The organism is Atopobiaceae bacterium (assembly GCA_022483015.1).
Lineage (GTDB): Bacteria > Actinomycetota > Coriobacteriia > Coriobacteriales > Atopobiaceae > JALCUE01.
On sequence record JAKVOB010000001.1, the window covers coordinates 1 to 115343 of the forward strand.

At 66.2% G+C, this 115343-nt stretch carries 94 protein-coding genes, 1 pseudogene and 1 riboswitch (1 of these 96 running past the window's edge); of the genes and pseudogenes, 32 read left to right on the forward strand and 63 right to left on the reverse strand.

The window, feature by feature from the left end; all coding sequences use genetic code 11:
• Positions 1 to 70 precede the first annotated feature (70 nt).
• The 10 genes from LKE50_00005 to sufC all read right to left on the reverse strand — a co-directional run bounded on the left by LKE50_00005 (position 71) and on the right by sufC (position 7685).
• Positions 71 to 301, reverse strand: coding sequence for a hypothetical protein (locus LKE50_00005; GenBank protein MCH3967026.1), 231 nt, complete (start codon positions 299 to 301; stop codon positions 71 to 73).
• A 269-nt stretch (positions 302 to 570) separates the two neighbouring features.
• Entirely contained in the window at positions 571 to 1293 is a 723-nt protein-coding gene (locus tag LKE50_00010) for a thioesterase (protein MCH3967027.1), read from the reverse strand.
• Between the two features lie 75 nt (positions 1294 to 1368).
• Positions 1369 to 1953 (reverse strand): nitroreductase family protein, encoded by a 585-nt coding sequence (locus LKE50_00015; protein MCH3967028.1) that lies wholly within the window; start codon positions 1951 to 1953, stop codon positions 1369 to 1371.
• 110 nt (positions 1954 to 2063) lie between these two features.
• Positions 2064 to 2213 carry a hypothetical protein gene (locus tag LKE50_00020; protein ID MCH3967029.1) on the reverse strand — a complete coding sequence of 50 codons (150 nt, stop codon included), beginning with the start codon at positions 2211 to 2213 and terminating at the stop codon, positions 2064 to 2066.
• Positions 2210 to 2623, reverse strand: coding sequence for an Rrf2 family transcriptional regulator (locus LKE50_00025; protein ID MCH3967030.1), 414 nt, complete (start codon positions 2621 to 2623; stop codon positions 2210 to 2212). Before LKE50_00025 ends, LKE50_00020 begins: the two co-directional genes overlap by 4 nt.
• Positions 2624 to 2650: 27 nt before the next feature.
• Positions 2651 to 3142: an SUF system NifU family Fe-S cluster assembly protein gene (locus tag LKE50_00030; protein MCH3967031.1), complete on the reverse strand. Its 492-nt coding sequence runs from the start codon at positions 3140 to 3142 to the stop codon at positions 2651 to 2653.
• Positions 3129 to 4397: a SufS family cysteine desulfurase gene (locus LKE50_00035; GenBank protein ID MCH3967032.1), complete on the reverse strand. Its 1269-nt coding sequence runs from the start codon at positions 4395 to 4397 to the stop codon at positions 3129 to 3131. The genes LKE50_00030 and LKE50_00035 overlap by 14 nt, the downstream gene beginning before the upstream one ends.
• Positions 4394 to 5464 carry a SufD family Fe-S cluster assembly protein gene (locus tag LKE50_00040; protein ID MCH3967033.1) on the reverse strand — a complete coding sequence of 357 codons (1071 nt, stop codon included), beginning with the start codon at positions 5462 to 5464 and terminating at the stop codon, positions 4394 to 4396. Before LKE50_00040 ends, LKE50_00035 begins: the two co-directional genes overlap by 4 nt.
• Complete coding sequence (sufB, locus tag LKE50_00045) at positions 5461 to 6870, reverse strand: Fe-S cluster assembly protein SufB (GenBank protein ID MCH3967034.1); 1410 nt, start codon at positions 6868 to 6870, stop codon at positions 5461 to 5463. Before sufB ends, LKE50_00040 begins: the two co-directional genes overlap by 4 nt.
• On the reverse strand, positions 6867 to 7685 hold the full coding sequence (sufC, locus tag LKE50_00050) for a Fe-S cluster assembly ATPase SufC (GenBank protein ID MCH3967035.1): 819 nt from the start codon (positions 7683 to 7685) through the stop codon (positions 6867 to 6869). Before sufC ends, sufB begins: the two co-directional genes overlap by 4 nt.
• 246 nt (positions 7686 to 7931) lie before the next feature.
• On the opposite strand from sufC, the gene LKE50_00055 reads away from it, so the two are divergent.
• From LKE50_00055 to LKE50_00115, 13 genes are all read left to right on the forward strand, one after another.
• Positions 7932 to 8306 (forward strand): hypothetical protein, encoded by a 375-nt coding sequence (locus LKE50_00055; protein ID MCH3967036.1) that lies wholly within the window; start codon positions 7932 to 7934, stop codon positions 8304 to 8306.
• Positions 8307 to 8436: 130 nt separating this feature from the next.
• Positions 8437 to 8982, forward strand: a complete 546-nt coding sequence (locus LKE50_00060; GenBank protein MCH3967037.1) for a hypothetical protein — start codon at positions 8437 to 8439, stop codon at positions 8980 to 8982.
• 123 nt (positions 8983 to 9105) lie between these two features.
• Positions 9106 to 11679 (forward strand): LuxR C-terminal-related transcriptional regulator, encoded by a 2574-nt coding sequence (locus LKE50_00065; GenBank protein ID MCH3967038.1) that lies wholly within the window; start codon positions 9106 to 9108, stop codon positions 11677 to 11679.
• 258 nt (positions 11680 to 11937) lie between these two features.
• Entirely contained in the window at positions 11938 to 12846 is a 909-nt protein-coding gene (gene cysK, locus LKE50_00070) for a cysteine synthase A (GenBank protein ID MCH3967039.1), read from the forward strand.
• A 203-nt stretch (positions 12847 to 13049) separates the two neighbouring features.
• Positions 13050 to 16775 (forward strand): phosphoribosylformylglycinamidine synthase, encoded by a 3726-nt coding sequence (locus LKE50_00075; protein MCH3967040.1) that lies wholly within the window; start codon positions 13050 to 13052, stop codon positions 16773 to 16775.
• Positions 16776 to 17047: 272 nt separating this feature from the next.
• Positions 17048 to 17911 (forward strand): polyphosphate polymerase domain-containing protein, encoded by an 864-nt coding sequence (locus LKE50_00080; GenBank protein MCH3967041.1) that lies wholly within the window; start codon positions 17048 to 17050, stop codon positions 17909 to 17911.
• A complete protein-coding gene (locus LKE50_00085) occupies positions 17904 to 18599 on the forward strand; it encodes a DUF4956 domain-containing protein (protein MCH3967042.1) in 696 nt (231 codons plus the stop codon). Before LKE50_00080 ends, LKE50_00085 begins: the two co-directional genes overlap by 8 nt.
• The gene (locus LKE50_00090; GenBank protein ID MCH3967043.1) at positions 18589 to 20292 is read left to right on the forward strand and encodes a carbohydrate-binding domain-containing protein; all 1704 of its coding nucleotides are present in this window, start codon (positions 18589 to 18591) and stop codon (positions 20290 to 20292) included. The genes LKE50_00085 and LKE50_00090 overlap by 11 nt, the downstream gene beginning before the upstream one ends.
• Before the next feature lie 98 nt (positions 20293 to 20390).
• The gene (locus LKE50_00095) at positions 20391 to 21011 is read left to right on the forward strand and encodes a TlpA family protein disulfide reductase (GenBank protein MCH3967044.1); all 621 of its coding nucleotides are present in this window, start codon (positions 20391 to 20393) and stop codon (positions 21009 to 21011) included.
• The gene (locus LKE50_00100) at positions 21008 to 21166 is read left to right on the forward strand and encodes a hypothetical protein (protein ID MCH3967045.1); all 159 of its coding nucleotides are present in this window, start codon (positions 21008 to 21010) and stop codon (positions 21164 to 21166) included. The genes LKE50_00095 and LKE50_00100 overlap by 4 nt, the downstream gene beginning before the upstream one ends.
• On the forward strand, positions 21159 to 22076 hold the full coding sequence (locus LKE50_00105; GenBank protein ID MCH3967046.1) for a 4Fe-4S binding protein: 918 nt from the start codon (positions 21159 to 21161) through the stop codon (positions 22074 to 22076). Before LKE50_00100 ends, LKE50_00105 begins: the two co-directional genes overlap by 8 nt.
• A gap of 59 nt (positions 22077 to 22135) precedes the next feature.
• The gene (locus LKE50_00110) at positions 22136 to 22558 is read left to right on the forward strand and encodes a 6-carboxytetrahydropterin synthase (GenBank protein MCH3967047.1); all 423 of its coding nucleotides are present in this window, start codon (positions 22136 to 22138) and stop codon (positions 22556 to 22558) included.
• Positions 22559 to 22585: 27 nt separating this feature from the next.
• The gene (locus LKE50_00115) at positions 22586 to 23704 is read left to right on the forward strand and encodes a GNAT family N-acetyltransferase (GenBank protein ID MCH3967048.1); all 1119 of its coding nucleotides are present in this window, start codon (positions 22586 to 22588) and stop codon (positions 23702 to 23704) included.
• Here LKE50_00115 and LKE50_00120 read toward each other — a convergent pair.
• Positions 23701 to 24888 (reverse strand): hypothetical protein, encoded by a 1188-nt coding sequence (locus LKE50_00120; GenBank protein MCH3967049.1) that lies wholly within the window; start codon positions 24886 to 24888, stop codon positions 23701 to 23703. The two genes, LKE50_00115 and LKE50_00120, sit on opposite strands and share 4 nt — an antisense overlap.
• A 48-nt stretch (positions 24889 to 24936) precedes the next feature.
• On the reverse strand, positions 24937 to 26052 hold the full coding sequence (locus LKE50_00125; GenBank protein ID MCH3967050.1) for an alpha/beta hydrolase-fold protein: 1116 nt from the start codon (positions 26050 to 26052) through the stop codon (positions 24937 to 24939).
• Positions 26053 to 26210: 158 nt separating this feature from the next.
• On the opposite strand from LKE50_00125, the gene LKE50_00130 reads away from it, so the two are divergent.
• The gene (locus tag LKE50_00130) at positions 26211 to 26657 is read left to right on the forward strand and encodes a hypothetical protein (GenBank protein ID MCH3967051.1); all 447 of its coding nucleotides are present in this window, start codon (positions 26211 to 26213) and stop codon (positions 26655 to 26657) included.
• Positions 26658 to 26754: 97 nt separating this feature from the next.
• Here LKE50_00130 and LKE50_00135 read toward each other — a convergent pair whose 3' ends face one another.
• From LKE50_00135 to LKE50_00145, 3 genes are all read right to left on the reverse strand, one after another.
• Positions 26755 to 27714: an Ltp family lipoprotein gene (locus LKE50_00135; GenBank protein ID MCH3967052.1), complete on the reverse strand. Its 960-nt coding sequence runs from the start codon at positions 27712 to 27714 to the stop codon at positions 26755 to 26757.
• Positions 27715 to 27852: 138 nt separating this feature from the next.
• Entirely contained in the window at positions 27853 to 28458 is a 606-nt protein-coding gene (locus tag LKE50_00140; GenBank protein MCH3967053.1) for a hypothetical protein, read from the reverse strand.
• Between the two features lie 103 nt (positions 28459 to 28561).
• The gene (locus tag LKE50_00145) at positions 28562 to 29056 is read right to left on the reverse strand and encodes a hypothetical protein (protein MCH3967054.1); all 495 of its coding nucleotides are present in this window, start codon (positions 29054 to 29056) and stop codon (positions 28562 to 28564) included.
• Positions 29057 to 29063: 7 nt separating this feature from the next.
• Between LKE50_00145 and LKE50_00150 the strand changes: the two genes are divergently transcribed.
• The 3 genes from LKE50_00150 to LKE50_00160 all read left to right on the forward strand — a co-directional run bounded on the left by LKE50_00150 (position 29064) and on the right by LKE50_00160 (position 32043).
• A complete protein-coding gene (locus tag LKE50_00150; protein ID MCH3967055.1) occupies positions 29064 to 29921 on the forward strand; it encodes a GGDEF domain-containing protein in 858 nt (285 codons plus the stop codon).
• Positions 29922 to 30068: 147 nt separating this feature from the next.
• Complete coding sequence (locus tag LKE50_00155; GenBank protein ID MCH3967056.1) at positions 30069 to 30575, forward strand: Rrf2 family transcriptional regulator; 507 nt, start codon at positions 30069 to 30071, stop codon at positions 30573 to 30575.
• A gap of 28 nt (positions 30576 to 30603) precedes the next feature.
• On the forward strand, positions 30604 to 32043 hold the full coding sequence (locus LKE50_00160; GenBank protein ID MCH3967057.1) for an FAD-dependent oxidoreductase: 1440 nt from the start codon (positions 30604 to 30606) through the stop codon (positions 32041 to 32043).
• 87 nt (positions 32044 to 32130) lie between these two features.
• Here LKE50_00160 and LKE50_00165 read toward each other — a convergent pair whose 3' ends face one another.
• The gene (locus LKE50_00165) at positions 32131 to 33609 is read right to left on the reverse strand and encodes a glutamate synthase subunit beta (protein ID MCH3967058.1); all 1479 of its coding nucleotides are present in this window, start codon (positions 33607 to 33609) and stop codon (positions 32131 to 32133) included.
• Between the two features lie 2 nt (positions 33610 to 33611).
• Complete coding sequence (gene gltB / locus LKE50_00170; protein ID MCH3967059.1) at positions 33612 to 38201, reverse strand: glutamate synthase large subunit; 4590 nt, start codon at positions 38199 to 38201, stop codon at positions 33612 to 33614.
• A 149-nt stretch (positions 38202 to 38350) separates the two neighbouring features.
• Between gltB and LKE50_00175 the strand changes: the two genes are divergently transcribed.
• The gene (locus LKE50_00175) at positions 38351 to 39661 is read left to right on the forward strand and encodes an amidohydrolase family protein (GenBank protein MCH3967060.1); all 1311 of its coding nucleotides are present in this window, start codon (positions 38351 to 38353) and stop codon (positions 39659 to 39661) included.
• 80 nt (positions 39662 to 39741) lie between these two features.
• Here LKE50_00175 and LKE50_00180 read toward each other — a convergent pair whose 3' ends face one another.
• Both LKE50_00180 and LKE50_00185 read right to left on the reverse strand, forming a co-directional pair.
• Complete coding sequence (locus tag LKE50_00180) at positions 39742 to 41196, reverse strand: 6-phospho-beta-glucosidase (GenBank protein ID MCH3967061.1); 1455 nt, start codon at positions 41194 to 41196, stop codon at positions 39742 to 39744.
• A 211-nt stretch (positions 41197 to 41407) separates the two neighbouring features.
• A complete protein-coding gene (locus LKE50_00185) occupies positions 41408 to 42295 on the reverse strand; it encodes a MurR/RpiR family transcriptional regulator (protein ID MCH3967062.1) in 888 nt (295 codons plus the stop codon).
• A gap of 251 nt (positions 42296 to 42546) precedes the next feature.
• Here LKE50_00185 and LKE50_00190 point away from each other — a divergent pair, with 251 nt between their 5' ends.
• Both LKE50_00190 and LKE50_00195 read left to right on the forward strand, forming a co-directional pair.
• Positions 42547 to 42879, forward strand: a complete 333-nt coding sequence (locus tag LKE50_00190; protein ID MCH3967063.1) for a SemiSWEET family transporter — start codon at positions 42547 to 42549, stop codon at positions 42877 to 42879.
• Positions 42880 to 42997: 118 nt separating this feature from the next.
• Positions 42998 to 44113, forward strand: a complete 1116-nt coding sequence (locus LKE50_00195; protein MCH3967064.1) for an acyltransferase family protein — start codon at positions 42998 to 43000, stop codon at positions 44111 to 44113.
• 47 nt (positions 44114 to 44160) lie between these two features.
• On the opposite strand, the gene LKE50_00200 is transcribed toward LKE50_00195, so the two are convergent.
• Positions 44161 to 48438, reverse strand: coding sequence for an InlB B-repeat-containing protein (locus LKE50_00200; GenBank protein ID MCH3967065.1), 4278 nt, complete (start codon positions 48436 to 48438; stop codon positions 44161 to 44163).
• A 243-nt stretch (positions 48439 to 48681) separates the two neighbouring features.
• On the opposite strand from LKE50_00200, the gene LKE50_00205 reads away from it, so the two are divergent.
• Positions 48682 to 49848, forward strand: coding sequence for a flippase-like domain-containing protein (locus LKE50_00205; GenBank protein MCH3967066.1), 1167 nt, complete (start codon positions 48682 to 48684; stop codon positions 49846 to 49848).
• 202 nt (positions 49849 to 50050) lie between these two features.
• Entirely contained in the window at positions 50051 to 51349 is a 1299-nt protein-coding gene (locus LKE50_00210) for a DUF4143 domain-containing protein (protein MCH3967067.1), read from the forward strand.
• 100 nt (positions 51350 to 51449) lie between these two features.
• Here LKE50_00210 and trpA read toward each other — a convergent pair whose 3' ends face one another.
• The 19 genes and pseudogenes from trpA to LKE50_00305 all read right to left on the reverse strand — a co-directional run bounded on the left by trpA (position 51450) and on the right by LKE50_00305 (position 74900).
• A complete protein-coding gene (gene trpA, locus LKE50_00215; protein ID MCH3967068.1) occupies positions 51450 to 52253 on the reverse strand; it encodes a tryptophan synthase subunit alpha in 804 nt (267 codons plus the stop codon).
• The gene (trpB, locus tag LKE50_00220) at positions 52250 to 54148 is read right to left on the reverse strand and encodes a tryptophan synthase subunit beta (GenBank protein ID MCH3967069.1); all 1899 of its coding nucleotides are present in this window, start codon (positions 54146 to 54148) and stop codon (positions 52250 to 52252) included. The genes trpA and trpB overlap by 4 nt, the downstream gene beginning before the upstream one ends.
• Entirely contained in the window at positions 54145 to 54930 is a 786-nt protein-coding gene (trpC, locus tag LKE50_00225) for an indole-3-glycerol phosphate synthase TrpC (protein MCH3967070.1), read from the reverse strand. The genes trpB and trpC overlap by 4 nt, the downstream gene beginning before the upstream one ends.
• Entirely contained in the window at positions 54927 to 55967 is a 1041-nt protein-coding gene (gene trpD / locus LKE50_00230) for an anthranilate phosphoribosyltransferase (protein ID MCH3967071.1), read from the reverse strand. The genes trpC and trpD overlap by 4 nt, the downstream gene beginning before the upstream one ends.
• 72 nt (positions 55968 to 56039) lie before the next feature.
• The gene (locus LKE50_00235) at positions 56040 to 56621 is read right to left on the reverse strand and encodes an aminodeoxychorismate/anthranilate synthase component II (protein MCH3967072.1); all 582 of its coding nucleotides are present in this window, start codon (positions 56619 to 56621) and stop codon (positions 56040 to 56042) included.
• Positions 56618 to 58144, reverse strand: coding sequence for a chorismate-binding protein (locus LKE50_00240; protein MCH3967073.1), 1527 nt, complete (start codon positions 58142 to 58144; stop codon positions 56618 to 56620). The genes LKE50_00235 and LKE50_00240 overlap by 4 nt, the downstream gene beginning before the upstream one ends.
• Before the next feature lie 378 nt (positions 58145 to 58522).
• The gene (locus tag LKE50_00245) at positions 58523 to 58882 is read right to left on the reverse strand and encodes a YccF domain-containing protein (GenBank protein MCH3967074.1); all 360 of its coding nucleotides are present in this window, start codon (positions 58880 to 58882) and stop codon (positions 58523 to 58525) included.
• Positions 58883 to 58922: 40 nt separating this feature from the next.
• Positions 58923 to 59546: a pentapeptide repeat-containing protein gene (locus LKE50_00250; protein MCH3967075.1), complete on the reverse strand. Its 624-nt coding sequence runs from the start codon at positions 59544 to 59546 to the stop codon at positions 58923 to 58925.
• A 24-nt stretch (positions 59547 to 59570) separates the two neighbouring features.
• On the reverse strand, positions 59571 to 60407 hold the full coding sequence (locus tag LKE50_00255) for a tyrosine-protein phosphatase (GenBank protein ID MCH3967076.1): 837 nt from the start codon (positions 60405 to 60407) through the stop codon (positions 59571 to 59573).
• An 83-nt stretch (positions 60408 to 60490) separates the two neighbouring features.
• A pseudogene (ligA, locus tag LKE50_00260) lies at positions 60491 to 62615 on the reverse strand (NAD-dependent DNA ligase LigA).
• A 99-nt stretch (positions 62616 to 62714) separates the two neighbouring features.
• Positions 62715 to 65519, reverse strand: coding sequence for an SMC family ATPase (locus LKE50_00265; GenBank protein MCH3967077.1), 2805 nt, complete (start codon positions 65517 to 65519; stop codon positions 62715 to 62717).
• A complete protein-coding gene (locus LKE50_00270) occupies positions 65516 to 66688 on the reverse strand; it encodes an exonuclease SbcCD subunit D (protein ID MCH3967078.1) in 1173 nt (390 codons plus the stop codon). Before LKE50_00270 ends, LKE50_00265 begins: the two co-directional genes overlap by 4 nt.
• 152 nt (positions 66689 to 66840) lie before the next feature.
• Entirely contained in the window at positions 66841 to 68376 is a 1536-nt protein-coding gene (locus LKE50_00275) for a trypsin-like peptidase domain-containing protein (GenBank protein MCH3967079.1), read from the reverse strand.
• 200 nt (positions 68377 to 68576) lie between these two features.
• A complete protein-coding gene (locus LKE50_00280) occupies positions 68577 to 69251 on the reverse strand; it encodes a response regulator transcription factor (GenBank protein ID MCH3967080.1) in 675 nt (224 codons plus the stop codon).
• A gap of 379 nt (positions 69252 to 69630) precedes the next feature.
• Positions 69631 to 70365, reverse strand: coding sequence for an amino acid ABC transporter ATP-binding protein (locus LKE50_00285; GenBank protein MCH3967081.1), 735 nt, complete (start codon positions 70363 to 70365; stop codon positions 69631 to 69633).
• A 115-nt stretch (positions 70366 to 70480) separates the two neighbouring features.
• Positions 70481 to 71977 carry an amino acid ABC transporter permease gene (locus LKE50_00290; protein ID MCH3967082.1) on the reverse strand — a complete coding sequence of 499 codons (1497 nt, stop codon included), beginning with the start codon at positions 71975 to 71977 and terminating at the stop codon, positions 70481 to 70483.
• 58 nt (positions 71978 to 72035) lie between these two features.
• Positions 72036 to 72911, reverse strand: a complete 876-nt coding sequence (locus tag LKE50_00295; protein MCH3967083.1) for an ABC transporter substrate-binding protein — start codon at positions 72909 to 72911, stop codon at positions 72036 to 72038.
• A 254-nt stretch (positions 72912 to 73165) separates the two neighbouring features.
• Positions 73166 to 74485 (reverse strand): glutamine synthetase family protein, encoded by a 1320-nt coding sequence (locus LKE50_00300; GenBank protein MCH3967084.1) that lies wholly within the window; start codon positions 74483 to 74485, stop codon positions 73166 to 73168.
• Positions 74486 to 74666: 181 nt separating this feature from the next.
• A complete protein-coding gene (locus LKE50_00305) occupies positions 74667 to 74900 on the reverse strand; it encodes a FeoB-associated Cys-rich membrane protein (GenBank protein MCH3967085.1) in 234 nt (77 codons plus the stop codon).
• A 237-nt stretch (positions 74901 to 75137) separates the two neighbouring features.
• Between LKE50_00305 and LKE50_00310 the strand changes: the two genes are divergently transcribed.
• Positions 75138 to 75935 (forward strand): GntR family transcriptional regulator, encoded by a 798-nt coding sequence (locus LKE50_00310; GenBank protein ID MCH3967086.1) that lies wholly within the window; start codon positions 75138 to 75140, stop codon positions 75933 to 75935.
• Positions 75936 to 76020: 85 nt separating this feature from the next.
• Here the strand turns inward: LKE50_00310 and LKE50_00315 are convergent, their stop codons facing one another.
• Both LKE50_00315 and LKE50_00320 read right to left on the reverse strand, forming a co-directional pair.
• Positions 76021 to 76896 (reverse strand): sugar phosphate isomerase/epimerase, encoded by an 876-nt coding sequence (locus LKE50_00315; protein MCH3967087.1) that lies wholly within the window; start codon positions 76894 to 76896, stop codon positions 76021 to 76023.
• Positions 76897 to 76909: 13 nt separating this feature from the next.
• Entirely contained in the window at positions 76910 to 78097 is a 1188-nt protein-coding gene (locus LKE50_00320; GenBank protein MCH3967088.1) for a glycoside hydrolase family 88 protein, read from the reverse strand.
• A 289-nt stretch (positions 78098 to 78386) separates the two neighbouring features.
• Here LKE50_00320 and LKE50_00325 point away from each other — a divergent pair, with 289 nt between their 5' ends.
• From LKE50_00325 to LKE50_00335, 3 genes are all read left to right on the forward strand, one after another.
• Complete coding sequence (locus tag LKE50_00325) at positions 78387 to 79196, forward strand: gluconate 5-dehydrogenase (GenBank protein ID MCH3967089.1); 810 nt, start codon at positions 78387 to 78389, stop codon at positions 79194 to 79196.
• A 74-nt stretch (positions 79197 to 79270) separates the two neighbouring features.
• Positions 79271 to 79909 carry an RpiB/LacA/LacB family sugar-phosphate isomerase gene (locus LKE50_00330; protein ID MCH3967090.1) on the forward strand — a complete coding sequence of 213 codons (639 nt, stop codon included), beginning with the start codon at positions 79271 to 79273 and terminating at the stop codon, positions 79907 to 79909.
• Positions 79910 to 80068: 159 nt separating this feature from the next.
• Positions 80069 to 81094 (forward strand): LacI family DNA-binding transcriptional regulator, encoded by a 1026-nt coding sequence (locus LKE50_00335; protein MCH3967091.1) that lies wholly within the window; start codon positions 80069 to 80071, stop codon positions 81092 to 81094.
• Positions 81095 to 81183: 89 nt separating this feature from the next.
• On the opposite strand, the gene LKE50_00340 is transcribed toward LKE50_00335, so the two are convergent.
• The 11 genes from LKE50_00340 to uxaC all read right to left on the reverse strand — a co-directional run bounded on the left by LKE50_00340 (position 81184) and on the right by uxaC (position 95652).
• Positions 81184 to 82584: a hypothetical protein gene (locus LKE50_00340; GenBank protein ID MCH3967092.1), complete on the reverse strand. Its 1401-nt coding sequence runs from the start codon at positions 82582 to 82584 to the stop codon at positions 81184 to 81186.
• Between the two features lie 13 nt (positions 82585 to 82597).
• Positions 82598 to 83533 carry a nucleoside hydrolase gene (locus tag LKE50_00345; protein MCH3967093.1) on the reverse strand — a complete coding sequence of 312 codons (936 nt, stop codon included), beginning with the start codon at positions 83531 to 83533 and terminating at the stop codon, positions 82598 to 82600.
• 73 nt (positions 83534 to 83606) lie between these two features.
• A complete protein-coding gene (locus LKE50_00350) occupies positions 83607 to 84560 on the reverse strand; it encodes a nucleoside hydrolase (protein ID MCH3967094.1) in 954 nt (317 codons plus the stop codon).
• 26 nt (positions 84561 to 84586) lie between these two features.
• Complete coding sequence (locus tag LKE50_00355) at positions 84587 to 85534, reverse strand: ribokinase (protein ID MCH3967095.1); 948 nt, start codon at positions 85532 to 85534, stop codon at positions 84587 to 84589.
• A gap of 251 nt (positions 85535 to 85785) precedes the next feature.
• Positions 85786 to 87432 (reverse strand): MFS transporter, encoded by a 1647-nt coding sequence (locus tag LKE50_00360; GenBank protein MCH3967096.1) that lies wholly within the window; start codon positions 87430 to 87432, stop codon positions 85786 to 85788.
• Positions 87433 to 87525: 93 nt separating this feature from the next.
• Complete coding sequence (locus LKE50_00365) at positions 87526 to 89094, reverse strand: glycoside hydrolase family 28 protein (protein MCH3967097.1); 1569 nt, start codon at positions 89092 to 89094, stop codon at positions 87526 to 87528.
• 356 nt (positions 89095 to 89450) lie between these two features.
• Positions 89451 to 90938, reverse strand: a complete 1488-nt coding sequence (locus LKE50_00370; GenBank protein MCH3967098.1) for an altronate dehydratase family protein — start codon at positions 90936 to 90938, stop codon at positions 89451 to 89453.
• A 9-nt stretch (positions 90939 to 90947) separates the two neighbouring features.
• Positions 90948 to 91592 carry a bifunctional 4-hydroxy-2-oxoglutarate aldolase/2-dehydro-3-deoxy-phosphogluconate aldolase gene (gene eda, locus LKE50_00375; protein ID MCH3967099.1) on the reverse strand — a complete coding sequence of 215 codons (645 nt, stop codon included), beginning with the start codon at positions 91590 to 91592 and terminating at the stop codon, positions 90948 to 90950.
• A 55-nt stretch (positions 91593 to 91647) separates the two neighbouring features.
• Positions 91648 to 92679 (reverse strand): sugar kinase, encoded by a 1032-nt coding sequence (locus tag LKE50_00380; GenBank protein MCH3967100.1) that lies wholly within the window; start codon positions 92677 to 92679, stop codon positions 91648 to 91650.
• A gap of 27 nt (positions 92680 to 92706) precedes the next feature.
• Positions 92707 to 94224, reverse strand: coding sequence for a tagaturonate reductase (locus LKE50_00385; protein MCH3967101.1), 1518 nt, complete (start codon positions 94222 to 94224; stop codon positions 92707 to 92709).
• 9 nt (positions 94225 to 94233) lie between these two features.
• Positions 94234 to 95652 carry a glucuronate isomerase gene (gene uxaC / locus LKE50_00390; GenBank protein MCH3967102.1) on the reverse strand — a complete coding sequence of 473 codons (1419 nt, stop codon included), beginning with the start codon at positions 95650 to 95652 and terminating at the stop codon, positions 94234 to 94236.
• 367 nt (positions 95653 to 96019) lie between these two features.
• On the opposite strand from uxaC, the gene LKE50_00395 reads away from it, so the two are divergent.
• Positions 96020 to 97075 (forward strand): LacI family DNA-binding transcriptional regulator, encoded by a 1056-nt coding sequence (locus LKE50_00395; GenBank protein MCH3967103.1) that lies wholly within the window; start codon positions 96020 to 96022, stop codon positions 97073 to 97075.
• 117 nt (positions 97076 to 97192) lie between these two features.
• On the opposite strand, the gene LKE50_00400 is transcribed toward LKE50_00395, so the two are convergent.
• Both LKE50_00400 and crcB read right to left on the reverse strand, forming a co-directional pair.
• Positions 97193 to 99913: a phosphoenolpyruvate carboxylase gene (locus LKE50_00400; GenBank protein MCH3967104.1), complete on the reverse strand. Its 2721-nt coding sequence runs from the start codon at positions 99911 to 99913 to the stop codon at positions 97193 to 97195.
• A 210-nt stretch (positions 99914 to 100123) separates the two neighbouring features.
• Positions 100124 to 100531, reverse strand: coding sequence for a fluoride efflux transporter CrcB (gene crcB, locus LKE50_00405; protein MCH3967105.1), 408 nt, complete (start codon positions 100529 to 100531; stop codon positions 100124 to 100126).
• Positions 100532 to 100592: 61 nt separating this feature from the next.
• Positions 100593 to 100666, reverse strand: a riboswitch (Fluoride riboswitch).
• Between the two features lie 106 nt (positions 100667 to 100772).
• Between crcB and LKE50_00410 the strand changes: the two genes are divergently transcribed.
• Positions 100773 to 101492 (forward strand): GntR family transcriptional regulator, encoded by a 720-nt coding sequence (locus tag LKE50_00410; protein ID MCH3967106.1) that lies wholly within the window; start codon positions 100773 to 100775, stop codon positions 101490 to 101492.
• A gap of 66 nt (positions 101493 to 101558) precedes the next feature.
• Here the strand turns inward: LKE50_00410 and LKE50_00415 are convergent, their stop codons facing one another.
• The 5 genes from LKE50_00415 to aspS all read right to left on the reverse strand — a co-directional run bounded on the left by LKE50_00415 (position 101559) and on the right by aspS (position 107643).
• Complete coding sequence (locus tag LKE50_00415) at positions 101559 to 102434, reverse strand: PTS system mannose/fructose/sorbose family transporter subunit IID (protein ID MCH3967107.1); 876 nt, start codon at positions 102432 to 102434, stop codon at positions 101559 to 101561.
• A complete protein-coding gene (locus LKE50_00420; GenBank protein ID MCH3967108.1) occupies positions 102421 to 103353 on the reverse strand; it encodes a PTS sugar transporter subunit IIC in 933 nt (310 codons plus the stop codon). Before LKE50_00420 ends, LKE50_00415 begins: the two co-directional genes overlap by 14 nt.
• A gap of 58 nt (positions 103354 to 103411) precedes the next feature.
• Positions 103412 to 103891, reverse strand: coding sequence for a PTS sugar transporter subunit IIB (locus tag LKE50_00425; protein MCH3967109.1), 480 nt, complete (start codon positions 103889 to 103891; stop codon positions 103412 to 103414).
• Complete coding sequence (locus LKE50_00430; protein MCH3967110.1) at positions 103888 to 105684, reverse strand: beta-galactosidase; 1797 nt, start codon at positions 105682 to 105684, stop codon at positions 103888 to 103890. The genes LKE50_00425 and LKE50_00430 overlap by 4 nt, the downstream gene beginning before the upstream one ends.
• A 189-nt stretch (positions 105685 to 105873) precedes the next feature.
• Entirely contained in the window at positions 105874 to 107643 is a 1770-nt protein-coding gene (gene aspS, locus LKE50_00435; GenBank protein ID MCH3967111.1) for an aspartate--tRNA ligase, read from the reverse strand.
• A gap of 185 nt (positions 107644 to 107828) precedes the next feature.
• Between aspS and LKE50_00440 the strand changes: the two genes are divergently transcribed.
• Positions 107829 to 108479 (forward strand): HAD-IA family hydrolase, encoded by a 651-nt coding sequence (locus LKE50_00440; protein ID MCH3967112.1) that lies wholly within the window; start codon positions 107829 to 107831, stop codon positions 108477 to 108479.
• A 54-nt stretch (positions 108480 to 108533) separates the two neighbouring features.
• On the opposite strand, the gene LKE50_00445 is transcribed toward LKE50_00440, so the two are convergent.
• Together LKE50_00445 and LKE50_00450 are read right to left on the reverse strand one after the other, a co-directional pair.
• A complete protein-coding gene (locus LKE50_00445; GenBank protein ID MCH3967113.1) occupies positions 108534 to 109778 on the reverse strand; it encodes a CapA family protein in 1245 nt (414 codons plus the stop codon).
• Between the two features lie 12 nt (positions 109779 to 109790).
• On the reverse strand, positions 109791 to 111419 hold the full coding sequence (locus tag LKE50_00450) for a 4Fe-4S dicluster domain-containing protein (GenBank protein ID MCH3967114.1): 1629 nt from the start codon (positions 111417 to 111419) through the stop codon (positions 109791 to 109793).
• Between the two features lie 175 nt (positions 111420 to 111594).
• Here LKE50_00450 and LKE50_00455 point away from each other — a divergent pair, with 175 nt between their 5' ends.
• A complete protein-coding gene (locus LKE50_00455; protein MCH3967115.1) occupies positions 111595 to 112998 on the forward strand; it encodes a glutamate synthase-related protein in 1404 nt (467 codons plus the stop codon).
• A gap of 12 nt (positions 112999 to 113010) precedes the next feature.
• Here the strand turns inward: LKE50_00455 and LKE50_00460 are convergent, their stop codons facing one another.
• Complete coding sequence (locus LKE50_00460) at positions 113011 to 113727, reverse strand: RluA family pseudouridine synthase (GenBank protein MCH3967116.1); 717 nt, start codon at positions 113725 to 113727, stop codon at positions 113011 to 113013.
• 76 nt (positions 113728 to 113803) lie between these two features.
• Between LKE50_00460 and LKE50_00465 the strand changes: the two genes are divergently transcribed.
• Positions 113804 to 114322 (forward strand): DUF421 domain-containing protein, encoded by a 519-nt coding sequence (locus LKE50_00465; GenBank protein MCH3967117.1) that lies wholly within the window; start codon positions 113804 to 113806, stop codon positions 114320 to 114322.
• Positions 114323 to 114324: 2 nt separating this feature from the next.
• Here LKE50_00465 and LKE50_00470 read toward each other — a convergent pair whose 3' ends face one another.
• Positions 114325 to 115038, reverse strand: a complete 714-nt coding sequence (locus LKE50_00470; GenBank protein ID MCH3967118.1) for an alpha/beta hydrolase — start codon at positions 115036 to 115038, stop codon at positions 114325 to 114327.
• Positions 115039 to 115334: 296 nt separating this feature from the next.
• On the opposite strand from LKE50_00470, the gene LKE50_00475 reads away from it, so the two are divergent.
• A protein-coding gene (locus LKE50_00475; protein ID MCH3967119.1) for a hypothetical protein crosses the window boundary here: on the forward strand, positions 115335 to 115343 show its start. 3078 nt of this gene lie beyond the right edge of the window; only the first 9 of its 3087 coding nucleotides appear in the window; the start codon lies at positions 115335 to 115337; its stop codon lies off the right edge, out of view.

A 115343-nucleotide genomic window follows, 5' to 3' on the forward strand; every position in this document is an offset into this window, starting at 1 on the left:
GTGGCAAGGGCAGCACGGCACGGGCGGCGCAGCCCACCATGGTCGCCGGGGCCCGCCGCGGGGTCGTGACCTAGCGGATGCCGCCGCCGAGCTCGTAGTGACGAGCGGCCTGCTCTGCGTTGATCTCGCTGATCTCCTTGAGGCCATCGACATAGGGCTGGAAGCGGTCGAACTGGTCGCCCGCACCCAGGCTGCAGCCGCTGCAGGTCTCGCAGCCCTCGCCGCAGAAATCGAGCGACGCACGGATGATCTCGACCCGCTGCTCGCGTGTGGTGTCCTTGATCAGGATGCTCTCTGCCATGATGCTTCCCCTCTGGCCGGACGCGGCCTCGTCTGTTGGCACCGACGGTAGCAGACGCATGTGATGGCCACGTCGCAACGTATGGGGATGCGGGGTGGGCGGCCGCCGGTCACTCTGGGCAGGCAACGCGAGTCGGTGGGCACGTTGCCTGGCGATGGTGACCCTGGGCGGGGCCATGTGGGGCACCATCGGTCACTCTGGGCAGGCAACGCGGGCCGACATGCACGTTGCCTGGCGATGGTGACCCTAGGTGGAGACGAACCCGGCCCCTACACGCGCAGGCGTACCACCGCATATGACTTGCCCGCCTCGTCGGTCAGGTTGACCACGCAGCCGTCCTCGGTCATGTGGACCGACGGCACGATGACGTCACCCAGCACCGCCGCCGTGCAGTACTGGACGTCAATCTCCCTGGGGGCCTTGCCATGGGCCTTCTGGTCGTCAAGCGCCGCAAGGGCCATCTCGACGTACTGGGCGTTGTTGACGTGATGGTTGGTATCGAGGTATGCCCTGCTCACCAGGATGGCGTCGCGAGGCGAGCCCTCGCCCTCCACCGGGATGCGCCGCTTGATGGGCCTCATGCCGAGGTCCGGCGCCGCGGGGTCGAGATAGGCCTGGAACTCCTCCTCGCGCATCGGCAGGGGACGGTTCCTCTCGGTATCGAGGAGGAACCACAGCGACTCGGCCCGCACGAGGACGTCACCCGAGTCACCCGTCACCGTGAAGCATCGGGTGCCGAACATGCGGTCATGGGACTTGGCCCAGGTCGAGATGCGGATATGGTCGGCGAAGGCAGGAAGATCCACGATCTCGATATCCCATGCGGCCAGGAGCCAGGCGAAGCCGTTCTCGCGCATGTAGTCGAAGCCCCGGCCGATCGAGCAGGCCTGGAACGTCGAGCAGTCCTGCAGGTAGTTGATGAGCCCAAGCACGGAGAGATGGGCCGACTCGTCCGTCTCGCTGTAGCGCACCGTGCTGTCAAACGAGTACATGCCCACCCCCGACGTCCTGTCGCAGGGAGCCCGTTGCCCCTGCCTGCATATCTGCCATACCCCCGCACGCCACGCCTATACCAACAGGTCGTCAAGCTCCAGCTTGGGGACGTGGTTCACGCCGGCCTCGTCAAGCCAGTAGGCCTGGCCGTGGTCGGCGTCCACCGGCTCGAGCACGGGGGTCTCGGCAGGGCGCCCCAAGGCGAGCAGGAGCACCGGAGCGAAGCCCTTCTCGAGAAGGCCGAGATCAGCCCCGAGAGAGGCGCTGTAACTCTTGATCATGCAGCCGCCGATGCCTGCCGCCGTCGCGGCCAGCATGATGGTCTGCGCCGCGATGCCGGCGTCGAGGTTGTGGAGGGGTTTGTCCTCCATGCCCGCCGGCATGCAGATCACGATGTAACCCGTGGGACGCTCGCCAGCGGCAGGGCCGTCCCAGTCGGCGATGAGACCTGCCCAGTGGTGCGATGCCTCGATGCGCGCTACCTCTTCTGCCTCGGCTGTCACATAGAAGCGCAGGAGCTGCAGGTTGTTGGCGCTAGGAGCGAAGCGTGCGACGTCCACCAGCGCGAGGAGGTCCTCGGACGTGACGGGGTTCTCCTCGTCGAAGCGTCGGCATGAGCGAGAGGAACGGACGAGCTGCGCGAAGTCGTCCTGTGTCATGGGGCCTCCTTGGTCGCGTGCCGTTCCTCACAGGATAGTCCGAAACGGCCGTCGGTCCCCCGCGGATGGCAGGAGACCGACGGATGAGGGGCAATGGACGGTGGAGCGGTCTATCGTACGGCCCCGTCCGCGGGCCACACGCGCACGAGTTCCTCGCACACCACCGGCATGTCGGGCGAGAAGGCCCATGCCCCATGGCCGGCCACCGCGGCATCGGGGTTCGCAGCCACGTGATCGTCCCACATCCGCCGCTCGGTCAAGACGTCTCCACGATGTCCGCGAGCGTCTTGCCGTCGAGATATCCTGCCGTGACCTCGCCGAGCTCACGCCACATGGGACGCGTGGGACAGGTCTCGGCACGGGGGCAGAGCTCTGAGGAGGTGCAGTCCAGGCAGGCGACCGGCGCCAGGCTCCCGCCCTCGGCAGCACGGAGGATCTCGCCCAGCGTGTAGTCCTTGGGCGCACGGGACAACTTGTAGCCGCCGCCCTTGCCACGCTGGGAGCTGACCAGGTCGGCCAGGGAGAGCAGGTGCATGACCTGCTCGAGGTACTTCCGTGAGATGTCCTGCCTCTGCGACACGTCGCCGAGCGAGACCCACCCGTCATGGACGGCAAGGTCCGCCATGACGCGCAACGCGTAGCGACCCTTCGTCGAGAACATGCCAGCCATCGTGCCCCCTTCCGTCGTATGTCCAGCTTAGCGCAGCCGGGGCGCCGCGACGTTCGCAGGCTCCCCATCCGCGAGCATTTCCTCGAGCGTGCGCCACGCCAGCTCGGCACACTTCACGCGCGCGGGCATATGGGCCACCGAGACGAGCGAGGCCGCCTCGTCGAGGGGCTCGAGCGCCGCAGGGTCACTCACCTCGCCGCGGACCATCTCCCCGAAGAGATGGCATACCTCGGCTGCCTCGGCGGGGGTACGCCCCAGCATGGCATCGCAGGCCATGTCGGCAGATCCCTGGCAGACGGCACATCCCGTGCCCTGCCAGGCGGCGTCCGCGATGGTGCCGTCCGAGGCCAGCTCGAGCGAGAGCGTGAGGTCGTCGCCACAGCTGGGGTTCACGCCCTCATGGCTGCAGCACGACCGCGCGAGCTCCTCATGATGGTCGGGGTTGGTGACGTGCTCCATGAGGGCACCGGAATAGAGCGAGGCCGACCCCTGCGAGACGTTCCTCTCAGTCGTTGCCATGGAAGACCTCCCATACGTAGGCGAGCCCGTCGACAAGGGCGTCGACGTCACGCCGGTCGTTGTAGATGCCCACGGAGGCGCGGCAGCAGGTGCCCAGCCCGAGCCAGGCAAGCAGCGGTTGCGCGCAGTGGTGCCCCGCGCGTATCGCCACGTCGCGCGCGTCGCCGAGGATGCCCGCCACGTCGTGGGGATGGATGCCGCGGAGGTTGAACGAGACGACCCCATGGTGCGCCGTCGGGTCGGGCGAGCCCACGAGCTCGACGATTCGATTGCCGGCGGCGTCCGTGAGGCTGGCAAGCCCCTCCATGAGCGCGGCCACGAGCGTGGCCTCCCGCGCCTCGATGGTCTGCCAGCCGATGCCCTCGAGGTAGTCGAGCGCGACGCCGGTGGCATAGATCCCCGCCGCATCCTGCGTGCCCGCCTCGAACTTCTGCGGTACGGGGGCCCACACCGCGCCACCCTCCGTCACGGAGTCGATCATCTCGCCGCCCGTGAGGAAGGGCGGCATGGCCTCGAGCAGCTCGCGCCTGCCCCAGAGCACGCCCACCCCCATGGGACCCCCCAGCTTATGGGCCGAGAGGGCCACGAGGTCGGCCCCGAGCGCGACGACGTCGAGCGGCATGTGGGCCGCGGACTGTGCCGCGTCCAGCACCACGGTGGCTCCCATGGCATGGGCACGGCGGGCGATGGCCGGGACGGGCAGCTCGCAGCCGAGCACGTTCGAGACGTGCGCGACCGAGACGACCCGTGCGTGCGGGCCGATCTTCTCGGCAATCTCGCCCTCGGTGATGCGGCCCTGGGCGTCGGGGCGCAGGAAGACCAGATGGGCCCCCGTAGCTGCACAGACCTGCTGCCAGGGCACGAGGTTGGAGTGGTGCTCCATGATCGAGACCACGACCTCGTCGCCCGACTGGAGCACGGAGCCGCCCAGCGACGAGGCCACGAGGTTGAGTGACTCGGAGGTGTTGCGGGTGAAGACGACCTCGCTCGGGTCCGCGGCGCCCAGGAAGCGGGCCACATGGCCACGGACGTCATCGATGGCCTCGGTCGCCGCCACCGAGAGCGGGTAGAGGCCCCGCAGCGGGTTGGCGTTCATCGTCTCATAGAAGCGGCGCTGGGCGTCGAGCACCACAGCCGGGCGCTGCGCCGTGGCCGCCGTGTCGAGGTAGGTGAGGCCGGGATGACCCGCCAGCAGCGGGAAGTCCGCCCGGTAGGGGTTGGTCGATATGTCGGAGGCATCCGTGGGACGGCTCATGACCTGGTCGCCTCCCCTGCGGCCGACGTGGCTGGTACGAGGTCGGCCGCAAGGTCGGCATCCAGCGTGCCGGCGAAGCGGACCACCGCCTCGCGCGCCGGGCCATGTGTCTTGTCGGCCGCACGACGGACCAGCGACTCGCGCACCAACGCGGCGGCATCGGCCCGCGTGAGGCCACGGGCCACCAGGTAGGAGAGCTGCTCGCCCGCGACGGTGCCGATGGTGGCGCCGTGGTCGGCCGCGACGTCCTCCTCGTCGCAGAGGATGGTGGGAAGCGAGCGGTTGGAGACGTCCTCGCCAGCCAGCACCACCACCTCAGACTCCTGCCCCCGCGACCCCTTGCAACCATGACGCAGGTCGATGGTCTGGCGACTCGACTTGGCCGCATGCTCCCCCACCACGCCCGAGGCCTCGATGTGGGCACGCGTGTCATGCCCCCGCTGCCAGACCTGCTGGCCGAAGTCGACCGAGTGGGCCTCGTCTGCGAGGTAGCGCATGGTGAGGCGCGCGCTCGAGGCGTCACCGGCGAGGTCCGCGAGGCTCCCGAGCGCCGACGTGCCCGCGCCGAGCAGGTACTGCGTGACGTCCAGATGGGCACCCGTGCCGAGCGTCGCGCCGAGGCTGTCGAGGTACTGGTCCCTCTCGCCCAGGGCGACGACCGACGTGACGTCCACGTGGGCACGTGCGGAGAGCACGAGGCGGAGCTGCGAGCCGAAGGTCTTGGAGGCCTGGGCGTCGGCTGCCACCACGGTGACGTGGACGGTCGCCCCCTCGCCCACGATGATGCCGCACGAGCGGACCGGCGTCGTGGCGTCCATGCGGAGCTCCAGGTGAGCCGTCGTGCGCGCGGGCACCTCGATGAGGCGGGCCCGGGGCGCCATGGCGTCGAGCCAGGCCGTGGCCTCCGGGCCGGCGCCGCAGCTGACCCGCGCGACCCGCCCGTCGAGCACGACCTCCCTCTTCGAGGAGGCCGGCGCCGGCACCTCGAGGGTCGTGTCGTTCACGCGGAGTCGGTTCCAGGTCTGGGTCGGCGTGGCATCCACGCCGGAGAGTGTGACGGTGCTCATCCTATGGCCCCTTCCATCTCGAGCTTGATGAGGTTGTTCATCTCGACGGCGTACTCGAGCGGCAGCTCCTTCGAGATGGGGTTGGCGAACCCGTTGACCACCAGGGTGCGGGCCTCCTGCTCGGTCATGCCGCGAGCCATGAGGTAGCCCACCGTGTCGTCCGAGATGCGGCCAATCGTGGCCTCATGGCCCACCTGGGCGTCACCGCGTCGCACGTCCATGGCCGGGATGGTGTCCGAGCGGCTACGGTCGTCGAGCATGAGCGACTGGCAGCTCACCGTGGCCGTGGCATGGGCGGCCTCGGGCGTGACCACCACGGCGCTCCTGAAGGTGGAGACGCCGCCGTCCTTCGAGAGCGACTTCGTCGAGACGGACGCCGTGCAGTCGGGAGCCGCGAGCACGACCTTGCAGCCGGTGTCGAGGTCCTGCCCGCCACCGGCGAAGGTGATGGACGTGAACTCGCACGTGGCCTTCTCGCCAGCCAGGATCGAGGTGGGATACAGGTAGCTCACGTGGCTGCCGAACGACCCCGAGACCCACTCGATGTCGCCGCCGGCCTCGACGCGCGCCCGCTTGGTGTTGAGGTTGTACATGTTCTTTGACCAGTTCTCGATGGTCGAGTAGCGCAGATGGGCGTCGCGCCCCACATAGAGCTCGACGCAGCCGGCATGGAGGTTGGCCACGTTGTACTTGGGAGCCGAGCAACCCTCTATGAAGTGCAGGCTCGCCCCCGGCTCCACCACGATGAGCGTGTGCTCGAACTGGCCGGCACCCGCAGCATTGAGGCGGAAGTAGCTCTGGAGCGGGAAGTCCAGGCTCACGCCCGCAGGCACGTAGACGAAGGAGCCGCCACTCCACACGGCACCATGGAGGGCCGCGAACTTGTGGTCGCTGGCCGGCACCAGGTGCATGAAGCGCTCGCGGATGAGGTCCTCGTAGGGACCATGGAGCGCCTCCTCGATGCCCGAGTAGACCACGCCCTGCTCTGCGACCTCGTCGCGCATGTTGTGGTACACGAGCTCCGAGTCATACTGGGCGCCCACGCCGGCCAGGCTCGTGCGCTCGGCCTCGGGGATCCCCAGGCGCTCGAAGGTGTCCTTGATGTCGGCCGGGACGTCGTCCCAGTCGGCCGACTCGCCCGCGTTGGCCGTGACGTAGGTCGAGATGTGGTCCATGTCGAGGCCGGCGATGGAGGGGCCCCAGTTCCTGGGCATGTCGAGCTTGCGGTAGGTCTCGAGCGAGGCGAGCCGCAGGTCGAGCATCCAGGAGGGCTCGTCCTTGCGCCTCGAGATGCGCTCCACGACCTCGGGTGTGAGGCCGTCGGCGAAGCGCTCGTAGCCCGCGCTGGCAGGCTCGGGCTTCACGAAGTCGTAGAGGCTCGCGTCGACCTCGGCGACCGCGCTCATAGCGAGGCCGCCATCTGTGGGACGGATGCCTCGAGGCGCTCGAAGCCCTCCGCGTCGATCCGGCCGATGAGGCTCGCGTCACCCTCGGCCACGAGGCGGCCGTCCACCATGACGTGGGTACGGTCGACGTCGAGGCGCTCGAGGATGCGCGTGTTGTGCGTGATCACGAGGAGCGTGCCCGCACAGTCGGCGCGATAGGCCTCGATGCCGGCCGAGACCACGCCCAGGGCGTCGACGTCCAGGCCGGAGTCGGTCTCGTCCAGGATGGCGAGCTTGGGACGCAGGAGCAGCAGCTGGAGCATCTCGACCTTCTTGCGCTCCCCTCCCGAGAAGCCCACGTTGAGGTCGCGCGTGAGCCATGACTCGTCCATGTCGAGGCGCGCACAGAGCTCCGAGAGGTGGGCTCGGAAGGCCCGCCCGCCCATCTTGAGCTCGGGGCGCTTCTGGCAGATCGTGCGCAGGAAGCTGTAGAGCTGGACGCCTGGCACCTCCACGGGAGCCTGCCACGAGAGGAAGATGCCCGCGAGCGAGCGGACGTCGGGCGTGGCATGCGTGAGGTCCTGGCCGTCGAGCACGACGCTGCCGGAGCCCACCACGTAGGCGGGGTCGCCCATGATGACATGGCCGAGCGTGGACTTCCCGGCCCCGTTGGGGCCCATGAGGACGTGGCACTCGCCATGGCCGAGCGTGAGATCGATGCCATGGAGCAGCTCCTTCTTGCCCGCCGAGGCCGTGAGGCCCGAGACGACGAGAAGGTCCTCCCCGCCCTGGCATCGGGTCCCTGACATGGCGCCGTCGATGACTTCCTGGGGCATATGTGCCTCCCTGTCCGAATGTGCCTCTCGGCACGCGTATTAATCCTACTTGTCGTATGGGATTCTAATCCAGCATGTGACAGATAACAACACCTATTTGGTAGGATTATGGAGGGGTACCGTTCCACAGCAACGGATGCGTACCTTCTGGCACAACCCCCCTCTCAAATACTTTGGTATGAGGCTCCCTGCGAGCCCCTCGGCTAGTCTCCCGCCAAGGAGGCTTCGACCAGGAAAGGGGACAGGATGGCATTCGGATTCAAGCTCAAGACCGTAAGGACCAAGAACTCCTATGCGAGCAACGAGGAGCTCTTCGAGCGCATCAAGGACGAGGAGTTCGAGGCGGGGGCACCGAAGCTCGCGAAGAACGGCCTCACCGAGATCATCGTGTTCCCGCCGCTCGACCGACAGAACCAGGTCTGGGTCATGATGGCCGGAAAGAACAAGATCCAGGTTCAGAAGTCGGAGCTTGTGGGCGCCGGGAACATGGCGGCCAACGAGGTGCTCGAGCAGGTCACCGGGGGCATCTTCGGCATGAAGTCGATCATGGGCAAGAATGCGAAGCACATCGAGCAGCTCGTCGTGGCCACTGCCGACGAGCTTGAGGCCCTTGGCCTCTGACCAAGTCGGAACCCAGCAATTACAGGCTGACAAGATGCCTGTACAAGAATGAGAGGAACCAGCGTGAACAAGCACATCATCCATGAGGCATCCGTCCTTGGCGTCGCCCTGACCCTGATGGGCCTCCCGCTTGCCGGCTGCGGCTCAACCACGCAGAGCAACGCATCGGGAGCGGGCACCAGCAGCACCACCGCCTCGACGAGCGCGGCGGACCTCGACGAGCGCGGCGACGACCTCGAAGTCGTCCTCGGCTACGACGACGAGCGAGACCAGCGAGTCCACCGAGAGCGACACGACCGAGTTCTCGATCAGCGAGAGCGAGATCGCCGAGGCCTATGTGGGCACCGACGAGGCCGGCGAGGCCGTCTACTGGATCTGCAACGCGGACGGCAGCAAGGCCGGGCTCTTCATCATCACGAGCTCGGGCGACTATGTGAGCTTCCTCGGGCCGACCGAGGTCGACGGGAACATCATCACCGTCACCGACGCCGTGACCGGCAACGCCTGCGCCATCGGCGTGAGCACGAATGACGACGGCAGCATCGCGGTCACGGGCTCCGTCGCGACGACCGACGGTGCGACGGCAGACTTCAACACCACCTTCGTCCCATGCGACATCTCGCAGGCGTTCTCGATCCTCCAAGGCGTCAGCGAGTATGCAAACATGATTGCATAATACAAACAACATGCTTTTATGAAAGATGTACCATGGTTCTTCGCTCATGGCCTTGTCGTCCATCGTACGCCGAAGCACCGACACGCCGCTGGCTGTGTCGGTGCTTCTTTGCGAGGAACCAGCATGTCTCCCCTTCCCACCAGCACATACCTCACTGACGACCTCTGCGAGTTGTTCGGTGACGCAGTCGAGGGGTGCCGCATCATCATGTTCAGCGCGCCCACTGGCTGCGGCAAGTCCGTCCAGTCACGGGGGCTCCTTCGTCTATACGGCATCCCGTTTGTGGAATGCCATGGTTCCGAGGCCGACCTGGCCGAACATATAGAGAGCGGCATCGGAAGAGACGGCCACGCCGTGAGCGACCGGGGCGAGACGACTCTTCCCCCTGGGGACAGGGGCGTCCGCAGGGGCACCTGTCGTCGCGATGCCGTCCTGGTTGACGACCTCCAGCTCCTTGCATCACCATCCGACCAGCGCGTCCTTGCCGAGCTGATCGCCACTCATCCAGAGACGCTGTTCGTCCTTTGCGGCCGCTGCCCTCTGCCGGCATGGCTGTCCTCCTTCGAGGCCGCCCGCCAGACGCTGACCATCGAGCCAGAGGATCTCGTCCTCGACGAGGCGTCGCTCAGGCGCCTGTTCGATGGCCGTCATGCCAAGCATACGGACGATCTGCTCCATGAGATTATTGGATACACAAAGGGATATCCCCTGCTGACAAGCATCCTCATGGAGGGTCTTCGCAAGCAGCACGCAAGGGGAAACGACCTCGTCCTCTCGGACGAGCTCAAGGAACGGAGCATGCTCCGGCTCTACTCCTTTTACGACGAGATGGTCTATCGGGCCTTCACCGCGGACGAGAGGCACCTGCTCCTGTGCCTTGCGCCATTCGACCACCTCGACGATGGGTTCGCAGTCGCGCTGACAGGCGACTCCCGGGCCCCACAGATGATAGCCAGGCTACGGGTCGAGACGCGCATGTTCCGTACCAACTCATTGTCGACCCTCTCATTCTGGTCCGTCTTCCAGTCGTACCTCCTCTGGAGGATGCGTAAGGACTGGTCGTCGGACGAGCGCGAGGAGGTCTACTCGAACGCCGCGGGGTACTTCGAGGCATCGGGAGACATCGTCGATGCCGTCAAGTGCTACGACCTCTACGAGAACCGTGAGAAGGTCATCGAGCTCCTTTCACGACACTCCAGAAAGAACCCTCGCATGGGAAGCTATCGCGAGCTTGCGCCCTACTATTTCTCGCTCACGGACCAAGAGGCCCGTGTGTCTCCGGACCTCATGTCCGGACTCAGCATGGCCGAGATGCTGTTCGGGAACTATGAAAGGTCAGACCATTGGTATGACGTCCTAAGCGAATGCGTGAGCTCGGCTGATACCACTCCCCAAGATCGCAAGCAGGCCCAGTCCGACCTCTACTACCTTGACATGGCCCTCCTACAAAGGACCTCCGGCCAGGAGACCGGGCTCATCATCTCGATGGTCAAGGCGATCGCCTCGGGGCTGCTCGACCGCGAGTCCTTCTCGTTCTCGGTCACGAGCGGCCTGCCTTCGATTCTCAACGGGGGAAGGGACTTCAGCGCCTGGGTCGGTCGGGACCGACTGCTCTACAAGACGATGGCCAAGCCCATCGTGAGCCTCCTCGGCAAGGACGGGGCGGGACTCCCGCTCTGCGCCATCACGGAGAGCCTCTTCGAGAAGGGCGAGGAGGTCAGTCCGTACATCGTGAGCCTCGCATCAAGCGTCCCGGACGTAAGGCTCAGGGGGACGCCCGACATCGAGTATGCCATCGTCGGACTTCTCGCTCGCATCCACATCGCTCGGAATCGCCCACAGGAGGCACGTTCCCTCGTAGCCGACCTTCAAAGGCAGTTCCTCGCCGATGGCGACAGCGCCTTCCTCCCCAACATCGAGGCGAGCATCGTCCGTATCGCCCTTTACCAAGGAGATGGCGCCACGTGGAAGAGATGGCTGGCGACACGGGCACCGAAGGTGACGCTCAGCCCCTATGGCATGGATCGGTACCTCTATCAGACCCTTGCATTGGCCTACCTTGCCGAAGGCAAGAACGAGGCAGTACTCCTGGCGATGGCCCCTTGGCGCACCGTCTTCGAGAGATGCAATCGCACCATCGACCTCATCGGCCTCCATGCGCTCACCGCAATCGCCCTCTACAGGGCGGCATGCCCAAGCGAGGCACGGGGCGCGTCCGATGCCCACATGCACGCCCCCTCTCCGGACCAGGTCCCCCACCAAGGGTCCCCATATGCTCCAGGCCCCGTCCCGTCGAGCTGGTCGATGGAACTGGCGAAGGCGTTGGAGGGGGCGCACGAGTTCGGATACGTTCGGCCCATCTCGCAGTATGGCATCGCGATCCTCCCGCTCCTCGAGCGCTGCGGCTACGGAGGGGACCCCGAATGGTTCGATGACGTCATGTCAGACACCCGGCTCAGGGCAACCTATTACCCGCGCTATCTGCAACCTCGCCATAAGCTCTTGGAACCGCTCACCTCTACCGAGCAGAAGGTCCTGAGGCTGCTCGCCGGCGACATGTCGAACGCACGGATCGGAGAGGTCCTGGACATCAAGCTCCCGACCGTCAAGACCCACGTAAGCCATATCATGCAGAAGCTCGACGTCTCGTCGCGAGCACAGGCCAAGACGGCCGCACGGGAGATGGACCTCCTCTAGGCCACGGTCACACGAGATGGCACAGGTGGGCCGAGGGGCCTGGCCGTCCCCACCCATGCCCTGCCTTCCACCTTCCACCTTCCGAGCGTCGGCATCAGCCGGTCTTGGCCCGTCCGAAAGAGAAACTCTTTAATTCCTACTTGTTTACTAGGTCTTGAAGTGGCACACTGTCTCACCAACGGACGGCGACGGCCCACGACACGACTCGGCCATGGTCTGGCGTACACTCGTCCGGAAGCAACGACCAGGGAGGTCATCATGCACGTAGCAAACCACGTAGAGGCCCTCATCGGGCAAACCCCACTCATCGACCTGTCCGACCTCTGCGACGGCGCCGCCCACGTGCTCGGCAAGTACGAGGCCACCAACCCCGGCGGCTCGGTCAAGGACCGCGTGGCCAAGGCCATGCTCGACGCCGCCGAGAATGACGGCACGCTGAAGCCCGGCGGCACCGTGATCGAGCCCACCAGCGGCAACACCGGCGTGGGCCTTGCCATGCTCACGGCAGCCCGCGGCTACAAGATGGTCCTCACCATGCCCGAGACCATGAGCATCGAGCGCCGTAAGCTCGCTGCCGCCTATGGTGCCCAGATCGTGCTCACCCCCGGCAAGGACGGGATGGCCGGCGCCGTGGCCAAGGCCAAGGAGCTCCAGGCCGCCACTCCCGGCTCCATCATCGCCGGGCAGTTCGACAACCCCGCAAACCCCCAGGCCCACTACGAGACCACCGGCCCCGAGATCTGGCGCGACACCGAGGGTGCCGTGGACGCCATCGTGGCCGGCGTGGGCACGGGTGGCACCGTCTCTGGTACCGGCCGCTTCCTGAAGGAGCACAAGGCCAGCGTGCACGTGGTGGCCGTGGAGCCCTCAGAGAGCCAGGTGCTCGCCGGAGGCGCTGCCGGACCTCATAAGATCCAGGGCATCGGCGCGAACTTCGTGCCAGGCAACTTCGACCGCGACGTGGTCGACGAGATCCTGCCCGTGCCGTCCGACGAGGCCGTCTCCACCAAGGCCACGCTCGCCGACAACGAGGGCCTGCTCGTGGGCATCTCGTCAGGTGCCGCCGTGTGGGCTGCCGTGCAGCTGGCCAAGCGCCCCGAGTTCGCCGGCAAGACCATCGTGGCGATCCTGCCCGACACCGGCGAGAGGTACCTCTCGATGCAGTAGCGCCGAGACGAGACGAGGCATCGGGGGCCCGTCGGCAGAACGCCGGCGGGCCCTTCTCGGCGGTGATGAGATCGTGCCATGCCTCATGGCGCCGTCACGTAACGGGCCGGTCACATCAGGCCGATTTGCCCTCCCCGCAGGCGCGCCCCCGTCGTACCATAAGAGGGTCGCATCGGAGCACGCCCACCTGGAAGGGTCTTGCCATGGTCTCCCGTATCTACGTTGAGAAGAAGTCCGGATTCGACGTCGAGGCATCCCAGCTCACACACGAGCTCAAGGGCATCCTCGGCATCTCGGGCCTCACGCAGGTCCGCATCGTCAACCGCTACGACGTGGAGGGCATCGACGAGGGGCTCTTCTCGACCTGCGTCCCCACCGTCTTCTCGGAGCCCCAGGTCGACGTCGCGACCACCGACCAGCCCGACGCTGCCGGCGCCACCGTCTTCGCGGTGGAGTACCTGCCTGGGCAGTTCGACCAGCGTGCCGACTCCGCCAGCCAATGCATCCAGCTCATCAGCCAGGGAGCCCGTCCCGACGTGCGCTCGGCCAAGCTCTACTACCTCGCCGGCACCCTCACGCCCGAAGACGTCGAGGCCGTGAAGTCCTACGTGATCAACCCCGTCGAGGCCCGCGAGGCCTCGCTCGAGACGCGCGCGACCCTCAAGATGAACGTGGCCGTGCCCACCACCGTCGAGACCCTGACCGGCTTCCGCACCATGGACGAGGCGGCGCTCGCGGCCTTCATCGACGAGCGCGGCCTTGCCATGGACCTCGCCGACCTCGCCTTCTGCCAGGAGTACTTCACCGGCGAGCAGCGCGACCCCACCATCACCGAGATCAAGATGATCGACACCTACTGGTCGGACCACTGCCGCCACACCACCTTCGGCACGATCCTCGACGACGTCGCCATCGACGACGACATCGTGCAGAAGGCCTTCGACGCCTACCTGGCCATGCGCCACGAGCTCGGGCGTGACGAGAAGCCCGTCTGCCTCATGGACATGGGCACCATCGGCGCCAAGTGGCTCAAGCACCAGGGTGTCCTCAAGAACCTCGACGAGTCCGAGGAGATCAACGCCTGCACCGTCAAGGTCAAGGTCGACGTGGACGGCGAGGACCAGGACTGGCTCTTCCTCTTCAAGAACGAGACCCACAACCACCCCACCGAGATCGAGCCCTTCGGTGGCGCCGCCACGTGCATCGGCGGGGCCATCCGCGACCCGCTCTCGGGCCGCAGCTACGTCTACCAGGCCATGCGCGTGACCGGCGCGGCCGACCCCACGGTCCCCGTGGCCGACACCCTTCCCGGCAAGCTCCCCCAGCGCAAGCTCGTGACCACGGCCGCGGCCGGCTACTCCAGCTACGGCAACCAGATCGGCCTCGCCACCGGCAAGGTCGACGAGCTCTACCACCCGGGCTATGCCGCAAAGCGCATGGAGATCGGCGCCGTGGTGGGAGCCACGCCGGCCGACCACGTGCGCCGCGAGGAGCCGGCGCCCGGCGACGTGATCGTGCTTCTCGGCGGGCGTACCGGCCGTGACGGCATCGGTGGTGCCACGGGAAGCTCCAAGGCCCACAACCTCGACAGCCTCGAGGAGTGCGGTGCCGAGGTCCAGAAGGGCAACCCCACGGTCGAGCGCAAGCTCCAGCGCCTGTTCCGCCGCGAGGATGCCTGCCGCCTCATCAAGCGCTGCAACGACTTCGGCGCAGGCGGCGTGTCCGTGGCCATCGGCGAGCTGGCCGACGGCCTGGCCATCGACCTCGACCGCGTCCCCAAGAAGTACGAGGGCCTCGACGGCACCGAGCTCGCCATCTCCGAGAGCCAGGAGCGCATGGCCGTGGCGCTCGCCCCGGAGGACGTCGACACCTTCATCGGCTATGCCCATGACGAGAACCTCGAGGCCACCGTCGTCGCCTCGGTCACGCAGCAGAAGCGTCTCACGATGACATGGGACGGCGCCACCATCGTGGACGTGAGCCGTGAGTTCCTCTCGTCCAACGGCGCCCCCAAGCACCAGCGCGTCCACGTGGAGGCGGCCAAGCCCTACTCCCGCACGTGGGAGGGCGACACCCTCGAGAGTCGCATGACCTCCCTCGTGAGCGACCTCAACGTCTGCTCCAACAAGGGCCTCTCCGAGCGCTTCGACTCCACCATCGGTGCCGCCACGGTCCTCATGCCCTTCGGCGGCGCACGTCAGCTCACCCCGGCGCTCGGCATGGCCGCCAAGCTCCCCGTCGACGGCGAGACGACCACCTGCTCCGGCATGGCCTGGGGCTTCAACCCCTACCTCATGGAGGCCGACCAGTTCGCAGGCGCCTACCTCTCGGTGGTCGAGAGCATGGCCAAGCTCGTGGCCACGGGCTTCGAGCACGAGAACGCCTACCTCAGCTTCCAGGAGTACTTCGAGCGCCTGCGCGACGAGGCCGAGCGCTGGGGCAAGCCCTGCGCGGCCGTGCTCGGAGCCCTCATGGCCCAGGTCGACCTGGGCGTGGGCGCCATCGGCGGCAAGGACTCCATGAGCGGAAGCTTCGAGCAGCTCGACGTGCCACCGACCCTCGTGAGCTTCGCCACCGCCGTGGGCACCGTCGACCACGTGACCTCCCCCGAGTGGAAGCAGGCCGGCTCGCGCCTGGTGGCGCTCGTCCCCCGCTACGCCCATGGCGGCCTCATGCCCGAGGCGGCCGGCGTGCTCGAGGCCTTCTCGATGGTCGAGGGACTCATCGCCGACGGCTCCGCACGTGCCGTGACCACGCCAGGCTACGGCGGCATGGCCGAGGCGCTCTTCAAGAGCTGCCTTGGCAACCGCATCGGCATCGAGCTGGCCGCTGACTTCCCGGCGGACGCCCTGTTCGACCCGGCCTATGCCACCATGGTCGTCGAGCTTGCCGACGGTGCCACGCTGCCCGAGGCGACCGAGAGGGTCGCCGTGGTCCAGATCGGCCACACCACCGAGTCCTACCAGCTCGTGGCTGCCGGCGAGACGATCGACCTCGCCAAGCTCGAGGGGGCCTGGGCACGACCGCTCGAGGAGGTCTTCCCGTACCGCGCCGCCGGCGAGACGGTCACCACCCTCAACCACCAGCAGTCGGGCAGCCATGAGCGCCACAGCGCCACCCATGTGGCCAGGCCGCACGTCATCATCCCCGTGTTCCCCGGCACCAACTGCGAGTACGACTCCGCGCGCGCCTTCGAGCGTGCCGGCGCCGACGTCTCGACGCTCGTCATCAAGAACCTCACGCCCCAGAGCGTGGCCGAGAGCTGCGAGGCCCTCGTCTCCGAGATCCGTCGCAGCCAGATCGTCATGCTGCCCGGCGGCTTCTCGGGCGGCGACGAGCCCGACGGGTCCGCCAAGTTCATCACGGCCTTCTTCCGCGCGCCGGCCGTCACCGAGGCGGTACGTGACCTGCTGCAGGCACGCGATGGCCTCATGCTCGGCATCTGCAACGGCTTCCAGGCGCTCGTGAAGCTCGGGCTGGTCCCCTACGGCGACATCCGCCCCATGGACGACGCCTGCCCCACGCTCACGTTCAACACCATCGGACGTCACCAGAGCCGACTCGTGCGCACCCGCGTGGCGAGCGACCTGTCACCGTGGCTCAGCAAGTGCGAGGTCGGCGACATCCACACCGTGGCCATCAGCCATGGAGAGGGACGCTTCGTCGCAAGCCCCGACCTGCTCGCGCGTCTGGAGGGGGCAGGCCAGGTGGCGACCCAGTATGTGGACGCCGACGGCGTGCCGTCGCTCGACCTCGACGTGTGCCCCAACGGCTCGGTCGACGCCATCGAGGGCATCACGAGCCCCGACGGTCGTGTGCTGGGCAAGATGGGTCACACCGAGCGTAGCGGCCACGGCCTCTACGAGAACGTCCCCGGTGACTGCTTCCAGCCGCTCATCGAGGGTGGCGTCGCGTACTTCACCGACTAGCACCCTGGTCACAGTCCTCCAAAGGGACCCGCAGCAGCCCATCCGGGGCCGCTGCGGGTCCCTTCTTCAGACCGGTGGACGACCTTGCCCCTTCAGCTTCCTGGCACCTTGAATTCAGCTCCCCAAAAACGTTGCGCAAGCGGCGAGCATTCGGGGGAACTGTCCTCTCACCTGCCCTTCCACCCCCTACTCTGATGATGGGAAGGCAGCATCCCCCATCTCGACGTGCCTCCCCGTGCCACGCACACCCCACCGGACGAGGAGCGACGGACATGGCAGACACCCTTCCCCCGAACCAGCTCGTCTTCAAGCGCAACGAGGTGAAGTACCTCCTCGGCCCCAAGGAGCGCGGCGCGCTCGAGGGCGCGATGGAGGACCGCATGGCCTTGGACGAGCATGGCCAATCCATGGTCACGAGCATCTACTTCGACACGCCCACGGGCCTGCTCTGCCGGCGCTCCCTCGAGGGTGGCCCCTACAAGGAGAAGCTCCGCGTGCGCGCCTACGGACCGGTCATGCCCGACTCGTCGGCCTTCGTCGAGATCAAGAAGAAGTGCCGCGGCATCGTCTACAAGCGCCGCGTGGCGGTGAGGGCCGCAGGTACCCTGTCGGCGCTCACCGACCATCGCTGTGACAGGCTCCTGCCCCCCGACGGCCATGACGCAGGTCCCACCGACCGCCAGATCCTCTCCGAGATCGACTACCTCCTCGGACGCTACCGCGGGATGTCCCCTGCCTTCTGCATCACCTACCTGCGCAAGGCCTTCCTCGCCAGCGACGGCTCCGACCTCAGGATGACCCTCGACACCGACATCCGCTGGTATGCCTGCACCCCGGACGGCGGAAGCTCATGGACCGAGGGCCTCGCCTCCCCCCAGGGCTCACCGTTGCTCGGGACCGGCGAGGGCCTCCTCGAGCTGAAGACCGCCTTCGCGGCCCCCCTCTGGCTCACCCACCTGTTCGACCGGCTCCGGGTCCGCCCCACGTCCTTCTCGAAGGTAGGCCGTGCCTTCATGGCCGACGAGGCGGCACATCTTGCCCCGGCGGCCCTCCACCTTGCCACGCTCCCGAACATGGGGGCCGAGTCTGACCATGACACCCATCCTGACCACCTAGGGAGCCTTCGCTATGCCTGACCTCTTCTCGAGCGTCTTCGCCACCACGTCCACCACCACCGAGACGCTCTCGGTAGGTGGGTTCCTCGCCTGCGTCGGCGTCGCGCTGCTCATCGGACTCTTCCTCGCCTACGTGCATGCGCGGTCGAGCAGGGCCTCCAAGAGCTTCACGACCACCATCGCCCTGCTCCCTGCCATCGTCTGCGTCGTCATCATGATGGTGAACGGCAACATCGGTGCCGGCGTGGCCGTGGCCGGCGCCTTCAGCCTCGTCCGCTTCCGCTCGGCCCCCGGCACCGCCCGCGAGATCTGCTCGATCTTCCTCGCTATGGGCACCGGCCTCATCTGTGGCATGGGATACCTGGGCTATGCGGTCCTGTTCGCCGTCGTCCTGGGCTTCGTGATGCTCTTCTACAACCGCATCGGCCTGGGAGGAGAGGGGTCCGGCAAGCTCACCCTTGCCATCACCATCCCCGAGGGCCTCGACTACGTGGGCGAGTTCGATGACCTCTTCGAGACGTTCACCTCGGCCCATGAGCTCATGGGCGTCAAGACCACCAACATGGGCAGCATGTACAAGCTCACCTACGCCATCGTCATGCACAACGACGATGCCCAGCAGGCCTTCATCGACCAGCTGCGCTGCCGCAACGGCAACCTCGAGATCTCGATCACCCATCCCCAGGAGGAGGTCGGCTATGAGCTCTAGGACCAGGACCGCGCCTGCGCTCGCCCTCACCTGCGTGCTCGCACTCGGCCTCAGCGCCTGCTCGGGCAGCGGCACGACCACGGCTGCCACGACGACCGCATCCTCGACCGAGGCCTCCACGTCGTCCGATGCCACCACCGACACCGGCACGACCACGACCGTCGCCGCGACCGACCTCGACACCACGAGCATGTTCACCGACCGCGACCTCTCGGGCAAGACCGACAGCACCTCGGCCACCATCACCCTCTCGGGCTCAGGCGCCACGAGCACCTCGAGCTCGGGCGTCTCGATCGACGGGAGCACCATCACCATCACCGACGAGGGCACCTATGTCATCACCGGCTCCGGCACCGACGTGCAGGTCGTGGTCGCAGCCGAGGACACCGACAAGGTCCAGCTCGTCCTCGACGGCGCCACGATCCAGAACTCGACCCTGCCCGCCATCCGCGTGGCCACGGCCGACAAGGTCTTCCTCACCATGGCCGACGGGACCACCAACGCGCTCTCCGTGAGCGGGACCGTGGCCGACCCGTCCGACGAGAAGGCCGACGCCGTGGTCTTCTCGCACGACGACCTGACCGTGAACGGGACCGGCGCCCTGAAGGTCAGCGCCCAGGGGGGCCATGGCATAGTCTCGAAGGACGACCTGGTCTGCGCCGGCGTGACACTCGAGGCCGACGCCTCGGGAGCCTGCCTGAAGGCCAACAACAGCGTGCGCATCGCAAGCGGGACCTACACCCTCACCTCTGACGACGACACCATCCATGCCGACTCCAACGACACCGTCGGCGGCTTCGTCTACATCCAGGACGGCACCTTCACCCTGGACGCGGGCGATGACGCGATCCATGCCGACGGGGCCACCCTCGTGGCCGGCGGCACCGTGGACGTCGAGAGGAGCTACGAGGGCATAGAGGGGACGACCGTGGCGCTGACGGGAGGCGACGTGACCGTCGTCTCGAGCGATGACGGCATCAACGCCGCATCCTCCGACGCCTCGGGCGACACGAGCACCGACCAGGTCGCGGCCGGCAACACCACCACCTCCACGGGTTCGGGCCAGGGTGGCCAGCAGGGTGGTGCCATGCAGGACTTCCACTCCAACGACTCCGCCAACGCCAGCAGCGGCGGCATGATGATGGACACGGACGACAGCTGCGTGGTCACCATCTCGGGTGGCACCCTCACCATCACGGCCTCGGGTGATGGCATCGACTCCAACGGCACCGTCGACGTCACCGGAGGCACGACCTACGTCTATGGCCCCGAGAGCGGTGGCAACAGCTCGCTGGACTATGGCACGGGGGCCACGATCTCGGGCGGCACCTTCCTCGCCGCGGGTTCGACCGGCATGGCCGAGAACTTCACCGACGGCACGCAGTGCACGGGCCTCGTGACCCTCTCCGGCTCGGCGGGTGACACCATCACCGTGAGTGACTCGTCCGGCACCACCATCGCACGCACGACGGTCGCCGCGTCGTACGGCTGCGTCATCGTGAGCTCGCCCGACCTGACCCAGGGTTCCACCTATACCGTGAGCAACGGCAGCACGAGCACGCAGGTCACCTTCGACAGCACGATCGAGAGCAGCATCTCGGGCGGCGGCACCAACATGGGCGGCGGACAGACCTCTGGTGGCATGGGCAGCGGGCAGGCCCCTGGCCAGAAGTCGTCCTCGAGCGCAGCCTAAGGCCGCCCACCGCGCATGTTTGCGTTCCTCCCCCGTGGGGCATACTATATGTTACCTTGTAGGTAATCATATGGTATGCCCCATGATAGGAGACGACCATGTCCCACGGACGCCCCCGCACGTCACTGCCCGGCATCACGCTCGTCGCGGCCCTCGCCCTCGCCACCCTCGGCATCACGGCCTGCGGCTCGGCAGGTGCCGCCTCGACCGCGACCACCTCGTCAGAAGCCACCTCGACCTCGGCCGTGACCAAGGCGGACTCGGCCATCCTGGGTACCTTCTCGGCAGATGACCTCGACGGCATCACGCATGACCAGTCGGCCCTCCAAGGCCACAGGCTCACCATGGTCAACGTCTGGGCCACCTACTGCAGCCCCTGCATCAGGGAGATGGGCTCCTTGGGCGAGCTCTCGGACGACTATGCCGACAAGGGTCTCCAGGTGATCGGCGTGGTGTCCGACACACTGAACTCCGATGGCTCGATCAGCTCGGACCAGGTGAGCACCGCCAAGAGCATCGTCGCGGCCACCGGGGCCGACTACCTGCACCTGGTCCCCTCGTCCGACCTCTATCCCCTCATCAGGACGGCGACGGCCGTACCCACGACCATCTTCGTCGACGAGACGGGCACGCAGGTCGGCAGGACCTATACGGGTGCCAAGAGCAAGGACGCCTGGGCGGCCATCATCGACGAGACCTTGGCGGCGGTGACCTCATGAGGAGGATCATCTCGCTCGTCCGCCATAGCCCGCTGGCACTCGTGGTCGCCGCCGCTGGTGTCGTGCTCATCGTGATCGGCGTGCAAGGTGGGGAGGCCCAGGTCGTCTTCCGCAAGGCCTCCCAGGTCTGCATGGAGTGCATCGGCCTTGGCTAGGACATCCCACACAGACGGGCGCCGACCGCTCCTGCACGGGCACGCACGCCTGGTGGTCCAGGCTGCGGCCACGTTCCTCTCGAATGCCGACCTCGCCGGATTCGCCGAGGGCACCATCCACACGGGCCCGAGCAAGGCCGTCTGCGTACCGGGCCTCAACTGTTACTCATGTCCCGGGGCCGTGGGCGCCTGTCCCATAGGGTCGCTGCAGGCCGTCCTCGCGAGCCGCGGCCGGTGGGCCTCGTTCTATGTGACGGGGTTCCTCGTCCTCGTAGGGTCGCTGCTGGGCCGCCTCGTCTGCGGCTGGCTCTGCCCGTTCGGGCTCGTGCAGGACCTCCTCCACAAGATCCCCTTCCCCCACAAGCTCAAGGTCCTTCCCGGCGAGCGCTGGGCGAGACGCCTGCGCTACGTGGTCCTGGGCCTGCTCGTCATCGTGCTGCCGCTCACCGTGCTCGACCTGGCGGGCCAAGGCCAGCCCTGGTTCTGCGAGTACCTGTGCCCGTCCGGCACCCTCTTCGCGGGCATCCCCCTCGTCGCCGCCAACCCTGGCCTCCAGGCAGCCTTGGGCTGGCTCTTCGACTGGAAGGTCGCCATCCTCGTGGCGTGCCTGCTCGCCTCCGTGGTGCTCTGGCGCCCCTTCTGCCGCTACCTCTGCCCGCTCGGTGCCGTCTACGGCCTGTTCAACCCGATCGCGCTCTATCGCTACCAGGTCGACGAGCATGCCTGCACCGACTGCGGGGCCTGCCATGCGGCCTGCCCCATGGACATCGACGCCCACGCCACCCCCAACAGCCGCGACTGCGTGCGGTGCGGGGCCTGCAAGTCGGCCTGCCCCACGGGCGCTCTCATGAGCACCTGGGAGGCGGCCGTGAGCGACCGCCTGTCCGAGGACGCGAGGCCGAGGGGCTAGCCCATCACCACCCCATCGCTTGCGCTACCCTGAGAGGCACCCTGACCCAAGGAGGCCCCATGTACGGACTCAAGACCGAGAGCTACTTCGACAGCGCGCACTTCCTCGCCGACTATCACGGCAAGTGCGAGAACCTCCACGGTCATCGCTGGCGCGTCGTCGCCTACATAAGCCAGGACGACCTGGGAGATGCCGGCACCGAGCGCGACATGGTGCTCGACTTCGGCCGCTTCAAGGCAACGCTGCGAGAGCTCACGGCGGAGTATGACCACACCTTCCTGGTGGAGGAGGGCACCCTCAAGCCCCAGACCATGGCGTGCCTCGAGGAGGAGGGCTTCTCGCTCACCATCCTGCCCTTCCGGACCACCGCCGAGAACCTCGCACGCCACTTCTTCGACCGCCTGGCCGAGAAGGGCCTGCCCGTCTCGCAGGTCGACGTCTACGAGACGCCGCTCAACTGCGCGACCTATCGTCGCGACTAGACCCATCCCATCGCAAACGGAGTGACCATGACCCAGCTCGAGACCGCACGTCTCATCCTCAGACCCTGGCACGAGTCAGATGCCCCCGCGCTCTTCTCGCATGCGAAGGACCCAGCCGTCGGCCCCGTCGCCGGCTGGCCCGCCCACAAGGACGTCGCCGAGAGCCGCCAGGTCATCCGCGACGTCCTGGCCGCCCCCGAGAGCTATGCCATCGTCATCAAGCGCCACGCCCTTCTCGACCGCCCCGTAGGCAGCATCGGCCTCATGATGGGCGACACGTCGGACATCGGGCTGCCTCCCGACGAGGCCGAGATCGGCTACTGGATCGGACGCAGCCACTGGGGTCACGGATACATGCCCGAGGCCGTGGTCGAGCTCATGCGCCATGCCTTCGTCGACCTCGGGATCAAGGCCGTGTGGTGCGGCTATGACGAGGGCAACGACAGGAGTCGACGCGTCCAGGAGAAGGTCGGCCTCAAGCCCCACCACATCCTCCACGACCGCGTGCGGCCCATCATGGGCGACGTCAGGACCGAGTACCTCACGAGGCTCACCCGCGAGGAGTGGTCGGCGGCACGTGCCGCTGACCCCGTGGACGATGCGACCATCGCAGCCCAGCAGGCCGAGAAGGACGACATCGAGGCGAACGTCGAGCTCGTGTCATTCGTCCGCAGCGGCGGGCAGACCGGGGCGGACCGGGCGGGACTCGATGCCGCGCGCGAGGCGGGGGTTCCCATCTGCGGATGGTGCCCGAAGGGGGGCCTTGCCGAGGACCTCCCCGACGAGCCTGGGGTCATGTCGGGCTACCCCGAGCTCAGGGAGACCCCGTCGGCCGGCTATGTGCAGCGGACGGCCTGGAACGTGCGCGACAGCCATGCCACGCTCATCGTGGCCCCCGACGGGCTCGAGCCCAAGAGCGGCACGGCCATGACGGTCGAGTACGCGCACGACTACGGCAGGCCCGTGTTCGTCGCGACCAAGCCCGAGGACCTCGCCGGCGCACGGAAGTGGCTCGAGGGCGTCGGACGCGGCATCACGCTCAACGTTGCCGGTCCCCGCGCCTCCAAGGTCCCCGAGGCCTACCCCATGACGAAGGACCTCGTCCTGTCCCTCCTGGAACACGACGACGGGCCAGCTCGGCCCTAGGCCAGGGCGTATCCCTTGAATGCCTCCATCGCAGCCTCGTCGGGCTCGCGGGCCATGAAGAACTCGTTGCCCATGTCATCGGAGATGGCATCAGGCATACGCCCGGACATCCGGACGTCTCCCCCGAAGCGGGCAAGGACGTCGTCGAAGGAATGCCGGTAGGTATGGATGTCACGGCGGCCCACATAGACGCAGTACTGGTCGTCGCCGCTCCTCGGTAGCGTCCGCGACCCGTGGCAGACCATGTCGGCCCAGATCTGGTAGACGTCGGTCGAATGCGCGATGTCCATCATGTCAGGTGTGTAGCCTCCGGCCGGCCGCATGTTCACCTCGAGCCCCACGAAGTCCCCCGGCCCACCGAGGCCCGGATGCTCCTGCTCGAGGCGGAAGAACTCCATATGGACGAAGCGGGCACGGACGCCGAACGAGGCGACCGTGGCGCGCCCGCGCTCACGAAGCTGCTGGGGGACCTCGGGCAGCGTGCAGTACGTGAAGTCGAGCCTCTGCTCGACGATCCTCGCCATGGAAGGTGGGAAGCAGCAGCTGCTCTCGAAGAGGGGCGTGCCGTCCTGGTCGATGATGGCATCGTAGCTGTAGATGTCCCCCGTGACGTACTCCTCCATCACGTATGGGACCATCGTCTTGGCCGCGAAGAAGCTCGCGAGGCCGGCGTCGTCCTCGATCTTGAACGTCCCCTCGGCGCCCACGCCCACGTCAGGCTTGGCAAAGACCGGATAGCCCCCGACCTCGCGGACGAAGTCCGCGGCCGCCGCCTGCGTGGAGACCTTGCAGGACCGGGCCGACGGCACACCCGCACGCTCGTAGAAGGCCTTCATGCCCCGCTTGCTCTTGAAACGGGCGACCCCAGCCGTATCGACCCCGGTGGTGATGGCGAAGTCGGTGCGGAGACGTGCGTCCTGCTCGAGCCAGTACTCGTTGTTCGACTCGAGCCAGTCGATGGCGCCATGGCGCGAGATGAGGTATGCGACGGCACGCTGCATCTCGTCATAGTCCGAGAGGGAGTCGACCCGGTAGTACTCGGCAAGCGATGCCTGGAGGTCAGCACCGAGGCTGTCGTAGGAGGCGTCCCCGATGCCGAGCACGGTGGCGCCGTCGCGGCTGAGACGGTCACAGAACCGACGGTAGTTCAACGGAAAGTTCGGAGACACGAAGACGAAGTTCATGGCACCACCCCCACAGCTGCAACCACGTGCTACCGCTCAGCCGACCCCCTACTTGGTCGGCTTCCGCGTTGCAGGCTTGGGTGCAGGCTTCTTGGCGGCAGGCTTCACGGCTGGCTTGGGCGTGGCCTTCTTCGCAGCAGGCTTGGCGGCAGGCTTCACGGCTGGCTTGGGCGTGGCCTTCTTCGCAGCAGGCTTGGCGGCAGGCTTCACGGCTGGCTTGGTCGCAGGCTTCGCGGCGGGCTTGGTCGCGGGCTTCGCGGCCGTCCTTGCCGCTGGCTTGGATGCCGGCTTTGCTACCGGCTTCTTGGCTGCCGGCTTCTTTGCAGCGGACCTCTTGGGTGCGGCCTTCTTTGCGGCAGGCTTCTTGGCAGTGGCCTTCTTGGCCGCGGCCTTCTCCTCCGCGTACGACGTCTTGGCAGAGGGGTCGCCCAGGATCTCCTCCATGAAGTAGGGGAGCTGCTTCTGCCACCATGGCCAGTCGTGTGCCACGTCGGTTCCCCAATAGTCGAACCAGGCGGGGATGCCCTTCTCGGCAAGCACCGTGTCAAGACGACGCGTCGAGGCGAGGAGGTCATCCTCCCAGGCACCCTGACCGACGCAGAAGATGATGTCGGAGTCACGATACAGGCTCATCCAGTCATGGTCCTCGGGCATGTTGGGCAGGAAGTCCAACGGCGAGTTGTCATAGACCAGGGGCTCCTGGTAGTTCGGGAAGAAGTAGTCCGCGTTGTAGATGCCCGAGAGGCCGATGACCGTGTCGAACAGGTCCGGGCGACGGAAGAAGAAGTTGGCCGCGTGGAGCGCTCCCATCGAGCAGCCGGTGACCATGGCCTTGTCGAACTGATGGTTGCGCCTCTCGAGCGTGGGGAGGAGCTCGTCGGTCACGTAGGAGAACCATGCCTCCTGGCGGTTGATGCGGTCGAGCTCGTCTGCATCGTCGTCACACCAGGACTCGTTGTCGATGGCATCCACGAGCACGAGCTGGAGCTTGCCGGACTCGATCCAGGGCATGACGGTCGCGACCATGCCGAAGTTCTCGAAGTCCGTGTAACGCCCGCCCATCGGCGGGAACGCAAGGCAGATCTTGCCCTTCGTCCCATAGACCTCATAGTCCATGTCACGGTCAAGCTTCTTGCTGTGCTCGCTGAAATGCTTCGCGTCCAAGGCATGCCTCCCGGTCGAAGTTTTCAGTCATTATAGCCATATCAGGTCATGGTGGTGTTTCTCGGCAGTACGAACGCGCAGGCCTCTGCGCATTCCACCTGCCGGCATGGGGTACTACTATCTAGACAGATGATGCACGTACGACGCAAAGGAGCGACATGGCATTCGACGCGAGCGACCTCTTCAGGAAGGCCGGCAGCCTCGCCGGTCAGGCCAAGCGGGCGGCCGAGGAGGCCGGCACCAAGGCCAAGCCCTTCCTCGACGACGCCGCCGAGAAGGCCAAGCCCCTCATGGAGCAGGCGGGAACCAAGGCCCAGGAGATGGCGGAGCAGGCCAAGCCCAAGGTCGAGGAGGCAGCCAAGCAGGCCGGCGACCTCCTCTCGACCGCACGGGACCAGTTCTCGCAAGGGTTCGAGAACTCCCAGGACGACGAGAAGGACGGGCTCGGCGATGTCGAGGGCAAGGCGCTCGAGGAGGGCTCTGCCGACGGGGGCGAATCCCCGGTGACGGCCTCGGAGCCGCCCGCTGACACGCCCGACCCGACCACGTCCGAGGATGTCGTGACCCCCTCGGAGGACGCTCCTGACGCCGACACCCAAGCCTAGCAGGCACCCATGTCCGCACCTGCCTGCGACGGACCCTCCGAGGAGGCATCCGCCGCAGGCAGGTCATCCGACCTCATCCACACGCGAGGGGCCCTCGTCAGAGGTTGTCGACCGCGTACTGGGCCTCGTCGGCCGTGAACTTCTCGCCATAGCTCGATGTGAGCTGGTCGTAGATCGCATCAGGTGACATGTTCATCTGCTCCTGGTAGCTACGGGCCTTGGCAAGCGCGTTGGCGTCATAGTCGACCTGGAGGTTGTCGACCGCATACTGCGCCTCGTCGGCCGTGAACTTCTCGCCGTTGTCCGATGTGAGCTGGTCGTAGATTCCCTGCCTCGACATGTGCATCTGGTCGGAGTAGCTCTTGCCCTTGGCAAGGGCATTCGCGTTGTAGTCGGCCTGCAGGTTGTCCACCGCATATTGGGCCGCATCGGTCGAGAACTGGTCACCGTACTCGGACGTGAGCTGGTCGTAGATTCCCTGCCTCGACATGTGCATACGCGAGGAATAGGACGCAGCCCTCGAGAGCGCCGAACGATACTCGGTGGGGACGTCAGCCGCGGCACTGCTTGACGCCGCAGGTGCCGAGACGGCCACCTCGCTCGATGCCGCGGATGCCGATGAGGGTGCCTCGCTCGATGCCGCAGACGTCTGGGCAGCCACGGGTGCCGCCTGGGTAGTCGCCGAGGTCGAGGTGCTGCCAGAGCGGCCGCCCGAGCATGCCAGCGCGACCGAGGAGAGCCAGCTGATGGTCCAGAACGCCATGAGGACGGTGACGATGACGCGGCCCACCGTTCCAGCGGGGACCTTGTTACGCCAGATGAGCCAGATTCCCACCGGTGGGAGGAAGATGCACATGAGGACCAGGAACCAGGTCCTGTCGAGGACGGACGCCTTCCTCCTCGGAGGCACCGCCGGAGCAGGCGTGGACGGAGGGCTCGGCTGCTGGCCTTGTGGCGACTCGGATGCCTGGGACTGGCCAGGCACCTCCCGCCTGGCAGAGGGTTGGCCGTCGGTCGCGCCGTCAGGGGGAATGGGTTGGTGGTCGTTGCTGTCCATGGGAATCTCCTTTGGTCGTATGGCGGCTCACGCCGTCAGGGACCATGCTAGGAACGCCCAGGACATTAATTCAGGTTCCCAACAGCCTGTGGGGACAGGCCACCCCCACGGTCGGGAGAACGAGCGGGGGCATTCCCGTCAGACCGAGAGCACGATGGCCATGGCCAGCGAGAACACGCCCACGGCCACGAGCGGCGCACATCCATCGAGGAAGGCAGGCACGGGAGGGAGCCGGTAATACAGCACGTAGCAGACCATGCTCCCCGCGAAGAGCGCGATCACCAGCACGAGCAGCACGGCACTTGCGCCGGGCGTCAGGGCACCGACCCCCGCCAGGCAGTCGAGGATGTCGAGCTCGAGCGCGAACCAGGCCACGATGAGGAGCAGCTCCGTGGTGACCTGCCTGGAGAAGACCCGATTGGTCACGACCAGGGCCACCACATAGACCAGCGCGCCACCCACGAAGAAGACCCAGCCCGGGAGCGCCCATGAGGTCACCCCGCTGGACGTGATGGCCGCGTCGACCGCACCCAGGCCGTCGGTGATGCGATAGACCCCCCAGGCGCCGCATGCCACAGCCCCCAGGATGCACGCCACGCCCACCCCGTACAGGACGCCTGTCGGCCTCTCTCGCCGCGGGTCGAAGAAGAGCCACCACCAGACGAGGTACAGGGCGGCACAGGCCACGAGTGCCCCATGCCCATGGGCGATCCCCCATACCGGCCATGCCTCGTTCGCAGCCATCCCGGCTCCTCTCCCCTGCCCCATGAAGGTCCCAGACAGGTAACCGTATCCAGCCTAGCACGCATGCCGACAGGCAGGGGCCCGTCCTGCCGAGGCGCACCCATCAGCTCAGGCCCAGCAGAGAGGGCCCCATCCTGCCAGGCCCGAGGCACGTCCAGGAGGGTGCGTCGGCCCCTCCACCACGTTTGTCGCCATCCCATGTCACCCCGCCGAATCCCATGAACACGTACCTTCCAATCGGGGATAAACCACTCATGGGGAGGCGCCTGCTCCGATCGCGACGTCCATCACGGGGAGAGGACCCAAGATGTATGGCACCGTCACAGACGTGCTCGACATCGAGATCGGCGCCTTCTGCCTCTTCATCCTCATCATGGTCCTGACCAAGGTAACCGAGGGGTTCGGCTCCGAGGGCGAGCGCCTGGACTTCAAGGTCGTCGTCGCCTCCGCCTGCCTCATCGTCGTATGCGACGTGGCCACCCGCGTGCTCGAGTCCCAGACCATCCCGGAATCCCTCGTCGCGGCCGACCTGCTCATCAATGCCCTCTACTTCCTCTCCCCTGGGATCATGTGCTTCACCTGGTTGCTCTTCGCCCACAAGCGCCTTGGCTGGCACCGCCTGTGGTCGCGTCCCCACCAAGGTCCTGTTGGGCCTGCCCTGTGGCATCCTGGCCGTCGCTGCCGTGCTGTCGCCTTGGACGGGATGGCTCTTCTACGTCAGCGAGGGGGCCTACCATCGAGGCCCCATCTACCCGCTCCAGTTCCTGGTGCTTGGCTTCTACTTCCTGTCCAACCTCGTCATGTGCCTTCGCGCCGCCCGGTCGGCTGCGAACCGCTGGGACCGCCAGGCCGCGCTCACGTTGTCCAGCTTCATGCTGCCGCCGATACTGGGCCTGCTGCTCCAGGTGGTCTTGCCGGGTTATCCCTTCGACATCGCCTTCATCACCGCGGCGATCCTCCTCGTGTTCATGAACCTCCAGAGCGCCGAGATCCTCCACGACCACCTCACCGGCATCAACAACCGCCGACGGATCGAGTCGAAGCTCCAGGAGCAGCTGGGGTCGTTGGGCATGGGCGAGCGCCTCGTCCTGCTCATGATCGATGTCAACGACTTCAAGGTCATCAACGACACGTTCGGCCACCCCGAGGGGGACCGAGCCTTGAAGCTCGTGGCCAAGGCACTCACCAGCACCTGCGGGAACCTCAGGACCGTGGTCGGCCGCTTCGGCGGGGACGAGTTCGAGGTCATCTGGAGACCGAAGCGCAAGGACGCCGCAGACCTGCCCGGCCTCATCGACGCCGCGATGCTGGACCTGAGCGAGTCCCATGAGCTGCCCTATGAACTCACCTTGAGCATCGGTATGGCAGAGGAGACGGGACCCACCGACGCGACTCCCGACGAGCTGCTCAAGAGGGCGGATGCCGACCTCTACCGGAAGAAGAACCGCTTTCATCAGAGGTGATGGTGCGGCCAGCGCACCCAGAGGGCCTTGATGGGCATGCACCACGAGGACCATCCACCACCGTCGGACGAGGATCCTCCATGGTCCCCTTCCCATCTATAACTGTGTCTGCTATGATTACAGTTAATCGGGAGGGGAGGTCATGCCATGAACGCAGAGTTCGCGACCGCGACCCACGCCTTGGTCTATCTCTTGCATGTAGGACGCTGCGTCACAAGTGACGAGCTCGCAGACAACATCTGCACCAACCCGGCACGCGTGCGCAAGATCATGGCAAAGCTCTGCAAGGCCGGCCTCGTGAGCTCCGGCGCTGGCCGGGCAAGCGGCTATTCCGACGCCGAGGACCACGACCTGGCCCGCATCACCCTCCGCGACGTGATCGAGGCCTTGGGCGAGAGTCCCGTCTCACCCTCCTGGCATCCCGGTGACGTGGACCGTCCCTGCCTCGTCTCCTCGGGCATGGGTGAGGTCATAGACGACGTCTACGACAGGCTCAACGAGCGGTGCCTCGAGGAGCTGGCCAGCATCTCGATCGGACAGGTCCTGCACACCCTCGAGGAGCGGGAGGCAGGCCTCACGACAGGCCCCACCGAGGCCGACCGGCACGATGTCGGCCTCGCGCACGCATGGCAGGCAGACACGTCTGGGGCATGACCCGGACGCGACCCCGGAAGGGAGCACCATGACCAGCTACGACGCGATCGTCATCGGGTTCGGCAAGGCAGGCAAGACCTTGGCAGGATCTCTCGCCAAGCGGGGGCGCACGGTCGCCCTCATCGAGCGCGACGCCGACATGTATGGCGGCACCTGCATCAACGTGGGATGCATCCCCTCGAAGTCCCTCGTAGGCAGCGCCGCCGAGGCGGCACGGCACGCGGACGAGTCCGTTGAGGCCAAGGCGGAGCGCTACGCCGCCGCCATCGCCGAGAAGCGCCGCGTCACCTCCCTGCTCCGCGGCAAGAACTATCACAAGCTCGCCGACCTCGACACCGTGGACGTGATCGACGGGACCGCAAGCTTCGTCGCCCCAGGCACGGTCCTGGTCACACGGCCCGACGGCACGAGCGAGCGGGTCTGCTCACGGCAGGTCTTCGTCAACACGGGCGCCCGCCCGTCAGACCCTGGCATCCCTGGCATCGAGGGCAACCCCCATGCCTACACCAGCGAGACCCTCATGGACGAGGACGTCCTTCCCTCCCGACTCACCCTCGTGGGGGCCGGCTACATCGGCATGGAGTTCGCCTCGATGTACGCGAGCTTCGGCTCGACCGTCACCGTGCTCCAGCAAGGGGAGACGTTCCTCCCCCGTGAGGATGCCGACGTGGCCGAGGCCATACGTGGGCTCCTCGAGGGCCAGGGGGTACGGTTCGTGCTTGGGGCTGACATCACCGCCATCGAGGGCGGCAACGTGCGCTACCGCGGTGGCCATCCCGCCGGCGAGGAGGCGGACGAGGCAGGACGGGAGCACGTCCTCGCCGGTGACGCCGTCCTCGTCGCGACGGGAAGGAGGCCCAACGTGGCCGACCTCGACCTCGCCGCCGCCGGGATCCAGCTCACCGAGCGCGGCGCCATCAAGGTCGACGGGCTCCTCCGCACCACGGCCCCTGACGTCTGGGCGATGGGCGACGTGGCCGGGAGCCCCCAGTTCACCTATGCCTCGCTCGACGACTTCCGCATCGTCGCCCAGCAGCTCCAGACGGGCGACCCCCTGGCCGCAGGCACCACGGACGGCTCATGGGGCACGCCAGACACGAGCTGGCGCACCACGTCCCAGCGCACGAACGTCCCCTACTCGGTCTTCATGGCGACGCCCCTGGGGCGAGCCGGCATCACCGAGGCACAGGCATCCCGCGCCGGCCTCGACTTCCACGTGCTCAAGATGCCCACGGCCGCCGTCCCCAAGGCACAGGTGCTCCGCCAGACCGGTGGGCTCCTCAAGGCGGTCGTGGAGGATGGGACCGACCGCATACTAGGCGTGGCGCTGCTCATGCCCGAGGCGCACGAGGTCGTGAACCTGGTCTCGCTCGCCATCGACCAGGGCCTCACCGCAGGCGACCTCGCCAGTCGGATCTACACGCACCCCGTCATGTGCGAGGCGCTGAACGACCTGTTCGCACTGTAGGATACCGACCCATCCGACCGACCGAGAGACGACGCCCCCATGACCGTCGGGTCATGGGGGCGTCGTCGTGGGCCATCAGGTCATCCGTCAGAGCTTGAGGTCAGCAGCCACCTCAGCGGCCGCGGCGAGACCGTCGGCAAACGCGGTGACCACGAGCGTCGAACCATCTCGTGCGTCCCCTGCCGCATAGACGGGCGTGCCCTTGGGACCGGCAGACGTCCTCACGCGGTGCGAGCCGTCCTTCTCGGCGACCGGGCGTATGCCGCCGCGGACGCTCGTCACATCAGCACCGAGCGCATCGTAGACACCCTGCTCGGGACCGCTGAACCCGCAGGCGATAAGCACGAGCTGGGCTGGGAGCTCATGCTCGCTGCCCTCGATGCGCTCCGGCTTGCCGCTGGCCCAGTCGAGGTCGACCACCCGGAGTGCGGAGGCGTGGCCCGCCTCGTCCTTCTCGACCTCGAGGGTGTCGACACCCCAGGAGCGCGGGTCCTCGCCCTGGATCTGCGTCGCCTCGACCTGACCGTAGTCGGTCTTCTTGACGTTGGGCCACTCGGGCCAGGCGTTGTCGGGACGGGGCTCGTCGGGAGGCGCGGGCATGAACTCGAGCTGGTGGACGCTCGCAGCACCCTGACGCAGGGCCGTGGCCACGCAGTCGGTGCCGGTGTCGCCACCGCCGATGACCACCACATCCTTGCCCTTGGCACTCACGGCAGGGTCGCCACCGTCGAGCACGGACTTGGTCGAGGACGTGAGGTAGTCGACGGCGAAGCAGACGCCGTCGGCATCCATGCCGTCGGCCTTGAGCGAGCGGGGGCTTGCGGCACCCACCGCGACCACGACGGCATCGAACTCGGAGACGAGGCGCTTGGCGACGGCCTCGTCGCTCGCATCGACCCCGCACTCGACCGAGATGCCGCTCTTGCCCATGAGCTCGACACGACGTGTGACCACGTCCTTGGGGAGCTTCATGTTGGGGATGCCGTACATGAGCAGGCCGCCGGCGCGGTCGTGACGCTCGAGCAGGGTCACACGGGCGCCCCTGCGGGCGAGCTCCCAGGCACAGGCCATCCCGGCTGGGCCAGAGCCCACCACGGCGACCTTGGGTGCGGCATCGTCCGCCTGGGGCAGCACGGCAGGTCCGCCGTTCGACCACTGGTGGTCGGAGATGGCGCGCTCGTCGTCCTTGATGGTCGTGGCCTCCTCGTCACGACCGAGGTTGCAGGCCGCCTCACAGAGTGCCGGGCACACGCGGCCGGTGAACTCCGGGAACGGGTTGGTGAGCGAGAGGCGTGCGGCAGCCTCGTCCCAGAGGCCCCGATAGACGAGGTCGTTCCACTCGGGGATGAGGTTGTGCAGGGGGCATCCGCTCGTCCGCGCATGGCCGAAGCCATAGCCCGTCTGGCAGAAGGCCACGCCGCACATCATGCAGCGGCTCGCCTGCTCACGCTGCTCGCACTCGGGCAGCATGACGGCGAACTCATCGAAGTCGTGCACGGTCTGCGCGCTGCTGCGCTCGTTGTGGGCGCGGCGGTCATGCTCGAGAAACGCACCTGGCTTTCCCATGGCTACATCCCCCTCCTCATGGACTCGAATGCGATGCTCTCGGCCTCGTCGTGGGTGTGTCCCGAACGCTCCGCCTTGGCGACGAGCGAGAGGACCTTGCGGTAGTCGCGCGGGATGACCTTGACGAAGAGGCCCTTGAGGACGTCGAAGCGGTAGAGCAGCTTGATGCCGCGGGGGCTCTGGGTGCGCGCCACATGCTCGGCGATGAGGTCGTGGATGAGGTCGAGGTCCTCGTCCGTGGGATCCATCAGGTCGACCATGTCATGGTTGCAGCGGCTCTCGAGCGTGCCGAACCGGTCGTAGACATAGGCGACACCACCGCTCATGCCTGCCGCGAAGTTGAGGCCGACCTCGCCCAGCACCACGGCGACACCGCCCGTCATATATTCGCAGCCATGGTTGCCGCAGCCCTCGACCACGAGCGTGGCCCCGGAGTTGCGTACGGCGAAGCGTTGGCCGGCGAGCCCGTTGGCAAAGCCCCGTCCGCTCGTGGCCCCATAGAAGGCGACGTTGCCGATGATGACGTTCTCGTCGTACTTGAAGGTGGTACCCTCGGCCGGACGCACCGACAGGATGCCGCCGGAGAGCCCCTTGCCGAAGTAGTCGTTGGCATCGCCCGAGACGTTGAGCGTGATGCCTGCTGGCAGGAAGGCGCCGAAGCTCTGGCCACCGGAGCCGTCGCAGTCGATGGTGACCGACCCCTCGGGGAGCCCCTCGGGATGCGCCTTGGTGACGACGGAACCCAGCATCGTACCCACGCAGCGGTTCACGTTGGCGACGTCGGCATGGAAGCGGATGGGCTTCATGTGGTCGCGCGCATCGGCGGTATAGGGGATGAAGAGCGTCGAGTCGAGGGTACGGTCGAGCTCTGGGTCGAAGGCCATGCTCGGCAGGAAATGACGGCCCTCGGCACCCGGGATCTCACGACCGAACTCGTTGGTGCCGTTCACGAGGACCGGCGAGAGGTCGAGGAGGTCGGCCTTCCAGTTGCCCTCGCAGCCCACCTGGCGCAGGCACTCGGGGTGCCCCACCATGTCGTCGACCGTGGCGAACCCGAGGCTCGCCATGATCTCGCGGAGCTCCTCGGCCACGTAGGTCATGAAGTTGGTGACGTACTCGGGCTTGCCTGCGAAGTGCCCGCGCAGGCGGCAGTTCTGCGTGGCGATGCCTGCGGGGCAGGTGTCCTGCTGGCAGTCACGCTGCATCAGGCAGCCCATCGCGATGATGGGGCAGGTGGCGAAGCCGTACTCCTCGGCACCGAGCAGCGCCGCCACGGCGACGTCGCGGCCGCACATGAGCTTGCCGTCGGCCTCCACGACCACGCGGGAGCGCAGGCCGTTCAGGAGCAGCGTCTGCTGGGCCTCGGCGAGCCCCAGCTCGAGCGGCAGGCCGGCATGGTAGATGGCGTCACGTGGTGCCGCGCCCGTGCCGCCGTTGTGCCCGGAGATGAGGATCTTGTCGGCACCGCCCTTGGCGACGCCCGTGGCGATGGTGCCCACACCGGCCTCGGCGACGAGCTTCACCGAGATGCGCGCACCCGGGTTGGCGTTCTTGAGGTCGAAGATGAGCTCGGCCAGGTCCTCGATGGAATAGATGTCGTGGTGGGGCGGGGGCGAGATGAGTCCCACGCCGGGCGTCGACTGACGCACCGTGGCGATCCAGGGATAGACCTTCTTGCCGGGGAGGTGACCGCCCTCGCCAGGCTTGGCGCCCTGGGCCATCTTGATCTGGATCTCGTCGGCGCTCGCCAGGTAGCGGCTCGTCACGCCGAAGCGCCCCGAGGCCACCTGCTTGATGGCGCTGCGCTTGGAGTCACCGTTGGGAAGCGGCGTCTCGCGGACCGGGTCCTCGCCGCCCTCGCCGGTGTTCGAGCGTCCGTGCAGCCGGTTCATGGCGATGGCCAGGCACTCGTGGGCCTCCTTCGAGATGGACCCGTAGCTCATGGCGCCGGTGTTGAAGCGCTTCACGATCTCGGATGCAGGCTCGACGTCCTCCAAGGGGATGGGGTCGCGGGTGGGGACGAAGTCCAGGAGATCACGCAGGAGGATGGCCCGGCCGGGACGGTGCACGTAGGCGGAGTACTCCTTGAACGTCTGGTAGCTGCCCTCCTGACAGGCATGCTGCAGCAGATAGATGGTACGTGGGTCGATGAGGTGCTCCTCGCCGCCAAGGGGACGCCACTTGGTGATGCCCGAGCTTGCCAGCTGGTCGGGGGCCGGCGTGGACGCGAGGTCCATGGCCTCGTCGTAACGCTGGTTCTCCTCGCGCTGGATGTCAGACAGGCCCAGCCCGCCGATGCGGCTCGTGGTCGCGGTGAAGCAGGTGTCCACGAGTTCCTGCGAGAAGCCCACGATCTCGAAGATCTGCGCGGAATGATAGCCCTGGATGGCGGAGATGCCCATCTTGGACATGATGGAGATGATGCCCGTCGTGATGCCCTTGTCGTAGGCAGAGATCGCGTCGTCCACGCTCATGTTGAGCTCGCCGCGGTCGACGAGGTCCGCGATGCACTCGTGGGCCATGTAGGGATAGATGCCCGAGGCCGAGTATCCCACGAGGGTGGCATAGTCGTGCGGCGAGATGGCGTCCCCGCACTCCACCACGAGGTCGGCGAACATGCGCAGGCCGCGACGGATGAGGTGGTTGTGGACGGAGCCCACCGCGAGCAGGCTTGGGATGGGCACCTCCCCCTCGGCGGCGCGGTCGGAGATGACGATGATGTTGGCGCCGTCACGCACGGCTGCCTCGACCTCGCGGTTGAGGGCGTTGAGGGCGGCCTTCAGGGCGTCCTTGCCGGCAGCCCTGCGATAGACCGCCGAGACGCGCACGGTCTTGAAGCCGGCACGGTCGACGGCGCAGATGCGCTCGAAGGCATCCTTCGACAGGATCGGCCCCTGGAGGCGCACCAGGCGGCAGGTGTCGCGGGCGTCCTCGAGAAGGTTGCCGTGGTTGCCGAGGTAGAGCACCGAGCTCGTGACGAGGCTCTCGCGCAGGGCATCGATCGGCGGATTGGTGACCTGTGCGAAGAGCTCGTTGAAGTAGTCGAAGAACGAGCGGGCGTGGAGCGACAGGCACGCCAGCGACATGTCCTGGCCCATGGACGCGAGCGGGGCCTTGCCGGTGGACGCCATGGGTCGGATGACCTCGTCGACGTCGTCCCAGTGATACCCCAGCTTGGCCATGCGCCTCGTGAGCGAGATGCCCTTGTCGCGGGGAGCCGGCTGGTCGGTGGGCTCGGAGAGGTCATGGATGTCGAGCGTCTCGTCGCCGAGCCAGTCGTGGTAGGGCTTCTCGTTGGCGAACGTGTCCCTGATCTCGTCGTTCCAGATGACGCGGCCCTGGTCGGGATCGACCAGGAGCATCTCGCCGGGCCCGAGGCACCCCGTGCGGAGCACGTCGTCAGGGTCGACGTCGATGGTCCCGACCTCGCTCGAGAGGATCAGGCGGTCGTCACGCGTGACGTAGTAGCGGGCAGGCCTGAGACCGTTGCGGTCGAGGGCCGCGCCCATGGTGTGGCCGTCGGTGAACGCGATCGCGGCCGGGCCGTCCCATGGCTCCATGAGCATGGACTGGTAGGCGTCGTAGGCACGGCGCTTCTCGGAGAGGTCCTTGTTGTGGTCCCAGGGCTCTGGGATGAGCATCGTGACGGCACGGGCGAGGTCGCGCCCGTTCATCGTGAGAAACTCGAGCACGTTGTCGAGGATGGCGGAGTCGGAGCCCTCGCGGTTGATGATGGGCATCACGCGCTCGAGGTCAGACCCCAGCACGGGAGAGTAGAGGTTGGGCTCGCGGGCACGGATCCAGTTGACGTTGCCCTTCAGGGTGTTGATCTCGCCGTTATGGATGATGTAGCGGTTGGGGTGGGCGCGTTCCCAGGACGGCGTGGTGTTGGTCGAGTAGCGGGAGTGGACGAGCGCGATCGAGGTCTCGACGGCCGCGTCGTTGAGGTCGCGGAAGAAGCGCCTCATCTGGGTTGCCACGAGCATGCCCTTGTACACGATGGTCCGGGCGCTCATGGAGCAGACGTAGAAGATCTTGTCGGTGAGGGCCGGCTCGGCGTCGGCACGCTTCTCGATGGTGCGGCGGCACACGTAGAGGCGACGCTCGAAGTCCTGGCCGGCGGGCACGTCGTCGGGACGTCCCACGAAGGCCTGCAGGATGGTGGGCATGCAGGAGCGGGCCGTGGTCCCGAGGTCATGCGCATCGATGGGCACCTCACGCCAGAAGAGCATGGGCAGCCCCATCTCGGCGCAGCCCTCCTCGAAGATCCGACGCGCCACCGCGACCCCGTCCGGGTCCTGCGGCATGAAGAGCATGGCGACGCCGTAGTCGCCCTCGTCGGGAAGGAGGTGCCCGCACTTCTGCGCCTCCTTGCGGAAGAAGCGGTGCGGGACCTGGAAGAGGATGCCGGCGCCGTCGCCCGTGTTGCGCTCGAGTCCCTTGCCGCCACGATGCTCGAGGTTCACGAGCACCGAGAGGGCGTCGTCGAGCATGGCATGGGAGCGCTCGCCCTTGAGCTGTGCCAGTGCGCCGATGCCGCAGGCGTCGTGCTCGAACTCGGGACGATACAGACCATGAGTGGTCGTTTCCACGTTGTTCCTCCTCTAAGGATGCGTGCCCCCAAGGCTTTGGGCCCGCTGGGGAACAAATGCTAGTCGCGTAACGTAACCGATGTGTTTCAAGCAATACAATCGAAGCAATCTCGAAACGTGACGCAACAAATGCCCACAAAGGAGACACCATGACCATCGCCCTCACGCATGCGACCATCCTCGACGGCACGGAGCACATGGAGGCCCAGCCAGAGATGTCCCTCCTGGTCACGGACTCGGGTACCATCGGCCAGGTCGCCCCTTCGGCCGACGTCACCGTGCCATCAGGGGTCCGGGAGGTCGACCTCGCCGGCAGCTACCTCCTGCCGGGCCTCGTCAACATGCACGTGCACTTCTGCGGTGACGGCAAGCCACATAGCGCGGGCGGTGCCTCCGACATCATCGGCAAGGTCACGGGCAACCCGCTGGGGCGTGCCTACCTCCGCCATGTCATCGAGCGCAGTGCCAACACCGACCTCATGAGCGGCGTCACGACGGTGCGCGGCATGGGAGACCCCTCTTGGGCCGACGTCACCATCCGCGACCACATACGCGCCGGCAACCTCACGGGGCCGCGCATGCTCTGCCCCGGTTGGGGCGTCACACCACCCGACGGCCATGGCGTGGGCCTCATCGCCCAGGTCTGCGAGACGCCCGACGACGCCCGCGCCCTCGTGCGCGAGGTCTTCGCCCATGGCTGCGACCTCGTCAAGCTCTTCATCACCGGAGGCGTCTTCGATGCCACGGTCGCAGGCGAGCCCGGCGTGCTGCGGATGCCGCTCGAGATGGCACAGGCCACCGTCGACGAGGCGCACAGGCTCGGGCTGCCCTGCGCCGCACACGTGGAGAGCACGGCCGGGGTCGAGCGCGCGCTCCTCGCCGGCGTGGACACCATCGAGCACGGCGCACCCATGACGCCCAAGATCATCGAGCTCTTCCATCACAACGGGGTCGGCGGCACCTCGAGCCTCACCACGACCATCTCGCCGGCCATCCCGCTCGCCCGCATGGACGCCGAGAGGACCCACTCCACCGACGTCGTCATGACCAACGCGAAGGTCGTCTTCGACGGGATCGTGGAGTGCGCTCGCCAGGCGCTCGACAACGACATCCCGGTCGGCCTCGGCACCGATGCCGGCTGCCCTTACGTGACCCAGTACGACCTCTGGCGCGAGCTCGTCTACTTCCATGAGCTCGTGGGGGTCACCAACGCGTTCGCCCTCCATACCGCCACCGAGGTGAACGCCCGGCTCCTGGGTCTTGGCGAGACCTGCGGCACCATCGCCGAAGGCAAGGCCGCGGACCTCGTCGTGGTCGACAAGGACCCGCTCGACGACCTCGAGGCCCTGCGCGACGTCAGGATGGTCTGCATGGGAGGCAAGCTCATCGAGCGCCCCCACGTGCGGCACCTGACCGACCTCGACGCCGAGCTTGACCAGATCCTTCACGCAAAGGCATAGGTCCCGGCACCGGTGGGACCAGGTCGGGCCAGTCCATCCTCTCGGACGGCCTGGCCCGTACGCTCCCGCGAGGTCCTCCCCTATCCCAGGTCCTCGCCGTTCGTGGCGATGACCTGCTTGTACCAGTCGAAGCTCTTCTTCTTGAAGCGCTTGCCCGTACCCGAGCCGTCGTCGTTCCTGTCGACATAGATGAAGCCATAGCGCTTGCGGAGCTCGCCGGTACCGGCGCTCACCAGGTCGATGCAGCCCCAGGGCGTGTAGCCCATGAGGTTCACGCCGTCCTCCTCGACCGCGAGCTCCATCTGCTCGATGTGGGCCTTGAGGTAGTCGATGCGGTCGTCGTCCTCGACGGCATAGACGCCCTTGCCGGCTGCGGCCTCGGGGTCGAGGTCCTCGATGATGCCCATGCCGTTCTCCACGATGAACTGCGGGATGCCGGCGTAGCGCTCGTCGAAGCGCTTGAGCTGGATGCGGAGGCCCTCAGGGTCGATCGTCCACTCCCATGCGGTCTCGGGCAGGTACGGGTTCTTGACCACGTACGAGTTGTTGTGTTCCATGGAGGTCGGGTCCGCGGCGTCGGCGGCATGGTCCACGGTGTTGGTCATGTAGTAGCTGAATCCGAGGTAGTCGACCGTACCGGCCGCGATGTCGGCCAAGTCCGCGTCCGTGATGTCGAGGTCGAAGCCGCGGCGCTCGAAGTACCTGGTGGCATAGGCAGGGTAGGCGCCACGGACCTGGACGTCCGCGAAGAGGTAGGTCTCGTGGTCGGTGTCATCGGCCAGGCGGACGTCGGCCGGGTTGCAGGTGAGCGGGTAGTACTGGCGTGATGCGATCATGCAGCCGACCTTGAGGTTCGGGTCGATCCCGTGCGCCGCGGCCACGGCGCGCGCGCTCGCCACGAACTCGTAGTGGGCCGCCTGGTACATGGTGCGCTCGGGATCGTCCTCCGCCGAGCCCAGGAAGCCCGAGTTGGTCCAGGTGAAGAAGTCGTTGTCATAGGTGGCCTGGTTGTTGATCTCGTTGAAGGTCATCCAGTACTCGACCTTCTCGTGGTAGCGCGTGAAGCAGGTGGTGGCGAAGCGCACGAACTCGTCGATGGCCTCACGGTGCTTGAAGCCACCGCGCTGGCACAGGGCGAGGGGCATCTCGAAGTGCGAGAGGGTCACGACCGGCTTGATGCCATGCTCGAGGCAGCAGTCGAACAGGTCGTCATAGAAGGCCAGGCCCTCCTCGCAAGGCTCGACGTCGTTGCCATGAGGGAAGATGCGACTCCAGGCGATCGAGGTGCGGAAGCACTTGAAGCCCATCTCGGCGAAGAGGGCGATGTCGTCGCGGTACGTGTGGTAGAAGTCGATGGCCTCGTGGTTGGGATACCACGCGCCCTCCTCGATGCCGTCCGTGATGCGACGGGGCACGCCGTGCCGCGCACCCGTCATGACGTCGGCCGCCGAGAGGCCCTTGCCACCTTGGTCGTACCCACCCTCGAGCTGGTGCGCCGCCACGGCCCCGCCCCACAGGAAGTCCTTCTTGAGCATGCGTCTCTCCTCTCATGCGCCCGACCTCGTCGGGAGCAGCCTATGCCTTCGCCCATAAGTCTAGGCGGCATGGGGAGGTGCGCCCCACCCCATGCCAGGAGTTGGCGCAATGTAACAGGGCATGGTGCCGACCGGTCGAGCCGCAGGCCAGAGCGAACGCCCCGCCCCTCGTCCTATGCACCATCTTCGCACCCGGCAGATGTCGCCCCACCTAGAGCCCGCTCACCTGGTGCTGGGACGCGTTCTCGTCCTCGAGCAGACGGGCGCGGTCGAGCCTGGTGCGATACAGGTCGGCGTATCGGCTGGCGAGCTGAGAGACGTCGAGGTAGGACCCGGACAGCACGAGTGCGGCCAAGGTGTCGAAGAGATACTTTGCCGAGGTCGCGAAGACGATGTCGCCCTGCCTCATGGCCTCGTGGTCGAAGAAGAGCTCGAACGTCATGGAGCAGGCATCGGCCAACGGAGAGGAGCCGTTCGCCGTCACCGCGATGGTTGCCACACCCCTCTCGGCAAGGTTCAGCGCCGTCTGCACCACGGTCTTGTCAGTCCCACTCCTGCTGAAGAGGAAGACCACATGATCATTCGGCACCACGAACGAGAGGTAGATCATCTTGTCCATGCTGGAATAGACCGTGGCGAGACGACCCTCCTGGGCCAGGATGTGCGAGGAGTACGACGCAAGCGAGGCAAGCGCGTCCTGTGCCACGAAGTCGACGTAGGTGGCCCTCACCACCAGGTCGGCAGCCTCCTGGAGCTGCTCGGGTGAGAGCTTCTCGCGCGTGCGGTCGATCACGGTATGTTGGAGCTCGGCCATCTTGTTGAGGACGGCAGGCGCCGAGTCCCGCTCATGGATGGCGACATCACCCATGCGGGAGCGCTTGAGGTCCGAGACGATGTTGACCTTGAAGGCGTTGTAGTTCTCGTAGCCCAGCTTGCGCGAGAGGCGCAGCACCGCGGTCGGGCTCGTGAGGGTGCGACGGGCCAGCTCACGTGAAGAGACGCGCGCCGCCTCCTCGGGATGGTCGAGCACATAGGCCACGATGGCGCGCTCGCCCTCGGTGAGGTCCTGGCTGGTGCGCAGACGCTCGAACGAATCCATGATGGGACCCTTCCTGACGAGAAGCACGGAGGAGCAGGCTGGTCCTGCCTGCCCCCTGCCATTATCCGTCATCTGGGGTGGCCTGGCGCAACGTCACGCGCGATGCCAGGCATGGATGCCCCGCCTCGGTAACATCCATCCGAACCCGGGCGCCATCCCCGAAAGGAGGGTGCCCGCACCATAGGATGGTCCCATCGATACCCCAAGCAGCCCCGCGGGCGACAGACGTCGGCGGGAAGGAGAGGGACCCCATGCCAGACATCCAGATGGTCAGCGTCATCGCCGCCGTGCTGTGCTGCGCCTCGTTCGTGCCCGACGCCGCACGTGCCATCGTCCACAAGGACGTCGCCGGGATCAACCTGGTCATGTACGGCATGTTCGTGGCAGGGGTCACCTGCTGGTTCGTCTATGGCCTCGTCACGGCACAGCCGAGCCTGGCCGTGGCCAACGGCATCACGATGGTGCTCTCGGGTGTCACGTTGGCGACCAAGGTGCGCGTGGATGTGCTGCCAAAGCGGTACGAGGGGCAGGACGGGACCTGCGAGGCTATCGCCGATGACACGACGGCTCCGGAGCATGTCTGACCGCTCGTTCATCGCATCGGTCGACCAGCGAGTCGTGGCAGCAGAATATCGGTACCATCCCGTTTCTGGTAGAAGCATGAGACCTGGACCGGCACGACACTCCCGGACTGGAGCCGCCATGACCAAGCAGAGGACCACCTCGATAGAGCTCATGCGCCTCATCGCGGCCATTGGCATCATGATTGTCCATTTTGGCAGCATCTACCTCGGAGCAAATCACATCTGGGCACCCTTTGCGTATGTGTTCGTGGAGCTCTTCTTCATCCTCGGCGGCTTCTTCATGATGAGACATCTCGAGACCGCCTCGGAGCCCATGAGTACTGGGGCCTTCCTGTTGCACAAGGTCAAAGGCTTCTACAGCGTCTTCATCATCGCTTTCTCAGCGCAGTTCGTCCTGTTCGTGATCACCAACCAGGTCCAGGGCCTCGATGGCTACCTTCACTCCCTCCTGCACTTCAAGTGGGAGGCCCTGCTCCTGCACTGCTCTGGCGCAATCAAAGACCCGGCCTTCAACGCTGACTATCTCCTCGGGACGAGTTGGTACCTCTCGGCAATGATGCTCGCCTTCGTCTTCGTGTATCCCCTTGCGAAGGGGTACCGCAAGCTCTTCAAGGGGTTCATCGCCCCCGTCCTGGTCATCCTGCTCTATGCCATCATCATCCAGTACTATGGCACCCTCGATGTGGGCAGCGAGTACCTGGGCATCGTCACGCTCGCCATCATGCGAGGAGTCGCCGGGGTCTGCCTCGGGGCCCTCTGTTGGGAATGCCTGCAGGCGCTACGCGATTGGGAGCCAAGTGAGTCCGTGCTCAGGGCGCTCTCCACGATGGAGGTCCTCCTCTGGCTTGCCGCGATTCTCCTCCTGACGCAGCTCGACTTCACGACCGACGAGGACGCCCTCTTCTATGTTCTCGTCTTCTCAGGCATCGTCGTCTTGGGCTTCTGGGACAAGACCGCATTGGCCCACCTGCTCAACCACCATATGGTGCGTGCCCTCACCATGGCTGGCCGGCTCTCGCTCTATCTCTATCTCTTCCATTGGACGGTCATGACTGCCATGAACCTCTGGCTGCCAGGGCTGCCGACGCCTTGGGCATGGGCGCTCTTCTTCGCGATCACGTTAGGGCTCTCCCTGCTCTGCATGGCCTTCGATGCGAGAAGGAAGACCTCGAAGCCGGTGCTTGCGCTCGTGGCTGGCTTCCTTGGAATCGCACTGATCCTGACCCTGGCCTGATACTCGTTCAAAAGGAGCAGGGGATGCATGTCATGGAGGGGAGAGCCCTATCGACGGGCCCGCCGCCGGCCGATGAGCAGCGCGAGCAGGAAGGCCGACGCGCCCACCACGACGCCCGACCACAGGTTGGAGTTGCCTAGGTCGACACCGGTCGGAACGACGTCGACCTTGGTGTTCGTGTAGGCGACGGTGGTCTTCCCGGCCTGCGTGTCAGTCCCATAGGCCATCGTGCCCGTCACCGTGAGGCCATCGCCGCTGACGTTCGCCGACCCCCCATCGGGCAGGGTCGTGACAGGCGAGGCCGTATATCCGTCAACCGCGGTCTCCGTGACGGTATAGGTGGTTCCGAGGTCGACGTTCTCGAAGGTCGCGGTGCCGCCATCTGCCAGGTCTGCGGTCAGGTTCTCGACGATGCCATCCCGCGTGACCGTCACGGCGTAATGGAACTCCCTGGTCTTGTCGGCATAGTCCCCCGTGGTCGCCTTCGTGATGACAAGGGTCCCCTTGCGCGTGTCGACGGCCCATCGGGCATAGACGTCGAGGTTGCCGTCCACGAGGGCCGACGACTCGCGCATGGTGTCGGTGGCACCCACCGGCTTGGTGAAGTCGGTGTCGTAGTACCAGCCCACGAAGGTATAGCCCGCCTTCACCGGGGTGGATAAGGCGAGCGGCTCGCCGTAGAGGAGGTCCTTCGATTCGAAGAGCTTCGTGGAACCGTCAGAGTCATACATGTTGAGGGTGCCGCTCGTACGGGTGTAGTACAGGCACAGCACCAGGTTGTCATCGGCAGTGGTGATGGTGCCCGAGTCGTTGGAGAACGCGGTGACGCCATCCGCGTAGAACCCCTTGTACTCGTAACCCGCATAGGACGGATGGGTCACCGGGTCCGTGGGCAGCTCGGTGACCGAGGCGGGGAGCTCGCTCACGTTGACCGGGTAGGAGCTCGCGCTTGTCAGGGAGTACTGTGTCTTGTCCTCGGCATTCGTGCTATCGACGTCTTGGAGGTAGATCTCCACCTGATAGGAATAGCTGGCATTCTCCTGCCACAGCGCATAGTAGGTCTGGTCCGCCGCGGCGATGCGCGCACCCGCATCGTAGTCGGGACGGGTGGTGCTCGTCTGGTAGGCAGGGGCGACGGTGGTCCAGCCCATGAACGTGTAGCCATCACGGGTGGGGACGCCCGTGGGAGCGGAACCTATCACGTCGCCGTCATAGAGGTCGTCATGCTTCTCGTAGAGCGTGGTGTCCGTCCCATCGTAGGAACGGAAGGAGACCTTGTACGAGGGGTCCTTCTCGAAGGTGACACGGATGCTCACCGCCTTCGGGAGCTTGGTGACCAGGAGCGTGCCGTATGTCCTGTCGGCGTTCAGCGACAGCGTGGCCTGGGCCCCCGAGCTGTCATCAGGGTTGAGGGTCGTGACCGTCCCGTCGGCGACGGTGACATCCGTGACGTTGGTGTCCCCGGACGCCGCCGGACGTACCGTCGAGATGCCCGAGATGTGGTAATGGGGCTCGGCACGGAAGGCACCTGCAGCCGCGAAGGACGTCTGTGTCCCAGCCGTCCATTCGTACACGTCGCTCAGCTGGCCGTCGGGCACGTCCTCGGCCGTGGCCCCCGAGGTGACGGAGACGGAACCCCCGCCGGAGGTGATGATGCTCGCGAAGGGCTGCTTGGCAAAACGGGCCGTGAAGACCGTGGCCCCCTCGATGGGGACGGTCGAGTAGTCATAGGCATAACCAGAGCTCGTCGTCTCGTCATCATAGGTCGTGACGTAGCTCCACCCCGTGAAGAACCAGTCATCGGCGGTTTCGGCGGTCACGGTCACGGTACCGCTAGCCACCTCCTGGCCGGTGGCGACATCCTGTGTCGTGGTCCCTCCCACGGTGCCTCGTGCAGCATCCTCCGAGACGAACGTGACCTTGTAGGTGATCGGGTCGTAGAGCACGCGGATGAGCGTGCCGTCCGCGTCGGGAAGGGCATAGCCTTTAGGCATGTCAGTCCAAGTGACCCCACTATCGGTGCTGTACTGCAGCTTGTTGAACTTATAGCCCGAGAAGGACCTCTCGATGCCAGCCTGGTCGATGACGGTGCCGGCGTAATCGACGTCATCCGTACGAAGCGTCTCGTCCTCGGCATAGTCGGACGTCCCCTTAAACCAATACTGCACCTGGTACTGGGATCCGCCCAGCACATAGGTGGAATCGGTCGAGTTCCAGACGATGAGGCGGGCATTGTCCTCCCCGCGTGTCACGCGGTCATGTGAGAAGTAGGCGATGTCGCTCGTCTCGGTGAGGGTATAGGCGGTCGACCCCGTCGTCGTGCTTTCCGCAGCGCCCTTCACGCAGAGCTCGCCCTTGGCACCATCGCGAGTGATGATACCGATGGAGCTGCCGTCAACGAGCGCTCCCTCCACCTCGACCGAATAGGTGGAGAGGAGGTTGCTTCTGTTGTAGACCTCGGTGTTGGAGATGAGGCCGGCAGCGGTCTTGTTGTCCTTGACGACGACCTTGCCGCTGACATAGATGTGCGAGCCGGACTTCGTCATACCGATGCCACCACCCAGCGCCTGGCGGCCACAGACGTTCCCTGTGATGGTGACACCGTCACCGAGGTGGAGGTACGGGGTCCCATAGTTGCCCATGAGCAGGATGCCGCCACCATCGGCGGTCGAAGACGTAGCTGTGTTGCCAGAGATGGTCGTGTTGGTGATGGTGAGAGACGCGGTGTTGTTGGTGTCGATGCCACCTCCACCGGCGGCGCAGACGTTGTCCGAGATCGTGCAACCGTTGATGGCAGTGGGCCGCCCATAGGTCTCGAGCCCGCCGGCACGGGCCGTCTTGGCCTCATTGCCGGTGATGGTGCAGTTGGTCAGAGTGGCACCGCAGGTATAAGCTCCTCCAGCATATTTCGTGGCAACGTTGTCCTTTATCGTCACGTCGGTCATCTTGAGACGGTCAACGCCACCGGTCGTACCATCCACAAACAGGCCACCACCGCTGTTGCCCGACGTACATGACGAGATAGTCACATCGGCCATGGTCGCCGATGCGGCAGACGTGCCAAGGTATACCCCACCGCCGTTGCCACTCGAGGAACAGTTCTCTATCGTCAGCGACCTCTCGGCTGTCCCCTTGATCGTATTGATCGGCGCGCCGCTTGTGATGGCTCCTCCCTTGCCTCCGGATGACGTGCAGTAGCTGAACGCAGAGTTGGTCACCTCAAGCGAGCTCGAATCGGATGGAATGTAGATGGCTCCACCATCACTCGCGGCCGAGCAACCCGAGCCCTCCTTGCCGAACGTGCAGCCGTCCACGCTCACGGAAGTGGTCTGCTCGCAGCTAATGGCACCTCCGGTGGCGGCGGTGCAACCATAGAACTCGGAACTCCGCACCGTGAGGGACCCGCCATTGCCAACATAAAGCGCACCGGCCGCCGAACCCGTCGTCACACATCCGTTGAATTTGCAGTCGGTCGCCGTGACGGTGCCGTACGAGAGGACAGCGCCACCGAACCATGCAGAGCAGCCGTCAAAGGAGCAACCGGTGAGAGAGAGCGTATTCACGCCCGGCTGGCCATAGAAGACGCCACCTCGCCGCTGATCCCCACCGCTGATCTTTGTGTTGTTGATATTCTGGAAGGTGCAATTCGTAACCGTTATCGCTGAGTTGGCCGCAGTCATGCCGAAGGCATAGCATTGGGCTCCCATGGCCGTCCCGCCGCCATCGACCACCAGGTTGTCCAACGTGAGGGTGTTCGCGGTGGTGACCTTCATCATCGGGTTTCCCGCTCCGACAGCACTGGTGCGGTTAATCTGGCACTTCACGTTGCCCGTGGCCGTCAGGTCAGTGGTGAGCTTGACGGCCTTGCTCGCAAGCGTGATACATGAGGGTAGGTCATACGAGGCCACCAACATCTCGATGGTGTCGCCGTCAGCAGCAGCAGTGAAGGCCGCTGCCAGCGTTTCGTATGTCGTCGTCCCGATCTTGCACACCGCGTCGGCCTGGGGTGTGAGCTCGTCATCGGACTGGACCTGGAGCAGAGGGGTCGAGGCCTGTTCGGCGGCATCCGTGGTCGCCGTTCCATCGGCTTCGGTGACGGCAGCGGCGAGCGTCTCCGATGATGCGACGGCAGTCGTTGCCGCCCCTTCCCCCGTGATGGCTGCGTCCGATGTCAGGACCGTCTGCGACGAGGAGGGGTCGACGGACTCCTGGGCTGCCACAGGCACGAGCACGACCGAGGTGAGGCCGATGACGAGGGCAAGCAGGAACAGCAGGACAGGAAGGGCAGACGTACGCCTCGCCCCACCTCTGTCCTGCCTGCGCATGGCCAGCCCTCGTCTCAGAATCAGATAGTCCAATGGTCACAATATATTATTATCCCTTTTTCACGTCCCCTGCACCAGATGATTCCGCCTGATATCAGGGAGACGCGTGCCAGGAGGGCGCCTACGGACGCAACTCGGACGGTCGGCACCCGACTCGTACGTATTCCCTGAACTCCCAGGGGTATCATCAGGGACACCACAGCAGCGCACGATGACGTATGACCGAGGAGGTGCATGGACGTCATGGCAACGAGACACCATGCTCCCAAGGTCAAGGTCGGTGACGAGGAGGACCAACGCAGGGGCCAGGCCCGCAAGGGCGCCGCCTTCATCGGGGTGGTCCTTCTTGCCTACGTGCTCTACCTCGTCCTCACCGGTCAGATGGGCAGCTTCGTCGACGCCCTCGGCAACGTAGACGGCGGGTGGTTCGCAGGTGCCGTCGTCTGCTGTGCGCTCTATTACGTGTTCGGCGTGCTCGCCTATGTCATCGCCGTGTGGCTCGACCCCGACTCGCCGGTGGGCATCCGCGACCTCATGAGCGTGGAGGCATCAGGTCTGTTCTTCGGCAACCTCACGCCCCTCATGGCGGGCTCGGTCCCCGCCCAGATCTTCCGCCTCATGCGCGCCGGCCTCGACGTGGGCGAGGCCACGGCCACGCAGCTCACACGCTTCCTCATGTTCCAGTTCGCCGAGGTGCTCTTCTCGGCCCTCATGCTGGGCCTGCGCTTCCAGTTCTTCGTCGACACCTACGGCGACATCCTCTACCTCAACCTCATCGTGTTCTGCCTGCACCTGCTGCAGCTCGCCTGCTTCCTCGTGATCTGCCTGTGCCCCAGGTTCGTCACCAAGGTGGGCAACGCCGGCATCCGCTTCCTCGAGAAGCATGGCTGGTTCAAGAAGCAGCTCAACTACTCCGAGCTGTATGAGATGACCAACACGCAGGTCTCGGAGTTCTCGGCAGCCTTCCGCAACGCCGCGAGCCACGTGCCGAGCATGCTGCTCACCTGCCTGGTCACGATGATCCAGCTGGGGTGCCTCTACTCCATCGGCTTCTTCGTGGTGAACGCCTTCGGCAACCACAGCATCGACTACCTGTCGTGCCTGGCCGCCGGCTCGATGGTCGAGCTCCTGGCAAACGCGGTGCCCCTTCCTGGCGGCACCGGCGGCGCAGAGGGCGGCTTCGCCTTCTTCTTCGGTCCCATGCTCGGTGGCCAGGCTGCCGCCGCCTTCATCGTCTGGCGCTTCCCCGAGTTCATCATGCCCACGGCCATCTCGGGCCTGCTGCTGGGTCTGCGCAGCTCCCATCAAGAGAGCATCCGTCACCGTTGGGACCGCATGGTCCACGGCCACGGTCGCGTCGCACGCTTCGTGCCCAGGAAGGCCCCGAAGCGCATCCACGTGGGACACTGAGCCGGACCACCTCTGCTCTTGGGCGGGCACGCATGGCATTATCCAGGCCATTCTCACGTCATGCTGTTCGGAGATGTGCGGCAGCGAGGCAGGTGGCTTCACTGGCTCACGAACTGGTAATTCCGTGCTAGATATAACATTATTTCCGGAAATAATGTTATTATGACGACATTATTTCCGGATTGGCTAGAAGGTGAGCCCTATGCGACGCAAGGTTTCTGATGCCCTACGAGCCTGGAAAGACTCTCCCACCCGCAAGCCGCTTGTCCTCAACGGCGCACGGCAGACGGGCAAGACCTACTCCGTGCTCGAGTTCGGGCACGACTCCTTCGCTCAGATGCTCCACATCGACTTCTCCGCCCGAAGGGACCTCTGCGCGCTGTTCGATGGTGACATCACACCTGAGACGCTCCTCCCCCAGCTTGAGGCCGCATGCAGGATGTCCATCGACCCCCAGACCACGCTCATCTTCTTTGACGAGGTCCAGGCATGCCCCCGCGCACTCACCTCGCTCAAGTACTTCTGCGAGCGCACGCCGGAATACCACGTGATTGCCGCTGGTAGCCTGCTCGGCGTCGCGCTGGGCCGACGGAACTACTCGTATCCCGTCGGCAAGGTGGACGTTCTCGCCATGCACCCGCTCGACTTCGAGGAATACCTCTGGGCTCACGACGAGGGGCGGCTCGTCGAACTCATCAGAGCCTCCTATGCCGATGGCTCCGCCCTCGGTCTGCATGACCACGCACTCGAACTCTACCGTGATTACCTGCTGGTCGGAGGCATGCCCGAGGCGGTACATGCCCATGTCGAGGGGCAGGGACCGACTCAGGTGCGGACCATACTGGCGACCATCACGGACGCCTATCTCGCAGACATGACAAAGTACGCGAGTCCCCTGGATTCCGCCAAGATTCTCAACGTATGGCGAAGCGTGCCTGAGCAGCTTGCCAAGGAGAATCACAAGTTCCAGTATTCGACCATCGCCAGCTCTGCGCGGGCCCATCAATACGAGGCTCCCATAAACTGGCTCCATGCGGCAGGGCTCGTGTCGTTCTGCTATCGCGTGAGCGAGGGAAGGAAGCCGCTCAGGGCCTATGCCGAGCACGACTTCTTCAAGCTCTATCTGCTAGACACCGGTCTGCTCACGCAACTCGAGGGTCTAGATGCAAACGACCTTGCGCCAACGGCGGACAAGGGCTCGCGCTTTCGCGGCGGAGTTGCCGAGAACTACGTCATGCAGCAGCTCGTGGCGAACGACCTCGATCCTTTCTACTGGGGAACCAGCAGCAAGGCCGAGGTCGATTTCGTCATCCAGCTGGAAGGCGAGGGAGCGGTGCCCGTCGAGGTCAAGTCGGAAAGGAACGTCACCTCACGCAGCCTGGAAGGCTATCGCAGGCGATACGATCCTCCAACGGTGATTCGCCTCTCCACCAAGAACTTCGGATACAAGGACGGCATCAAGAGCGTGCCGCTGTATGCCGCGTTCTGCCTGGGGACGTGAGACTGATCCCCTGCCAAGCCGGAAGGCTCAGCAGGGAACGTGCTTCTGTCAGCTTCCGCGCCATCCATCAGACTCCGCCCGCAAGACGGCTGGGGTATGCTCACCCGACTGCGGCCTTCATCTGGCGGACGTAGTCGGCGACCCTCCCGACCATGTCGTCGCCACCCGCGTCGACCATGCGGACGATGGCCGAGCCCACGATGGCGCCGTCAGAGAGCGCTGCCATATGCGCTGCCTGCTCGGGGGTCGAGATGCCGAAGCCCACGGCCACCGGCACGTCCGTGACGCTGCGCACGAGCTCGACCATCCCTCCGATGTCCGTCGTGATGGCGCTCCTCACACCCGTGACACCGAGCGAGCTCACGCAGTAGATGAACCCCTTGGCCTGGGCCGCGATCATCCTGATACGGTCCTCGGATGTCGGGGCGATCATCGAGACGAGCTCGACGCCATGTGCGGCAAAGGGCACCGCGAACTCCTCGCGCTCCTCGAAGGGGACGTCCGGCAGGATGATGCCGTCCACACCCACCTCGCCGGCGCGCGCGGCGAACGCCTCGATCCCGCGCGAGAAGATCACGTTGGCGTAGGTCATGAACACCAGCGGCGTGTCATAGTCACGCCGCAGGCGCTCGACCAGTGCGAAGACGTCGTCGGTCGTGGTGCCGGAGGCCAGCGCCCTCACGTCCGCCTCCATGATGGTCGGCCCCTCGGCCGTGGGGTCCGAGAAGGGAATCCCCAGCTCGACCAGGTCGGCACCGGCGTCGATCATGGCACGCACGAGCCGCTCGGTGGTCTCCATGTCTGGGTCGCCACAGGTGACGAAGGGGATGAACGCCTTGCCCCTCTCGAAGGCGCGACCGCACCCGCGCGTGCCCTTGGTCCTGTCCGAAGTAGATGCGCTCATTCCGAGATGTCCTCTCCACGATAGCGGGCGATGGCGGTGCAGTCCTTGTCGCCCCTGCCCGACAGGGTCACGATGATGCTCTGGTCCGGACGCATGGTAGGGGCCAGCTTCATGGCATAGGCCATGGCATGCGCGCTCTCGATGGCGGGGATGATGCCCTCCATGCGGCTCAGGTACTCGAAGGCGTCGACCGCCTCGTCGTCGGTGATGCCCACGTACTCGGCACGGCCGATGTCGTGCAGGTAGGCATGCTCAGGGCCCACGCCCGGGTAGTCGAGTCCTGCCGAGATGGAGTAGACCGGCGCGATCTGCCCGAACTCGTCCTGGCAGAAGTAGCTCTTCATGCCGTGGAAGATGCCGAGCCTGCCGGTGTTGATGGTGGCCGCGGTCTCCGCCGTGTCGATGCCGCGACCGGCCGCCTCGCACCCGATGAGGCGGACGTCGGGGTCATCGATGTAGTGATAGAACGAGCCGATGGCATTGGAGCCGCCACCGACGCAGGCGATGATGGCATCGGGCAGCCTGCCCTCGGCCTCGAGGATCTGGGCGCGGCTCTCACGCGAGATCACGGCCTGGAAGTCACGGACCATCGTGGGGAACGGGTGCGGCCCCATGACCGAGCCCAGGCAGTAGTGGGTGTCCTCGATGCGGCTGGTCCACTCGCGCATGGCCTGCGAGACGGCATCCTTGAGGGTCGCCGTGCCAGTGGTCACCGGCACCACCTCGGCCCCCAGGAGCCTCATGCGATAGACGTTCAGGGCCTGGCGCTCGCAGTCGACCTGACCCATGAAGACCACGCACTCCATGCCGAAGAGGGCAGCGGCCGTTGCCGTGGCCACGCCGTGCTGCCCTGCACCCGTCTCCGCGATGAGGCGGGTCTTGCCCATGCGCTGGGCGAGAAGGGCTTGTCCCAGGGCGTTGTTGATCTTGTGGGCGCCGGTGTGGTTCATGTCCTCGCGCTTGAGGTAGACCTTGGCACCTCCCAGGTCAGCCGTGACGCGCTTGGCCAGGGTGAGTCGGCTGGGACGGCCAGCATAGCCGTCGAGCAGCTCCTTGAGCTCGGCGTTGAAGGCAGGGTCGTCCTTGTACCTCTTATAGGCGGCCTCGAGCTCAATCACGGCGTTCATGAGCGTCTCGGGGATGTACTGGCCGCCGTGGATGCCGAAGCGTGCCGGCATGTCTGTGGTCTCTGGCATGGTGCTCCTCTCGGATGGGTGGTGCTCGGTCGTTGTCGATGGTTCGTCATGGGCAGGAGCGGATGGCAGCGTCCTGCCGTGTGCGGTGCGTACCGCCGCCAGGATGCGGGCGGGGTCCTTCACGCCGTCGGTCTCCACGCCGGAGCTGAGGTCGACGCCCCAGGGGTGCGTGAGGTCGATGGCCTCGGGCAGGTTCTCGGGAGAGAGACCTCCGGCAAGGAGGAAGGGACGCCCGAGGTCGGCCGCGAGCGACCAGTCGAAGGCCTCGCCCGTGCCGCGGCCGTTGTCGAGAAGGACGAGGTCGGCAGAGCTCCTTCGGGCCGCCTCCAGGTCCTGGGCCCCGCGGACGACGAAGGCCTTCCAGACGACGCATCCGGGTGCGAGCACGCGGAGCCGCACGATGTAGGCCTCGTCCTCGGACCCGTGGAGCTGTGCGACGTCGATGGTACCGTCCGCGAGGAGTGCCGCCACACGCTCCGCGTCCTCGTCCACAAAGACGCCCACGAGCGGGACCCGGCCGGCAAGGCGCTCGTGGATGGCACAGGCCTGGCCCGCGCCCACGCACCGGCGGCTCCCCTCCCAGAGGACGACGCCCGCATAGTCCGCCTCGGCCGCGAGCACGGCGTCGGCATCGGTCGGGCCCATGAGCCCGCAGACCTTGATGCGCACGGAATCGGTCCGTGCCCCCCGGCTGCTCATCGGGCCGCCGCCTCCCTCATCCGCGCCATCGTCGCCGCACGGTCGTCGCTCCTCATGAGGAACTCCCCCACGAGCGCCGCGTCGACCCCCTGCGAGACGAGGCCCTCGAGGTCCGCCGCCGCGCCCACGCCGGACTCGGCCACGAAGAGGACGTCGTCGGGGACGAGCCGTCGGAAGCGCTCGGCCCGGTGCGGGTCCACCGTGAAGTCGCGCAGGTCACGGTTGTTGACGCCGATGATGCGGGCGCCAGCGGCCAGGGCGCGCTCGACCTCGGCCTCGTCGTGGGCCTCCACGAGGGTGTCGAGGCCGAGCTCGTCCGCGAGGGCGAGGCCATGGGCCAGCTCGGCGTCATCGAGGATCGCGCAGATGAGCAGCACCGCGTCCGCCCCCATGAGTCGTGCCTCGTAGAGCTGGTAGGCATCGACCGTGAAGTCCTTGCGAAGCATCGGGCAGGTCACCTGCCCGCGCACCGCGCGGAAGACGTCGTCCGACCCCAGGAAGCGTGAGGGCTCGGTGAGGCACGACACGGCGTCGGCGCCCGCCGCCTCGTAGTCGGCCGCGATGGCACGGTAGTCGAAGTCCGGGTCGATCACCCCCTTGGAGGGGCTTGCCTTCTTGACCTCGCAGATGAGCGAGAGCCCCGGCTTGGCGAGCGCCGCGGCAAAGCCCAGCGGGCGCCTCGGGAAGGCAAGCACCTCCGCACGCAGCTCAGACTCCGGCACGCGCTCGCGTGCCGCGGCGACCCTTCCGCGGGCCGTGTCTGCCAGCTCGTCGAGGATCATCGTGCGTCCTTGGGCGCGCACGCCTGGGTGGCAGCCACGAACTCGTCGAGCTTGGCTAGGGCGGAGCCGTCGTCGACGAGCGCGGCGGCCCGCTCGATGCCGGCGGCCATCGTGTCGGCGTGACCGGCGACGTAGAGGGCGGCGCCGGCGTTCATCAGGACCGCCGTGCGGCGGGGCCCCTGCTCGCCGGACAGGACCGCGCGCACGATCGCCGCGTTCTCGTCGGGCGTACCACCTGCCAGGTCGGCCCTCTCGCAGCGCGTGAGGCCGAACTGCTCGGGCGTCACCTCGATCGTGCGATAGAAGCCGTCCCGCACCTCGCAGACCATCGTGGGAGCCGAGGCCGATATCTCGTCCAGGCAGTCCGTGCCGTAGACCACGAAGGCCCGGCGGACGCCCAGGTCGGTGAGCACCTTGGCGAGCGGCTCCGCCAGCGCCCCGTCATAGACGCCGAGCACCATGTAGGCGGGGTGGGCCGGGTTGGTGAGCGGCCCCAGGATGTTGAAGACGGTGCGGATGCCCAGCTCCCGACGGATGCTGCCGACGAAGCGCATGGAGGCGTGGTACTTCTGGGCGAAGAGGAAGCACATCCCCACCTCGTCCACCATGCGGGCCGCGTCCGCCGGCTCCACGGCGATGGTGGCGCCGAGGGCCTCCAGGCAGTCGGCCGTCCCGCACTGGCTCGAGGCCGCGCGGTTGCCGTGCTTGGCCACGCGCACGCCGTCGGCCGCGATCACGAAGGCCGAGGTGGTGGAGATGTTGAAGGTCTGGGCGTTGTCTCCGCCCGTGCCTACGATGTCGAGCACGTCAGGTCCCGCGTCCACGGCCAGGGCGTGGTCGCGCATGGCCGCGGCCGAGCCCGAGATCTCGTCGATCGTCTCGGCGTGGGTCGACTTGGTGGAGAGAGCCGCCAGGTAGGCGGCATTCTGCACCTGTGAGGTCTTGCCGTCCATGATCTCGCTCATGACCTGGTAGGCCTCGTCATAGTTCAGGTCCTGCTTGTCCACGATCTTCTTGATTGCCTCTGCGATCATCATCGGTCTCCCCCTTGCGGCCGCAGCCGCGTCGTCCGTATGCGTATTCCGTACCGTCCTGCTCACGGGTCGCCCTCACCATCGCCCGCCTGGCGGGAGCGCCAGGAAGTTCCCGAGCATGGCCGCCCCCGCAGGGGTCATGATCGACTCGGGATGGAACTGCAGCCCGTAGACGGGCAGCTCCGTATGGGCGACGGCCATGACCTCCCCGTCATCGGCACGGGCGGTCACGCGCAGGCAGTCGGGCAGCGTCCCCTCCACGACCGCGAGCGAGTGGTAGCGCGCCACCGTGGCCGGCGAGTCGACGTCTGCGAAGAGAGGGCAATCTCCATCGAGCTCGCAGGTCGACTGCTTCCCGTGCATGAGCTTCGAGGCATGGTCCACCGTGGCGCCGAAGGCGACGCAGATCGCCTGGTGTCCCAGGCACACGCCCAGGACGGGGGTCTCGCCCATGCCGGCAGCCACCTCGCGGCAGATGCCGGCGTCCTCGGGGCGACCCGGTCCCGGCGAGAGGATCACATGGGTCGGGGCCAGGTCGCGCACACCCGCGAGGTCGAGCTCGTCGTTGCGCACGACGGTGACGTCCGGGTCGATGGCTCCCACCATCTGGAAGAGGTTGTAGGTGAAGCTGTCGTAGTTGTCGACGATGAGGATCATCGGTCCAGACCTCCCTGCGCGGCCTCGAGCGCCTCGACCACGGCTCGGGCCTTGTTGTGGCACTCCTGGTATTCCTTCTCGGGCACGCTGTCGGCCACGATGCCGGCACCGGCCCGCACGTACACGCGGCCCCCTCGGTGGTAGGCGAGCCTGATGCCGATGCAGACGTCGAGGTTGCCCGTGAGGTCGAGGTAGCCCACCGTGCCTCCGTAGATGCCGCGCCGGTCGCCCTCGAGCTCGCGGATGACCTGGCAGGCGCGGATCTTGGGCGCACCCGAGAGGGTGCCTGCGGGCAGCAGCGACCCGACGGCGTCGAGCGCGTCGAGCCCGTCGCGGATGCGGCCTCGCACCGAGGAGGCCAGGTGCATGATGTGCGAGTAGCGCTGCACCTCGAGGTGACGCTCCACGGACACGCTCCCGAACTCGCTTATGCGGCCGAGGTCGTTACGTCCCAGGTCCACGAGCATGTTGTGCTCGGCCAGCTCCTTCTCGTCGGCGAGCAGCTCGGTCGCCAGGGCCTCGTCGGCCTCGGGGGTGGCCCCACGGGGACGGCTCCCGGCGAGCGGGAAGGTATGGAGCACGCCGTCCTCGAGCTTGACGAGGGTCTCGGGGCTGGCACCTGCCAGCTCGAGGTCGGCGCTCGCCAGGTAGAACAGGTAGGGAGAGGGGTTGGTCGTACGGAGCACGCGATAGCAGTCGAGCAGGCTCCCCTCGAAGTCCGCGGCAAGCCGGTTGGAGAGCACCACCTGGAAGATGTCACCCTCCTGGATGTGGCGCTTGGCGGCCGCGACCATGTCGCAGTAGGCGGCCTCGCTGAAGCGGGGCGTGAGCGGGCTCGTCATGCGGCCGGGTACGGACGTGGCAGGCTCGCCATGCCTCACGAGGTCGCGGAGGCGGAGAAGGTCGGCGCAGGCTCGGTCGTAGGCCTCGGCGACGCGCGTCGGGTCGGACACGTCGACGTTCGCCACGAGCACGATCTTCTGGCGGTATGAGTCATAGGCGACGACGCGCTCGAAGAGCATGAGGTCGACGTCGTTGAAGCCCTCGTCATCCGTGGCATCGGGCAGGTCTGGCAGGGCTGTGGGCTCCACGTGCCCGAAGTACTCGAACGAGAAGTACCCCACGAGACCGCCGGCGAAGGGCGGCATGCCCTCCACGCGAGGCGCGCGATGCTCCGCCAGCACGCGACGGATGACCTGTGCCGGGGGCTCGTCGAAGGTCCGCTCCGTGCCGCCCTCGCGCACATGCGTCCCGGCACCACGGCACGAGAGCTCCAGCGAGGGGTCGAAGCCCAGGAACGTCCAGCGGCCACGAGCCGCCCCCGGCTCGGCCGACTCGAGCAGGTAGCAATGGCCGCTCACCCGCTGCAGGCGACGCAGGCACTCGATGGGACTGGCCACATCGGAGAGCATCTCGCACGCGATGGGCACACGGGCGTAGTCCCCCGCGGCAGCGAGGCCCGACACCTCGTCGAGCGAGGGTGCGACCCTGACGTTCCTCTCGGCCTGGTCCTCTTCGCGCATCTCGGTCCCCTTCCTTGTCAGGTCAGGGAAGACAAGAAAGAGCCCACCCCTGACTGTGTAGTCAAGGGCGGGCTCTCTGAGCTCGCGGTGCCACCTTGATTCACGGGGGAGGACCCCCGTGCGCTTAGTAGGATACCGACATATCCCTGGCAGCTCACGCGTGCCTGACGTCGTGGATACTGAGTGGGCAAGCCACCGTTCCCCGCGCCCTCAGCGGCCCATTTGCTGGTTTGGGTCCGGCCTGGATCTCACCACCCCAGGCTCTCTTTGCGTCCATCGCCAGCGTTACTTCCGCTTCATAGGTTTCTTGGTGCTATTCGATTGGTTGGCAGTCTAGGAGCATCAGGCGCCGATGTCAAACGACGATGTCGGCGCCCTCTACACGACCTCGGCCCCGAAAGGCATGAGGGCGAGCTTTGCCTGCTTGAAGCACTGCAGGCCGAAGGGGATCCCGATGATGGTGACGCAGCAGACAGCCCCTTGGATGAGGAAGGCGATCGCCAGCTCGACACCGCCGAAGACGATCCAGAGGACGTTGAGGAGGAACGAGCCGGCTCCCCCACCGTAGCTGACCTCACGGCCGAAGGGCAGGAACGAGAGGCTTGCCAGCTTGAAGCACTGCGTCCCCACGGGGATCCCTACGATGGTGATGCACCAGATGAGTCCCACAAAGGCCCAGGCCAGCCCTTGCCAGAGCCCGCAGAGGACGAACCAGAAGACGTTGCCGACCGTAGACATGACGCCCACCTCTCCCTGCACCGCATGGGTGCATGTCGACTCAGACGATGGTGACCCCCAACAGCATAGCAAGCCCCACGGCCTGCTCGGGGCTCACCTTGGCGCCCTTGAGCTCACGGAAGTCCTCCGATACCGAGATGCCGTCGATGGTGCACCCCGAGAGGTCGACCCCCTTGAGCGACGTCCTGAAGAAGTCGGCGCGCGTGAGGTCCACGCCATCGAGACGCGTGTGCTTGAGGCGGGCCTCCTGCACGAAGGCCTCCTTGCAACGGGAGTCGGTGATGCTCGTGCGCTCGAGGATGGTCTTGCCGAGGTTGGCGTAGACGGCCGAGCAGCCATCGAGCGAGCAGCCGCGGAGCAGGGCCTCGACGAGCTCGATGCCGTCGAGGCGGCAGCTCCTGAGGGAGCACCCCACCCACCAGGTCCCATGGGCCTTCGCGTTGGAGAGGTCGCACCCCTTGAAGGTGCAGTTGGTGAGGCTCGCGCGCTTGAGCTGGACCCCCGAGAGGAGGCAGTGGTCGAAGGTGCAGTCGGTGAACTCGGCCTGCGTGAGGTCCACCGCAGTGATGGCGTCCGCGGGGTCATCCGTCGAGAGGTCCTCCCCCGTGAAGGTGAGGCCCTCCGCATAGTTGCCGCCCTCGGCCAGCGCTTCGATCATGGACATGTGCGTCTTCCCTCCTGTGTGGCCTCAGACGAGATAGCGTGAGCGCAGGAGGGCGATCTGGTCATCTCCCACGCCGATGACCTCCTTGAGGTAACCGAGGAGCGACCCGTGCTCGGCCTCGGCATGGTCGAAGACGTGTCCCATGAACGCAGGCCAGGCACCTGCCACCTTATGGACCACGGCCTGCACGTCCTTGTCGTCCGTGAGGCTTGCGATGTAGGCATCGACCTCGGCGATGTCTGCCGCCTTGGCCTCGTTGGTGATGAGGTAGTCCCTGATGACGTCCTCCCGGCTCACGCCAAGCGCCGTGAGGAGGAAGGCCGAGGCCATGCCCGTTCGGTCCTTGCCACCCGTGCAGTGGGCGATGAGGGCGCCCTCGTCACACCCGCACACCAGGTCGAAGAAGGTGTGGTAGGCGGCGATGGTATAGGGGTCGGCCAGCATCCTCACGTAGATGTCATCGGTGATGAGGCCCTCGTCGACGATCCTGAAGAGGCTCAGCATGGCCGACTTGCGGTCGGAGAAGTTCCCGCCGGCGAAGACCTCGTAGACGAAGCCCTCCCGTGACTCGTCGAAGACATGGAGCGTGACCTGCCGCACGCCCGGGATGTCGGGGTCCGGTCGGCTCTTGATCTCGGGGGTCGTACGCAGGTCGATGACAAGGGAGAGGTCGAGGTCGTGCTCGAGGATGCGCATGCCCTCCTCGGTCGCGTCGTCAAGGTCGCCCGTGCGCAGGAGCAGCCCCCTGCGCACCTGACTTCCGTCCGCACCGACATATCCACCCATGTCACGCGCGTTGTGGACGTCGGGCAGGGTGATCGCCTGTGTCGAGAAGGTCGCGCCTTTCGTGGCATCGCTCATGCGTCTGCTCCGTCTTCCGTGCCACCGGCTGCGAGGGCAGGCGGCACTCCCTTGGTCCGGGCCTCAGGCCCCTTGTCGGGGGATGGAAGCCCCCCGCTGGTCAGGATCTGGTCGAGCGCCGCCTCGTCGAGCACCGGCACGCCGAGGCCCTGGGCCTTGGTGAGCTTGGAGCCGGCGGCAGCACCGGCCACCACGTAGCTCGTCCTCTTCGAGACCGACCCCGACACCTTGGCACCCATCGCGCGGAGGGCGTCGCCCGCCTCGTCGCGGGTGTGGCGCTCGAGCGAGCCCGTGAGGACGAAGGTGAGGCCGACCAACGGCTGGGGACCTGCCTCCTCGCCGGCACCCTCCTCCTCGAGGGAGACGTGCGCCTCACGAAGCCGCTCGATGACGGCGAGGTTCTCGGGGACGGAGAGGAACTCCCGCACCGAGGCCGCGATCTTGGGCCCGACGCCGTCGATGTCGGCGATGTCGTCCTCGTCTGCGGCGAGCAGGGCCTCGAGCGCGCCGTAGTGCTTGGCCAGGGCCGCAGCCACGCTCGCCCCCACGTGCCGGATGCCCAGGCCGAAGAGCACCCGTGAGAGCCCGCGGGACTTTGAGTCCTCGACCTGGGACCATCACCTTGGCGGCGATGGTGGCACCCACCGTGATGGTCTCACCTGCCACCGAGACCCGGCCGGTATCGAGATGGGTGAGGTCATCCTCGGTGAGCCTGTCATAGAAGTCGGCGACGTCGCCCACCAGCCCGGAGGAGACCAGGTGTGAGATGAGCTCGTCCCCCAGGCCGTCGATGTCCATGGCCTTGCGGCTGGCCCAGTGCACGAGCCGCTCTTGGGCCTGGGCCGGGCAGTCGATGGAGACGCAGCGATAGGCGACCTCGCCCTCCTCGCGCATCACGGGGCTGCCACAGCTGGGGCAGGCGGCAGGCATCTTGAACTCCGGCGCGTCCTCGGGACGGAGCTCGGGCACATGCCCCACGACCTCGGGGATGACGTCGCCCGCCTTGTGGACCACGATGGTGTCGCCCACACGCACGTCCTTGCGGCGTACCTCGTCCTCGTTGTGGAGGGTGGCACGTGCGATGGTCGATCCCGCGACCACGACCGGGTCGAACTCCGCCACGGGCGTGAGCACGCCGGTACGACCCACCTGGATGCGGATGTCCCGCAGCACGGTGCGCCTCTCCTCGGGCGGGAACTTGAACGCGATGGACCAGCGAGGCGCACGCGCCGTGAAGCCGAGCGCACCCTGCTGGGCGAAGGAGTCGACCTTCACCACCACCCCGTCGATGTCGTAGTCGAGGTCGGCTCGATGCGCCAGGGCGTTCGCGCAGAAGTCGTGGACCTCCTCGTCGGACGTGCACCGGGCGACGTTGGGGTTCACATGGAAGCCGCAGTCGCGCAGCCACTGCAGGAACTCCCATTGGCTGGTCACGTGGAGCGGCGTGGTCGAGGCCACGGCGTACATGAAGGTCTCGAGGTCGCGGTGGGCCGTGATGGCCGGGTCCTTCTGGCGGAGCGAGCCGGCGGCGGCGTTACGCGGGTTGGCGAAGGGGTCCTGCCCCGCGGCATCGGCCTCCTCGTTGAGGCGGACGAAGCTGTGCTTGGGCATGTAGACCTCGCCGCGCACCTCGACCGAGACCCCGAGGCCGTCGTCGTCGGTCTTGGCGAGGCCCGCATGCGCGAGGTGGGCCGGCACGTCGTGGATGGTGCGGACGTTGGCCGAGACGTCCTCGCCCGTGGTGCCGTCGCCGCGCGTGGCGGCCCTCACGAAGCCACCGCTCCGGTAGGTGATGGCCACCCCCAGGCCGTCGATCTTGAGCTCGCACGTATAGGCCACGGGGTCGGCCTCGGTCGCCCCGAGCGCCTCGTCCGTGCGGGCGAGCCACTCGTCGAGCTCGCCGAGGTCCATGGCATCGTCGATGGAGTACATGCGCTGGGCATGACGCACCGGCGTGAACTGGCGCGAGACGAACCCTCCCACGCGTTGCGTGTAGGAGTCAGGCGTGACGAGTTCGGGATGGAGGGCCTCGATGTCCTGCAGCTCGCGCAGGAGCCGGTCGAACTCGGCGTCGGTGACGGAAGGCTTGTCGAGGGCATAGTACTGGTAGGCATAGCCATCGAGAAGGTCACGCAGCTGGGCGGCACGATCGGCAGGCGTGGCCGCGGGCCGTTCCTGCCGGGCGTCGCCGCCCCCGAAGAGCGCCATCTGGTCCGCGTCCTGCTCTGACATGCCGTCCCCCGTGGGTCGCGTCGAACGATACGTTGTCATCCTACCCCAGCGACGGCATGGGTCGGGGCGCGTCCCCTATCCGCAGACCACCTCCGCGACGCTTCCCCCGGACTCCCTGGTGACCCGCACCTGGTTGGGGATGCGGTCCTCGAGCTCGGCCACATGGCTGATGACGCCCACCAGGCAGTCCGCCGAGGCGAGCCCCGAGAGCACGTCCATGACGGCCTCCAGCGTATCGGGGTCGAGCGTGCCGAATCCCTCGTCGATGAAGACGGAGTCGATCTGGACGCCACCGGCGACGCGCTGGGCATAGTCTGACAGGCCGAGCGCGAGCGACAGCGATGCCTCGAACGACTCGCCACCCGAGAGGGTCCCAGCGGGCCTCGAGGCCCCCGTGCGATGGTCGAGCACGTCGATGCCGAGGCCGGCCTTGGCAGAGCCCTTCTCGTCCGCCCTACGGACCAACTCGTAGTTGCCGTCCGTCATGCGCGAGAGACGCTGGTTGGCACAGGCCAGGACCTGGTCGAAGTAGAACCCCATCACATAGCGCTCGAAGGAGAGGCGGGAGGTTCCGGAGAGCTGTCCGTTCGCGACGCCAGAGAGGCGCGAGGAGGCCGCGGACGCCCTCTCGAGCTCGATGAGGCGTGGACAGGCCCCCTTGACCTGGCCGAGCACCTTGCGGCTGGACATCAGCAGCCCCTGCTCTGCGGACAGGGATGCCGCGGCCTCACGCTCGGAGGCGGAGGCCTCATCCATCAGGCCACGAGCCTCGTCGAGGTCGGGCGCCTGGTCCTCCTGGGAGAGTCCGAGGGCATCGCGCCGGCGCCCGCGCTCGGCGAGCGTCGAGCCGGCAGCGGCCTGAGCGGCGGCCGCGGAGAGGTCGGCCTTCCGGGCATCCTCGAGGGCATCCTCGATGGCGGCCCGATGCCTTCTGATGTCTGCGAGCTCTGACGTCGCGGAGGCCGCATCGGGAAGGGGCAGGTCACGGGCCAGAGCCGAGGCACGCTCGCCAGCCGTCGCCACGGTCGCGGAGGCCGCGGAGACGGCGTCCCTCGCGGACGAGAGCGAGTCCTGCGTCGTGGCAAGGTCCCGCTCGAGGCCACCTTGACGCCGCTCGATGCCGTCAAGCTCCTCCTTTGCCCGATCGAGCTGCTTGAGCCGCTCGTCGAGGCGACGGTAGTCCTCGGCCACCCGGTCTCGCTCCGCATGTGCCCTCGCGAGCGCGCCCCGCACGTCATCAGGGGTCACGTCGGGGAGGAGCCCGGCGGCACGGGCGAAGGCCGTGCGCGTGTGCTCGTCGAGCGTGGCCTTCTGGGAGGCCGCGTCCTGCTGCGCCTGGGACTCGGCCTCGACGGCCTCGTCGAGTGCCGTCCGCAGGGCATCGACCTCCTCGCGCGAGGGGGCGTCGGTGCGCGCCGACGCCGGGCGGGGATGCTCGCACGAGCCACAGACGGGACAGGGCTTTCCCGTGACGAGGCGCGACGCGAGGAACGAGGCGTCATCCGCCATGTAGGCGGCGAAGGCCGAGTCCGAGGCCGAGCGCGCGGTCGAGGTCGCGGCAGCAAGGCCCCTCGCCGCATCGACCGACATGGCGAGGCTCCCCCGATCGTGGTCGACGGCCTCGAGGTCATCGATGAGCGCACGGAGGTCCTTGCCCCGCTCGAGGGATGCGGCACGGTCCGTGACGCACGACTCGCGGTCCCTCACGACGGCCGGGAGCTCCTTGAGGCGCGCACGGTCACGGGCAAGCCCGTCCGCGACCGTGGCAGCGTGCGCCTCGAGCTCCGACAGGGCGGCCTTGGCCGTGACGTGGGTGGCCTTGGCCCTCTCGAGCTCCGCACGCGCCCTTCCCAGCTCGTCATAGCGAGGGAGGGCCTCGGCCAGCGTCTGCTCACGGCTCACGAGCGCGGCATGGCCGTCGTCGAAGGCGGCCTGCGCCTTGGCGAGTCCGTCCGCGGCGGCAGAGCGGGACACGTCCGCCGCATGAAGCGCCGCTGTGGCGTCACGGACGTCATTCAGGGCCTTCACCTGGTCCTGCGCCGTGGTGAGGGCCGCCTTTGCCCGGGAGCTCGCCACACGCGTCGCCTCTGCCGCAGCCGAGAGGCGCACCTCGGCTGCGACCTGCTCGTCGACGACGCCGGACACCGCATCCTGCCAGTCGGCGGCCACGAGCGAGGGGCGGGTGCCACCCTCCCTGAGACGGGCGACGAGGTCTGCCGCCTCGGTCGAAGCATCACCCAGGTCGAGCCCCTCGACCTGGGTGTCGAACGCCACCCGGGCGGCCTCGAGCTCACGCGCCGAGGATGCGGCCCGCGCCTTGAGCAGGTCCTGGAAGCGCATGATCCCCTGGGTGCCGAAGATCCTGCGCATGACCTTCTCGCGTTGGCCCGGCTCCGCACAGAGCAGCTCGCGGAAGGCCCCCTGGGCGATCATGGTCACCTGGCAGAACTGGTCGTACTCGAGACCGAGCAGGTCACAGACCGCCGAGTCCATCGCCTTCTGGCTCGAGGCGAGGACGTCGTCGCCGCACTCGAGGCTCATCGTGGTCGTGTACTCGACGGCATCCGCATCGTTGCGCTTCTTGACCCTCCTGCTATGGCGTCGGGCCACGTACGTGCGGCCCGCCTGCTCGAAGGTGAAGGTGACGCCGCTCAGCGCCGAGGCATCGGCCAGCTGGCTACGGAGCGACTCGCTCGGGCGGTCGGCGCCCGAGGACCTCCCGTACAGGGCATACGTAATGGCATCGAACAGCATGGTCTTGCCAGCACCCGTGTCACCGCAGATGAGGAAGAGCCCATGGCTGCCCATGGACGAGAAGTCGATGACCTGCTCGTCCGCATAGGGGCCGAAAGCCGAGAGCACGAGCCTGAGGGGTCTCATCGGGCCTCGCCTCCCAGGGCCTCGTCGAGCGTGGACGCCACGACCGCCTGTTCGTCAGCCGTGAGGGGCTGGCCGGCCTGGTCCTCGTAGAACTCCGAGAAGAGCTCGGGCAGCTCGGCATCGTCGACCTCGGTCGTGGCAGCCACGGCGGCGCCTGCCGCCGCCGTACGTGCGTTGTCGAAGGTCACGCCCACCAGGTTGGCCCAGACGGACCGAAGGCGCTGCGCCACGTCGAGCGGCTCGTCGTCATCGGTGACGCAGGCGGCCACGTAGTCCTGACGGCGGTCCTCCGACTCGGCCGCGCCCCTCTCCTTGAGCTCGTCGAACGCCCCCCGCTCGACCCGGAACGCATGGAGCGGCTCCACGGGCACGCAGCGTATGCCGGGCTCCGCGCCCCGTGCCATGTCCACGACCGCGACCGACTTGGGATAGGGGACCTCCGAGGTCGAGAATGCCAGCGGGCTTCCGGCATAGCGCAGCGTCTCGCGGCCCACGCGCTGGGGCCTGTGGACATGTCCCAGGGCGACGTAGTCGAAGCCGTCGAAGACGTGCGCATCCACGTTGTCGAGCGTGCCGAGGCTCATGCGCTCGGAGTCGCTCCGGTCGGGCTCCGAGCCGCCGGCTGTCACGAACTGGTGCGCGACCAGGACGTTCCTGCAAGACTCGGCGTACTCGGGGCGTGCCCGCACGTCATCGAGCACGAGACGGACCGCATCGTCATACGAGAGGGGCCCCTCGACCTCCGACCCCCGCGCACGGCCCCAGGCGCGGACGTCCGCGGGACGGACGAAGGGCAGGAGCCAGAACGTGACGTCCTCGCATACGACGCGGGGCACGTCACCGGTGAGCTCGCCTGCCACATGGACGCCCGCATCCTTCGCAAGCCGTGCCCCATACCCGAGACGGACCCCCGAGTCATGGTTGCCCCCGATGGCCATGAGGCATACGCCCCGCTCGGCCATCCGGCACACGAAGCCGTCCCACATCGAGACTGCCGACTCGGGCGGTATCGGCGCGTCGAAGACGTCGCCTGCGACCACCAAGGCATCCGCCTGCTCGCTCATGACGAGGTCGGCGAGCCAGCCCAGGAGATGGGCCATGTCCCCCTCGAGCGAGAGACCACCCAGCCTCTTGCCTATGTGCAGGTCTGCCGTATGGATGAAGCGCACGGGCGTCCTCCTGTCCCCTTGTGTGAGCCCATGCTATCGCACGCCCGGGACATGAGTCGACGTCCTTCTCGCCAGACCGATGTCCAGGGACGAGAAAGCGGCCCGGCACTGGATGCCGGGCCGCCCGAGTCACGCCACATGCACGAGGACGGCTACGCCGAGACCTCGGAGGTATCGAGGGGCTCGATGGACGCCACGTATGATTCGGTGCCATCTGACGAGGCCTGGTCGGACGAGCTGGACGAGGACGACCTGCTGTCCGAGCCATAGGAGCCCGTGGACCCGTTGGAGCTGCCAGAGCCGTTCGAGCTGCTGGAGCTACCCGAGTTGCCATACCCCAGACCGTTCAGGAGGTTCTCGAGCGAGTTGCTCGAGCCCGAGTTCGAGCTGCCTGAGCTCGAACTGCTCGAACCAGAGCTGGAGCTGGAGGAGCTCTCCTCCTTCTGCAGCTCCTCGTCGGAGCCCAGGGTGACCGAGACCGTCATCTGCTGGCTGCCGCGCGTGAGCACCACGTCCACCACGTCACCCGTCTTGTGGCTGCGCACCGCGAGGATCAGGGCGTCGGCGGACTCGACGTCATCGGATCCCAGCTTCGTGATGATGTCGCCCTTCTGGATGCCCGCCGTCGCAGCGGGGCTCCCGTCGGTGACGGAGGACACGTAGGCGCCCTGGTTCACCGAGAGGTTGTTGCTCCTGGCGTTGTAGGCGTTGACCGTCTGCAGCGAGCAGCCCAGGTAGGCATGGGTGACGGTACCACCCGAGATGATCGTGTTGGCGACCTCCACCGCATAGTTGCCGGGGATGGCGAAGCCGACCCCCGAGCTCGAGCCGCTCTCGCTCTCGATGATGGAGTTGATGCCGACGAGCTTGCCCTCCTTGTTCACGAGCGCGCCGCCGGAGTTGCCAGGGTTGATGGCGGCATCGGTCTGGATGAGGTTGGTGTAGATGGTGTTGCCGCTCGTGGACTTGAGCATCGTGGAGCGATAGAGCGAGCTCACGATGCCGTCAGAGACGGACTGGTCGAGGCCGAAGGGGCTGCCGATCGACATGACCCACTCACCCACGACGAGCGAGTCGGAATCCCCGACCTCGATGGGCGTGAGCGTGGCATCGCCGGGGTCGATCTTGACGACGGCGAGGTCGCTCGACTCGTCCGAGCCCACGACGGTGCCGTCATAGCTGTTGCCGTCGACGCTCACCGAGATGGTCTGGGCGTCCTCGATCACGTGGTAGTTGGTGAGGATGTTGCCCGAGGTGTCGAGGATCACGCCGGAGCCGATGCCTGTGGAGGAGGAGGTCGTGATCGTGATGGAGACCACCGAGGGCAGGCACTTCGCCGAGACGGCCTCAGCCGTCGTGGCCTCCGTGTCCGAGGTCGTGATGTCGATGGTCTGCCCCGCCGAGCTCGACGACGTCGAGGTCGAGGAGGAGCCGGTCTTGATCACGCCTGTGAACATGAGCACGGCCACGAGGGCAGCCGCACCCGCGATGCCGCAGATGACGCTCACCAAGACCGTGCGCACCGTGTGGGAGCCGCCCTTCCCCTTGTGCTTGCCGCCGTCACCCGAAGGCTGGGCGACCGGCTGCTGCCAGGCCTGCGCCGTCGGCTGCTGCGCGGTGGCGTTGGGGTCCTGTGACCCTGCCATGCCCGATGGGACGGGAGGACGGTTGCCGTTGGTCGTTTCCACGTTTGTTCCCTTCTATCGATTCCCCCGCCTGAGGCAGGGGATTCATCCTTGCGAGCGTGAGGCAGGGCTGCCCCGAGGGAACCCTCCGACCATCGTTGTACCCCTTGTGCTCCGCATGAGGCCGTCCCACACGCCATGAGCATGGGAGGGGGACAACGTTTGTATGTTTCTGAAAACTGGGGAGAAGGACGCGGCCGCAGCTACAGCTTGAAGAGGTAGCCCACGCCACGTACCGTCGCGATGTGCGAGGCGACCTGAGGTCCGACCTTCGAGCGCACGCGACGGATATGCACGTCGACCGTACGCGTGCCGCCGCAGTACTCGAACCCCCACACGCGATGGAGCAGCGTCTCGCGAGAGTAGGCCCGGCTGGGATGCGTCGCCAGGAAGCTCAGGAGCGAGTACTCCATGAGCGTGAGGTCGACGGGCTTGTCATCGATATAGACCTGGTAGGTCGCCAGGTTGATCGTCATGTCGTCGACCGTGATGATGTCGGAGGGGGCGTTCTCCTCGCCTGGCCAGAGCAGCTGGGCGCACCGTACCTCGAACTCGGACTCGCCTGCCGTGGCAAGGATGAAGTCGGAGTGGCCCTGCACCGGCATGTGGAGCGCGGGGAGCTTGTCCTCGTCGACCACGATGAGCATGGGGATGCAGCCGTTCTCGCCCACATAGGCCTCGACGGCGTCCATAAGGTCCTGCATGATACCGGCGACGTCAAGCACCACGAGGTCGAAGTCATGACCGCTCGTGATGGCCTGGTTGAAGGTGTCGGGGGTCGCCAGCAGCACCGATACGTCCAAGGCATGCGAAAGCTCGCGCATACGTTCGTGATGCCGCGTGGTCCGAGCTATGAGCAGGATGTTCTTATGATGCATCCTCTGAGACCCCCATGCCTTCCGGTGTGATGAGGCTGAATCCCTCGATATCCACCTCATCGCAGTACCCTGAGAATAGCACAGGCAGCAGGGGCTTGGGCATCACTCGAAAACCGCCGTGCCGAATCGCCTGCGTCGTCCCTCTTCATGACCTGCCCCTTCCCCAGACGGTCGGCCAGGGGACGAGCGATGTCCCCCAGCCGCTGCGAACGTTCGACTCATAGGGTGGCCCCCGTTTGTTACCGCCGAGAAACGATGGGGACTTGTTAACACAGTTGTGATGAAACGAAGCGGTCACGCTGGCGATACGCACGCGGAGGGCGGCCTGGCACCAGCGTGCCGGACCGCCCTCCACAAGGTGCGGACTTCTGCGGATGCGCTAGATCTCCTTGATGTTGCCGATGAAGGAGGCCGTGCGGTCCTGCTGCGGATGGTCGAAGACGTCCTCGGGGAGCCCCTGCTCGACCACCACGCCGTCCTCCATGAACACGACGCGGTCGGCCACGTCGCGGGCGAACCCCATCTCGTGGGTCACCACGACCATGGTCATGCCTCCGTTCTCGGCCAGGTCGCGCATGACGTCGAGGACGCCTCGCACGAGCTCCGGGTCGAGCGCGCTCGTGGGCTCGTCGAACAGCAGGACGTCGGGGTGCATCGCCACGGCGCGCGCGATGGCCACCCGCTGCTGCTGGCCGCCAGAGAGCTGTGCGGGCCTGTAGTCCGCGCGGTCGGAGAGGCCCACTGCGTCGAGCTGGCGCAGGGCCTCCTTCTCGGCCTCGGCCTTGTCCTTGCCCAGCACCTTGGTCTGGCCGATCATGACGTTGCCCAGGGCCGAGAGGTGCGGGAAGAGGTTGAAGCTCTGGAAGACCATCCCCAGATGCTTGCGCAGCTCGTTGACGTCGGTCTTCCTCTTGCCCGTGATCTCGGCGTCGTTGATGAGGATATGCCCTGCCGTGGGCGTCTCGAGCAGGTTGATGCACCGGAGCATCGTCGACTTGCCGGACCCCGATGGTCCCAGCACCACGACGACCTCGCCCGGCCATATGTCGAGGTTCACGTCCCTCAGGACGACGTTGTCCCCGAAGGTCTTGTTGAGGTGCTCGATACGGACGATGGGGTGCTCGCCCTCCACGAAGGCGTGCCGCGAGAGGGCCTGGTCATGCTCGAATGCCGACCTGGCAGCCTCCTCGGGGGCGAGGGGCTCGGGAATCTCGTCGAAGGTCTCCTTGCTAGCATGCATCGGAGGCACCTCCCCTCATGCCGCCGGCAGCCGGGACGGCGTCGGCCTCGATCCTGGCGATGACCTCGTCGGCATCGTCATGCCCACCAGCCTTGAAGGGGGCCATGAGGGCGCCCCATGCGCTCGGCTTCCTGACCGAGGCCTGCACCGAGGTCGGGGCAGCGGCAGCCTCGGGAGCCTTCTGGGACGTCCCGAGACGGGCCTTGCCGGCCTTGGGCCTGGGTCCCGAGCCGGACTCGGAGCGCGCGATGTTCTTCTCGATGATGCCGACGACCTTGATGAGCGGCAGCGTCACGATGAGGTAGTAGATGGCGGCCGCCATGTACGGCGTGATGTTGCCCGAGACCGTCGTGAGGTTCTTCGAGAACATCATGAGCTCCATGACGCCTACGCTCGAGAGGAGCGACGTGTCCTTGTACGAGGTGATGAAGTCGCTCGTCACCGTGGGGATCACGCGCCGCACCGTCTGGGGCAGGATGATCGAGACCATGGTCTGGGCCCGGTTCATGCCGAGGCTCGCCGCGGCCTCGTACTGGCCTTGGGGAATCGACTGGATGCCGGCACGGAAGATCTCAGCCAGATAGGCACTCGAGTTCACGGCCATGACGATGACACCCAGGACGTTGTTGTTGATGTTGACGCCGACCATCGGCAGGCCGAAGAACATGATGTAGATCTGCAGGAAGAGAGGCGTGCCGCGCAGGACGTTGATGTAGGTCACGGCTATGGCGCGTACCACGCGATGCCGGGCGAGCTTCATGAACGCGAAGCACAGACCCAGCACGATGGCTATGGGATAGGCCACGACCACGATGCCCAGGCAGACCACCCAGCCGCTGAACAGCGAGACGAACGAGGTGAGCAGGAGCTGGGGCTTGAAGAACATCCCCAGGAACTGGTTCGAGTTCCACGCCGTCACCCAGGCCTGGCCATCGAGCCATGAGACGGCGGCCTGGAGCGGCGTGTTCGCGATCACGGAGATGGACGGGGACTCGGGCAGGGACCTCGTCTCGCCGTTCGTCTCGTACGTCCCCGTGATGGTGTAGTCACCACCGTCGGCCGGGAAGCTCATGCCCGTCACCTCGAGGCGGACGAGCGAGCCCTCGGGAATGGCCTGGCCGAAGGTCACCACCAGGGAGGTGCCCGACGTCTCCGTGTCAGCCGAGACGTCCTGACGGTTGAGCCCCGCAAGCACGGTGACGCGCGTCGTCGAGCCGTCGAAGCTGCCCCCCTCGGGGACCGCCAAGGTCACCTTGGTGACGTCCTCGGCCGAATCGACCGTGCCCTCCCAGGTGAGACGGGTCGTCTCTCCGCCGATGACACCGTCGCCACCGTCCTCGTTGGGCCGCGCCGTAGCCTTGTCGCAGGTCAGGGCCTGAGCCTGCGTCGGATGCACCCATGTCACGGCACCGTATGCGACGAGCGCGACGAACGCCAGCGCCACGAGGGTGCGGAGCCTCCGTATGGCTGATCCCGATCTGGACATGCCCATGCTCCCTTCCAATCCGCCCCTTGAGGTGGGGCAGCCCCGAGGTGGTCGACGCCTAGAGCGTGGTGCCGAACCACTTCGTCTGCAGCGAGGCCATCGTCCCGTCGTCCTCGATCTGCTTGAGCGCGTCGTTCAGCGCCGCCGTGAGACCGGGCTGGTCCTTCGACACGACGATGCCGTACTGCTCGCCCGTCGGGATCTCGAGGATGACCTTGAGGTCGGTGTATGAGTTCTTGCACATGTAGTCCATGACGGGCAGGTCGGCCACGCAGGCGTCGTAGAGGCCCGTCTGGACACCGGTCATGGCCTGGATGGCATCGTCGAGCGGGACGCAGGTCGCCTGCGGCATGTTCTCCTGGACCCACTCCTCGCCCGTCGTGCCCGACTGCACGGCGACCTTGTGGTCCGAGGAGTTGAGGCTGTCCTTGTCGAGGGTCGTCCCGACCTGTGCGACCATGGCCTGGTTCGAGTCCATGTAGGAGTCGGTGAAGTCGATCTCCTCCTTGCGGTCATCGGTGATCGTGAAGCTCGAGACGCCCACGTCGGCCTTCCCGCCCTGCTTGATGAGGGGGACGATGGTGTCGAACTTCTGGGCCGGGAGGTACTCGCAGGTGAGCCCCAGCTTCCCGCAGATCGCGTTCATCATGTCGACGTCGAAGCCCTCCGGGTTCGTGCCGCCGTCAGGCACGGACTCCATGGGCGGGTAGGCGAGGTCGGAGGCGACGATGAGCTTGCCCGACTCGACCGTCGTGTAGCCTGACGTGTCTGCGGCCGTCGTGGATGCCGCCGTCGTGGTCGCGCTGCTCGAGCTGCCCGAGCAGCCGGCCAGGATGCCCGCGCCACCCAGGCCGAGCACGACCGCAGCCGCGCCCTGGATGAAGCCCCTGCGACTCATCGAGCCGCCCCGCATGCCTGTGCTGTCACCGTTCATTGCGCTCCCCCTCCGTCTGGTCCAAGGTATCGGCGGGAATGCCCTCATGGACATGCCCCTCCCGCCGTAGGTACCACTTTCGCCCCTCCAGGCGGGACCACGGATGGGATGCCGTCTTGTTAACAGACTTGTGACACGTGGTGCTGCATGAATCCGAAATTCTATACAGATTGTTCGCTATCTGATACAAAACGAAACCACGCCACCCGAAGGCGGCGTGGTCCTCGTCAGATATGCGAGCGGACGCGTGGGGCCTAGAAGCCGGCGTAGCTCCGACCGCGCTCCCACTCCGTGACCGTGCTCGAGAACTCGTCCCACTCCTCGCCCTTGTGCTCCACGAGGAAGTCGAAGATGTGGTCGCCGAGGGTCTCGCGCATGAGCGAGCTGGCGGAGAAGGCCTCGACCGCCTCACCGAGGTTCCCGGGCAGACGGGTGGCATCGACCACGCTGGGATCGCTCCCGGGGCACTCGTCCGGAAGCTCGAGCCCGTCCTGGATCCCGCGCATGCCGGCGGCGAGCGTCACCGCCATCGCGAGGTAGGGATTGCACGAGGCGTCGGGCAGGCGGAGCTCGACGCGGCAGGAGGCCTGCTTGCCCGGCTTGTACAACGGGACGCGCACCAGGGCCGAACGGTTGCGGCGGCCCCAGGTGGTGTAGCAGGGAACCTCGCCATTGTCCACGAGGCGCTTGTAGGAGTTCACGGTCGGGTTGGTCACGAGGGCATACTCGGGCGCATAGGCGAGCAGGCCAGCCACGTAGTGGCGGGCGACGTCAGAGAGGTGGCTCCCGTCCTCGGTGTCCTCGCCCCAGAAGACGTTGTTGCCCTCGTGGTCGAACAACGACTGGTGCATGAAGAGGGCGGACCCTGCCGCATCTGCGAACGGCTTGGGCATGAACGAGGCGAACATGTCGTGCGAGAAGGCGACCTGCTTGACCACGAGTCGCGACGTCATGATGTTGTCTGCCGAGCTCAGCGCCTCAGCATGACGGAGCGAGAGCCCGTTCTGCGACGGCGCGATGTCATGATAGGAATACTCGACGGGGATCGACATCTGCTCGAGGGTGAGCACGGTGTCGCGGCGCAGGTCACGTGCCGAGTCCGTGGGCGTGAGGTCGAAGTAGCCGGCCCCGTCGAGCGGCTTGGCCAGATGGTCGTCGGCGAAGTAGAAGTACTCGAGCTCGGGGCCCACCACCGAGATGTAGCCCTGCTCGTCGGCCGCGCGGAAGACCCGCTCGAGGCAGGCGCGGGGGTCGCCGGCGAAGGGCTCGCAAGCCGGCGTCTTGATGTCGCAGAAGATGCGGGCGACGCCCGACTCCTCGGGACGCCACGGCAGGATCTGGAACGTGTCGGGGTCGGGGAAGGCCAGCATGTCCGACTCCTCCTGCGGGGCGAAGCCGTCCACGGAGGACCCGTCGAACCCGATGCCCTCCTCGAAGGCCTCCTCGAGGTCCTCGGGCGAGATGGAGAACGACTTGAGGTTCCCAAGGACATCGGTGAACCAGAGCCGCACGAAGCGTATGTCGCGCTCTTCGACGGTACGTAGTACGAAGTCGATGTTCTGCTCGTTGGTCATGAGGCTGCCTCACAGGTCAGAATCGAATGGGAGCCAACGCTCCGCCTAGCGTCGACACTTTCCCACATACGTGTTACATCGATGTTTCGGCCCGACCGCGAACGGTATGGCAGGCCACCTGGAGGGAGGGCATGCCACGGCTCCTCCATGGACGGGCGGGACCGCAAGGCGAGAGGGACCCCTATCTCGGGCCCTCCTCGACCCCGCCATCGAAGTGCTCCATCCCGGCCGAGAGGTCGTCCACCATGCGCTGGCCACAGGGGCACTCGCCCACCCCCGTACGTGCCGAGGCGCACGAGCCGGCCTGGCCGCACCCGGCACAGCCCCCGTCGGAACGGGCACGCAGGAGATGCCGCACGCACAGGATGACTGCGATGGCGACGGCGGCGAGGATGATGCCGTCCAGAAGCCCCATGTCTCCCCCTTTGACGGTTCGAGGTCCCTCACGAATGTTAACCTTGGCTAACTATAGCAGACGACTTGCCCTTTCGGAAGGGCGCACAGTGGATGGTAGTGCGGCCCTCACGCTGCCGTCCATGTCTGATATACGTCCATTCATGCTGGTCTCGCTTGCCAACTCACTAATATGCCATACTCTATCCACAGGTCATCGCGCGCACGGAGGTGCGCGCCCAGCAGAGGGCAGGTCTTCATGGCGAGCACCAAGACAGGGTCATTGGGCCGCACGGGAGTCGTGGCGTCTGACTGCATGCAGGTCATACCTCGGATCGACGGCGAGTCTGGGTCCTCGTACTCCTACCGGGTCCTCTATTACAACATCCTCATGCTCTACATGCCCCCTGGATCCTGGATTCGCGAGAGTGCCATCGCCCAGAAGCTCGGCCTGTCACGCACGCCGGTCCATGAGGCCGTGGCCCTGCTCAACGACCGCCACCTCGTCGACGTCGCGCCCCAGAGCGCCACGCACGTCTCGTGCATAGACATCTCGATGCTGCGACAGGGATGCTTCCTCCGCTCGTCCATAGAGCCGCTCGTCTTCAAGCAGGTCGCCGTGTCGATCTCGAACGAGTACCGCACCGCCCTCTCGAAGAACCTCGAGGCGCAGAGGGAGATTCCCGCAGGCAACCGCCCGGAGGACGAGTACCTCTACCTCGACAACATCTTCCACCGCCTCGTCTACCAGGCAGCGGGCAAGGACTTCATCTGGGAGCAGCTCAGAAGGGCGAGCGCCCCCTATGACCGGGTGCGCTACATGGGCCTGCTCTTCGGCTACGACCACCCCTCGATCGAGGACCACGAGTTCCTCTTCAGGTACCTCACGCTCGGAGGCATACCCGACGAGGAGGTCCTGGACCTCATCCACGCGCACCTCGCCCGGTACGTGAGCTTCTTCGACCGGCTTGCCACCGACTTCCCCGAGTACTTCGTGTTCGACGAGGAGCAGCCCGACCCCATCTCGTCCGAGGAGCCCATGTCCCTCATCGTATGACGAGAGCCCGTCACATTGCATCGCCAAGAGGAGGGGCCCGCTCGGTCGAGCGGGCCCCTCCTCTGACTCGGACCGGGTGATCGGCCTAGAGACGCTCCAGGTACTCCCTGGACGCGACGGCCGTCTCGGGCGTGCTGTTCTCGACCACGGCCTGGAGATGGGGCTTCGTGCGGTCGGCCCACGCCACGATGGGTGCGAGGTCGAAGCAGCCCGTGGTGCCGGCGCCGTGGCAGACGAGTCGGCCGGCCTCGTCCACGGCACCAGCCATGTCAGGTACGTCCGCAGGCACGACCTCGCAGTCCTTGGCGTGGAGCACCTGTATCTCGCGGCCGCAGAGGTCGAGCATGCGTCCCACCTCGTCCTGGGCCTGGGGCAGGATGGACGCGTGGAGCAGCGCCACCGGATCATAGATGACGCCGAGGTTGGGGCTCGCCACCGCATCGAGCACCCCACGGCAGCGCTCAGGCGTGCAGACGACCTCGTTGTAGCCAGGCTCGATGGCGAGCGTCACGCCGAAGTGGGCGCAGGGCCCCACCGCACGGGTGAGAGCGGCGACGAAGGCCGCGAGGGCCTTGTCGCCGAAGCGGTCGGGATTGACCTCGTTGTTGGCAGAGGGCCTTCCCGTCTCGGTGCCCACGATGCCGCAACCCATCCACGCCGCGAAGCGGGCACATGACTCGTACTCGGCAAGGTAGTTGTCGAGCTGCGACGAGAAGGGCGTGGCGAGGTTCTTGTAGCAGCCGAAGACCGCGCAGTCGAGGTGGTTCCGGTCGAGCTCGCGGCGCAGGTGCGCGGCCAGCCCCGGGGTGAGACCGAACCGGTCGATGCCGTACTCGGCATAGACTACCTTGCTCGCCAGGTGCACGCAGGTGAACCCCTGCTCATGGGCCATCTCGAGGCGACGCTCGAGCGATGCTGGCTCCATGTCGTGAAGACGTATGCCCACCGAGAGCCTGCTCATGGCACGTCCTTCCCTAGTCGGCGGCGCCGAAGTCGACGCCGCACTCACCTTCGAGCCCATCATGCCTGATGACCTCGATGTAGGCAAGGATGAGCGGGGCCACGCCCTTGGCGTCGTTCTTCACGACCGGCTCGCGCATGTAGTAGTCGAACGTCCCCTCGCGATAGGCGAAGCGCCCGCCGCCGTCGCCCATGCCTGCCTGCAGACAGATGCCATCGAGCTGCAGCTCGCCGTCGACCTCGGTGAGCTCGCGCTCGCAGATGCCGTCGAAGGCGCGACGGCCGTACGGGTAGTAGGCGTCCTCGAGCACGCCAAGGCGCACGCCCTTCATGATGGCGTTGGCGAAGATGGCCGATCCGCTCGTCTCGAGGTAGTTGGGCTTGCACTTGGGCATGTTGATGACCTGGTGCCACATGCCCGTCTCGGCATCCTGGTAGGGAAGCATCGAGTCGATGAGGTCCTTGAACATGGAGCGCAGCTCGTCACGCTCGGCGGACATGCTGGGGGGCATGATCTCCCAGGTGTCCACGAGCGCCATGGCGAACCAGCCCTCGGCGCGGAGCCAGAAGTTGGTGGACAGCCCCGTCACGGGGTCGCACCAGAAGTCGGAGCGCGACGAGTCGTACACGTGGTAGTAGAGCCCGTTGCGGTCGTCGCGCATGAGCTTCCTGACGTTCTCGAACTGGTGGAAGCTGTCGGAGCAGGCATGGCCGTCGTGGAACGACAGCTCGTACTGCATGTAGAACGGCTGGGCCATGTAGAGGCCGTCGAGCCAGACCTGGTTGGGATAGATGAGCTTGTGCCAGAAGTTGCCCTCCTTGGTGCGGGGTTGGTGCTCGAGCTGGCCATAGATCGTGTCCATGGCGCGACGGTACTTCTCCTTCTTGGTGTAGGCATAGAGGATGTAGAGGGTCTTGCCGGCGTTGACGTTGTCCAGGTTGTACTCGAGCGGGTCGTAGTGCCTGATCGAGCCGTCCTCCTGCACGAAGTAGTCGATGTACTGGTCGGCGAAGATGAGGTACGAGTTGTCGGCGGTGATGTCATAGAACTCGAGGAGGGCCTTGATCATGCAGCCGTCGATGTAGTTCCAGGTGTTCTCCTTGCCGCTGCGCATCTTCTCGATGTTCCATGCCGGGGCCTGGGGGGTGGAGTTCTCCATCAGCTGTTGGATGTACCTGTCAAGAATGCTCGAGCAACCCATGTGGGCCTCCCTGGTCGCGCGGCACCGTGGGTGCCGTCCCTGCCAGCCCACCACGCCCTCTATGCGGTAAACTGGTTTACTATGATGTCATCCATTCTGTATCAGCGTGCTGCCATGTCAAGGGAACCCCTCTGGGAAAACCGCGAAGGGACGGAAAACGGATGTGAGCGTTGTTCTTGTAACGATGCTTGACAAAACCGGTTTACTAGACTTGACTGTCAGGGAAGGCACATCATGTGCCCGCGCGCCCGCACCGTCGCGCGGGCCACGGCAACCCAGGAGGTTCCACATGGACGGAGACGTTCTCGACACGTTCAGGCTCGATGGGAAGGTGGCGCTCGTCACGGGCGCCGCCTACGGCATCGGCTTCGCCATAGCGCAGGCACTCGCCGGGGCCGGCGCTCGCATCGCGTTCAACTGCCGCGGGCAGGAGCACATGGACAAGGCACTCGCGGCCTATCACGAGGCTGGCATCGAGGCGCACGGCTACCTCTGCGACTGCACCGACGAGGCCCAGGTCACCAAGATGGTGGGCGACATCGAGCACGACCTCGGCACCATCGACATCCTCGTGAACAACGCCGGCATCATCAAGCGCATCCCCATGTGCGACATGTCCGTCGAGGACTTCCGCGCAGTGGTCGACATCGACCTCAACGCCCCCTTCATCGTGTCGAAGGCCGTCATCCCGGCCATGGTCGAGAAGGGCCACGGCAAGATCATCAACATCTGCTCGATGATGAGCGAGCTCGGGCGCGAGACCGTCTCGGCCTACGCGGCAGCCAAGGGCGGGCTCAAGATGCTCACCCGCAACATCTGCTCCGAGTACGGCGCGGCCAACATCCAGTGCAACGGCATCGGACCCGGCTACATCGCCACGCCGCAGACCGCTCCCCTGCGCGAGCGCCAGGCCGACGGCAGCAGGCAGCCGTTCGACAGCTTCATCATCTCGAAGACCCCGGCGGCCCGCTGGGGGACGCCCGAGGACCTCATGGGTCCCGCGGTGTTCCTCGCCTCGGATGCCTCGGACTTCGTCAACGGCCACATCCTCTACGTCGACGGCGGCATCCTCGCCTACATCGGCAAGCAGCCCGAGTAGCCCCACACTTGCAGTCCCCGTGCAGCCCACGTCATAGTCCAGGCCGTCATGCGGCCCCAACGCTAGGAGAGATCATGAGAATCGCCCTCATCAACGAGAACAGCCAGGCCGCCAAGAACGGCGTCATCGAGAAGGCCCTCACCACCGTCGTGGAGCCCATGGGCCACACCGTCGACAACTACGGCATGTATGCCGCAGACGACGCCGCACAGCTCACCTACGTGCAGAACGGCATCCTCGCCGCGACCCTGCTGAACTCCGGCGCCGCCGACTACGTCATCACCGGCTGTGGCACGGGCGAGGGCGCCATGCTCGGCCTCAACGCCTGGCCCGGTGTCATCTGCGGGCACGTGGAGGACCCCCTCGACGCCTACACCTTCGCGCAGATCAACGACGGCAACGCCATCGCCATCCCCTTCGCCAAGGGCTTCGGCTGGGGTGGCGACCTCAACCTCGAGTACATCTTCGAGAAGCTCTTCTGCGAGGAGTCCGGCCAGGGTTACCCCCGCGAGCGCGCCGTGCCCGAGAAGGCCAACAAGAAGATCCTCGACCAGGTCCGCGACATCACCATGGGCGACTTCCTGACCTCGCTCAAGTCCGTCGACCGCGGACTCGTCCGCGGGGCCTTCGCCGGCGAGCGCTTCGAGGAGCTCTTCTTCGCCAGCTGCAAGGACGAGGCCATCGCCGAGGCCGTCCGCGAGATCCGCGCCTAGCGCGGAAGTCATCCCTCTCGCCTGTCATGCCAGGGGCCCGGGCTTCGATGCCCTGGGCCCCTGCCCTTCTCGAGGGCAGGGCCCGCTCACCGAACATTCCGCCGCATGGTAAACAGCGTAGTAAACTGATGGGGTTCGCAACCGTCGCGAGGAGCGCCCATGGCCACGACCGAGACACAGCACGTCACCATCCGTGACATCGCCCAGATGGCCGGCACGTCCAAGACCACCGTCTCGTTCTACATCAACGGCAAGACCGACAAGATGAGCACGGCCACGCAGGAGCGCATCAAGGCCGCCATCGAGAAGACCGGCTACGCCCCCAACCCCCTGGCCCGGAGCCTCAACGCCAAGAGGAGCTTCCTGCTGGGCGTGGTCATCGGGGACATCACCAACACGTTCTCCAACCGCATCGTGAAGGGCATCGGGTCGGTGGCCAAGACCGACGGGTATCGCATGCTCGTGAGCAGCTCGAACTACGACCGGGCCGACGAGAGGGCCTACATCGAGCGGCTCCTCTCGGTGGGCGTGGACGGCTTCATCGTGCAGCCCACCGGCGAGTTCAAGGCCGTGACCGAGGCCATCGAGAAGGCCGGCAAGCCGCTCGTCTTCTTCGACTCGAAGCTGTACGACTTCTCGAGCTCCTGGGTCAAGACCGACAACTACGAGGCGACCTACAAGGCCACCGAGGCGGTGGTCAACCAGGGCTACGAGAGGTTCGTGATCATCTCGGCCGAGCCCAAGCTGCTCTCGACCAGGATCGAGCGCTACTCGGGGTTCGTGGACGCCCTCGATGCCCATGACCAGGCCTTCGAGCAGCTCATCATCGACCCGGACACCCTCTCGCCCGACCTCGTGGAGGGCTTCCTCCGCGAGCATGTCGACGGCGAGGTCCCCACGCTCGTCTTCGCCCCCAACTGCTGGGCGCTCCCCGACATATATGTGGGCATGCGCCCGTTCTACCCGCTCATGCCCGAGAAGGTGGGCCTCCTGGGCTTCGACAACGTGGAATGGACGAGCGTGGCCTGCCCCTCGGTCTCGTGCATCGAGCAACCCGCCTTCGAGGAGGGCCACGAGGCGGCCCGCATCCTCATCGACCTCATCGACGGCAAGGAGTCGGTCGACCGCCATAAGGTCCTCGACTGCGCCGTGGCATGGCGGGGGTCCACCCGCGAGGTCCACTAGGCAGACAGGCCTCGCAGAGGGGGCCGGGGGACCATGCCTGCGCCCGCTTCCCCGCCGTAGCCTGGAAGCGAGGTCGTGCACCCGTGCCGCTACCAGACGAAGAGACCGACCATGCCGGCCGAGAGCAGCGAGACGAGGATGCCGGCCACGAGCATGCGCCACACGTTGGATGCGATGAGCCGGTTCTTCTCGGCACCCACCATGCCCTTGAAGCAGCCGATGACCATGCCGATCGTCCCGAGGTTGGCGAACGACGTGAGGAACACCGTGAGGACCGCCTGGTAGTGAGGGGCGTAGCTGGCGATGTCGGCGGTGACCCTTCCCATGGCCACGAACTCGTTGGTGATGACCTTGAGGCCCATGAGCTGGGACATGTCCCAGGCGGTAGCTCCGTCGAGACCCAACAGGCGCGCCGGGACGTACATGACGACCCCGAGGATGGACTCGAGCGAGAGTGGCTGCCAGATGGCCCCGAGGAGCTCGTCGACCAGCGCCGCCAGCGCCACGAAGGCGATGACGTTGGCGATGATGATGAGGACCAGCTTGCCCGCACCCAGGATCGAGTCGCCCAGGAACGAGAAGTACGGCTCCCGCTCCCGGCGCCTGCCCGCATGGCCGATCATGCCCCTCGCATAGGCGAGGATGCCCTCGGCCTTGGCCACGGTCTGCCTCGGCGTGTCCGCGGAGACGCCCTCGTCAAAGGCCTCGGTGAGGACACCCTCCTCCGCCACCGAGGTCCTCACCCCCAGGGGCCGCGCGTCCCCCACGGACCCGTCGGACGCGTCAGCCTCACGGTCGGTGTCGCCGAGGGTGTAGATGACGTCCTCCTCGGGGGTGACCCTCACCGGATAGAGCATGTTGCTCACGATGAGGGCGTTGATGCAGTTGAGCGGTATGGCCGTGAGCACGAACTCGCCGGGCACCATCTGCGAGTAGGCGGCGACGATCGACGCGGTGACGCAGCTCATGGACATCATGGCGAGCGTCATGCAACGCTCGGGCCTCATCCTCGTGATCTGGAGCTTCGAGACGGCGAGGGCCTCCGTGTTGCCCAGGAACATCATCTCGACCGAGAAGAACGTCTCGAAGCGGGGCTGGCGGGTCACGAACGAGAGGCCCCGTCCGACCCATTTGATGGCCCAGGGAAGCAGGCCGATGTAGGTGAGGGTGTCGAACAGGGGCACCACGAGCAGGATGGGCAGCAGGGCGCTGCAGACGAAGTTGACCTCTCCGCTCGGCGAGGTCGCCCACCACCCGAGGACGAAGCTGATGCCCTCGTCGGCCACCGAGACGAGGGCGGCGAAGCCAGCCGCGCATGCGTTGACGAGGGCGACGCCCCACGAGAAGCTCGTGAGCACGAAGGCGATGAGGACGTTGAGCCCCACCATGATTCCGACGGACCTCCAGTCGATGGCCGCCCGGTCGCTCGAGAGCAGCCAACCGATGGCCAGGAACACCACGAGGCCTGCGATGTTGAGTGCGAGATACATGTCCTTCCCCCTCCTAGCCGATGCGACGGAGCGCGTCGGCGACGAGACCCCAGAAGCCATCGAAGTCGAGCTCGGTCCCCACCCGGGTGTTGCAGCCACCAGGAGCCTGGGCGCGCAGGTCAGCCACCGTCATGCCACGGGTGAGCGTCCCGGCGAGCTCCACGTCGAGCGGGCAGGCCACCGTCCTCACGACCGATGGGTCGATCACATAGGCCACGGCACACGGGTCGTGGGTGGGAGGGTCGGGGAAGGCCTGCCGGTCATGGTAGGTCGAGCGGAAGAAGTCCATGAGGCCGTTCACGGCCGGGGCCAGCCGGTGGTTGGCGGCAGCGAGCCTTGCCTGGACCTCGTGGGTGCAGAGCGCCTGGTGCGTGACGTCGAGCCCCACCATCGTGAGCGGCCACGGCTCGTCCAGGACGATATGCGCCGCCTCGGGGTCGCACGCCACGTTGAACTCGGCGACGGGGGTGCGGTTGCCCACATGGCATCCCCCGCCCATGATCACGACCTCGTGCACACGTCCCACGATCCTCGGCTCCAGGCGCAGGGCCAGGGCGATGTTGGTGAGCGGCGCCGTGGCCACGAGCGTCACCGAGTCAGGCTCGGACGCCATGATGGTGTCGACGATCCAGGTCGCGGCATGGCCCTCGTCAAGAGGTCGGCTAGGAGCGGGGAGGTCGACCCCGTCGAGGCCCGTCTCGCCGTGCATGTAGGCCCCATCCGTGAGGGCGGCGACGAGCGGTCGGGCACATCCGGCATGGACCGGGACGTCGGACGCACCGACGAGCTCGAGCACGGCACGGGCGTTATAGGTCACCTTGTCGAGGCTCTGGTTGCCACCGACGGTCGTGACGCCCAGCAGGTCGATGTCGGGACTTCCCACCGCGAGCATGATGGCGACCGCGTCGTCATGCCCTGGGTCGCTGTCGAGGATGATGCTTCGTGCCATGGTGGCTCCCTTGTTCCGGGGTTGGACGTGCATGCTCGTGGTCGCACCGCCGCAAGCGGCTATGACCTGGTCGTCACGCGCACGGGACGGCCGCGCGACCGACCCGGTCCATGAACTCGCGGAGGAAGCGGGGGACGTCCACGCCGACCGCGACCCTCATGTCCTTCTCGGGATCGTTCAGACGCTCCTCGTCGACGATGGTACGCCCGCGCGTGGGCCCCTCGAGGTCCACCTTCATGTTGGCGTCGATGGCGGTGACGAGCGTCGGGTCGATGGCCACGGCCACGGCGAGCGGGTCGTGCAGGCCGCATCCGCCCAGATGCGGTGCCGTGGTCTCGTAGGCCTTGATGTAGAAGTCGGACATGTCTGCCAGGAATTCCCCCGCCGCGGTGCCGAGGTCGCGCCACCTCTGGGTGTCCTGATAGGTGAGCAGGGTCTGCAGGGTCACGTCGAGCCCGACCATGGTGGCCGGTGCCCCCGAGCGGAAGAGCACGTCCGCGGCATCGGGATCCTGCGAGATGTTGGCCTCCATCCACGGCGTGACGTTGCCGGGGACGGTGAGGGCACCGCCCATGAGGACGATGCGGCCGATCCCGCCCACGATCTCGGGCGCGCGGGCGATCGCCGCGGCGATGTTGGTCATGGGACCGGTGGGAACGTAGACGAGGTCGGTGCCGTAGGTCTTGACGGCATCGATGATGAAGTCGACGGCCGGCTCGTCGGCGACCTCGCGCGCGGAGTCAGGGATCGTGACGTCCCCTATGCCGTTGTCCCCATGGATGAAGGCCGAGATGGGCATGACCTCGAAGGAGTCCTTGGTGCTGGCATGAGGGAGGCCCTGATAGACCTCCACCTCGGGATGCCCCAGCAGGTCCGTGATGGCGAGGTCGTTGCGCACGCCCTGCTCCACGAGGACGTTGCCGTAGGTGGCAGTGATGCCGATGAGGTCGGCCTCGGGGCTTCCGAGCGCATAGGCGATCGCCAGGGCGTCGTCCACCCCGGTGTCGAGGTCGAGAATGAGCTTCATGTCAGGCGTCCTTTCATCTGGCTGGTTCACGCGGAGAGGATCGTGCGAGGTCGTGGGCGCACGTCATCGAAGAGCCGGTCGACCTCCACAAGCGACGGGATGGAACGCTGGGCCCCCAGACGAGAGACCGCGATGGAGGACGCGCAGGTGGCCCTTCCCATGGCCTCGGCCAGGTCGATGCCAGCGAGGTGGGACGCGACCAACGACCCGAGGAAGGTGTCCCCCGCACAGGTCGTGTCGACCACCTCTGCGGGAAGGGCCGGCATGGCGAGGGCCTGCGAGGCATCGCGTGCGAAGGCACCATGCGACCCGAGGGTCACGACCACCGTCGTGGCGCCCTGGCCCATCAGGGCATCAGACGCAGCCAGGCACGTCTCGTCATCGGTCGGGAGGACCCCGCAGATGGTATGGCACTCGGTCTCGTTCACGCAGACGAGGTCGACGCAACCCAGGAGGCCCTCGGGGAGGACCTGTGCGGGGGCGGGGTTCACGATGGTGTAGAGGCCCCGTCCATGGGCCTCCCGGATGGCCGCGAAGGTGGTCTCGGGGTCGCACTCGAGCTGGGTGAGGAACACGTCACCGTACTCGGCAAGGTCGTCGAGCGCCGCCGAGACGTCGGCTGCGACGAGGGCATGGTTCGCCCCGGGGCTCAGGATGATGCGGTTGTCCCCCGAAGTGCGGATGATGGTGGCGATACCCGTGGCGGACCCGTCCACAGGGCACACGCCCGCGCAGCCGACACCGGCGTCCGCCAGCTGCGAGATGAGCTCGTCGCCGAACGCGTCACGTCCCACGGCCGCGACCATGTGGGTCTCGGCACCCATGCGTGCCGCCGCGACGGCCTGGTTGGCGCCCTTGCCGCCCGCGTTCGACAAGAACCCGCGTCCCTCGATGGTCTCACCCGCGCGGGGCATCCTGTCGCACTCGACCGTGAGGTCCATGTTCATGCTGCCGAAGACGATGACGCGACCCATGTCCGCCCCTCTCCCCGTGTCCGGTACCCTACGATGCCCTTGATGGTAGACCAGTTCCTCTCCCTTCTCGCCTTGCCGGAGGGCAAAAGGCGCGGGCCGCGCCCGAGGCATGACGCGAAGACGCCGGCACCCAGTGAGGGCACCGACGTCTTCGCGGTGGTTTGTCCCGTCGGCCATGCGGCCGGCTGGGAAAGGAGGTGCCTGCCCCCCACCCCAAGGTCCAGGGCGAGGGGCAGACGGATGGCACGGACCTACTTGGCGGCCTTGGTCTTGCCGGCCTCCGGATGGGCGGCCTGCCACTCCTTGAGCTCGGCCCGCTCCTCGGGGGTGTGGTAGCCGAACCCGTTGTGGCCGAAGCAGATGTCATAGGGGACGCCCGTGAGCCGCTCGCAGGTCCTCTTGACCTCGGGGTCGACGTCCTCCATCCTGCCGCCCTGGCGCAGCACGCGCTCGGACTCGGCGATGAGGACCTGGTCGGTCTCCTTGTCGAGCTGCATGCGCTTGGCGAAGTAGGCGCCCAGGATCGAGAGGCCCACCACGCCGATGAGCATGATCCAGAGGACCGCGCTCGTGACGCTCGCGGGCTGCACCACGTCGGTGCCCTTCACGTAGCCGGCGAGCGCGAGCGTCGTACCGAGGATGGCGACCACGGAGGCGTTCATGAGCTTGCCGCAGAGCGTCATGGCTGCCGCATAGGTGCCCTCGCGCCTGCGGCCGGTGACGATCTCGTCAGCGTCCGGCACGAAGATGTATGCCTGCCACGGGATGTAGTAGACGGCTCCCGTACCAAGGCCGAAGAAGACGACGATGCCGGTGACGAGCGCGATGGTGGCCATGGTCGCCGGGTTGTCGACCGTGAACCCGCCGGTGAAGCCGATGGCCACGTAGCAGAGCACCGAGGCGATGACGACGGTCTCGGCCACCATGTACGGCTTGCGGAAGCCCTTCTTGGCGACGATGCCCATGACGACGATGGTGGAGATGAGCTGCATGATCGGGCTCAGCGACTGCCAGAACGAGGACTGCGTCTTAGGCAGGAACAGCACGTACATGACGAAGTAGACGAACGTGGAGTTATAGAGCCACTCGGCGCCGAAGCCGAAGAGGTACATGCCGAGCAGGTGACGGAAGGTGCGGAGACGGAACGTCGAGGTGATGTCGATGAAGAGCTTCTTCATGCCCTCGCCGATGCTCTCGACCTTCTCGGTGACCTCCTCGCTCACGGGGCGCTCCCATGTGGTGAGGTAGACGAAGAGCATCGAGGCGGCCATGATCACACCGAAGCAGATGCCCATGACCACGAACGCGGTCTCGCTCTTCTCGCCGTAGATCAGGAAGAAGACGCCGGGCAGGGCATTGACGAGGAAGTTCGCGACCTTGCCGAAGATGGCCTTGAGGCCGCCCAGGTAGGTGCGCTCCTCGAAGTCCGTGGTCATCTCTGCAGGAAGCGAGTTGTACGGCACCATGACGAAGGTGTAGACGATGTTGTAGCAGATGTAGATCGCGAAGTAGTACCAGAAGGCACCCTCGACGACATGCCAGAGCAGCACGTTCAGGAGGAACAGCAGGGGCACCGCAAGCAGGATGAAGAAGCGCCTGCGACCGAACTTGCGCCCGAGCTTGGTGTTGTTGAACGAGTCGGAGATGAAGCCGGCGAGCGGGTTGATGATCACATCGACGAGCAGGGCGAACGACGTGACGACCGTCGCCTGCGACTGCTCGAGCCCGCAGTACGAGGTCAGGAAGATCATCAGCCACGCGGATGCCAGCGCCAGGGCGCCCGACCCCACGAGGTTGCCGCTGCCGAAGCCGATACGGTTGATCAGCTTGACCTTTCGCCCCTTCGGATTCTTGTCCGGCCCCTTGGCCGGCTCCGCTGCCACTGCAGTATCTGCCATAGTCCTCTCCTCTTCCTTGGCCCTGAGTATTCCCCAAGGCGTATGACCGCAATCTCTATGTCTACCGGGACCGGTCCGGCCCCGAGGGACTCCCTAGCGCCTCTCGACCTCGTCGACGTCCTGGAGCAGGAGCTCGTCACCCTCCTGGCCTTCCACGTGCACGTCGTCGAGCACGAGGCGGCTCACGTTCTGGGCCACGATGCCGACCCGGCACATCTCGTCGACGCCCGAGGCCATGGCCGGTACCGCAGGGATCGCCTCAGGCGAGAAGGACACGCGCACGCGATGGAACTCGAGCGTCGAGATCTTCCGCTCGGGGAGGCCAGTGAGCCAGGCCGCCGCCGCATGGCAGTTGGTGGCCCGGACGTCCTGGAAGCACAGCGAGCGGACCTCGGGGGTACGTTCGTCCGCGGGAAGGGCGTCACGGCTCTGGACGTAGTCCGTCTTGCCGTCGACGTCGCAGAAGTAGAAGGAGTTCACCACGAACGGGGTCTTGACCTCGTCCATCTGGATCCCGTCGAAGACCACGCCCTCGACGACGGCGTCCTTGCCGCGTCCGCGGCGCGTCTTCACGCGAAGGCCCCGGTCCGTGCGCTCGAAGCGGCACTGGCGGGTCGTGAGGCCCGAGATGCCACCGGCCATCTCGCTGCCCAGCACCACGGCACCATGCCCGTCATGCATGAGGCACTGCTCGATCGTGATGTCGCGGCACGGGGGACGCAGCTCGGCAGGCATCGAGAGCCTTCCGCTCTTGATGGCGATGTCGTCGTCGCCCACCGAGAACCGGCACCCCATGATGCTCACGTCCTCGCATGACTCGGGATTGAGCCCGTCGGTGTTGGGCGAGTCCTTGGGCCCCTGGATGTCGAGGCACCAGAAGCCGAGGTGCCGTGAGAGGTACGGGTGGATGGTCCAGCTGGGGCTGTTGCGTACCGTGATGCCAGCCAGGTCCACGCGCTCGCACCGGTTGAGGAAGACGAGGCGAGGACGGCACGCCACGCGGATGGTCTTGGGGTCGAGCCACCAGTCCTTGTCGGAGGCGTTGCCATCGATGGTGCCACGGCCATAGACGCGCACGTCATGCACGCCCATGCCGCAGAGGATGCCCGAGAAGGCCTTGCGACTCTCGCCCTCCCAGGTGCCGAGGGGGAGGTAGTCGCCACCGTCGAAGCCCTTGTGACCCGTGCCCTCGATGCGTCCGGGGAGGATGGGGAACTCGGTGCGGTCCGTGCGGGCCTTGAGGGTGGCACCTTCGGCGAGCTCGAGCGAGACTCCGCTCGCGAGGAAGACGCTCGTGATGGAGTAGGTCCCCGCGGGGACCAGGACCCGCCCGTCGTCGGGGCAGCTCAGGATGGCGGCCTGGATGGACCCGGTGTCATCGCGCACCCCGTCACCGGCGGCCCCGAACTCACGCACGTCGAGGGTGAAGCTCTCGGCTGGGGTGACCACCTCGGTGGTGGCCGAGACCCCATCGCGCTCGAGGCGGATGCGATAGTAGGTGGCGGGCTCGAGGCCGTCCACATAGGTGAGGACGCGGTCGGTGGTGCCCTGCGGCCGCTCGTTCACGTAGACGTCCCAGGGCTCGTCGAAGGAGAAGGTGCTGCCGTCGTCCATGCGGACCACGAGGGCACGGGCGCACTTCCATGTGATGCCAAGCCTCATGTCCACTCCCTCATGGCTTCCGTCCCGGTTCGGACGTCGTGGTTAGTAAACTGGTTTACTTACAAGGAAGATTTTACGCCGCATATAGGGGAACGCAACCACGAACGGCACATCTAGGCGAATTAGACCGCTTGCGGAGGAATCACAACCACTCACAAAAACCGGTTTACTATCGAGGAGAGATACGCCGTTCCGAACGAGAGGAACGCCCCGATTCCAAACCGGAGACGTCCCGTACAGGAGGGCCGTCCTAAAGGAGGACGGCTCCCGGTCCTTACAGGAGGGCCGTCCTAGGTGAGGACGGCTCCCTGTCCTTACAGGACCACGCCGTCCTAGGTGAGGACGGCTCCCTGTCCTTACAGGACCACGCCGTCCTTCCAGATCGAGATGCTGCGATAGCCGTGGCGCTCGGATGCCGTGAGGTGGCCGCCGGCCGTGTCGAGGACGAGCTGCCACAGGTCGGCCGCCGCCTCGTCTATGGTCTGCTCGCCATCGGCCACCACGCCGGCATCGAAGTCCATCCATCCTGGCTTGGCCCGTGCGAGCCTCGTGTTGGTGAACACCTTGACCGTGGGAACGGGTGCCCCGAAGGGCGTGCCACGACCGGTGGAGAAGAGCACCAGATGCGCCCCTGCGGCCGTGAGCGCCGTCGTGCTCACGAGGTCGTTTCCCGGCGAGCACACGAGGTTGAGGCCGTGGGCCTTGACCGGGTCGGCATAGCCCAGCACGCCGGAGATGGGAGCGGTGCCGCCCTTCTGGACGCAGCCGCAGCTCTTGTCCTCGAGCGTGGTGATGCCACCGGCCTTGTTGCCGGGGCTGGGGTTGTCATACACGACCTCATGGTGCTCGATGAAGTAGTCCTTGAAGCCGTTGAGCATCGCCGCCGCCGCATCGAATGTCGCACGGTCGCGGCATCGCCCCAGGAGGAAGCCCTCGGCACCGAACATCTCGGGGACCTCGGTCTGGAGGGCCGTGCCCCCGCGCGAGACGAGCAGGTCCGAGACGCGACCGATGGTGGGGTTCGCCGTGATGCCGGAGAGGCCGTCGGAGCCGCCACACTTGAGGCCCACCACGAGCTCGCTCGCGGGGATAGGCTCGCGTACGGAGCTGGCGGCGTAGTCGACCAGCCCACGAAGGAGCTCGCGGCCGCTCTCGAGCTCGTCGGACACGTCCTGGCAGGTCAGGAACTTGACACGGTTCTCGTCATAGGGCCCGAGCTCGTCCAGGAACTGCTCGTGCGTGAGGTTCTCGCACCCCAGCGAGAGCACCAGGACGCCGCCCGCGTTGGGGTGACGCACGAGGTCCGCCAGGAGCCTCCTCGTGGTGGCATGATCCGTACCCGTCTGGGAGCAGCCGAAGGGATGGCAGAAGCAGTGGATGCCGTCGACGCTCCCATGCACCAGGTCGGCATTGCCCTCCACGAGGGCTCGCGCCACGTCGTTCACGCAACCCACCGTGGGAATTACCCAGACCTCGTTGCGGATGCCCACCGAACCATCGGCGCGACGAAAGCCCTGGAAGGTCTCGGGCTCGATTGCCGGCAGCTCGCACCCGCGAGGACGATACTCATAGGCGACCTCGCCAGAGAGGTTGGTCCTGACGTTATGGGTATGGAGCCACGTACCTGGCCTCACGTCCTCGGTGACATGCCCGATGGGCAGGCCGTACTTGATGACGTCGCCACCCTTGGTGATCGGCTCGACCGCCATCTTGTGGCCCTGGGGCACGTCGTCCAAGGCACGCACCTGCCGGCCGTCGGCCAGCGCGACCTCCGAGCCAGCCCCGATGGGCCCGAGGGCCACGACGACATTGTCATGCGGGTCGATCTGGACGACGCGTGCCATGGCTCTCCCCTATCCGCGGATGCGCTTGACCGTGTCCGCAGCCTCGCGGCACATCTGCTCAATCTTGTCATACTCGCCGTTGTGGATGAGGTCGGCCTTGACCATCCAGGTTCCGCCCACGGCGATGATGTTGGGGCAGGCGAGGTAGTCAGCGAGATTGTCCAGGTTCACGCCACCGGTAGGCATGAAGCGATGGCCGACGAAGGGTGCCGAGAGGCTCTTGATGGTGGCAAGCCCACCGTACTGGGCCGCCGGGAAGAACTTGGTCACGTGCAGACCCAGCTTCAGGGCCTGGATGATCTCGGTCGGGGTGACGCAGGCAGGCATGACCGGCACCTGGATGTCGATGCAGTGCTGGACGACCTCGGCATCGAAGCCGGGGCTCACGATGAACTCGGCACCGGCCGCGACGGCATCGTCGACCTGCTCGACCGTGAGCACCGTGCCCGCGCCCACGCACATCTCGGGGTGAGCGGCGCACATGGTCCTGATGGAGTCGGCAGCGGCGTCGGTGCGGAAGGTGACCTCGGCGGCCGGAAGCCCTCCGGCCACAAGGGCGTCGGCCAGGGGCTCGGCGTCGAAGGCATCGTCGAGCACGACCACGGGGATGACGCCGATCTTCTCGGCCTTGGCATAGAAGTCGTCCATGTACATGGTGTTCCCTCCTGTAGGAGCTTGCTTGTGATGACGTAGGTCAACGTGCCTGCTGCTAGCGTGCCACTCGTTGTGCGCCGATGCCACCGGCAAGGGCCGCGATCTCATCGGCGGTGCAGAGGTTCGAGTCGCCGCGGATCGTGAGCTTGAGCACCGATGCCGCGATGGCGTAGTCGATGGTGTCCTGCGGGCCGAAGCCGTGGGACATGGCATGGATGAGTCCCGCCCCGAAGGCGTCGCCCGAGGCCACGCCCTCGAGCACGTGCATGTGATGCTCGGGGCTGAACCAATGCGAGCCATCCTCGTAGAGGAGGCCCATCCAGGTGGACTCCTCGACCGACTCGATGTTGCGCACCACGGAGGCCACGGCCTTGCAGCCGTAGGCCTCGCAGATGTCATGGGCGATCTCGACGTAGGCGTCCTTCTCGTCGATGCCGCAGGCGAGGCTGCAGCTGCCATGGGAGATGCCGAGCGAGGAGGCCGAGTCCTCGTCGTTGGCGACACAGACGTCCACGAGGGGCATGAGCCGGCGCATCGTGGCCTGGGCCTCGTCAGGGGTCCACATCTTGCCACGGTAGTTGAGGTCGCAGACCGTCGTGATGCCACGCGCGCGGCACTCCTCGAGCGCATCCTCGCAGGCGGTAGCCATGGCCGGTGAGACGGCGGCCGTCACGCCCGAGAAGTAGAACGTCGAGATGCCCTCGAGCAGAGCCGACCAGTCGAAGACGTCGGCCGTGGCGAGCGAGAGTGCCGAGTACTTCCGGTCGTAGACGCAGGAGTTCCCCCGTACGGATGCGCCCAGCTCGAAGATGTAGGAACCGAGACGGTCGCCGGCACGGACGACCCGCGAGGTGTCGACCCCATAGGTCGAGAGGCTCCTGAGGGCGCAGTCGCCGATGCGGTTGGCAGGCACGACCGAGACGTAGGCGGCAGGGTCGCCCTGGTAGGCGAGCGAGAGGGCCACGTTCGCCTCGGCACCGCCGTAGTGGACGTCGAAGGAGGAGGCCTGCTCGAGACGGAGGTGGTCAGGGGGCGAGAGGCGCATCATGATCTCGCCGAACGTGAGGGCGGTGCCATGCAGTTCCATTGTGATGCCTTTCCTCTTGGTGGGTCGCTAGTCGGTCTGGGTGCAGGCCACGAGCGCGGCCTTGGGTCCATCCGTGCGGATGGCCGTGAGGTCTGCCGCCACGAGGTCGGCGAGACCGGGGATGTCCGTGAGGTCCGTGTCCCAGAGGCCCTCGTCGCCGAGGACGGCCTGGACCAGTCCGGGCACCTCGTCTGTTGCATGGGCGTGCAGGAGCTCGAGGATGTCGCGGTTGTCGGTGGCCACGTAGGCATCGCCGTCCTCACGCGTGAGATGGATGCCGTCCTCCTCGAGCGTGCCGCCCGGCCTGGTATAGAAGGCGATGAGGGCCGCGAGCGAGAAGGTCAGGCGGCGCGGGAGGTCGTGCCTCCCCTCGACGTAGTCAAGCAGCGTCGGCAGGTCGCGGGCCTTCCACTTCGACACCGAGTTGAGGCAGATCGAGAGGAGCTGATGGTCGATGAAGGGGTTGTCGAAGCGGTCCGCCACGGCTGCGGCGAACGCCTCGCAGTCGGACTGCTCGAGCGCCGGGACCAGCGTGGGGATGACCTCCTCCTGGAGCATCCCGTCCATGAAGGTGCGAATGGCCTCGTCGTGCATGCAGTCGCGCACGATGTCGAAGCCGGCAAGGTAGGAGCAGGGCACGAAGGCCGTGTGCGCCCCGTTCAGGATGCGGACCTTGCGACGCTTGTAGGGAGAGACGTCCTTCGTGACGAACACGGTGTCCAGCCCGGCCGCCTTGAAGGGCAGGCGGTCCTCGAGGTCAGCCGTGCCCTCGATGCCCCAGAGGTCGAACGGCTCGCGCACGTCTGCCAGGGCATCGTGGAAGCCGGCGCGCTCGTCGAGCGCGGCAGCCTGGTCCGGGTCGCGCACGGCACCGGGGACGATGCTGTCGACCAGGGTGGTGCAGAAGGTGCAGTCGACGTCGAGCCAGCGCTCGAAGCCGGCATCCCACCCCCATTGGCGCGCGTACCTGCCCACGCACTCGCGCAGCTTCGCGCCGTTATGGTCGATGAGCTCGCACGACAGCACGATGACGCCGGGGAGGTTGGCACGCCAGCGGGCATAGAGCACCTGGGTGAGACGGGCCGGGAAGCTTGCCGGCGGCTCGTCATAGGGCTCGCAGGAGTCGTCATAGACGATGCCTGCCTCGGTGGTGTTCGAGATGACGAGCTCGAGGTCACTCGAGCAGGCGACCTCCATGAGGTAGAGGTAGTCGCCGGTACGATACGGGTTGATGCAACGGCTCACGCATGAGATCACGCGCATCTCGTCGACCTTGGCACCGTTCGCGGTGCCGCGCGTATGGACCGTATAGAGGCCGTCCTGCTCGTTCAGGGCATCGGCCCGCGCGGCCGCGCGCTCATGGGCCTGCACCATCACGACCTTGCCGTTCCATCCCGTGCGCTCGTTCGCGCGGTCGACATAGCCCTCCACGAAGGCACGCAGGAAGTTGCCGTCACCGAACTGGAGGACCTTCTCGGGGGCATGCTCGAGCAGATAGCCCTGGTAACCGATGTCGTTCAGGGTCTTGTAGCTAAGGTTCCTCATCGTTTTGCCCTACTCCTCGTCGAGCGGGAAGCCAAAGTAGCGCACCGCGTTGTTGTAGGAGATGTCGCGCACCATCCTGCCGAGTGCCTCGCGGTCGTCCGGGTACATGCCCCGCTCGACCCACTCGCCCATGAGGCCGCAGAGCACGCGGCGGAAGTACTCGTGGCGGGGGTATGACAGGAAGCTCCTCGAGTCGGTGAGCATGCCCACGAAGTTGCCGAGGACGCCCTCGTTGGCCAGCGTGGAGAGCTGGGCGCGCATGCCGTCCTCCGAGTCGTTGAACCACCAGGCGCTGCCGTGCTGGACCTTGCCGACGGCGGGACCCTCCTGGAAGCAGCCCATGATGGTGTCGATGACGGCGTTGTCGTTGGGGTTCAGGCTGTAGAGGATCGTCTTGGGAAGTCCGCCCGCCTGCATGAGGCCATCGAGGAAGTCAGCGAGCTGGTCTGCGGGGGTATGGTTGCTGATGCAGTCGAAGCCGGTGTCAGGACCGAGGCGCTTGAACATCTTGGTGTTGTTGTCGCGCTTGCAGCCATAGTGGAGTTGCATGACCCACCCCAGACGCACGTACTCGCCGGCAGCGAACCTCATGAAGGCAGTCTTGTACTTGAGGATGTCCTGCTCGCTCACCGGCTTGCCCGCCACGCGGGCCTCGAAGATGGCCTCGACCTCCTCGGGGGTCGCGTCGACGTTCATCACGTAGTCGAGGGCGTGGTCCGCGGCCTTGCAGCCCATCGTGGCGAAGAAGTCGAAGCGCCGGGAGAGCGCGGACTTGAAGTCCTCGAACGTCTCGACCTCGCGACCGCAGACCTTGGCGAGCGATGTCACATAGTCGCCGAAGCCAGGCTTCTCGATGCCGAGCGCATGGTCCGGGCGCATGGCCGGGACGACCTTCACGTCGAAGGTCGGGTCGGCCGCGATCTTGGCATGCCACTCGAGGGAGTCGGCAGGGTCGTCCGTGGTACAGATGAGACGGACGTCAGACTGCCTGATGAGACCGCGACAGGACATGTCAGGCTCGGCGAGCCTCTTGTTGGCAAGGTCCCAGACCTCCTGGGCGGTCCGTCCGTTGAGTGCGCCCTCATAGCCGAAGAAGCGCTTGAGCTCGAGATGGCTCCATTGGTAGACGGGATTGCCGATGCAGCGCTCGAGGGTCTCGGCCCACTTCTGGAACTTCTCGCGCGGGTCGGCGTCGCCCGTGACATAGGCCTCGTCCACACCGTTGGCGCGCATCAGGCGCCACTTGTAGTGGTCGCCGCCAAGCCAGACATCGGTGATGGTGTCGTAGCGCTTGTCCTCGAAGATCTCCCGCGGGGAGATGTGGCAGTGGTAGTCCACGATGGGCATGCCCTCGGCATAGGTGTGGAACAGCTCCTCGCCCGTGGTCGTGCTGATCAGGAAGTCCTTGTCGTCCATGAAGCTCTTCATCGCACGCTACCTCCGTGGCTGTTGGCTGCTCTGAAACCGGTTACATGATACGGCGTAGTTCTTTTTCTTGATAGGATGAGATTCCTTGCCAGAATCCATGCTCGTCTCAGCACACGTCATTATTTGCCCAGGTATTTGATATTGTTTCTCGCCTACATCTGTCTCGTGAATAGTAGGATGATGAGGTGATTTCTCCCTGCGAGCGGTATATGGAACCGTTTTCATCGTTACAGAGCACACGAATCGTGCACAGATCGGTGTGTCCTTGCCACCCCACATCTGCGCACAGGGGTCAACCGCATATGCGCTCCCTCGTTTCGCCCTATACTTGGCAGCAATGAAACCGTGCCCACGCCGGGAGGTTCCCATGGACGAGAAGAAGACGACCATCAACGACATCGCCACTGCCGCCGGCGTCTCGAAGACCACGGTGTCGCGCTACATCAACGGCCGGACCGACCTCATCAGCAAGGAGACCTGCACCCGCATCGAGATGGCCATCAAGCTCTCGGGCTACCGTCCCAACGCCATCGCCCGCGGCCTCAAGACCCAGCAGTCGTTCCTCATCGGCGTCATGGTGGCCGACATCACGAGTCCCTTCTCGGCGGCGTTGGTGAGCGGCATCAGCCATGGGCTCGTCGATGATGGCTACGTACCGGTCTTCGCCAACTCCGAGAACTCGGGCGAGCGTGAGGCGGCCTTCGTCAACTCCCTGCTCGCGCACCAGGTGGACGGCCTCATCGTGAATGCCACCACGGCCGACCAGCCCAACCTCATCTCGCTCGCGGCCTCGGGATTCCCCGTGGTCCTCTGCGACCGCTCGATTGCCGACTACAACTTCGACATCGCGCTCGGCGAGTACCGCGCCCCGGTGCTCGACCTCGTCCGCCACCTCCACGACGAGGGGTTCGGCAGGGTCGTGCTCGTGAGCCAGCCCTACGAGCAGACGTCCCCACGTCGCACGCGCCACGACGCGTTCGTCGAGGGAGCCCGCTCCGTCTTCGGGGTCGAGGACCCCGAGAAGGACGTCTTCCTCATAGACCCGCGCTTCCCCAAGGACATCATCCGTGCGGTCCGCACCATCGTCGAGACCACGCCCGAGGGTGTCACCCCTGCCGTCATCGGCGTGAACTCCGTCACGATGGTCGGAATCCTCAACGCGGTGGAGCAGCTGGGGCTCTCCATGCCAGGCGACATCGGCATCTGCGGCCCCGACGACTGGGGTTGGGCACGACAGATGGGCTGGGACTGGTCCGAGGTCATGGGAGGCGGCATCACCACCTTCAAGGTCGACCCCTTCGACATCGGCGAGGCCGCAGCCCATCTCATGGCAGGACGCATCGCCGACCCCGCGCGCGACAAGGAGACGATCACGATTCCCTCGAGCATCACCGTGCGCAGCTCGACCTCACGCAAGGCATAGCCAGCCGTCACGCCGCGAGCGCAGGACAGGGGCGCGGCATGTCAGATGACCTCGACAAGGGACGGGCCGGCCACCAGAGGTGACCGGCCCGTCGGACTCGGACGTATGGGACGTGCATCAACCCGTGTTCTGAAGGCCCGCGGAGACTCCGGTCACGGTCGAGAGAATGAGCTTGATGTAGAGCTCGTGCTCCTCGGCAGTGAGCTCCTCCTCCTTCTCGCGGACCTTGGCAAGCGCACGGACCTGCGAGAGCGAGAGGGCATCCACGTAGGGGTTGCGCAGGCGCACGGCCTGCCCGAGGACGCGACGGTGCTGCAGCGGCCATTCGTCGCCCACGATGGCAAGCGTCCACTTGCGCGTGAGCGCCATCTCGTCGAGGACCTTCTTGGTAAGGTCGTCACGGTTGCCCAGACCGAGGTACATGCGGGCGAAGCGACCATCCGTCTTGGCGATGGACATCTCGATGTTGTCGATGAAGGTGGTGAACAGCGGCCACTCGGCATAGGCCTGCTTGAGCAGGGGAAGGTCATTGAGCGTCTCACAGGCGGTTCCGAGGCCATACCATGCGGCCAGGTTGATGCGTGCCTGCGACCACGAGAAGACCCAGGGGATGGTGCGCAGGTCGTCGAGCGAGGTGGCTCCCAGGCCGCGCTTTGCCGGGCGACTGCCGATGGGCAGCAGGCCGATCTCGGCCAGCGGCGTCACCGTGGAGAACCACGGCGTGAAGTCGTCGGTGCCAAGCAGGTCGAGGTAGCGGGCATGCGATGCCTTCTCGAGCCGGGAGGCCATGTCAGCGTACTTCTGCGTCATGGTCGTGTTGATGTGCTCGATGGAAGGTGCCGACTGCTCCAGGGTGGCACCGGCGATGCTCTCGAGGTGACGCTGTGCGAGCACCGGGTTGCCATAGCGGGCGAAGATGACCTCGCCTTGCTCGGTGAGCTTGAACCTGCAGTTGACGGAGCCCTTAGGCTGCGCGAGGACCGCCTTGTTGGCAGGTCCGCCACCGCGCCCGACGGCGCCGCCGCGGCCGTGCATGAGGGTCAGGTCGATGTCGTTCTTCTCGGCCCACTGGGCGATGCGCTCCTGGGCGCTGTGGAGCGCGAGCGTGGCGGTGGTAGGACCGGCGTCCTTGGAGGAGTCGGAGTATCCGAGCATGACCTCCATCTTGCGGCCGGTCTGGGCGAGCCTGCGCTGGACGTCGGGGAGCTCGAGCATGTCGTCAAGGACGCCGACGCAGCCCTCGAGGTCCTCGAGCTGCTCGAACAGCGGGATGACGTCGATCGTGGGAACGTCGGCCTGGTGCGCGAAGGCAAGGCGCGCCAGCTCGTAGACGTCGGCCACGTTCTGGGCTGACTTGGTGAACGAGATGATGTAGCGACGCGCCATCTTGATGCCATAGCGCTTCTGGATGGAGCCCAGCGCGCGGAAGGTGTCGAGCACCTCATGGGTCATGGGGTCGAGCGCACCGCGCTCGCCGTTGCGCCCGTGCTCGCGGATGTCGGCCAGCGCGCGTGAGTGGACCAGCGAGTGCTGACGGAACTCCATCTCGACCATATGGAACCCGAAGGTCTCGACCTGCCAGATGAGGGTCTGGACGGGACCGTAGGCAGCACGTGCCGAGCCGCCGGCCGCGAGCGAGCGCTGGACGATGCGCAGGTCGGCGAGGAACTCGTCGGCCGAATGGTACATCGTGTCGCTGTTGCGCGTGATGGTGGCCGTGAGGCGGTCGGCCATCACGAGCATGACGGCACGATGCGGCTCGGACTCGGAGATGAGCTGCGCGCGACCCGTGAGGACCTCGCTCATCTCGACCTGGTGGTTCCAGAGGTTCACGAGCTCGGCCGTAGGCTTGGTGCGCGTCGAGTCGAGCGTGAGGTTACGACCGATGTGATAGCACTTGTCGTGCAGCGTCGAGACCATGTGCGTGAAGTACTTCGCGGCGACCTGACGGCTCACCTTGGCGGTGACGTTGGGGTTGCCGTCGCGGTCGGAGCCGATCCACGAACCGGGATGGAAGAAGGCCGGGCAGACCGGAGCCACGCGACCGGCATCCTCGCCCAGGGCCCAGTCGTCGAAGCGACGGTAGACCTCGGGGATGGTGTCGAAGAGGGTGTTGTCGAAGATGTCGATGATGGTGTCGGCCTCTTCGACGGGGGTCGGCTTCTTGATCGCGATGGGAGAGGTGCGCAGGAGCGCGTCGATCTCCTGGAGCATATGGCGCTCGTTCTCGGCAAGGTCGGACCCGCCGAGGCGGGGATGCTCGTCGAGCAGGCAGGCCAGGCGGCGGATCTTGCCCTCGGTCGCCTTGCGGCGGGCCTCGGTGGGATGCGCCGTGAACACCGGGTGGAACTCGAGCTTGCCCAGGAGCTCACGGGCCCGCTCGGGGTCGGTCTCCTGCTCGAGCTGGTGGTAGGCGACGACGAGCTCGTTCGATGTGTCGACGTCGGTGTCGAGCGAGATGGCTGCCTCGCGCTCGTGGAGGGTCCGCACGCGATAGTTCTCCTCGGCCAGGTTGGCGAGGTGGAAGTACGTGGTGAGCGCACGGGTGAGCACGGTCTGCTGCTCGACGGACAGGCCGTCGACCAGGCTGACGGCCTTCGCGAATGCCTCGTCGTCTGGCGAGGCGCCCGCAGCGCTCACGGACCCACGCTCGTCGGCGGCGATGAGGTCCGCCAGCAGGTCGTCGAAGGTCGTGCGCAGGGCGGGGTCGTACTCGGTCAGGACCTGGCGCAGCAGGCGAAGGAGCAGCTCCATGTCATCGAGCAGGCTCTTGGGCACCTTCATGCCCGAGAAGGTCCTTGCGGCCTCGGCACGCGCACGCTCACGCGCGACGCGGATGGCCTCGTGGCGAGCCTTGAGGCCCTTGCGATTGGCATCATCTAGCACGTATGTGTCTCCTTGTTATCGGCATGAACAAGGTCGCCCGGCGGCTGACGCCGTCGAGTCCGATGTCCTATGGTAGCCACCTTTGCCCATCTGACGCAAACCTCTGCAAACACGTAACCGTTTAGAAAACCAAGGTCGCCCTGCGGACACAGACCGATCTCCCTATGCGACCAGGAACTTCGAGAGCCGCAGGCCCACGACCACGGCGAGGCAGCACAGCCCGACGTTGAGGGCGACGTTCAAGGCGACGCCACCCCAGCTGCCCGCCTCGGCGAGCTGGACCGTCTCGCTCGAGAAGGTCGAGAAGGTCGAGAGGCCGCCGCATATGCCTACGGCCAGCAGGAGCCTGAGGTTCGCCGGCAGCGGGCTCGCGAGGTCCATGCCGGTCACGAGACCGATGATGAGGCCGGCTGCGAGGTTGGCCACGAGGGTGCCAGCGGGAAGCCCGGGTAGCCACGCCCTCATCACGAGTCCCACGAGGTAGCGGCCGACGCTTCCGACGAATCCTCCCACGCCGACGGCGGCGACCTGCTGGAGGAGCTCCGCCCACTCCCCTACATCATGTGGCATAGCCATTCCCTTCTGATCAGCGACAGGCCCAGAACGCAAGATGGTCCCTGCCCGTCCCTTCGGACAAGCAGGAACCATCAGCCGTTGTGGCGGTTTTGCCTTCTGGCCGGGGAGCGTCCCATTCCCCGTCGTGTCGTTTTGCCAGTATAGCCGTCATCCCGCCACCGTCTAACCGCTAGAATGCATGGAGGGTCCCGACGAGGCACATCGGGTGCCCCCAACCCCAAGAAGAAGGGCTCCCATGCGCGTTCCGAAGTACCTCTCCATAGAGGAGGACCTGCGCAAGCAGATCGTGTCAGGCACGTTCGAGAGCGGCGACCGGTTCTACAGCGAGTCCGAGCTCTCCCGCATGTATGACGCGAGCTCCATCACCGTCATCCATGCCATCAAGGACCTCGTGAGCCAGGGATACCTCGTACGCTACCAGGGCAAGGGCACGTTCGTCTCTCGCGCGCGCAAGCACAAGCTCGTGGAGTTCACCGACGTGGAGGTCTTCGCCGACGTCTCTGACGAGGAGGTCGTGCGGGTGGTGTCGATGGAGCATCAGGATGACACCGTCATCCGCGACATCCTGCGCCTCGCCCCCCAGGAGGGCTACGTCCGCTTCGTGCGCGTGCGCTCCGTCCAGGGAACGCCGTACATCCTGCAGTACTCCTACATCCCCGACCGCTATGTCCGCGATGACGTGGAGCCCTCGTACTACGAGTCCATCTACACCCGACTTCGCGAGGACCACGGCCTCCACCTCAACGACGAGCAGGCCGACGAGACCGACGAGATCGTGATGCCGGCACCCGACGAGGCCCGCGACCTCCTCGGCATCGGAACGGACGTGCCCTGCGTGCTCCAGCACAAGACCACCACGCTTGCCGACGGTCGTGTGGCCGAGCATGTGACGAGCTACAAGCGCTGGGACTTCTACAAGATCGAGTTCTCGACCTATCAGCGCCCCACCGCGTGAGGAACGCGAGACGGGCCGCGCACCCGAAGGTGAGCGGCCCGCCGAGGAAAGGGGCTCTTCTATCGCTCAGCCCTTGGCGATGATGCCGAACGAGGCAAGCACGATGCAGACGACGATGACGATGAAGATGGCCTTGGTCGAGGTCATGTTCTTCTTGCCGAGCATCCAGTAGATCACGCCCACGATGCATGCCGGCAGGAGACGCGGCAGGATCATGTCGAAGGTGTTCTGCAGGTCGAGCGTCACGCCCATGATCTCGGGCGACCACGCGAACACGACGTTGACCATGGTCGCGACCAGCGCGCCGACCATGAAGACGCCGAGGACCGAGGCCGCCTCGGTGAGAGCCGACAGGCGTCCCTGCATCGTGGTGACGAGCGACATGCCGGCCTTGTAGGCACCCTTGAGCTGCTTCCAGCGGAAGACCATCACGGCAAGGGAGGCCGCGATCCAGATGACCACGCCGAAGGCGTTGCCGGCGATGGCCATGTTGGCCGCGAGGGCACCGAAGACGGTGGGGAGGAGTGCGCCGAAGATCGAGTCGCCGATGGCCGCGAAGGGGCTCATGAGACCGGTCTTGATGCCGGCGACGGTCTCCTCGGACTCGATGCCCTCCTTCTCCTCGATGGCGAGGTCGATGCCGATGATCACGTTGTTGAAGAAGTTGGACGTGTTGATGAACTGGGAATGGGTCCGCATCATCTGCTTGAGCTCCGGCGTGTCGTCGCCATAGATCTTGCGGAGCTGCGGGAGGATCGTCCACAGGTAGCCGGACCCCTGCATGCGCTCGTAGTTCCAGCCCATCTGGTAGCCGAACAGGCTCCTCTTGCAGATCTGGTTGAAGTCCTCGTCCGTGAGCTGGTAGCCAGTGGTACCGGGAGCCTTCCCGGCAGTCTCGGTGCCCTCGACCGAGAGGTCCTTCTCGTCCTTAGAGCTCGTCATCTTCGATCTCTCCCTTCTGGTCCGCGACGGGTGCCGAGACGCTCTTGCGTGCCTCGGTGGAAGTGGTCTCCGCCTCTGCGGCAACGGCGGGCGCACCCGACTGGGTCGAGTTCTTGTAGTGCATCATCGCGAGTGCCAGGCCGATGAGGGCGATGGCAAGCATGGGCAGGCTGTTGAAGGTGCCCGCGAAGTCGGTCGAGACGGCGGCGATGCCCTTGCCCAGGAGCTTGTCAGCCCCGAAGAGCGTCGTGAAGAGGGCTGCGATGGTGAAGCCCAGGATGAGGTACGGGAGGTGCTTCTTGACGGGCAGGTACCTCAGCAGGATGGCGAAGCCGACCGCAGGGAGCACCGCACCGGCGACCGTGAGGCCGTCGCCCAGCCACTTGAGGTCGCCTGCAAGGAGCGCCACGACCTGCTCGACGAGGCCGCTGCCGAAGGCCAGGGCGAGGAACACCGGGATCATGCGAGAGAGCGCCCACGAGACGGACCCCAGCAGGTAATCTCGGTTGATACCCTTGTAGTCGAACTTCTCGATGTCGGCATCCACCCTGTGGGCGAAGAAGGTGTTGGCGTAGCGACCGAGGATGTCGGTGTAGATGAGCAGGCTCGCCACGGGTACCGCGATGGCCGCGATGGCCTGCTCGGGATCCATTCCCAGACCCACCGAGAACGCCACCGCGATGAGCGTCCCCGAGTTCGCGTCTATCTTCGACGCCCCGCCGAAGGTCCCCACGCCCAGGACCGTGAGCTGCATGCTGCCGCCGATGAGCAGGCCGGCGCCTACGTTACCCATCACGAGCCCTGCGAAGAGACCTGCGAAGACCGGCTGTGCCAGGCTCGACCACGCGTTCAGGTCGTCCAGGATCTGGTAGCCCGCGTACAGCGTCAGCAGCAGGATCTGCCACCATGCGATTGCCATTGTTCACTCCTCCATCTGTCTGTGCTGCCTTATTCGTTTCCTATACGTGCTACCGGAACTAGGCCTTGCGAAGCAGGGTCATGAAGTCCTCGGCCTTGTCCTGGGGAACCATGCGAGAGACGAGACGAACGCCCAGGCCCTCGAGCTCCTCGAAGTCAGCCACGTCCGCATCGTTGACGGCCACGGAACGCGTGACCTGGACGGCCGGCTGGGGACGTGCGATGTTGCCTACGATGACCTCGCCGAGGTCGACGCCGGCCTTTGCCAGGCCTACGAGCGCATGGGGGTCTCGGACGAGCACGAGGAGGCGCTGCGAGTCATAACGGCCCTCGAGGATGTTGGTGGCGGCGCGCTCCACGGGCAGGACGCTCAGGCGCGTCCCCGCCGGGCAGGCAAGCTTGAGGATCTGCTTGTCGGTGTCGCTCTCGGCGGCCTTCCCGTCGACCACCATGATGCGCGTGATGTTCAGCGCGTTGGTCCAGAGGTTGGCCACCTGCCCATGGATGAGCCGGGCATCGATACGTGTTGCTGCGATCATGCTTCCTCCTTGTCCTGCTCCCCGGGGGCGTCTGCGACCGGCCCCTCGGAGAGACGTATGACGTCCTGGTACGTTCCCTCGGTCTCGAAGACCACGATCGTGTTCGTGCCTGCATGGAGCAGGCCGTGGGGCACATAGAGCGACCTCACGGGGCCACGGCTCCAGAAGCGTCCCACATTGGTGCCGTTCACGAGCACGCATCCCTTCCCGAACCCCGTCAGGTCGACGAAGGTGTCGGCGGGTCGCCCAAGGTCGAGCTCATAGCGATAGAAGGCCGGCTGGCCTTGCTGCCAGCTCCCCGAGAAGTCGATGCCGTCAGCACTTGCGAGCGTCAGGGACCAGGCCTTCCATCCGCACATGAAGTGGAGGTCGGCACAGACCCCCGTACGGATGCCCTTGTGCTGCGTGTCGGCCAGGAGCTTGTGGCCATAGTTCACTCGTCCCATGTTCTCGACGAGGATGTCGAGCTCGTTCATGCCAGGCCGCGGCCTGACGTCGATGTCCTCGCCGACCTCCTCCTGGTACTGCGTGGCCACGACCGTGCCGTTGAGAAGCACCTGTACGCGGTCGCTCGCATCGATGACGCGGAGGCGCTCCTCGGCCGCGTCGCGCTCGAAGGTCGTGCGGTAGAGTACGTAGCCATAGGCTTGGCCCATCTGCTCCATGGGCACGGGATAGGTCCCCTCCCAGGCGTCCGAGATGCCCTCGAGCGTCGAGGCGAGCGCCACCTTGCCCGTAAGGGGGACCTCACGTGCCGGGAGGCTCCCCTTCACGAGCGGCTCCGCCTGGGGGAGGTCAGGCATGAGGTCATGGACCATCGCCTTCAGGGCGAAGTACTTCGGCGTGGGGTTGCCCTGCTCGTCGAGGGGGGCGTCATAGTCGTACGAGGTCACCTGATGGAGGTCATGGCGTCCACGGGCCGAGCAGCCGTTCATGAACCCGAAGTTGGTGCCACCATGGAACATGTAGAGGTTCACGCTGCCGAGCTCCAGTGCCTCGCGGACGGAGTCGGCCAGCTCCTGGGGGTCACGACGCACGACGGGTTCGCCCCATCGGTTGAACCAGCCGTCCCAGAACTCCATGCACATGAGCGGCCATGTATGACCGTGCTCCTCGTTGAAGGACTTGAGCTCCGAGAAGTTCTCACGCGCGTGGCTTCCGAAGTTGCCCGTCGCGAGGATGCCGTCGTCGGCCAGCGAGCCGGCACGCAGGCATGCGCGCCAGGGGCCGTCGGAGGTGCAGAGCTCCACGTCGACGCCGCGTCCGCGCATGAGGTCGACGAGGGCACGCAGGTAGGGCTTCTCCTCGCCATAGGACCCATACTCGTTCTCGACCTGCATCATGATCACGTTGCCGCCGTGGGTGAGCTGATGGGGCACGAGGCGCGCCATGAGCTCGTCGTAGTAGGCGGCGACCTTGTCCAGGAAACGGGGATCCGCCGAGCGCGGACGCATCGTCCGGTCCGTCAGGAGCCAGGCGGGGAGACCGCCGAGCTCCCACTCGGCGCAGATGAACGGAGAGGGGCGGACGATCGCGTAGAGGCCGAGGTCGGCTGCGATGTCGAGGAAGCGACCGAGGTCGAGGCCAGCCTCGAAGTCGAAGGTCCCCTCCTTGGGCTCATGGAGGTTCCACGGCACGTAGGTCTCGACCGTGTTGAAGCCCAGAGCCTTGAGGTTGTAGAGGGAGTGGTACCAGTCATCCGGATGGACGCGGAAGTAGTGGATGGCGCCACTCATGATCTTGAATGGCTTGCCGTCCAGGTAGAAGTCGTCCTTGACCTCAAAGCTCTGCACGCGTCTCTCCCCTGCTCGTCGTCTCTTCTCACATGACTTAATATAATAAGATGATAAGTGGCGCGTGACGAGAATCGGAAAGTCGCGACAGACGGTAGGCAATCAGCTGTGAGCGGCTGCAGAACAGAGCGAGGGGCCCGCCCGATGGCAGGTCCCTCGCTTCATACGTATGGTTCTACCTGCAGTGACTTACAGCACCCTCAGGCTCACGTCCTTGAGCTGGCGGGTCGAGACCTCGGAGGGAGCGGCGCTCATGAGGTCGCTGCCCGAGCTGGTCTTCGGGAAGGCCATGACGTCGCGGATGGAGTCGGCACCCACGAGCAGCATGCACACGCGGTCGAGGCCGAGCGCGAAGCCGCCCATCGGGGGCGCACCGAAGCCGAGGGCCTCCATGAGGAAGCCGAACTGGGCCTTCGCGCGGTCCTCGTCGAAGCCCAGACGCCTGAGCACGCGCATCTGCAGGTCGGCGTTGTGGATACGCATGCCGCCACCGCCGGCCTCGAAGCCGTCCATGACGAAGTCATAGGTATAGGAGCCCACGGAGAGCGGGTCGGTCTCGATCTTGTCGATGTCCTCGACGACCGGCTGCGTGAACGGGTGGTGCTCGGCGCCATAGCGCTTCTCGTCCTCGTCGTACTTGAACATCGGGAAGTCCACGACCCACAGGAAGTCATGGCCCGGACGGTCGATGTCGAGGGCGTCGGCCATGTGGGAGCGCATGCCGCCCAGGATCTCGTCGGAGACGCGACGGGGACCCGCCGCGAACATCACGAGGTCACCGGGCTCCACCTCGCACTCGCCCCTGAGGGCGGCCATCTCGTCGTCCGAGAAGAACTTCACGATGGGGCTGTTCACGGAGCCGTCCTCGCGGAAGGCGATCCAGGCCAGGCCCTTGGCACCGAAGGTCGCGGCAACGTCCGCGAGCTTGTCGATCTCTCCGCGGCTCCAGGTGCCGGCACCCTTGGCGTTGATGCACTTGACGACGGAGCCCTCGGTGTTGGCCGCACTCGAGAAGACCTTGAACTTGGAGCTCTTGAAAATGTCGGTCACGTCATGGAGCAGCATGCCGTAGCGCGTGTCGGGCTTGTCGGAGCCATAGGTGTCCATGGCCTCCCAGAACGGGATGCGACGCAGGGGCCTCGGAAGGTCGACGCCCACCTTGGAGAAGGCATCCCCGAGCACGTCCTCGACCTCGGACATGACGTCCTCCTGGTCGACGAAGCTCATCTCGATGTCCACCTGCGTGAACTCGGGCTGGCGGTCGGCGCGGAGGTCCTCGTCACGGAAGCACTTGGCCACCTGGTAGTAGCGCTCGACGCCAGAGACCATGAGCAGCTGCTTCAGGAGCTGCGGCGACTGTGGGAGGGCATAGAAGTTGCCCGGCTGCGTACGAGAGGGGACGATGAAGTCACGGGCGCCCTCGGGCGTGGACTTGAACAGGATCGGGGTCTCGACCTCGGTGAAGGTACGGCCGTGGAGCGCCTCGCGGATGGCGAAGGTGAAGTCGGAGCGCAGCTGCATGTTATGCATGAGCTCGGGCCTGCGGATGTCGAGGTAGCGATAGCGCAGACGCACGTCCTCGGCCGTATCGATGCCATCCTCGATCTGGAACGGCGGGGTCTTGCTCGTGTTGAGCACGTCGATGTGGCTCACGAGCACCTCGACCTCGCCGGTCGGGAGCTTGGTGTTGGCGGTGTCCTCGGGGCGCTCGCGGACGGTGCCGGTCACGAGGACGGGCCACTCGGGACGGATCGTCTCGGCGGTATGGAAGGCGGTGCCGCCAGAGTGCTCGGGGTCGAACGTGCACTGCGTCACGCCCGCACGGTCGCGGAGGTCCACGAAGATGAGGCCACCGTGGTCGCGGCGACGCCAGACCCACCCCGTGAGGGTGACGGTCTCGCCGATGTTGCCGGCGCGGAGCTCGCCGCAGTCGTGCGTGTGCATGCTGTGCTTGGTCATTGCATGGTTCCTCTCGTCTGCACCACCCCGTGTCGGTACGGGCGGCGTCTGGCAGATGGCGCGGGTTACGGAGACAGCGCACCCGCGCACGCAAGACGGCATTGTACTACGCAGGGACCCATGGCGCGGCAGGATGGGCGGTCTCCATGCGCTAGGCTGGATGCGAACCTGACGAGAGGAGCCCCATGCGCTACACGGCAGCACTGTTCGACATGGACGGGACGGTCCTCGACACCCTCGAGGACCTGCACCTCGCACTGGACCACGCGCTGGAAAGCCAGGGCCTGCCCACGCGAAGCCTCGAGGAGTGCCGACGATTCGTGGGCAACGGCATCGCCAACCTCGTGCGTCGCGGTGTTCCGGAGGGCACGGACGAGGCGACCACCCAGGCGGCCTTCGAGGAGTTCAACCGCTGGTACAAGGTGCACTGTGCCGACCACACCCACCCCTACCCCGGCATCGTCGGGCTCCTCCGAGACCTCGCAGGGGCAGGCGTGCCGGCCGCCGTCGTCTCGAACAAGAGTGACTATGCCGTCCAGGAGCTGGCAGGCCAGTACTTCCCTGGCCTGCTGACGACCTCGATGGGCGTCCATGAGGGATGCCCCAAGAAGCCTGACCCAACCATGTGCCAGGCCGTGATGGGCACCATGGGTGCGGACCCCTCCTCCACCTGCTACATCGGCGACTCCGAGGTCGACGTGGCCACGGCGGCCAACGCGGGGCTCCCCGGCATCATCTGCCTCTGGGGGTTCCGCACGCGAGAGGAGCTCGAGCCCACCGGTGCCACGACGTTCGTCAGGGACGTGGACGAGCTCAGGGGCCTGCTGCTGGGATAGACAGGCCTGTCGGGCAGTGTCGCACGCGATACGCCGACACGTATGCCTCTGCCGTCAGACCGTGCCCTTGAGGACGCACGCCTCCGCGTCGAACCCGCTTCCCAACACCTGCGCACAGAGGTCCTTGCAGTACTGCAGCGAGAAGGTCGGATCTTGGCTGAGGATTCCGTTCTGCGACGCGAGCTCGTCGGTGTACTCGGCAAGGTGATAGGTGGTCATGGCCGCGGTCCCCGAGACCTTCTGGTCCACCAGGGGGTCGAACTCGTAGGACGAGACGCGGGCACCTGACGAGTCCTTGACCATGCTCACCTTGGCCATGCCGCCCACCATGCGGGCGGCCTCGGCCTGGCATGAGACGAAGTTGCCGAGCGACCAGAAGACCAGCATCTTGTGACCGTCCGCTCCGGCCATGACCTCCACGGGCTCGATCACGTGGGGATGCGTCCCGATGACGACGTCGACCCCCGCGTCGCACAGGGTCTGGGCCCATCCCCGTTGGTAGTCATCGCTCCCGAGGTCGTACTCGGTCCCCCAGTGGGGCATGAGCACGACGAGGTCCGCCTGCTCGCGAGCATCAGCGACGCCCTGGGTGACGGTAGGCTCGTCGAGGATGTCGCAGCACCAGGGTGCCTCCGAGGGCAGCGAGCCCACGTTCGTCCCATACGTGTAGTTGAGGAGGGCCACCTTGAAGCCGTCCTTCTCGAAGACGGTGATGGCGTCGTGCGCCTCCTGGGACTCCGCGATGCCGAGAGGCGTCACCTCGGGATGCGAGGCGTGCCAGAAGTCGAGCTCGCTCTGGATTCCCGCATAGCCCATGTCGAGGCAATGGTTGCTGGCACAGGTCACATGCGTGATGCCGATGGCAGCCTCTGCATCCCCTATCTCCTGGGGGCTGTTGAAGCTGGGGTAGGTCGAGAGCCCCATCTGGGTGCCCCCGAGGATGGTCTCCTGGTTCACCAGGGCGATGTCGGCTGCGGCAGCGTCATCGGCCATGTGGGCGAAGAGGTGGTCGAAGTTATAGCTTCCGTCGCCCTGGAGCCCCGATTGCCATACCCCCTGGTGGACGAGGACGTCACCCACCATCATGAGGTCGATCGAGGTCGAGGTCGAGGTGACCGCAGGCTGTACCGCGTCATAGACCGTCTCACGGCCCGGGGAGGCCGCGGGCACAGACGATGCGGTGCTCGCACATCCAGCCGACGCCAGGCCCAGGAGACCTGCGGCCGTCGCAGCAAGGAAACCCCGTCGCGTGACGGGAGCCCTGCACCCCCCAGACAGGCCTGCGTGGTCGTGCGGCATCGGTCCTCCTCGCTATGCGTCCGCCGATGGGCCCTCTTCGACATCTGGGCCTGCGGCCTTGTCGGCCGTGATGTCCGCCGCGTGCACGTCGGCCGCGCCCCGCTCGTTCTCGGCAACGAGGGCACGGACCGTGGTGCGATAGGCGTCGTCGGTGGCGTTCTTGTGCTTGGCACGCTTCTTGTACATGTTGACCATGACCGTGGACTTCACGATGGACTGGAGCGTGCCGGCACCCGCCACGCACCCGCCGGGGCAGGCCATGCCCTCGAGGAGGTAACCGTCGAGCTTGCCCTTGCAGGCGTCCTTCATCATCTTCCGGCAGTCGTCGAGTCCCTCGGCTGACATGACCTTGACCTCACGGTCGGGATACTTGCGATGGATGGCGTTGACCACGGCGGACGCGACGCCACCAGAGACGGCGAACCCGCGCCCGTCGGCGCTCGCGTTGGCGAAGTCGGACTTGTCCTCGGGATCGAGCGCGAGGTAGTCGATGTCCTTCGCGTCGAGCATGGCCGCGACCTCCTCGAACGTGAGGACGAAGTCCACCTCGGAGCGCACGGTCTTTCGCATGGCCTCGAGCTTCTTGGCGGCGCACGGCCCCACGAAGACGATCTTGGCATCGGGGTGCAGCTCGCGGATGAGACGTGCGGTGAGCGTCATGGGTGTGAGCGCCATCGATATGCAGTCCGCCTGCTCGGGGAACTCCTTCTTGGCCATGACCGACCAGGCCGGACAGCACGAGGTGCCCATGAACGGCTGCTTGGAAGGCACCTCGTCCATGAAGTCCTCGGCCTCCTGGATGGTGCAGAGGTCGGCACCCACGGCGACCTCCTCCACGCCGGCGAATCCCAGTGCCTTGAAGGCGGCCTTGAGGTTGCCCACGTCGCCCTTGCCGCCGTACTGGCCCACGAAGGCCGGCGCCACGGCAGCGATGACCTCGTCGCCCGCCTGGATGGCCTTGATGACCTGGAAGAGCTGGCTCTTGTCGGCGATGGCACCGAAGGGACAGTTCACGAGGCACATGCCGCAGCTCACGCACTTGTCGTAGTCGATCTCGGCACGGCCCTGCTCGTCGGAGGTGATGGCATGCATGCCGCAGGCCGCGGCGCAGGGGCGCTGCCGGTGCATGATGGCACCGTAGGGGCACACCTTGGCGCACTTGCCGCACTTGATGCACTCCTCGTGGTGGATGTGGGCCTTCTTGTCGATGAACTCGATGGCCCCACGAGGGCAGCTCTCGCGGCAGGGGTGGGCAAGGCACCCCTGGCACTGGTCGGTCACGACGTAGGAGTTGTCCTCGCAGGCGTTGCAGGCGAACTTGATGATGTTGATGAGGGGCGGCTGGTAGTAGGTCTCGGGCTTGGCGGCCTCGGCGATGCCGTCCGAGAGCTTCTGCGGCTTGTCGACGCCCTGGAGGGGAAGGCCCATGGCAAGGCGGACGCGCTCGCCCACGATGGCTCGCTCGAGGAAGACGCTCTCGCGATAGGTGGCGACGTCACCGGGGATGATCTGATAGGGCAGCTCGTCGACCCAGGAGTAGTCGTCGCCCTCGTTCGAGTAGGCGAGACGCGCGACCTCGCGGAAGACCTGCCTCCTGATGCGGGTCAGGTTGGTATAGACGCCACGCATGGTATCGCTCATGAGATGTCCCCCACTCGATACTTCAGTTCTTGTCACTTGCATGGTACCAGCACAGGGGTCCCATCAATTCAAGTTCCGCCATCGAACACGACAACCTCCGTAAGGACGCACGTCGACAGTCGGGTACAAGTCCCTTGGTCATCCATCACGTCACCTCGACCCCTCGGGAGGTACCATGGCTCGCTTCCAATGCCCCATGTGCGGTTACGTCTTCGACGAGGAGAAGGAGGGCACGGCCTTCGACCCGGCGGCTTATAGCTGCGTCATGTGTGGCACGCCAGGCGAGAAGTTCATCCGGCTCGACGACGAGCCTGAACCTGCCGAGGCCCCCGCGCGTTCGCAAGCCCCTGACGACCCGCTGGCCTACCCCGCAGACACCTTCCGCCAAGACCCCACGCTCCCCCACATGGACCAGATCCACGAGATGGCCCTCACGGGAAGGCCCATCAGCGCCGCCATGGGCACACGGCTACCCCTCCCCTCCTGGGATGACATCCTCGTCCTGGGAGCCCAGCTCGACCCCATGCCACTTGCCGATGACGCCGAGGTCGACTGCACCACCGTCATCGGGCCGAACGCCAGGCAGCCCATGGTGCTCGCCAACCCCCTGCTCGTCTCGCATATGAGCTTCGGTGCCCTCTCGCGCGAGACCAAGCATGCCCTCGCACGCGGGGCGGCCAAGGCCCGCTGCGGGACCGAGAGCGGCGAGGGCGGCGTCCTCCCCGAGGAGCAGGCCGCCGCCTATCGTTACGTCTTCGAGTACGTGCCCAACCGCTACAGCGTGACCGACGACAACCTCCGCGCAGCAGACGCCATCGAGGTCAAGGTCGGCCAAGGCACCAAGCCTGGCATGGGAGGGCATCTCCCCGGCGAGAAGTGCACGGCCGACATCGCCCGCTTCCGCGGGGTCGAGGTGGGCACGACCGTCCAGTCGCCCTCGCGCTTCCCGGGCATCGAGGACCGCGACGACCTCGCCCGGCTCATCGACGACCTCCGGCGGCGCAGCGAGGGACGCCCCATCGGCATCAAGCTCGCAGCCGGCCACATCGAGGACGACCTCGCCTTCGCCCTCGACGGCAGGCCTGACTTCGTCACCTTCGACGGACGAGGCGGTGCCACGGGCTCGAGCCCCGTGATGCTGCGCGACGCCGCGAGCGTCCCCACCATCTTCGCGCTCGCACGTGCGAGGGCCTACCTCGACAAGCACGCACCCCAGACGAGCCTCATCATCACAGGCGGCCTGCGCGTCTCGTCCGACTTCGTGAAGGCGCTCGCGATGGGGGCCGACGCCGTGGCCGTGGCAAGCGCCGTCCTCATGGCCGCCGGCTGCCAGCAGTACCGCATCTGTGGGAGCGGCATGTGCCCTGCGGGCATCGCCACGCAGGACGAGGGGCTGCGTCGCCGCCTCGACGTGGACGCTGCCGCGACCCGTGTGGCCAACTTCCTTGGTGCGAGCTGCGAGGAGCTCCGCATGTTCGGCCGTGTGACGGGTCACGCCGACATCCATGACCTCTCGCGCAAGGACCTCGTCACCGTGGACCGCGAGATCGCCAAGCGCTGCCACATCAAGCGGGCATAGGCCTCTCGCAGGTCAATCGGCCGCCACGTCACCCTCGCCGAACCACCGGTCGAAACGGTGCGGCCACGGCGCGCGGACGACCAGGTGCTCGCCCGTCACGGGATGGTCGAACTCCTCCTCCAAGGCATGCAACATGAGGCCATCGTCACTGCGCTCGCCCCCATAGAGGACGTCGCCCACGATCGGATGGCCATCCGTCGAGAGGTGCACACGAATCTGATGGCGCCGACCGGTCCTGAGCTCGACCAGCAGCAGGGAGTGGACGCTCGCTCCCCCACGGGTCCTCCCCGCCGAGGTCCGCGCCTTGCAGACGGCCCTGGTCTCGGCGGGCTTGCCACCCTCGCCGACACGCATGCGTCGGGCGTCGTGACGGTCACGGGCGATCGGGCCATCGAAGCGCTGGCACTCCCAGGAGACGTCCCCTGACACCACGGCGAGGTAGCGCTTGTGCATGCCGTGGCCCGCCACCAGCGCGTCGAGCTTGGGCTGCACGTCCTTGTCCAGCGAGAAGCACACGACACCCGTGGTCTCGCGGTCGAGGCGCTGCACGGCCTGGAGGTCGCTCGCATCGCGCCCCTCGGCCTCGAGATGGGACCGCACGAGGTCGGTCAACGTGGCGGCTCCCGTGCCGTCGCCATGGACGATGATGCCCGCCGGCTTGTCCACCGCGACCAGCCACTCGTCCTCGTAGAGGGTGGCGAGGCCCTCGTCCCTCTCGGTATCGTCCATTGCCCGCTCCCCCCGTCCGGCCCGTATGACCCCAGTATGGACCACGGGCTACAATGGCCACGTGGAAAGGGACCGCATGGAGGTACTGCAGGGATATCTCGTCATCGTCGCGAGCACGGCCGTGGTCTACCTGTTCGTGGTGATCGCGCTCAAGGTCTTCGGCAAGACCGAGATCGCGCAGCTCTCGGTCGTGGACCTCGTCTTCATCATGCTCCTGGGCAACGCCGTGCAGAACGCCATGGTGGGAAGCGACACCACGCTCGCAGGTGGCCTCGTGGCCGCGACCACGCTGTTCGTCATGAACCTCGCCTTCAAGCAGCTCCTCTACTATGTCCCAGGCTTTGCTCGCCTCGTCTCGGGAGGCCCCATCACGCTCGTACGGGACGGCGTCGTGAACGAGCGCAACCTCAAGAGGTCGCTGCTCACCCATGACGAGCTCGACGAGTCCCTCCGCGAGCACGGGATCGAGCATGTCGAGGACGTCGACTACGCCATCCTCGAGACCGACGGCAACATCTCCGTGATGTCCAAGCAGTTCGAGGCCACGACCTCACGGTCGAGGCGCGTTCCCCGCAGGAGGACCCGGAAGGACTAGGCTCATCCAGGGATAGGGGCATCGCCGTCCTGGGAAGCGACAGGGCTGATGCCAGCCTCGCCCAACAGCTCGGCAAGCATCCCCGCATAAAGGTCGGGATGGCGAAGCGACAGCTCGCCGTGGCCCATGCCTTCCAAGACCCGTAGCTCGGCATGAGGCACAGCCGCAGCGATGAGCTCGGCAGATTCGCGCATTGGACGAGGCTCCTTGCTCCCCACGCAGACGAACATAGGTGCCGTCGCCTGGGAGAATCCTGGCTTGAGCGAATAGCTCCCATTAGCTCGCACCACGGCCGAGAGCGTGGCGGGCCTCATGCGACGGCTGTCCTCGAAGTAGAGGTCGAACTCATCGTCAGGGAGCGCGAGCGACTTGGCCTGCGCCCGGGCGAACCACTCGTGCTGGGCCAGCCCAGCGACCGCTCCGCTGACCGTAGCCATCGCCCCCGTACCCGACAGAGACACCACGCAGGCACTCTCGATGAGAGCCGCATCAGCAATGTCAGGATCCTGACTCAGGGCCTCGACAACAATCTGCGCCCCGATGGAAAGCCCCGCCACCACAGCCACGTGGCCTGCGCACTCCTCACGCACGTAGGAGACCAGATTCGAGGCTGAGTCCTCGATCGATACGAAGGGCGTCTCCGCATCGGCGCCGTGCCCGTCGATGATGGGGAGGACGAAGCAAAGGGGACCGAGACGTCGCTGGACCTGCACCATCACGGGCTTCCATGACCAGCTTGACAGGCCTCCGCCATGGACGAGGATCATGCAAGGTCGATCGAGGGGACCTTCCACCTCAAAACGCATGAGAACCTCCCTGGTCGCTCCCCGCCAAAGGGATGCTTGGCTCTGCAATGGTTACTACCCATTCATCGACAGCGATGCGTTGTACCAGCTCACAGCGTGGGTTCGTATAAGTGAACCTTGTCTGAAGGCCCTTCTCTGCCATATGGTCCCCATGATGGGCGCAAAGCCCAACAAAGAGTACCCGCGCGCGACGGATGGGGGACATCATGAAGAGG

What these genes read in the sequence shown, in the direction of transcription:
- LKE50_00005 (MCH3967026.1), bottom strand. Translation starts at nt 301, where the DNA reads ATGGCAGAGAGCATCCTGATCAAGGACACCACACGCGAGCAGCGGGTC.
- LKE50_00010 (MCH3967027.1), bottom strand. Translation starts at nt 1,293, where the DNA reads ATGTACTCGTTTGACAGCACGGTGCGCTACAGCGAGACGGACGAGTCG.
- LKE50_00015 (MCH3967028.1), bottom strand. Translation starts at nt 1,953, where the DNA reads ATGACACAGGACGACTTCGCGCAGCTCGTCCGTTCCTCTCGCTCATGC.
- LKE50_00025 (MCH3967030.1), bottom strand. Translation starts at nt 2,623, where the DNA reads ATGGCTGGCATGTTCTCGACGAAGGGTCGCTACGCGTTGCGCGTCATG.
- LKE50_00030 (MCH3967031.1), bottom strand. Translation starts at nt 3,142, where the DNA reads ATGGCAACGACTGAGAGGAACGTCTCGCAGGGGTCGGCCTCGCTCTAT.
- LKE50_00035 (MCH3967032.1), bottom strand. Translation starts at nt 4,397, where the DNA reads ATGAGCCGTCCCACGGATGCCTCCGACATATCGACCAACCCCTACCGG.
- LKE50_00040 (MCH3967033.1), bottom strand. Translation starts at nt 5,464, where the DNA reads ATGAGCACCGTCACACTCTCCGGCGTGGATGCCACGCCGACCCAGACC.
- sufB (MCH3967034.1), bottom strand. Translation starts at nt 6,870, where the DNA reads ATGAGCGCGGTCGCCGAGGTCGACGCGAGCCTCTACGACTTCGTGAAG.
- sufC (MCH3967035.1), bottom strand. Translation starts at nt 7,685, where the DNA reads ATGCCCCAGGAAGTCATCGACGGCGCCATGTCAGGGACCCGATGCCAG.
- LKE50_00055 (MCH3967036.1), top strand. Translation starts at nt 7,932, where the DNA reads ATGGCATTCGGATTCAAGCTCAAGACCGTAAGGACCAAGAACTCCTAT.
- LKE50_00065 (MCH3967038.1), top strand. Translation starts at nt 9,106, where the DNA reads ATGTCTCCCCTTCCCACCAGCACATACCTCACTGACGACCTCTGCGAG.
- cysK (MCH3967039.1), top strand. Translation starts at nt 11,938, where the DNA reads ATGCACGTAGCAAACCACGTAGAGGCCCTCATCGGGCAAACCCCACTC.
- LKE50_00075 (MCH3967040.1), top strand. Translation starts at nt 13,050, where the DNA reads ATGGTCTCCCGTATCTACGTTGAGAAGAAGTCCGGATTCGACGTCGAG.
- LKE50_00080 (MCH3967041.1), top strand. Translation starts at nt 17,048, where the DNA reads ATGGCAGACACCCTTCCCCCGAACCAGCTCGTCTTCAAGCGCAACGAG.
- LKE50_00085 (MCH3967042.1), top strand. Translation starts at nt 17,904, where the DNA reads ATGCCTGACCTCTTCTCGAGCGTCTTCGCCACCACGTCCACCACCACC.
- LKE50_00090 (MCH3967043.1), top strand. Translation starts at nt 18,589, where the DNA reads ATGAGCTCTAGGACCAGGACCGCGCCTGCGCTCGCCCTCACCTGCGTG.
- LKE50_00095 (MCH3967044.1), top strand. Translation starts at nt 20,391, where the DNA reads ATGTCCCACGGACGCCCCCGCACGTCACTGCCCGGCATCACGCTCGTC.
- LKE50_00100 (MCH3967045.1), top strand. Translation starts at nt 21,008, where the DNA reads ATGAGGAGGATCATCTCGCTCGTCCGCCATAGCCCGCTGGCACTCGTG.
- LKE50_00110 (MCH3967047.1), top strand. Translation starts at nt 22,136, where the DNA reads ATGTACGGACTCAAGACCGAGAGCTACTTCGACAGCGCGCACTTCCTC.
- LKE50_00115 (MCH3967048.1), top strand. Translation starts at nt 22,586, where the DNA reads ATGACCCAGCTCGAGACCGCACGTCTCATCCTCAGACCCTGGCACGAG.
- LKE50_00120 (MCH3967049.1), bottom strand. Translation starts at nt 24,888, where the DNA reads ATGAACTTCGTCTTCGTGTCTCCGAACTTTCCGTTGAACTACCGTCGG.
- LKE50_00130 (MCH3967051.1), top strand. Translation starts at nt 26,211, where the DNA reads ATGGCATTCGACGCGAGCGACCTCTTCAGGAAGGCCGGCAGCCTCGCC.
- LKE50_00135 (MCH3967052.1), bottom strand. Translation starts at nt 27,714, where the DNA reads ATGGACAGCAACGACCACCAACCCATTCCCCCTGACGGCGCGACCGAC.
- LKE50_00140 (MCH3967053.1), bottom strand. Translation starts at nt 28,458, where the DNA reads ATGGCTGCGAACGAGGCATGGCCGGTATGGGGGATCGCCCATGGGCAT.
- LKE50_00155 (MCH3967056.1), top strand. Translation starts at nt 30,069, where the DNA reads ATGAACGCAGAGTTCGCGACCGCGACCCACGCCTTGGTCTATCTCTTG.
- LKE50_00160 (MCH3967057.1), top strand. Translation starts at nt 30,604, where the DNA reads ATGACCAGCTACGACGCGATCGTCATCGGGTTCGGCAAGGCAGGCAAG.
- LKE50_00165 (MCH3967058.1), bottom strand. Translation starts at nt 33,609, where the DNA reads ATGGGAAAGCCAGGTGCGTTTCTCGAGCATGACCGCCGCGCCCACAAC.
- LKE50_00175 (MCH3967060.1), top strand. Translation starts at nt 38,351, where the DNA reads ATGACCATCGCCCTCACGCATGCGACCATCCTCGACGGCACGGAGCAC.
- LKE50_00180 (MCH3967061.1), bottom strand. Translation starts at nt 41,196, where the DNA reads ATGCTCAAGAAGGACTTCCTGTGGGGCGGGGCCGTGGCGGCGCACCAG.
- LKE50_00185 (MCH3967062.1), bottom strand. Translation starts at nt 42,295, where the DNA reads ATGGATTCGTTCGAGCGTCTGCGCACCAGCCAGGACCTCACCGAGGGC.
- LKE50_00190 (MCH3967063.1), top strand. Translation starts at nt 42,547, where the DNA reads ATGCCAGACATCCAGATGGTCAGCGTCATCGCCGCCGTGCTGTGCTGC.
- LKE50_00195 (MCH3967064.1), top strand. Translation starts at nt 42,998, where the DNA reads ATGACCAAGCAGAGGACCACCTCGATAGAGCTCATGCGCCTCATCGCG.
- LKE50_00200 (MCH3967065.1), bottom strand. Translation starts at nt 48,438, where the DNA reads ATGCGCAGGCAGGACAGAGGTGGGGCGAGGCGTACGTCTGCCCTTCCT.
- LKE50_00205 (MCH3967066.1), top strand. Translation starts at nt 48,682, where the DNA reads ATGGCAACGAGACACCATGCTCCCAAGGTCAAGGTCGGTGACGAGGAG.
- LKE50_00210 (MCH3967067.1), top strand. Translation starts at nt 50,051, where the DNA reads ATGCGACGCAAGGTTTCTGATGCCCTACGAGCCTGGAAAGACTCTCCC.
- trpA (MCH3967068.1), bottom strand. Translation starts at nt 52,253, where the DNA reads ATGAGCGCATCTACTTCGGACAGGACCAAGGGCACGCGCGGGTGCGGT.
- trpB (MCH3967069.1), bottom strand. Translation starts at nt 54,148, where the DNA reads ATGAGCAGCCGGGGGGCACGGACCGATTCCGTGCGCATCAAGGTCTGC.
- trpC (MCH3967070.1), bottom strand. Translation starts at nt 54,930, where the DNA reads ATGATCCTCGACGAGCTGGCAGACACGGCCCGCGGAAGGGTCGCCGCG.
- trpD (MCH3967071.1), bottom strand. Translation starts at nt 55,967, where the DNA reads ATGATGATCGCAGAGGCAATCAAGAAGATCGTGGACAAGCAGGACCTG.
- LKE50_00235 (MCH3967072.1), bottom strand. Translation starts at nt 56,621, where the DNA reads ATGATCCTCATCGTCGACAACTACGACAGCTTCACCTACAACCTCTTC.
- LKE50_00240 (MCH3967073.1), bottom strand. Translation starts at nt 58,144, where the DNA reads ATGCGCGAAGAGGACCAGGCCGAGAGGAACGTCAGGGTCGCACCCTCG.
- LKE50_00245 (MCH3967074.1), bottom strand. Translation starts at nt 58,882, where the DNA reads ATGTCTACGGTCGGCAACGTCTTCTGGTTCGTCCTCTGCGGGCTCTGG.
- LKE50_00250 (MCH3967075.1), bottom strand. Translation starts at nt 59,546, where the DNA reads ATGTCCATGATCGAAGCGCTGGCCGAGGGCGGCAACTATGCGGAGGGC.
- LKE50_00255 (MCH3967076.1), bottom strand. Translation starts at nt 60,407, where the DNA reads ATGAGCGATGCCACGAAAGGCGCGACCTTCTCGACACAGGCGATCACC.
- LKE50_00265 (MCH3967077.1), bottom strand. Translation starts at nt 65,519, where the DNA reads ATGAGACCCCTCAGGCTCGTGCTCTCGGCTTTCGGCCCCTATGCGGAC.
- LKE50_00280 (MCH3967080.1), bottom strand. Translation starts at nt 69,251, where the DNA reads ATGCATCATAAGAACATCCTGCTCATAGCTCGGACCACGCGGCATCAC.
- LKE50_00290 (MCH3967082.1), bottom strand. Translation starts at nt 71,977, where the DNA reads ATGTCCAGATCGGGATCAGCCATACGGAGGCTCCGCACCCTCGTGGCG.
- LKE50_00295 (MCH3967083.1), bottom strand. Translation starts at nt 72,911, where the DNA reads ATGAACGGTGACAGCACAGGCATGCGGGGCGGCTCGATGAGTCGCAGG.
- LKE50_00300 (MCH3967084.1), bottom strand. Translation starts at nt 74,485, where the DNA reads ATGACCAACGAGCAGAACATCGACTTCGTACTACGTACCGTCGAAGAG.
- LKE50_00305 (MCH3967085.1), bottom strand. Translation starts at nt 74,900, where the DNA reads ATGGGGCTTCTGGACGGCATCATCCTCGCCGCCGTCGCCATCGCAGTC.
- LKE50_00310 (MCH3967086.1), top strand. Translation starts at nt 75,138, where the DNA reads ATGGCGAGCACCAAGACAGGGTCATTGGGCCGCACGGGAGTCGTGGCG.
- LKE50_00315 (MCH3967087.1), bottom strand. Translation starts at nt 76,896, where the DNA reads ATGAGCAGGCTCTCGGTGGGCATACGTCTTCACGACATGGAGCCAGCA.
- LKE50_00320 (MCH3967088.1), bottom strand. Translation starts at nt 78,097, where the DNA reads ATGGGTTGCTCGAGCATTCTTGACAGGTACATCCAACAGCTGATGGAG.
- LKE50_00325 (MCH3967089.1), top strand. Translation starts at nt 78,387, where the DNA reads ATGGACGGAGACGTTCTCGACACGTTCAGGCTCGATGGGAAGGTGGCG.
- LKE50_00330 (MCH3967090.1), top strand. Translation starts at nt 79,271, where the DNA reads ATGAGAATCGCCCTCATCAACGAGAACAGCCAGGCCGCCAAGAACGGC.
- LKE50_00335 (MCH3967091.1), top strand. Translation starts at nt 80,069, where the DNA reads ATGGCCACGACCGAGACACAGCACGTCACCATCCGTGACATCGCCCAG.
- LKE50_00340 (MCH3967092.1), bottom strand. Translation starts at nt 82,584, where the DNA reads ATGTATCTCGCACTCAACATCGCAGGCCTCGTGGTGTTCCTGGCCATC.
- LKE50_00345 (MCH3967093.1), bottom strand. Translation starts at nt 83,533, where the DNA reads ATGGCACGAAGCATCATCCTCGACAGCGACCCAGGGCATGACGACGCG.
- LKE50_00350 (MCH3967094.1), bottom strand. Translation starts at nt 84,560, where the DNA reads ATGAAGCTCATTCTCGACCTCGACACCGGGGTGGACGACGCCCTGGCG.
- LKE50_00355 (MCH3967095.1), bottom strand. Translation starts at nt 85,534, where the DNA reads ATGGGTCGCGTCATCGTCTTCGGCAGCATGAACATGGACCTCACGGTC.
- LKE50_00360 (MCH3967096.1), bottom strand. Translation starts at nt 87,432, where the DNA reads ATGGCAGATACTGCAGTGGCAGCGGAGCCGGCCAAGGGGCCGGACAAG.
- LKE50_00365 (MCH3967097.1), bottom strand. Translation starts at nt 89,094, where the DNA reads ATGAGGCTTGGCATCACATGGAAGTGCGCCCGTGCCCTCGTGGTCCGC.
- LKE50_00370 (MCH3967098.1), bottom strand. Translation starts at nt 90,938, where the DNA reads ATGGCACGCGTCGTCCAGATCGACCCGCATGACAATGTCGTCGTGGCC.
- eda (MCH3967099.1), bottom strand. Translation starts at nt 91,592, where the DNA reads ATGTACATGGACGACTTCTATGCCAAGGCCGAGAAGATCGGCGTCATC.
- LKE50_00380 (MCH3967100.1), bottom strand. Translation starts at nt 92,679, where the DNA reads ATGGAACTGCATGGCACCGCCCTCACGTTCGGCGAGATCATGATGCGC.
- LKE50_00385 (MCH3967101.1), bottom strand. Translation starts at nt 94,224, where the DNA reads ATGAGGAACCTTAGCTACAAGACCCTGAACGACATCGGTTACCAGGGC.
- uxaC (MCH3967102.1), bottom strand. Translation starts at nt 95,652, where the DNA reads ATGAAGAGCTTCATGGACGACAAGGACTTCCTGATCAGCACGACCACG.
- LKE50_00395 (MCH3967103.1), top strand. Translation starts at nt 96,020, where the DNA reads ATGGACGAGAAGAAGACGACCATCAACGACATCGCCACTGCCGCCGGC.
- crcB (MCH3967105.1), bottom strand. Translation starts at nt 100,531, where the DNA reads ATGCCACATGATGTAGGGGAGTGGGCGGAGCTCCTCCAGCAGGTCGCC.
- LKE50_00410 (MCH3967106.1), top strand. Translation starts at nt 100,773, where the DNA reads ATGCGCGTTCCGAAGTACCTCTCCATAGAGGAGGACCTGCGCAAGCAG.
- LKE50_00415 (MCH3967107.1), bottom strand. Translation starts at nt 102,434, where the DNA reads ATGACGAGCTCTAAGGACGAGAAGGACCTCTCGGTCGAGGGCACCGAG.
- LKE50_00420 (MCH3967108.1), bottom strand. Translation starts at nt 103,353, where the DNA reads ATGGCAATCGCATGGTGGCAGATCCTGCTGCTGACGCTGTACGCGGGC.
- LKE50_00425 (MCH3967109.1), bottom strand. Translation starts at nt 103,891, where the DNA reads ATGATCGCAGCAACACGTATCGATGCCCGGCTCATCCATGGGCAGGTG.
- aspS (MCH3967111.1), bottom strand. Translation starts at nt 107,643, where the DNA reads ATGACCAAGCACAGCATGCACACGCACGACTGCGGCGAGCTCCGCGCC.
- LKE50_00440 (MCH3967112.1), top strand. Translation starts at nt 107,829, where the DNA reads ATGCGCTACACGGCAGCACTGTTCGACATGGACGGGACGGTCCTCGAC.
- LKE50_00445 (MCH3967113.1), bottom strand. Translation starts at nt 109,778, where the DNA reads ATGCCGCACGACCACGCAGGCCTGTCTGGGGGGTGCAGGGCTCCCGTC.
- LKE50_00450 (MCH3967114.1), bottom strand. Translation starts at nt 111,419, where the DNA reads ATGAGCGATACCATGCGTGGCGTCTATACCAACCTGACCCGCATCAGG.
- LKE50_00455 (MCH3967115.1), top strand. Translation starts at nt 111,595, where the DNA reads ATGGCTCGCTTCCAATGCCCCATGTGCGGTTACGTCTTCGACGAGGAG.
- LKE50_00460 (MCH3967116.1), bottom strand. Translation starts at nt 113,727, where the DNA reads ATGGACGATACCGAGAGGGACGAGGGCCTCGCCACCCTCTACGAGGAC.
- LKE50_00465 (MCH3967117.1), top strand. Translation starts at nt 113,804, where the DNA reads ATGGAGGTACTGCAGGGATATCTCGTCATCGTCGCGAGCACGGCCGTG.
- LKE50_00470 (MCH3967118.1), bottom strand. Translation starts at nt 115,038, where the DNA reads ATGGTGCAGGTCCAGCGACGTCTCGGTCCCCTTTGCTTCGTCCTCCCC.